Genomic DNA, 115,343 nt, shown 5'->3' on the forward strand with positions numbered 1-115,343 from the left:
TGCTCGACGGGGTTCCCGCCGCGCTGACGTCTTGGGACCGGATACCGGTTTCGCTGGCGCAGGCTAAGGAACTGGCCACCAACGGGTTGCCGATCTCCCCCGACGTTTACGTCACCGATCCCGCCTTTGGTTGGGTCGGTGAGCAATTGGAACACCGTGGCGTCACGGTCGAGTACATCGAGTTCGGAATCAGCCGGTCGCTGGGCGGTGCGTTCCGGTGCAGCACCCAGCCTTTACTGCGACGCCGCTAGCTGTATGAGGCCATGACGTTGGTGACGCCGTTAGTCAGTCCTGATGCTGTGGGCGGGCTTCAGGAAAGGGTGATAGACGCCCTTGGTGGGGAATTAGGCGAGCAAGGGATGGGCCGCCGGATTCGCGGTCAGGGCGATACGCCTGCAGACGGTGATATCGCGGAGCTTGCGTCATCAACGAGTCGGACCGCCCAGTGCATCGAGGTAGGGGCGCAAGACGTTCGATTGGCGCCGAAGGCGGTCGGCTGCCTCGTGTTGATGTATCGAGCGGTAGTGCTTCTCCTGCGTCTCATACTCGCGCAGGAGGTCTCGAATGAGTGCGTGGATGTCGGACATGGTCAGCTCGCGTCTGGGCGCCTCGGTTGATCCGACTCCGGGCGAGGAGTGCGCGACGGTGCCGTCTGCAGATCGCGGCGTCTGCTCCTCGGATTGGACTGCTTCGGCGTTGTCGATCGCGGCGATCATGGTTCGCAGGACTGAGACCATTTCCGGTTGGCGCGATTTGAGCGCGGCGCGAAGGTCGCGGCGTACTTCTTTGCGGAAGGCCCAGGAATCCTCTGCGTGTGTCACGGTGTCGTGCGTTGGTTCAGGAAAGTGTGGAGGTCGTTGCCGTCGTCGAAGAGACCGTGACCCGTGTCGGCGAGCAGGTTGACCGCTGCCGCGGGCTGCAGACGTGTCAAGCGTGCGGCGGTGTCGCGCGAGTTGAGCATGCGGTCGCGCGCACCCAGCACAACGAAAAGTGGTGCGAAGATTGCCTTTAGGTCATCGTCGGAGAAGACGGGCAGTGTGTCGTGGCGGGGGCGATAGTTGCGTTGGATCAGCAACAGGTAATCGATGACGGGACCAGGAATGCGGCCCGGCCCAAGCGTAATCCGCAGAGCACGACGCGTACCACGCTCGCCGAATGCCATCAGGGCCAGTGCGGCGAGGACGGCACCGTAGCGTTGACGGCCGATACCGCCCGGGGCCCGCAGCGCCAATCGTTGGACGCGGTCTGGCCGGCGGATCGCGTAATCCGTGGCCAGCCACCCGCCCAAGGACACCCCCACGAAGCCAGCGGCATCGACGCCCAGCCTATCGAGCACGTCATCGAGCCATAACGCAAAGGCATCGGAATCAAGTGGCGGCCGCGACGGCGCGCTCAATCCGGGCTCTCCGACGAGGTCGACCATGTACAGCCGGTGGGTCGCTGACCACCGCGACGCGTCGGTCTGCCAGATCGCGCTGTTGCTCCCCGCGCCGTGCAGCAATACAACCGGTGGAGCATCGGTGGGTCCGCAGTCCATGACGAAGGTGTCGCCCTCGCGTGTGGCGACGATGCGACGCCGCAGCGGCACTGCCCAGCGCTGAAGGTGTTCGCGGTAACGACGCTCGACGGCTTGCTGGCCAGATGAGGAGCGGTAGACGTCGGCGTTCACTTGTCGTCCTGGCGTGTCAGGGCGCCAATCAATCCGATGACGGATGCCGTGGATTCTGGGTCACCGACGACGAAGACCGTGAGACGGCAGGCAGATTCGTCATATGTCGAATGAACGTCGAGCTGTCCTGGCCCACTTGAGTCGCTGATCGCTGCAGCGGTGAGATGTGTAGTGATGCGATCCATGGTGAGGCGGTCGACATTGTCGATGTGCACGACAGTAGAGACGTGAGCGTGTGGGCTGCTCGCCGGCTCGTCGGTAACCGCACCAGCGAAAGCTTGCAAGTCTCGTTTGGTGATGCGGTATTGCTTGCCCATACGCACGGCCGGCAGGCGACCGTCACGGACGTATCCCCGGACGGTTCGTACGTGCAGTCCGAGAATGTCGGCAACCTGCTCAGCCGAGTACACAGCAATGCTCACATCCGCAAACTACCCTATCACTACCTATAACGCTAGTTATAGGTAGTGATAGGGATGTATTCATACGCCGGGCACATCCAGGTCCACAATGTGTAGGCACATCGAGGGGGCCTTCAGCCACCCCTACGAGTGCCCCGATCGATTTGAATTCTGTTGTACGCGAGAACTATTGACCGATCTAACACCTGTTGGCACGTGTAGGCCCTCACGGGTTCCGACGACTACCGCTCATCACGCACAACCCAGCTGATCCCGGCCGCCGTCCACAACGTCATGACCCGCAACAGCTAGCCGACGCCCCGCGGCGCGACCCCCGGCGGGACGCCGGGCGGCGACGGCTCGCTGGGCCGCCCCGGGATGACCAGCCTGAACCGGGCGCCCCCATCGTGGGGAACGCACGTCAGCGTCCCACCGTGCGCCACGGCCAGCGCCCGGGCTATCGGCAATCCCAGTCCCGCGCCGCCGTGGTCGCGGCCGCGGGCGCTGTCCAGGCGCACCAGCCGATCGAAGATCCGTTCGGCGTCCTCGGCACGCACGCCGATGCCGGTGTCGGTGACGACCACCGCGACACCACCGCTGTCTTTGCTGACATCGACGTTGATCTGCCCACCAGGGGGGGTGTAGCGACGCGCGTTGTCGAGCAGGTTGGACAGAATCTGGGCGACTCGCGTGGGGTCGACCCGGGCGGTCGCCGAGTCCAGTCCCGTACGCCCGATCTGTAGTTGCGGAGCAAGCAGCGCCGCCCGATCCAGTTGAGTATCAATGATGCTGATCAGATCGATGTCTTTGAGCTCCAAAGGCAATCCGGCATCGATATAGCTAAGGTCCAGCATGTCGGTGACCAGCCGGGTGGCCCGCCGCGCTTCGGTCAGCAGCAGGCTGGCGCGACGATGCTGGCGAAGAACCTCGGGCTCGATGGCGTCCTCGGTGCTGGACTGGCCGACATGCACGCTGACGTTTCCCGCGATCTGCTCCGCGGCGGCCTGCATTCCCGCTATCGGGGTGCGCAGTTCATGGGCAGCGTCGGCGAGAAAACGCCGTACCGCCGCTTCCGCTCGCTGCGCCCCCTGCGCGGCGCGCTGCGCCCGCTTCTCAGAGTCCTCCAACTCGTCGAGCATGTCGTCGAAAGCTTCTGCCGCCCGGCCCAGTTCGGTCTTGGGACGGTCGGGGCGCAGTCGCCGGCCCCGATCCCCGGTGGTGATGTCACGGGCGAGATCAGTGAGCCGGTCCAGCGGCGCGAGCAGCGCACGGCTTGCCCCGGCCAGCAAGGTCGATGCCAGCAGCAAGGTTCCCAGACCGGCCTCGATCATCAAGCGCCGCAATCTGCGCAACGTCTCGTCGGACTCCGTGGTGTCGGCGACCAGGATCACCCGGTCGCCGTTGGCGAAGGGATGCACCAAGACTGTTGCGGTGTCGTCGGGCTCCAGCGGCGGGGCCGGAATCTTCGATCCGGTGGTTGCATCGGGCTCGATCGCGGGGTCACCGTAGCTGGTGCCGTCGGCGGTGACCACCAGTGCGGCGATGATGCCGCCGTTGAGTTGTTCCGACATCTGTTCAGCCGAGATGCCCAGTGCTACTAATGAATCCGCGCGCGCGGTCGCCGCTGCCAGTCGTTCGTGCACGCTGCGCGTTGCCAGCGCAGTCAGGGTGGCATTGATCACCAGCCCCATCGCCAGCATCAGCATGACCAGCAGCGCCAGCACCATCACCGTCAGCCGGCGCCGCAGCGAGGGGGTGGCGGTCATGAGCCCGAAAGTTCCAGCCGGTAACCGATTCCCCGCACGGTATGCAGGATCCGTGGTCCGTGCGCCTCGAGCTTCTGCCTCAACCCGCTGATGTGGACCTGCACCAGGTTGGGGTCGTAAGCCTCATAACCCCACACCGCGTTGAGGATCTGGGCGCTGCTGACAATGCGGCCGCGTTGTTCGACGAGGTAGACCAGCACGCGCAGCTCGGTGGCGGTCAAACCCAGCGGGGTGCCCGAGCGGGAGGCCACTCCGGCGTCGACATCGACCATCAGATCGCCGAACTGCACGGCCGCCGGCAACCGGCCACGCCGGCGCAGCACCGCACCGACCCGCGACACCAGTTCGGCCAGCTCGAACGGCTTGACCACGTAGTCGTCGGCGCCGCCGTCCAGACCGCGCAACCGGTCGGGTAAGCCGTCGCGCGCGGTGAGCAGCACCACCCCTACCTCGCCCCAGCGCAGGATCACGTCCATCAGCGCGAAGCCGTCGCGTCCCGGCAACATGACGTCGAGGACCACCAGATCCGGCCGGAATCCGTCCAGCACCTCCTCCAGGCCGTGGCCATCGGGCTGGGTGTCGGTGAGGTAGCCGGCGTCGGCCAGGGCCTCGCTGACCATCTCTCGAATGGTCTCGGAGTCCTCGACAACCAGAACCCGCGGCGTTCCCACGCTGAAGGGAGTACCGCCGCGACGGTCGGCGGACCGGGAATCGGCCATGGTCCATTGATAACACCGTCACGCCACGATGGGGAGAGCCGACCGGCGCGGCGTACGCCGGCCGCCGCGTTCTTCAGGTTCACTTCAAGTTGACTGTCTACGGTCACAGTGACCGAGTGCGCCCGGCAACCCCTCGCAACGGCGCGAACCGGGAAATTCAGGAGGCACCATGACGCCTACTACCAACAGGATTGTCTGACAATGGATTTCGCGATGCTGCCCCCAGAGGTCAACTCGAGCCGGATGTACTCGGGGGCAGGCGCACAGCCCTTGCTGACCGCTGCTGCCGCCTGGGGCTCGCTGGCCGCCGAACTGAACAGCGTGGGTGTGGCGTACGACTCGGTGATCGACGAGCTGTCCGCCGGCTGGGGCGGGCCCAGCGCAGCAGCGATGGCCGCCGCTGCGGCACCATACGCCCAGTGGATGCATGCCACCGCCGCCCAGGCCGAACACACCGCTTCGTCGGCCCGGACCGCCGCCGCCGCCTACGACGCGGCGTTCGCCATGACCGTGCCTCCCCCGGCGGTCACCGCCAACCGCACTCAGATGATGTCGCTGCTTGCCTCCAACTATCTGGGTCAGAACACCGCCGCCATAGCGGCCACCGACGCCCAGTACTACGAAATGTGGGCCCAGGACGCCGCCGCCATGTACGGCTACGCCACCAGTTCCGCCGCCGCCACCAGGCTGGTCCCGTTTACCCAGCCCCCGCGCACCACCAATCCCACCGGGACGGCGAATCAGGCCGGTGCGGTCGGACAGGCCACCGCCACCGCGGCGGGCAGTCACTCCGATACCGCGGTTTCCGCGATCACCCAGGCCCTACAGGGCCTCAGCGCGCCGGGCTCGGCGGCGGCGGGATCGAATGCGACGCTAACCGGTTCGATCGGGTCGGCGGCGGCAATGGAGCCCGGGCTGGCGGCCTCCTACTTGGCGTTGGGCTCCAGCCTGTTCGGGACCTTCGTCATCGACTCGGCCGGTACCTTCGGCGTAGACGCGGCCGGCACCTTCGGGATCGACCTGATCGGTGTCGGCGAGATCGAGAGCGAACTGTTGCCGGAGATGGCCCTGGCCAGCGCGATCACTCCGGTGAGCGCCGAACTGGGTGAAGCGGCCACGCTCAGCGGGCTGTCGGTGCCACAGGCCTGGGCCACGGCGGCGCCGACGACCACCGTGATCCAGCAGGTCGGCGGCGCGTTGCCGACTGCCACGCAAGCTGCACTCCCTGCCGCCTCGGCGGGCGCCTCCGCATTGCCGCTGGCCGCCATCGGCGCCGCCGGGCTGGCCGGTCGGGCCACCGCGGGCGTAGGGCGGGGCCGCGCGGCGGCCACCGCGAACCCGAAAACCACCCCCAAACGGACACCGCGCGCCCTGGTCAAACAGCGCGACCAAGCCGAGAAGCCGGAGCAGCCGCCGGTACGGCCGTTGAACGGACCGATCACGCGGATCTCCGGTGAGCTGCGGGAACTGGCCGATCTGCGTGATGCCGGGATCCTCACCGAAGAAGAGTTCACCCGGGAAAAGCAGCGCCTCCTCGGCCGGTAGCACCCATGGATTTCGCATTGTTGCCACCGGAGGTGAACTCCGGCCGGATGTATTCCGGCGCAGGCGCCGGCCCCTTGCTGGCCGCAGCGTCGTCCTGGGATGCGCTGGGCGCCGAGCTGCACAGCGCGGGCCTCGCCTACACCTCGGTGCTCACCGAACTGGGCTCCGGCTGGGCAGGCCCCAGTGCGCGGGCCATGGGCGCCGCCGCAGCGCCGTACGCCCAATGGCTGCACACCGCCGCGATCCAGGCCGAGGAGACCGCTATCGCCGCACGTGCCGCCACCGCCGCCTACGAGACCGCTTTCGCCATGACCGTGCCGCCACCGGTCATCGCCGCCAACCGCAGCCTGCTGATGACTCTGGTGGCGACCAACTTCCTGGGCCAGAACACTCCCGCGATCGCGGCCACCGAAGCCCACTATTACGAGATGTGGGCCCAGGACGCCACCGCCATGTACGGCTACGCCGCCGGTGCCGCCACCGCCGGCAGGCTGAGCCCGTTCAGGCAGCCACCGCGCACCACCAACTCCGCGGCTGCGTCGGCCCAGTCAGCGGCGGTCATGCAGGCGGCCGCCACCACCGCGGAGGGCCACGGCGAGGGCGTCATCACCACCGTCACCCATGCGCTGGAGTCCTCGTCGGCCGTGGCCGAGGCCATCGGCGCCGACGCGCTCTTGATCAGCGAACCCGCGATGGAAGTCGGCATGGCCGGCGTCGAGCTGGTTGTCGACTCGATGGGCACGTTCGGCATCGACGCACTCGGCACGTTCCTGTTCGACGCGATGGGCGCCGCCGAGGTGGGCCAGGAATTGCTGCGGGCCGCCATGGCCGGTGCGCTGCCGGTCTCGGCCAACTTCGCCTCGGCAACCTCGATCAGCGGGCTGTCGGTGCCGCTGGCCTGGGCGTCGGCCGCGGAGGCGGCGGTGGCTCCGCAGATCGGCATGTCGCTGGCGTCCGTCGGTACCGCCGCCGCCACATCGGCCGTTCCGGCTGTGGCCGCCGGTGAGACGATGATCCCCGCGGCGGGGATGGCCGCAGCCGGCGTGGCCGGACGGGCCGGAGCCGGCGCCACTCGGGGACACCGCCTCCCGACTGCCGGTACCGTCGCCCCGCCGCCGGTACCACGGCCCAACGAGCTGCCGGAGGTCCCCGCGTCCTCGGCGTTCGGCCTGCTGATGGGCGCCGACATCGAGCTGCGTGAGCTGGCCGAACTGCGCAACGCCGGGATTCTCACCGACGAGGAGTACGCGTTGGAGAAGCACAGCCTGGTCGGACGTTAGAGCGCCCAAGCAGCGTGGCTGCACGCTCCGCATTCGGGAGCGTGCAGCCACACGGGGATCGTCAGGCCCAGCTGGAGCCGACGGAAGTGTCAGTGCCCGCCATGTTGTTGCCGGCGGTCTGCACCTTCTGACCGTGGGTGTTGGCGTGCTCGTAGATGACGGCGAAGTTGCGCCCAAGTTCGGTGATGAACTCCTGGCAGGCGGTCGAGCCGGCGCCGCCCCAGAAGTCCCCGGCAGCCAGCACGTCGTGCACGATCGCCTCGTGCTCGGCCTCCAGCGCGGCGGCCTGGGTGCGAATCAGCGCGCCGTGGGCATCCACGTCACCGAACTGATAGTGGATCGACATCCCGGTTCTCCTCAAGTGCTCAAAGTGTGTTGTGAGGCGGCATCTTGGTATTCGTATTTGACTGCGTCGCGGACCATCTCGTCGCGCACCCCGTGAAGCATGGTGACGATATTGCGAAACGCCGTCTGCATCTGGGTCTGCGTCTGGCCCATGGTCTGGTAGGACGCCCACATCCGGCGTGCCTCGTCTCCTACCGCCTGGGCATGCACGTCGAAACGCTCCGCCATGAGGCGCATCGCTTCCGGGTCGCTCAGAAAGCGAGTAGGCATCGCAGCGTCTCTTTTTGCATGAAACGTGCCGTGGCACTATGCATGGCGACCTATCCGGCCGACGCGGCGTTACCGGCCTCGGTGACCAGATACGAGCCGGCGCTTGCGTTCATGGTCGCCACGAACTGCTCGTGGATTGCCGTCGCCTGGGCGCTGACCGCCTGATACATCCGGGCGTGCGCGGCAAACTGCGCGGCCGTCAACGCCGACACCGCATCCGCTGCGGCAGGCACCACACTGGTCGTCGGGGCCGCTGCGGCTATATTTTGGGCACTCAACGCCGAACCGATGCCCTGCAGACTGGTTGCCGCCGCCGACAACGCTTCCGGCTGGGTGGTAACAAATGACATGCGGTTTCCCACTTCCGATGAAAAGACTTTTGAAATATTCGCGGCTTCCGGTTAACCGGAGGCCTCCGAAATAGCGGCGGCGACATGAATTTTTCCTGAACGAACGCGCCACCTTCGAGGCCGGCATAGAACCAGACGCGACAGTTCAGTTGCCTCCGTATGGCCAAGGCCGACAGGCGCCCCCAGACCACCAGCTCAGATCGCTACCTGGTTTCGCCGCCAAAGCAGGTGGGATCGAGCCGGATCTGCGACAGCAACCCCGTTGAATGGCTGGCGTGAGCCCGAGGAACAGCTGCCACATTGCGAGATGATGAACGCCGGATGAACGTCCAGTACCGAAGGTGAACAGAGCTGAAAACAGTTGGGAAGCTTGGTATCTGGGCCTATACGAGTCCGGTTGAAAGCATCTAGTGTCTGTTGTGTCGTTAGACGGCCAGAACCGAGAGGCTGTTGCAACCTCAAGGGTATCAATCGCATTCCCGTTCAGGCGTCAACGGCGTGAGCAGAATGAGGAGACGCGAAGTGACTGAGTTGGAATTTCCCCTGGCGACATCGTCGTGCGAGAGACGGCTCCGCCGACGCGACTTCCTCAACTCCAGTGCGCGGAAGCTGCTGGTGACTTCAGCCTGTGCGGCAGCCGTGGTCGGTATACCAACGCCAGCGCACGCCGAACCGGGTGATCCGTATGTGTATGTCACAGGCGCGACCGACGACACCTTCATTCGAGCCCTCGATGGGCTCAAGATCGAGCACCCGAACAACGCCCACGTGATTGGCATCGCCCGAGAAGCCTGCGAGTACATCGAGAGTGGCCACCCGATCCGCGAGGCCGTAGACGGGGTGAAGAACTCCCCCCTCAATTTGCCTCTTCTGCAGAGCGCCCACTTCGTGGCGGTCGCACGGGCGTTGTACTGCCCCAATACCTCGGATTTCTGAGTCCTCGTCCGAGTTCCGCGACCTAGCCGCCTGGGTCGGCAACATGCTGGGCGGGTAGCGCGTGGCTGGCTCGACGCGGATGACGCATCTGTGGGATGCCTTGTGCTCGGCGTGATCTGGCGCTGGCGCGGATCACAGTCAAGCGTCGCCTGCCCACGTATGCAACACCTCAGTGGCGCCAGGCGCTGGCCACGGCCAGTACGCGGCGGGCCGGGTTGAGGTCGGCGTCATGCACGCAAAAGTAGCCATGCCACCCAAGCCCGACCGTGCGGCGCCCAGTACCAGCTATCCGCCGGATGAAGGGCGGGGCATCTCGTAGCGGGGAGGCGTGACCTGCAAGACGGCGCTGACACTGGGACGCGTTATTTTGCGCGCCGCAGCAGCGCCGGCCGCCCCGGACATCGGTCCCATCATCGCCGCCGGGCCGGTCCCGGCCACCTGCATCTTCGGAGCCGCATCCCACGACCCCTGAGTCCCCCACGACGACAGGTACCGATCGGTCGCAGCGGCAGCCGGGGTCGCATTCGCCCAATTCGAGGGTGCCGACAACTGCCCGACCGCGCGCGCCTCACCCACACTGGCCAGCACCGCCCTGTTAGCGCCTGCCCCCGCATCGGCTGCAGCCAGGACCGTTGGCGACACCGCCGCGCCGACAGCTGGCGCGGTCGCCCCGGCCAGCCCGGTCGCCGGCGAATAAAGTACGCCGTCGGTGAAGAGTTTCGTCATAACAACGATGTATTCAGCAACGGTAGCGACGTTACGAATCCACACCGCACCAAAGTTGTCAAAGCCGTTGAAAATACTGCCCATAGCCGAATAGTCCGTAAGGAGCGATTGGGGTATCGGTATTCCGTTGGCGAAGTTCGGCGGGCCCGGATTCGATCCCGAAAGGAATTGTGACACTGTCTGAATAAATTGCGAAAGAAACTGTGACAGGCTGGATTGCGACCCCGTCGCCGTTGCGGACGCCGCGGGTGCTGCGGCCTGGTTGGTGGTCTGCGGCGGCGCAGCGAACAGCGTCAATTTGGTCGCCGAAGACGCCGACGCTGCATAGCCGTGCATCGCGCTGGCATCTTGCACCCACATCGCGTCGTAGGCGGCCTCCGTGGCCCCGATTTGCGGCGTGTTGTGACCCAGGATATTGGTCTGTATCAAGTACGCCAGCAAGGTGCGGTTGGCGGCCACCTTCGGCGGTGGCACAACTGCCGCGTGTGCGGTCTCGTATGCGGCTGCCGCCGCCCGAGCCTGGCTGGCCGCCTGCTCGGCTTGTCCGGCGGTGGTTGCCGCCCACTCCGCATACGGTGCGGCGGCCGCCGCCATCGCCTGCGCCGCAGCACCCGTCCAGGCTTCATCCTGCAATGCGGAGATTACCGACGAATAGCCTCGCGCAAATGAATCCAATTCCGCGGCTAGAGCGTCCCAAGCCGACGCAGCCACCATCGTTGGCTCCGCGCCTGGACCGGAATAGATTCTGGCCGAGGTGACCTCCGGCGGCAACAGCCCGAAATCCAGCATTCGCGTTCCCTTTCCCAACCCGCCCACACCCGAAACAGGCTGGACGATCACAACTGTTGCTATCCGCCGACCGTCGGTCGAGGCATACGCCAACGGCGTTCCTGCATGCGGAAGACGGCATTGCCGCCGTGGCGCCGCTCCGAACCACCCATCGGCGCCAACGGTGGTGACAGCTGCTCAGCCGCGGGCGCCGACGAACTGGCCAGCTTGACAGCTGGCTGGCCCGCCGCCACCTGCGGCTCCGGCGACTGGGCAACGTAACCTGTTTTCGCTGCAGCTGTTGTCGCCGACCAGCTCTGGGGGACCGACAATCGTCCCACCGATACGGCGTTGCCCCAGCCGGCAAGCGCAGGACCACCGGCTGCCCCCGCACCGCCAAAAGGTGACGAGAAAAGCGGCGGGAACGGACTCTTGCCGAACAAAAACGGCGTCGTCGATGGTGTGCTGAGATGTGACCCGAATAGTCCAAACCCACCGCTTAGCCCTGTGGCATCGCCGGTGGTAACGCCGAATATGTTATAGGCGGGCTGGGGAATCGCTTTGTAGTAATCGTTGTAGAGAGTCTCCAAGGTCTGCCAACTATTGACGTAAAAGTACCCCGACGAACCCGACGCGGACGTTGACGGTGGCGGAGCAGCAGTCGGGCTTGTCGACAGACTGTGCGCGGGCGGTGACGCCGTCGACAAAGCGTGCGTCACAACCGATTGCGACGTTTGGGTGGCCGCACTGCTGGCCGCGTGACTTGCGGCCACGCTCTGCGCAGATTGCCCGGCGGGGTTGGTGGTCTTCGGTGGCGCCTTGAACGGCGTCAACGTTGCGACAGCAGGCAACGATGAGCCGGCGTAGCCGTACATAGCAGCGGCGTCCTGTGCCCACATCTCGCCGTAGTGGGCCTCCGTGGCCGCGATCGCCGGGGTGTTCTGGCCCAAGAAGTTGGTGGCGATCAGCGCCATGAGCAACGTCCTGTTGGCTTCGACCACCGATGGGGGAACCGTCATCGCGAACGCGGCCTCGTAAGCGGCCGCCGCCGCACGAGCCTGGCTGGCAGCCTGCTCGGCCTGCGCGGCCGTCGCATTCGCCCACGCTACATATGGCGCCGCCGCCGTGAACATCGCATCCGACGCGGGCCCCGACCACAGCTGGCCTTGCACCGTCGTCAGCTCCGAGGAATAGCCCGCCGCAAAGAGTTCCAACTGTCCGGCAAGCCCGCCCCAGGCCGTCGCGGCAGCCATCATCGGCCCCGAACCGGGACCGGCGTACATTCTCGCCGAATTGACTTCGGGCGGCAGCGCCGCAAAGTCCAGCATCACCGTCTTCTAACCCCCATGCGATCGCTTCCGAATAACAGTCCGCAGCACTGTTTGAGCTGGCATCCGGCCGGTCATCATCCGCCGGAGGAAGGCCGCGACATCTTGAATTGCCGGGGCGGAACCCGCAGGGCCTTGCCCACGACCGGGCGCATCAGCAGGCTGCCCGCAGCGGCTGCGGCGGCCACCTCCGCCATGGTCGAGGCACCCAGATTCGCCGGTGCGCCGGCCTCCCACCATGCCTCGACCTCCGACAGCCACATCGGCTGCTCGCTGGCAGTGGCCACCGGCGCCGCCTGCGCCCACGCCGGGGGCACCGACAACGAGCCCATCGCACCTGCTTTGCCTACGCTGGCGAGCACCGCATTGCTTGCCGCCGACGACGTCGATCCGACCAGCCCGGTGCCAAGCCCTCCGAATGCGACCGACGAGCCGTCGCCGGCCAGCCCAAGCAAGGGCGAGTACAGCGCGAAGTCGTTCATGACACGGAAACCAGCGACAGCAAAGGTACCGAGGTTGCCGAAGGTACGAGCAAGCGCCGCAACGGTATTCAGCGGCCCGACTGTGGTGTTTATGGTTCCTATGGCCGACAGCAGATCAGACGGTATCGGGATACCGAACAACGACGTCGTACTTGAACTCGAGGCGGTGGTGGATCCCGACGAGAGGGCCTGTAGCAGCTCGGTGAGCCAGTTCTGCGACTGCGACGACGCCGCCGCGGTGGCTTGGGCGGCCGCCGTGGCGGCCTGGGCGGATTGGCCGGCGGGGTTGGTGGTCTGCGGCGGTTCGCTGAACGGCACCAGCTTCGCCGTCGTCGAGGACGATCCCGCGTAGCCGTACATCGTCTGGGCGTTCTGCGCCCACATCCCGGCGTACTGCGCCTCGGTCGCCGCGATCTGCGGGGTGTTCTGACCGAAGATGTTGGTCGCGACCAGGTTCGTCAGCTGGGTGCGGTTTGCCGCCACCATCGCCGGCGGCACCACCGCCGCGTGCGCCGTCTCGAACGCGGCCGCAGAAGCCCGGGCTTGGCCGGCCACCTGCTCGGCCTGTCCCGCCAAAGTGGTCGCCCACTGGATATAGGGGGCGGCCGCCGTGGCCATCGCGCTCGCCGCAGAACCGGACCAGCCGTCGCCCTCCAAGGCCGAGATCGCCGAAGAATAGCCGACCGCGAACGAATTCAACTGCGCGGAAAGACCGTCCCAGGCCGCCGCCGCCGTCACCATGGACGTCGACCCGGGCCCCGTATACATCTGCGACGACGTCACCTCCGGCGGCAACATCCCGAAATCCAGCATGCGACTCCCCTTCCGCGACCAGCCGTCTCCGACCGCGCTGCGGCGATACTTCGTGGCGCGATACTTCATGGGATTCTGCGCAGGCCAGTTGACATAGCAGCGACGACAATCTGAAGCCGACATGAACGAATGCTTTAATTCAGGGTGTGCCCGAACTCGATCCGGTGCGCAAGTACCCTTAGAGCAGCCTGGCCTGTTCGGGCTGTGGCGCTACCGCATCGATCAACTCCGGCCCGTTGTTGCGCACGCTGTTGACCAGTGTCGAGACCTCATGCAGCGCGATCTTGCTCACGTCCGGTGGTCGGGACAGCAGCGCGGTGTCGATCGGTCTTTCCGGGTTCAACCAACTGTCCCAATGGTTTTCGGGCAGGAGCAACGGCATCCGGTCGTGAATCCCGGCCAGTTCTCCTACGGCCGCGGTGGTGATGATGGCGGCGCTCAGCAGCGGGGCATGTCGCCGGTCCGGACGCCAGATCGACCACAGGCCGGCAGCGAACAGCGTCGCGCCGTCACCGTGGATGTAGAACGGCGTCTTGCGGGTCTTGCGCCCGGCCAGCCCCCGGGGTTCGGGACGCCATTCGTAGTAGCCGTCCATCGGCACCAAGCAGCGTCGGCGTTGCGCGGATGCGCGGTACGCCGGGGTAGTCGTGATGGTCTCGGCGCGGGCGTTGATCAGCAGCGGACCGCCACCGACCGGCGCGCCGTCCGGTCCGGGCCGCGTCCAAGGCGGCACCAGCCCCCACCGCATCAGCCGGACCCGGCGGGTCGGCTCTTTGGGGGCGAGGCCGGGGTCGGCATACCGGCTGACCACCGTTGCGATCCCGTCGGTGGGCGCCACGTTGTAGTTCGGACCGGCATCTGCGCCGGCCGGCATCTCGTTGATCGCATCGATGCGCGCGGCCAGCAACGCCGGATCGGTGGTTATCGCGAAGCGCCCGCACATGCCTTCATGGTGACAGCTAGTCGATCCGGGTGGCGGTGACCGCCCAGAACGGCATGTGCACCAGGTTGTCTTCGAGCAGCGGCTGCAGGTAGGCGAACCGTTCGGCCAGCGCGCGGACCCCGGCCAGCAGGTCCTCGCGGCCCATCGACTCCATCACCGCGATCATGTCGGTGAAGGCGGTGGGTTCGAAAGTTCCTTGATAGGTCGTGGTCCCGATGTGGTCGATACGCCAGCCGGCGGATTCGAGCAACGGACCGAAACGCTCGGGCGACAACCCGTCCAATTGCCAGCCGTTCACGTTGTGGCGTCCGGCCTCGAACATGAACAGCCGTGCTTGAGGCTTGGTCGCCCGGTGCAGGTTGCGCGCGTAGCGCAATTGGGTTTCTTCGTCGTCCTGGAACAGGTGGTAGAACGCGCTGTCGACCACGGTGTCGAACCTGCCATCGAACCCGACGAGATTGACCGCGTCAGCCACCTGGAAGTCGACCGTCACACCAGCTTGGGCGGCGTTCCGTTGCGCGACCGCGATAGCGGCCGGGGAATAGTCGAGCCCTGTTGTCGAATAGCCATGAGCCGCATAGTGAATCGCGTGGTGACCGGAGCCGGTTCCGGGATCGAGAACTTCCCCGCGCAGCGCTCCGCACGCCACCAATTGCTGCACCACCGGCTGCGGACGGCCGATCTCCCACGGTTCGGGAGGGCTTGCCGGCGGCGCGCCGCCGAGCTCGGTATTGCTGTTCATCGCCCACAACTGTGCGCGAGTCCGGTTAACGAAATCAGAACGCGCGGTGTACGAACGGCGACGGCTGCACCGTGATGGCAAGATCGCCGCTGTGCGCCTCTCCGTCCTCGATCTCACGCCGGTCCGCACCGACCAGTCCACTTCGAATGCGCTGGCGGCGACGATGCGACTGGCGAAGATCGCCGACGATCTCGGCTACACCCGCTACTGGGTCGCCGAGCACCACAACATTCCCTCGGTAGCCGCAACCAGCCCGCCAGTGCTGACCGCGATGATTGCCGCCGCCACCTCGCGCATTCGTGTGGGCTCGGGCGGGGTGATGTTGCCCAATCACGCGCCCCTGGCCATCGCCGAGCAGTTCGCGCTGCTGGAGGCCGCCCATCCCGGCCGTATCGACCTGGGCATCGGGCGAGCCTCCGGCGCCGATCCGGTGACATCGGCGGTATTGCGCGGAGCGACCGGCCGCGGTGATCGCGGCATTGACGATTTCCCCGACAATCTCGCCGACGTGATCGCCCTACTGAGCACCGCTGGAGTGTCAGTGCAACTGGCGGACCGCAGCTACGTCCTGAGGTCGACCCCGCACGCGCTGACCAGACCGCGGGTATACGTGCTGGGCTCCTCGATGCAGTCGGCTCGAGTCGCCGCGGCCCAGGGGCTGCCCTACGTATTCGGCCATCACCTGTTCGGCGAGCACGCTGACGAGGCACTGACGTGCTACCGGTCACAGTTCGTCCCGAGCGAGCTTGCCGCCGAGCCGACCGCGTTCCTGACCGTCAACACCGTGGTGGCCGAAACACACGACGAGGCAAAGGCTTTGATTCTTCCCTATTTGCGGCTGCAAGCGCAGATCGCGACCGGACAGCCATCAGGCCGCCTGGAGCTGGTCGAAGACGCCGAGCAGGCGGCCCTGACGCCGCAGCAACACCGCGTCGCACAGGGCGAGCTTGAACGCGCGGTGCTCGGAACGCCTGCCGAGGCGTTCACGCAACTGCAGGGGCTGGCCGACCGGTTCGGCGTGGACGAGTTGATGCTCAATCCGGTGGCATCCGCCCGGCGGGGTACCGACCCAGCCAGCTCACCGGGGCGGGAAGCCACGCTTCGGCTGTTAGCTGACGCGACGTCGACAAAGTGAACAACAGATGAAGGCAAACCGACGCCGAAGGGCTGCTCAGTAAACGTTTCGGGTGCCTTTTCCAACTGTCAATGAACAACTGCTGACAGTTTCCGGAAAGTCTCCTTCGTGGCTGTGAGTCGCGCGTCTGATCGCATAGCGTCGGGTCTGCGCTCAAGGGCGCACGCGATCCGCAATGTGGCGATCGCGGCAAGGGTAAAGACCTCGACGAGGAGCCTTCAATGTCGTTCGTCACAACGCAACCCGAAGCGTTGCTGGCCGCCGTCGCCAACCTGCGAACCATCGGTTCGTCGATGGCCGCGCACAGTGCCGCCGCCGCGGCACCCACCACGAGCGTGGTGCCGGCCGGCTCCGACGAGGTATCCGCGCTGACCGCCGCCCGGTTCGCCGCCCACGCTCAGGCCTACCAGGCCGTGAGCGCACAGGCGGTGGCCGTCCACGAGATGTTCGTGAACGCCCTGAGCAGCGGAGCCAACGCATACGCCGCAACCGAAGCTGCCAACGCAGCAGCGGCCGGCTAGGTCACCGCGATGAACTACTTGTCGTTGCCGCCTGAGGTGACTTCCACCATGATCTACTCCGGGCCTGGCTCGGAGCCCATGGTCGTCGCAGCGTCGGCGTGGAGTGCGCTGGCCGCTGAACTGAAATCTGTTGCGGCCGAGTACCGGGCGGTCATCAGCCAGCTGACCTCTGAGGAATGGCTCGGGACGGCCTCGGCGTCGATGGCGACCGCCGCCGCGCCTTACATCAACTGGATGGAGCTCACCGCCGCGCAGGCCGAGCAGGCCGCCGCGCAGGGCCGGGCCGCTGCCGCCGCCTACGAGACGGCACACGCTCAGACGGTGCCGCCGGTTGCGGTCACCGCCAACCGCGAACTGCTGCAGCAGCTGGTCGCCACCAACATCCTCGGGCAGAACACCCCCTCGATCGCGGCCACCGAGACCGAACACAACGAAATGTGGGCCCAGGACACGCTGGCGATGTTCGGCTACGACGCCCAGTCCAGCGCTGCCACGCAGCTCAACGAGTTCACCGCGCCGCCCAACCCGACCAACCTGGGTGGTGACGCCGCGAACGCCAACGCGGTCGCCTCGGCGGCCGACAGTGCCACGGCCACCCAGGCCACCAAGGCTTCGGGCGTCCTGCAGAGCCTGGTGAACTCGGCCGAAAGCACGGGCCACCCGGCCCAGGACGTCCTCAACGACCCGAACTACAACCTGTCCAACCAGTTGATGACCCAAATGGTGACCAACGCAAACCTGCAGTCGAACAACGTCTGTGCGGTGTGGCGTGGTGTCAGCGGTGTGCTCGGCCTGCAGAAGCTGTTTGCCGACGGCGCGAAGGCAGCATCGACGGGCGCCGCCAGTGCAGCCTCCGGTGCCGCGAGCGCGGCCTCCGGTGCGGCGAGCGCGGCCTCCGGTGCCGCCGGCGCGGTCGGCGGCCTCTCGGTCCCGGCGAGCTGGGTGCCGCCGCTGGCAGCGGCGTCCACGCTGGGCCCGGTGTCCGGCGGCTCCTGGGTTCCGGTGGGCCCCGCTGCGGCGGCGGCGCTGCCGTCTACGGGAGGCATCCTCGGCGGTGCTCCGATCGCACCGCCGACAGGAATGCCTGGAATGCCGGGTGTCCCGGCCGCGGGTGCGGCCGGCGCCGGCTTCCGCGGTTTCGGCGGTCCGCGCTACGGAACCGCGTTGACCGTCATGCCACGTCGTCCGTTCGGCGGATAGACCGAGGGGACTTGGTGATCGACTACGGGGCGCTGCCTCCGGAGGTCAATTCCACGCGGATGTATGCGGGAGTCGGCTCCGGTCCGATGTTGGCAGCAGCGGGGGCCTGGGACGTCTTGGCCCAAGAGTTGAGCGTGACCGCGGCAGCGATGGACATGACTATCGCGGACCTCACCAGCGGTCCGTGGCGCGGGCCGTCGGCGACCGCCATGGCCGCAGCGGCACTGCCGTTCACCACCTGGTTCAAGACGACGGCGGCGCAAGCCGAACAGGCGGCTATGCAGGCCAAGGCCGCAGCGGCTGCCTTTGAAGCCGCGTTCGCGATGACGGTGCCGCCACAGATGGTGTTCGCCAACCGGGCACAGCTGATGATGTTGGTCGCCACCAACTTCTTCGGCCAGAACACCCCGGCTATCGCAGCTACCGAAGCCCACTACGCAGCGATGTGGGCCCAAGACGCCGCCGCCATGTATGCCTACGCAGGTGGTTCCGCGGCGGCTTCGCAATTGACGGAGTTCACCTCGCCGCCGCAGACCACCAATCCCGGTGCGCAAGCGGGGCAGGCCACCGCGACCACCCAGGCCGTCAGCAACTCGGCGGCGTCGCAGGCTACCTCCCAGGCGACGTCGCAGGGGCTGACCTCCTTGCAGTCGCTCGCTCAGTCGGGTGCGGCCACTGGGGCACCTTCGGTCCCGGCTGCGGGTACGGGTACCGCACCGACCACCGGCTCGGCGGCGTGGACCGCGTTCCTGCAACAGCTGGTCACTCCGCTCCGGACGCTCACCGGCTACACCAACTCGGCCATGGGACCCTTCCGGCTCATCGACATGGTCGGCCAGGGCCTCAACGGTCACGAGGTATCGGGTCAGGCGGTGGCGGATAGCAGGGCATTCTTCACCGAACTGACAAAGGTGGCCGAGGTCGCGAAGGCGGGAACTGCAGCCTCCTACACCCCGGGTTTCGGCGCCGCGTCACCGTCAGTCGCCGTGGGCCGGGGCATCCAGGTCGGGTTGTTGTCGGTGCCGCAGAGCTGGCCGATGGCTCCCACTTCGGCCAATCAAGCTGCGGCGACACTGGTTTCCAGCCGGGTGGCCGCTGCGGAGACCGGCGTGATGCCGCGCGGCGGAATGGCAGGGTTGGCCGGCATGGCTGGTCTGCCCGGGGCCAGTGCCGCCGCCAACGGCGGGCCTACCGGTTTCCGGTTCGTTCCTCGGTACGGCTACCGACACCGGGTGATGAACCGGCCGCCCAGCGCCGGGTAGGCGCCGGGCGGGTCAGATCAGCGCGCCGAGCAACGCGAGCGACAGTATTCCCACGTCAACGGCGAGCGGGAGGCCGAGGGCGTTGCGGAGATCGCCGTCAGCCAACGCCGAGGCGAAGATGCCGTAGTCGAAATTTTTTCGTGATCCAAAGCCGGGCGCTTCAGCCCCTCAGATGTGCCGACCAGGCGATGGCCGGTCGGCCGCTGATCAGGCCGGCTTGACCGGCTTGGCCATCTCAACGGACGGGTTGATCCCCGCCGGAACATCACCGAATCGGCTGGCTACCACCGGAACCCAGATCTGGGCTCCGCGCTGGCCGCACTCGTTGCTCTCCACGGTGGCCACCATCGCGCCGTGCAGGACACCCGGAATGGTCGGCTGCAGGGTGAGCACCTGCGTGGTCGTCTGATTGTCCTGGTGCCCGTCTGCGCCGATACACGGCGTGTGCACGGTCTGCGGCTGCGAGCGCCAGGTATCGCCGGTGAATTCAAGGGCCAATTCATTGCCACCCGACGGCGTCTTCACCGTCTTCCGATGGTCCTTGGCGTCGAGCATCGCCGCCGACGCCGTGCACGCCGCGGCGTCACAGGAAGACTTGACGGCCCACCAGGTGCTCACGTTGGGCGGCTCAGGGTTGGGGACGCCGTTGTACTTCTCCCCTGCCCGGTTGGCGTCCACGCGGTAGGTCCCCTCGAACGCGGGCGCCTTGGGCGGCGGCGCCACGGCCGCCGCGGGTACGCCACCGGCGGCGATCGCCGCCCTGTCAGCCGGCTCCTCGGCCAGCAGACGCGGGACGATGGCAGCCACCGATCCCACCACCGCAAGCCCCAACGGGACCAGGACAGCGGGTCGGGCCAGTTTCGACAGCCGGCTCGGCGGAGGCGCCGGTAAGGCTCGCGGGACGCCCCGCACGACGGTCTCGGCAGAGTCGGACTCGTCATCGGAGTCGGGATCGGCAAGTTGCTCGGCCAGGGCCGCCACGAAGTCCGAGCAGTCCCGGAATCGCTCGGCGGGGTCTTTGGCCAGCGCCGCGGCGAGCACATCGTCGAATTGCTGCAGTTCGGGACGTCGGTCGCTGAGCAGCGGCGGCGGTGTGTTCAAGTGGTGGCTGATCACCGTCACCGGGTTCTCGTGCTGATACGGCGGTGCTCCGGTCAGCATCTGGAAGGTGGTCGCCGCCAAGGCGTACTGGTCAGCGCGTTCCAGGCCTTCGGCACCCATCAGTTGTTCGGGTGCGGCATAGGCGATGGTGCCGATGGCCAGATTGCTCGCGGTCAACCCGGTTGGGCCGCTCAGTTGCCGGGCGATGCCGAAGTCGGCCAGCACGGCGGTTGGCACGTCGTCGCCATCTTCGGTCACCAAGATATTGCTGGGTTTGACGTCGCGGTGCACCACACCTTGCCCGTGCGCGTAGTCCAGGGCGTCGGCAATGCTCGCGACGATCGGGATGACGATCTGAGCCGGCATCCCGGCCGGGAACTTGCGGGTGATGAGCTCGCTGAGCGTCTCACCGTCGATGTAGTCCATCGACAGCCACAGCCGGCCGCGGTATTCGCCGCGGTCATGTACGCGCACGATGTTGGGGTGCACCAGCACGGCGGCGGCCTCGGCCTCCCGCCGAAACCGCTCCTCGTACTCGTCGTCGGCGCTCAATGAACGACGCAGAATCTTCAGTGCTTCGCGTCGGGGCAGCCGGGGGTGCTGCGCAAGGTAAACCTTGCCCATCCCGCCAGCACCCACCAGTTTCAAGATGGTGTACTCAGCAAAAATCGAGCCCGACGCCAGAGCCATGCCGCCGACACTAATGATCCTGGGTAAACAGTTGGGTGATACCAGGCAGCCAGCCGGCAAAGGACCCTATCGAGGCTCACTGAACCGCCGGGCCCATGCGCCGGCCCCAGCGTCGCCTCTCCACCGTCGAGGCTCACTGAACCGCCGGGCCCATGCGCCGGCCCCAGCGTCGCCTCTCCACCGTCGAGGCTCACTGAACCGCCGGGCCCATGCGCCGGCCCCAGCGTCGCCTCTCCTCCGTCGAGGCTCACTGAACCGCCGATACCAGCTCTGGAGCAATGCGCTGGCAGGATGAAACCGTGACGACTTGGCCGGCACCGATGCCCACCGCCCCCATCGACGCGACGGTGACCGTGCCCGGCTCGAAGTCGCAGACCAATCGGGCACTGGTACTGGCCGCGCTGGCCGCGGGACGCGGTGGCGGTGTCTCCACCCTCTCGGGCGCGCTGCGCAGCCGCGACACCGACCTGATGCTCGACGCCCTGCGGGCCCTGGGCCTGCGGGTCGAGGCAGTGGCGCACCACGTGACGGTCAGCGGCAAGATCGACCCCGAACCGAACATCCGCCTGAACTGTGGCCTCGCCGGCACCGTGCTGCGGTTCGTGCCGCCGCTGGCGGCGCTGGGCACCGTCACCGTCACGTTCGACGGGGACGAGCAGGCCCGGGCCCGGCCGATCGCCCCGCTGCTGGATGCGATGCGCAGTCTGGGTATCGCGGTCGAGGGCGACGGCCTGCCGTTCGGAATCCATGGATCCGGCTCCGTCGCCGGGGGAACCGTGGCGATCGACGCCTCCGCGTCGTCGCAGTTCGTCTCCGGACTGCTGCTGGTCGCCGCGGCCTTCGACGAGGGCCTGACCGTGCTGCACACCGGGGCTACCCTGCCGTCGGCCCCACACATCGCGATGACGGTCGCAATGCTGCGCCAGGCTGGAATCGTTGTCGATGACGCCGTTCCGAACCGCTGGCGGGTCACACCGGCGACGGCCGCAGCCCGCAACTGGGAGATCGAACCGGACCTGTCCAACGCCACCCCGTTCCTGGCGGCCGCGGTGGTCACCGGAGGCCGCGTGCGAATCGCTGGCTGGCCGGCCGTCGGCGTACAGCCCTCCGACGCCATCATCGAGATCTTCGGCGCGACCGGTGCACGGGTGAGCCACGCCGATGCGCACCTGCAAGTCGAGGGCCCGGGCAGCTACAGCGGCTTCGACGTGGATCTGCGCGCCGTCGGCGAACTCACCCCGACGGTGGCGGCCCTGGCCGCCCTGGCCGCCCCGGGCGCGGTGTCGCGGCTGAGCGGCATCGCGCATCTGCGTGGGCACGAGACCGACCGGCTGGCGGCACTGACGACCGAGATCAACCGGCTGGGCGGCGACAGCGTCGAGACCTCTGACGGCCTGCTGATCACCGCGACCCCGTTGCACGGCGGAATCTGGCATTCCTACGCCGACCATCGGATGGCCACCGCCGGTGCGATCATCGGGCTTCGGGTCCCCGGTGTGGAGGTCGAGGACATCGAAACAACCGCCAAGACGCTGCCCGCATTTCCCCGGATGTGGGCCGACATGCTGGCCGACGCGGGGGCCGGCGCTTGAAAGCCGGCGGTTAACGAGGCTCGACGGAGGAGAGGCGAAGTTGGACCGCCGAATCAACACTGGCGACTACGACGAATCCGACGTCAAAGTCCGCTCCGGCCGCGGCTCGCGGCCGCGCACCAAGATCCGTCCCGGGCACGCCGACGCCCAGTCGGCCATGGTGGTCAGCGTCGACCGCGGCCGCTGGGGCTGTGTCCTCGACGGCCCCGACGGCCCGGCCGATCTGCAGGTCACCGCGATGCGTGCCCGCGAGCTGGGACGCACCCCGATCGTGGTCGGCGACCGCGTCGACGTGGTTGGCGATCTGTCCGGCCGGCCCGACACCCTGGCCCGCATCGTCCGGCGCAGACCACGGCGAACCGTGTTGCGGCGCACCGCCGATGACACCGACCCCACCGAGCGGGTGGTGGTCGCCAACGCCGACCAGCTGCTGATCGTGGTCGCACTGGCCGATCCCCCGCCGCGGACCGGCCTGGTCGACCGGGCACTGATCGCCGCCTACGCCGGAGGGCTGGCGCCGATTCTGTGCCTGACCAAAACGGACCTGGCGGACCCGGCCCCCTTCGCCGGCCAGTTCGCCGACCTGGACCTCACGGTCGTCACCGCGGGCCGCGACGACCCGCTCGACGCCGTCGCTCCCCTCCTGGAATCGCAGGTGACTGTGCTGTTGGGGCACTCCGGCGTCGGCAAATCGACGTTGGTGAATCGCCTTGTCCCCGAAGCTGATCGGGCCGTCGGACGGGTCACTGACATCGGCCGGGGGCGGCACACGTCCACCCAGTCAGTGGCACTGCGACTGGAGGGATCGGGCTGGGTGATCGACACCCCGGGAATCCGCTCGTTCGGCCTGGCCCACATCGCACCCGACGACGTGCTTCTGGCGTTCTCCGACCTCGCCGAAACCATCGACGACTGTCCACGCGGCTGCGGTCACCTGGGCCCGCCAGCAGATCCCGAATGCGCACTGGACAACCTGACCGGCGCGGCGCAGCGCCGGGTCGAAGCAGCGCGCCGACTATTGACGGCGCTGCGCGAGGGCTGACCCGCGTTTCACAAGGCCGAGAGCGGATCTCGCGACGCTCTCCCAGGGTGTCACGCCGTGAGATTCACACTCGCGCGCATCGCTCAGGCGGCCAGGTCGACCTTCTTGTCACGACGCCAGCCCCGCACCGCGGAGATGGCGCTCTTGAGCCCACGACGACGACCGGTCACCGGGTCGACGCGCGTAAATTCCGGCCCCAGCTCGGCGAACATTTTCTCGCTGCGGGTCTCCGGTGCGTCATCGGCGGTGTCGCGCAGAAAGCGGTCCGGCAGTGACAGTTTGGCGATAGTGCGCCAGGTCTTGGCGTACTGCACCAGGAACGGCCCGGAGGTATAGGGCAGGTCGTACTTCTCGCACACCGCACGCACCCGCACCGCGATCTCGGGGTAGCGGTTGCTCGGCAGATCCGGGAACAGGTGATGTTCGATCTGATGCGACAGGCTGCCGCTCATAAACCGCATCGGCTGCCCGGCATCGATGTTGGCGCTGCCCAGCAGCTGCCGCAGATACCACTGCCCCTGCGACTCACCGACCATGTCGGTCTTGGTGAATTTCTCTGCACCGTCAGGGAAGTGACCGCAGAAGATGATCGCATTGGCCCACAGGTTGCGGATCACATTGGCGATCGCATTGGCCTTCACCGTCGAGACGAACGTCGCGCCGGGCGACAGTGAGGTCAGGGCCGGAAACGCCACGTAGTCCTTGAACACCTGCCGTCCGGCTTTGTCGCCGAACTCCCGCAGCCGCACCAGGGTCGACTGGCGACTGTCGCGGCCTTTGAAGATCTTGCCGATCTCCAAGTGCTGCAATGCGACTCCCCACTCGAACCCGATCGCCAACATGGCGTTGTAGAACAGGTTGAGCAGGTTGAAGCGCTGCCAGCGAGTGTCGCGAGTGACCCGGATTACGCCGTAACCCACATCGTCGTCCATCCCGAGGATGTTGGTGTACTTGTGGTGGGCGAAGTTGTGGGTGAAGCGCCAGTGCTTGGAGACACCGGCCATATCCCACTCCCAGCCGGTGGAGTGGATCTCTGGATCGTTCATCCAGTCCCACTGCCCGTGCATGACGTTGTGGCCGATCTCCATGTTCTCGACGATCTTGGCCACGCCCAAGGTGGCGGTACCGGCCCAGCGCGCCCAGCGTCGGTTGCCGGCCGCCAGTAGCACCCGGCCGGTCACCTCGAGCGCCCGCTGGGCGGCGATGGTGCGGTGGATGTAGCGAGCGTCACGTTCGCCTCGAGTCGCCTCGATGTCTCTGCGGATGGCGTCCAGTTCCGCGGCGAGATTCGCCACATCGGCGTCGCTGAGGTGCGCAAACACCTCGACGTCGGTTACCGCCATCAGACCACCTTTCGGAAACGCATTACCGTCTGCACCTACGCTATCGTAACCTACGACTCCGTAGGTTACCAGCGGGTAACCATTAGACGTCGAGCTCGCAATCGCCGGCGGCCGTGCTGACACAGGTCTGCACACGGGTCCCCGGCTCGTGGTCGGCACCGCTGCGCAGATCACGCGCCTGCCCCGCCACCAGCGTCACCACGCATGACTGGCAGATGCCCATCCGACACCCGAACGGCATCAAAACCCCGGCGCTCTCGCCGGCCTCGAGCAGCGTCGTTGCCGCATCCGCCGCAACGCTCTTGCCGCTTGCCGCGAAGGTCACCATGCCCCCGCCCTCGGCCGTCGCGGTACGCGCCACCGAGAACCGCTCGACATGCAAGTGGTCGGCGATCCCCGCAGCGGCCCAGACGCGTTCGGCATCGCCGAGCATCGCCGCCGGCCCGCACGCCCAGGTCTGGCGCTCACGCCAATCGGGCACATCGGCGTCGAGAGTTTCGGGTCCCCGCAGCTCCAGCCGACCCTGGTCGCGAGTAGTGCGCAGCAGCAGCCGGTAACCGGGATGGTCACGCGCCAAGGCTGCCAACTCATCGGCGAACAGCGTGTCGGCTGCCGTGGGCGCCGAATGCAAGTGAACGACGTCGGCGATGGCGCCGCGCCGAGCCAGCGAGCGCAACATCGCCATGACCGGCGTGATCCCGGATCCGGCGGTGACGAACAGCACCGTGGCCGGCGCCGGGTCGGGCAGCACGAACTCCCCCTGCGGCGCGGCCAGCCGAACTACGGTCCCCGGAGCGACCCCGTCCACCAGATGACTGGACAGAAAACCTTCCGGCATCGCCTTCACGGTGATGGAGATGGTGCGAGACCCGGTCACCGGCGGCGAGGTCAGCGAGTAAGAACGCCAACGCCATCGACCGTCGACCAGCAGCCCGATGCCGATGTACTGACCGGCCCGGTAGTCGAATTGGAACCCCCAGCCAGGCCTGATGACCAGCGTTGCCGAATCCCCGGTCTCGCGCCGGACCTCCACCACCCGTCCACGCAGTTCCCGGGCCGACCACAAAGGGTTGGCCAAGCGCAGATAGTCGTCTGGCAAAAGCGGTGTGGTGATCTGTGTTGCGATGCGACGCACCGCATTCCAGACCGGGTGACGGTCGACCCCGACGGCGGTCGGCCGCTTGGTGTCACCGATGTGGGCAACGATCGCCGAATGCTTCTTGCTCACGAAAAATTCCCTGTTCGCTACCGGGGGTTGATGAACCTACGGTACCGTAACCTTGCCCGGACGGCATCAGAGCAGGTCGAGCAGGAACGGCAGCTCCTGGGTGGCATACCAGGCCAGGTCGTGGTCCTGGGCGTCGCCGACGGTCAGCTCGGCGTCCTCGTCACCGAGGTCGGCGTCGTCGATCACCGCCATTGCCGCGAGCACAGCCGGCTCGGCAGCAGCGTTGTCCACATACGCCGCGACCACCTCGGGGAGCGCGACCGGCCCTGCCAGCCGCACCACCGCGGCATCCAGATCGGGGCGGACCGTAGCCCCCTCGACCTCGGCGACCAGCACCGCCCGACGCGTGGGCAGCTTCGCGCCGGCCAAATCGGCGTCCGCAGCGGCGAGCAACCGCAGCGAGGCCAGCGCCGCCTCCCCCAGCGCGACCTCGGCCAGTTCGTCATCATCGCCGTGGGCGTAGGCCTCCCGCAGCGCCGGGGTCACCGCGAACGCAGTCCCGCTGACCGGACGCAATGAACCGTCGGCGACCAGTTGGGCCAGCATGGCCAGCGTCGCCGGGATGTAGACCCGCATGAGCCCAGACCTTAGCCGCGATAGCTAGCGCGGCGAAGCCGGGCGACGCGGGTCGCGGCCGTCAACCCAGCCGCGATCGCCAGCGCGGCGAAGCCGGGCGACGCGGGTCACCACCCGCTTGCGGGGGAGGGTCATGCCTCGCCCAGCAGTGTGGCGGCGTAGTCATCGACGTAGCGGTAGAGACTTCGGTCGGGCCGCTTGTAAAAGCCGGTGACGATGGGCTTCTTCGGCAAGTCCACCCGCTGGTGCTCCACCTCGCGATAGGGAATCGACGCCAGCAGGTGCGCCATCATGTTCAGCCGGGCGTGTGTCTTGACTTCTGACTCGACCACATACCAGGGGCTCGACGCGGTATCGGTGCGGGCCATCATCTCGTCGCGGGCCCGCGAGTAATCCTCCCAGCGGTGCAGCGCCTCGAGGTCCATCGGCGACAGTTTCCACTGCCGCAGCGGATCGTTGCGCCGCTTACGGAACCGGCGCAGCTGCTCTTCCTGGGACACCGAGAACCAGTACTTGCGCAACAGGATTCCGTCGTCGATCAGTAGCTGCTCGAAAACCGGCGCCTGCTTGAGGAATTGCTCATGCTCTTCGGGAGTGCAGAAGCCCATCACCTTCTCCACCCCGGCCCGGTTGTACCAGGATCGGTCGAAGAGGGTGATCTCACCGCGCGCCGGCAAGTGCGCGATGTAGCGCTGGAAGTACCACTCCCCCTGCTCACGCTCGGTGGGGGCTGGTAAGGCCGCGATCCGCACCGTGCGCGGGCTCAGGTACTCGGTGATGCGCTTGATGACGCCGCCCTTGCCTGCGGCGTCACGACCCTCGAAAATCACCACCACGCGGGTGCCGGTAGCGCGAACCCATTGCTGGAGCTTGACGAATTCGCTTTGCAGACGCAGCAATTCCTTTTCGTATACGTCGTCAGCGAGCCGCTTCTTGGCGGCTTCGAATTCGTCGTCGCTCACTGTGCTGCCTCCAGCAGTTCGGCCAGCGCCTCGTCCAGCAGTGCTGAGACCATTCCTACGTCACTCATCGCCTTGCGGTCGGCATTGACACCGAAATAGAGCGTGCCGTTGTAAGACGTCACCCCGATCGTCAACGCCTTGTTGGGCAACAACGGCGGCACGCTGTAGGTCTCGAGCAGTTTCGCTCCGCAAACATAGAGCTGCCGCTGAGTGCCCGGTGCATTGGTGATCAGCAGGTTGAACACCCGCCCGGAGAATCCGGCGAACGCAGTCGCCACCCGAACACCCATCGCGTGCAGGGTTGGCGGGGCGAAGCCCGCCACGGTCAAGATGGTGCGGGCATCCACCAACCCGGTCGAGGTGGGATGCGACTCGGTGGCATAGGCGATCTGAGAAAGCCGGACTACCGGATTCGGTTCGCCGACAGGAAGATCCACCAAGAACGGTGTCACCGCACCGATCGGCTGACCCGCGGAGTCGAGTTCGTGGTCCGGATACACCGACAACGGTGCCATCGCCCGTACGGTGCGTGTCGATCCGACCGGTTCACCGCGGGCCAGCAGCCAGTTCCGCAGCGCGCCGGTGATCACGGCGAGCACCACGTCGTTGATGGCGCAGTCATAGCGGGCCCGCACTGTTCGGTAGTCCTCGAGCGAACCGCTCGCCACCGTGAACAGGCGGTTCTGCGAGACCTGGGTGTTGAGCGGGCTCTGCGGGGCCGCACCGCGCGCGATGGCCCGGACCGCATCGAACGCCTTGCGGCCCGCCCAGGTCAACGGGCTGCCGACCGTCGACCCCACCGCCTGCAGTTGGGTCCGCGGGGCCGCCACCCAGTCCCCGACCGCACCGAGCACCAACTCGACGGCGCCCGGCTCGTCGCGAGGTACCCAGATGTCTTCATGGAAAGCCGGTGGACGCTGAGTCCGATCGACCAGGACGTGCGCCAACGCCGGCGCCGCCATGCCGTGGACCAGCGCTTGATGGGACTTGATGTAGAGGGCGATCCGGTTGTCAGCCAGTCCCTCGATCAGATAGGTCGCCCACAGCGGCCGGGAGCGATCCAGCGGCTGTTGACTCAACCGTGCGACCAGCTCGTGCAGCTGGCGATCGCTGCCGGGGGACGGCACTGCGAGATGCCTTACGTGGTAGGTGATGTCGAACTCGTGGTCGTCCACCCACACCGGGCGGGCCAGGTTCATAGTGACTTCGCGGATCTTCTGCCGGTAGCGCGGGATTTGGGGCAGCCGCTGCTCGACGGTCTCCAGCAGCTTGTCGTAGCCCAGCCCGCCCCGCGGGTTACGAAGAATGAACAGCGACTGCACGTACATCGGCGTCGTGGTGTTCTCCAGCCGGTAAAAAGAGGCTTCCGACGCCGATAGCCGGTTCACCATCCTGGCACCCGTCCTCCCTGCTGGCTCGATCCGGCCGGGCACCGCACCAGCCCCGGATCGGAGAAAAACACTGCCGCTCACGGTAGCCCGCCGCTGGGCCGCGCCGCACGCGGATACGCCGCAGCCGCGATTGTGCGATGATCGCCGCACACGCCCTGCCACTCTCCAGCAGGCCCACCACCCGGACCGACCTTGGAGAGTTGCCGTGCCCATCGATCCCACTACGCCCCCGCGCTCGGCCGTCGCACCGATGCTCGACTACGAACCGCCGGCCCGCCCGGCTACGCCGGGTCGGCCCGCGCACTCGCCCGCGTCTCCGCCGTCGGTTCGGCCCCGCCGCGGGCATCCGCCGAGGACGCGGCCCGATCGACCCGCGCTCAAGGTGTTGCCGGCGCCGCTACAGGCGGCCGCGGTGTTCGCCGACGCCGCACTGCGCCGGGTCCTGGAGGTGGTGGACGGGCGCCGGCCGTCCACGCATCTGCATCCGCTGCTTGCCACCGGACTCGCCGACTCGGTGGTATCGGCGCGGCCGCCGACACCGGTGGGCCGAGTTGAGCCGGCCATCCTGCAGCGGGTACGCGTGCAACCGGCAGGTTCAGGCGAACCGGCCAGCGCGGTGGAGGTTTTCGGCACCTACCGGCGCGGACGGCGCACTCATGCACTGGCCTGCCGAGTCGAGTCCATCCCGCGGACGGGAAACAGCATCGCCTGGCGGATCGTCGCCCTGCACATCGGCTGAGCGCTTCAACGCCTCAGCCCTTGCGCGGCACCTTCGGCAAGCGGGGCCCGCGGCCTTCGCGGCGGGCCGCTTCGCGGCGCTCACGGCGCGATGTCGCGCCGGCCGGCTGCAGGTCGCGGGGACGCCGCACCTGCGCAGAGCCGTCCTCGTCGGGGCCCGAATAGGTCAGCCCGGCCGCACCATCGGCGCCGTCAGCACCGTTGGCGCCGTCGATTCCTTTGGCGCGCAACCCGAACTCCGCCAACCCCTCGGGGGCATCCACCGGCGCGACCGACTGCTTCGGGACGGCCTCCACGGCGACGTTGAACAGGAAGCCGACCGACTCCTCTTTGAGCCCGTCGAGCATGCCGCGGAACATGTCGAAGCCTTCCCGCTGGTACTCGACCAGGGGGTCACGCTGCGCCATCGCCCGCAGACCGATGCCCTCCTTGAGGTAGTCCATCTCGTAGAGGTGCTCGCGCCATTTGCGGTCCAGAACGCTCAGCAGCACACCGCGTTCCAGCTCCCGCATGGCGCCGGCCCCGGCGGTCTCGTCAACCTGGGCCTCCCGCGCCGCGTAGGAGTTCTCGGCGTCGGCGAGCAGCGCTTCGAGCAGTTCTTCGCGAGTCAGGTCATCAGCCTCGCCGACGTCGTCGGCGTGCAGCAGTTCGTGATAGTCGATCCCCACCGGGTACAGGGTCTTCAGCGCCGTCCACAGCTGCTCGAGGTCCCAATCTTCGGCGTAGCCCTCGGCGGTGGCACCGTCGACGTAGGCGGTGATCACATCGACGAGCATGTCGTGGGCCTGCTCGGCCAGGTTCTCGCCGTCGAGGATGCGCCGACGCTCGGCGTAGATCACCTTGCGCTGCTGGTTCATCACCTCGTCGTACTTCAGGACGTTCTTGCGGATCTCGAAGTTCTGCTGCTCGACCTGGGTCTGGGCGCTCTTGATCGCCCGGGTGACCATCTTGGCCTCGATCGGCACGTCATCGGGCAGATTCAGTCGGGTCAGCAGCGACTCCAGCGCCGCACCGTTGAACCGTCGCATCAGCTCGTCGCCCAGCGACAGGTAGAACCGCGACTCGCCCGGGTCACCCTGCCGGCCGGAACGACCACGCAGCTGGTTGTCGATACGCCGCGACTCGTGCCGCTCGGTGCCCAGCACGTAGAGGCCGCCGGCCTCGATCACTTCCTCGGCCTCGGCGGCCGCCTCCGCCTTGATCTCGCGGAGCGCCTCGTCCCAGGCGGCCTCGTACTCGTCGGGGGTCTCGACCGGGTCCAGGCCCTGACCCCGCAGCCGCTGGTCGGCCAGGAAGTCGACGTTGCCGCCGAGCACGATGTCAGTACCGCGGCCGGCCATGTTAGTGGCGACCGTGACCGCGCCACGGCGGCCCGCCTCGGCGATGATGTGCGCCTCACGCTCGTGCTGCTTGGCATTGAGCACGTTGTGCGGGACGCGACGCTTGGTCAGCTGCTTGGACAGGTACTCCGAGCGCTCCACGCTGGTGGTACCGATCAGCACCGGCTGGCCGTTCTCGTAGCGCTCAGCGACATCGTCGACGACCGCGAGGAACTTGGCCTCCTCGGTCTTGTAGATGAGGTCGATCTGGTCGAGGCGTGCCATCGGCTTGTTGGTCGGGATCGGCACCACGCCCAGCTTGTAGATCTCGTGCAGCTCGGCGGCTTCGGTCTCGGCGGTGCCGGTCATGCCGGCGAGCTTGTCGTAGAGCCGGAAATAGTTCTGCAGGGTGATGGTGGCCAGGGTCTGGTTCTCGGCCTTGATCTCGACGCGCTCCTTGGCCTCGATGGCCTGGTGCATGCCCTCGTTGTAGCGCCGACCCACCAGCACGCGTCCGGTGAATTCGTCGACGATGAAGACCTCGCCGTTGCGGACAATGTAGTCCTTGTCGCGGTTGAACAGCTCCTTGGCCTTCAGGGCGTTGTTGAGGTAGCTGACCAGCGGGGAGTTGGCGGCCTCGTAGAGGTTCTCGATACCGAGCTGGTCCTCGACGAACTCCACCCCGAGCTCGTGCACACCGATGGTGCGCTTGCGCAGGTCCACTTCGTAGTGGACGTCCTTCTCCATCAGCGGCACGATCCGGGCGAACTCGGAGTACCAGTTGGAGCTGCCGTCGGCAGGCCCGGAGATGATCAGCGGGGTGCGGGCCTCGTCGATCAGGATGGAGTCGACCTCGTCGACGATGGCGAAGTTGTGCGGGCGCTGCACCAGCTGATCGAGCGAATGCGCCATGTTGTCGCGCAGGTAGTCGAAGCCGAACTCGTTGTTGGTGCCGTAGGTGACGTCGGCGTGGTAAGCGACGCGCCGCTCGTCCGGGGTCATCTGCGACAAGATCACCCCGACCTCCAGGCCGAGGAAGCGGTGCACGCGGCCCATCCACTCGCTGTCTCGCTTGGCCAGGTAGTCGTTGACGGTGACGACGTGCACGCCCTTGCCCGAGATCGCGTTGAGGTAGGCCGGCAGCACACAGGTCAGGGTCTTGCCCTCACCGGTCTTCATCTCGGCGACGTTGCCGTAGTGCAGCGCCGCGCCACCCATCAGCTGCACGTGGAACGGCCGCTGGGTCAGCACCCGCCACGCCGCCTCACGGGCCACCGCGAATGCCTCGGGCAGCAGGTCGTCGAGGGATTCGCCGTCGGCGTGTCGCTGACGGAATTCGTCGGTCTTGGCCCGCAGCTCCGCGTCGGTGAGCGCTTCGACATCCCCGGAGAGGGTGTCGATGTAGTCGGCGACCTTCCGGAGCCGTTTGACCATGCGGCCTTCACCAAAACGCAGCAACTTGGACAGCACGGCTATGTCCCCTACTCAGTCTTCGGCATTACGAGCGTCACCCATGGTAGGTGACACCGTCGCCGAGGGCGGCAATGCGCCGCCAACGCAGCCCCTGAAGGCGGTGCTCAGACCAGACGAATCAAGCCGTAGTCGTAGGCGTGCCGTCGGTAGACAACGGACGCCTGGTCGGTCTCCTTGTCCTGGAACAGGAAGAAATCGTGGCCGACGAGCTCCATTTCGTAGAGCGCGTCGTCGACCGACATGGGCGTCGCGGTGTGTTCTTTGGTGCGCACGATCTGGCCGGGCTCATGCTCGTGGCCGTCACTGTGCGCGGTCGCCTCGCGGTGATCGGGTTCGGCGGTGCCGTCCCGGTTGAATGCGGCGGCGAGGAACTCCGGATCCAAGTTGGTGGCACCGGTGGCCTCCGCTACCGACAGCGGCGTCTTGTCGCCGTAGGAGACGTTGCGGCGGCCCTTGTCGCGGCGCAGCCGGCTCTCCAGTCGGTCGATCGCCGCCTCGAATGCGGCATAGAAACTGTCGGCGCGGGCCTCCCCGCGGACCACCGGGCCCCGGCCGTGCGCGGTGATGTCGATCTGCTGGCAGGATTTTCGCTGGCGTCGATTATTGGCGTGCTTGAGCTCGACATCGAACAGGCGAATCGAGCGGTCCAACCGCTCCACGCGGGCCAGCTTCTGCGCGACGTAAACCCGGAAATGGTCTGGAATCTCGACGTTACGGCCCTTGACCACAATCTCCGCGCCCGACTGATCGGGCCGCTCCTCCACGTCGACTGACGCCGCGCTGGTTTCCACAAATTGATTTGCCATGCTCGACACTCTCCTGTCGTCTCGACCACGTTCCGTCAAGGTCCCCCCGGCCCTTGATGACGACCGTAGCCATGCCGCCGGATACATGCCACCGGTTTGGCGCACCCATTTGACACCCGTCTCATACCGATGCGATTACGAGCGCGGCGGAAACCCGCACCCGGGCCTGCCGCAGCACTCGCACCGACTCCGCCAGAGTGGCCCCGGTGGTCACGACGTCGTCGACGATCAGGACATCGCCCGCTGCGGAGAAATTCCTCAGCCCACCCCGGCACAGCAGGACTCGGCCGGCGATGTTGCGTTCCCGGGCGGCGCTGCCCAGACCGACCGAGTCGCGGGTCAGCGCCCGCATCCGCAACGCCGGCGCGACCGTCACGCCCGCATGGCGCGCAGCGACCGCCGCGGCGATGCGCGTGATCGGGTCGCCCCCGCGCCGTCGGGCGGCGCTGCGGCGGGTGGGTGCCGGGATGATCGTCAGCGGCAGGTCCACCATCTGCCAGTACAGCAGCCGCTGCAGTGCCTCCCCCAACGCCGATGCCAGTGGAGCGACGAGGTCGCTGCGCCCGCGCTCCTTGACCGCGACGATCGCCTGCCGGCGGGCCCCGGCATAGCGGCCCAGTGCGAACACCGGGACGTGTGGATCCAGCCGCGGGCCGATCACTCGCGGTTCGTTCGGCCCGACGGCCAGCTGTGCGGCGCAGACGGCGCACCATCGGGTCCCGGGCGCCCCGCAGCCCCCGCACTGCAGAGGAAGCACCGCGTCAAGCACAGGGGAGATGCTGCCCCCGGGGTGTGACAGTGGGGCCCGACCGGCCCTAATCGCCCGCCAGGTCTGCCGACAGGTCGGCGACCGCGACCCCCTCGGGTACCTGGACCTCAACGATCGGCTCCGGGCGGTCGTCGAACTCGAGCCGCAGCGCGCGGCAGATGGTGGCGTGCATGTCATACATGCAGGTGATGTAGGTCAGCTCCATGATTTCGCGGTCGGACAGGTGCGTCTGCAGCACCGCGAAGATCTCGTCGGCCACCCGGCCACCGTCGTAGACCAGGGCGTCGGTGTAGGCCAGCACCGCGCGCTCGATCCCGGAGAAGACATCGCTGACCTGCCAGGACGGCAATGCGGTGATCTTCTCCTCGGACATGCCCAGCGAACGCATCTGTTTGCAGTGCTGGGAGAAGACGAACTGGCTGCCGCGCGCATAGCCGGCGCGGGCCTGGCCGAGCTCGCGCAGCAGCGGGTCCAGCGAGGCGTTGCGATACAGGGCGAATCCGCGCACGGCGTGGGAGAACACCTGCGGCGCCTGGGCGAACACCGTCCACCAGTCCCCCGGTGTCCCGTGGATGGTGCGGTGGCCGGCGGGAGCTTCAGAGCACACGGGGTCTACGCCCGCGCCGAACAGCCGGTCATAGAAGAACAAGATCTGCTCGTCGGTCACGTCGGCGCGCGGGATCTCGCGGAGTCGGGGCATGGCGGTGTCCTTTCCGGCCCGCGACAGCGGACCGCTACTACGGTATGTCGTACCTCGGCGTCAAGGGGCATTTAGTCAACAGAGAAACTAACGCCAGACCCCAAATTCGTGAGGGCACTAACAGTTTCGCGAATTTTCATCCTCGATACTGTTAGCGTCCCGTCCATGAGCACCGATGCGACACAGGTGGGCGCGCCCACCACCGAATCCAGCCGTGCCGAGGCGCTGGTCGGCAAGGGCTGGGCGCAGGGCGTAGCCCTAGTCATGATCTTCGGTTTCCTGGTGATGGGCATCCTGGCCTACCGCACGTACACGGCGTCAATGCCGATGCCGGACAAGGTCGTTACGGAATCCGGCCAGCAGTTGTTCACCGGTGCCGACATCACCCGCGGCCAGCAGCTCTATCAGGCCCGCGGCCTCATGCAGTACGGCTCAGTGCTGGGCCACGGCGCCTACCTGGGCCCGGACTACACCGCCGAGTATCTGCGGCTGGCCACCGAAGATGTCGCCGATCAGTTCAAGGCGCAGGGCGTGGCGAACCCGCACGACGACGTAGTCGCCGAGTTCCGGACCAACCGCTACAACGCGGACACCAAGACGCTGGTGTTCACCGACAAACAGGTCCGGGCGTTCAACGACATCGAAGAGCACTACGCCGACTACTTCGGCGAAGCCTCCACCAAGTACGGCCTGCTGCCGCACATGATCACCGACCCCGGCGAGATCCGTGATCTGACCTCGTTCTTCGCCTGGACCGCGTGGGCGGCGGCCGCCGATCGGCCCGGCCACAACTACAGCTACACCAACAACTGGCCCTCGGAGCCGCGCGTGGACAACGGGCCCACCGGATCGGTGGTGGTGTGGTCGGTGCTGTCACTGATCATGCTGTTGGGCGGCATCGGCGTCATGTTCACCGTCTACGGTCGGTGGAGCCAGAACATCGGCTGGCACGGCACGGAGATGACCAAGCTGCACTTCCGCCAGCCCGGCGAGGTGCCGCTGACCCGTTCGCAGCGCGCCGCGATCTGGATCTTCGCCGTGGTGGCGGTGCTGTTCTTGGCCCAAGTCCTGCTCGGCGGGGCCGTCGAGCACTATCGGGCGGACCTGTCGGAGTTCTACGGGATCGACCTCGCGAAGGTGCTCCCCTACAACCTGGCCCGAACCTGGCACCTGCAGCTGTCACTGTTCTGGACCGCGGCGGCATTCTTGGCCGGCGGAATCTTCCTGGTGCCCTTCGTCACCCGCCGCGAACCGGCCAAGCAGTCGCTACTGGTCTACGGACTGCTCGGCGCGCTGGCGGTGGTGGTCTTCGGCTCCCTGGCCTTCGAGGCACTGTCGATCTTCGGGGTGATCAAGCCGGGCACCCTGTTGTCCCAGCAGTGGGAGTTCTTGGACCTGCCGCGACTGTTCCAGGTACTGCTGATCGTCGGTCTGTTCTTGTGGATCGTCATCATCTGGCGTGGCATGCGCTCGAAGCTGGCCACCACCTCGAAGATGAACCTGCCCTGGATGTTCTTCTTCACCGGCCTGGCCATCCCGACGTTCTACGCGGCCAGCCTGCTAGCCGGCAGTGAGGCGCACTTCTCGGTCGCCGACTTCTGGCGGTTCTGGATGGTGCACCTGTGGGTGGAGGACTTCCTGGAGCTGTTCACCACCGCGATGGTGGCCTACATGTTCGTCCAGCTCGGGGTGGTGCGGGAACGCGTCGCACTGCTGGTGATCTTCCTGGACATCATCTTGTACTCCGCGGGCGGCGTAATCGGCACCATGCACCACCTGTACTTCTCCGGCACGCCGGTGGAGCACATGGCGATGGGCGCCTTCTTCTCGGCCGCCGAGGTCATCCCGCTGACCTTCCTGACCGTGGAAGCCTGGGCCTTCCTGCAGCTGGGTGCCCGTCAGGAGGCCGGCGGCGAGAACAACTTCCCGGCTCGCTGGGCGGTGATGTTCCTGGTCGCCGTCGGGTTCTGGAACTTCCTGGGCGCGGGCATCTTCGGCTTCCTGATTAACCTGCCGGTGGTGTCCTACTACGAGATCGGCACCGCGCTGACCGCCAACCACGCACACGCCGCGATGTTCGGGGTCTACGGCATGCTCGCGGTGGCCCTGGCGATGTTCGCCTTCCGGTACGTGATCCCGGCGGAGAAGTGGCCGAACAAGCTGGCCCGGATCTCCTTCTGGAGCATGAATATCGGCCTGGCGTGGATGGTGTTCGTCACGCTGCTGCCGCTGGGTGTGCTGCAGCTGTTCCACTCGGTCAACGACGGCTACTTCGAGGCACGGTCGCTGGGGTACATCACCAAGCCCGGCAACGCGCTGCTGGAGTGGATGCGCCTGCCCGGGGACGCGATCCTGATCGTGGGCGGTGTGCTGCCCTTTGTCTGGATCGCCTGGATCGCGCTGCGCAACTTCCGCTCCGGCGAGACCGTCGACGAATTGCCGGAGCACCCGCTCTACGTCGAGGTCCCGGCAGACTCCGCAGCCGCAGGCAAGGACTGAGCATGACCGGGCCGGCGACATGGGTGTGGCTGGTTGCCGGCTACGCGCTGCTGTTGCTGGCTTTCGCCTGGGGTTTCGACCGGATGGCCCAGCGGACCTCCGAACGCGCCGCGCAGTGGCGCACCGGCAAGTTCGTCTACCACGACGACCATGACGCGTGGAAGTGCCCGCAGGATCAGTGGCTCTGGCCCACCTCGTTCGACCCGGACAATCGGGTGATGCGGTACCGGGCGACGCCGTCGGTATGCAACTCCTGCCCGGTCAAGCAGACCTGCACCACGTCGCCGCACGGCCGGGAGATCAGCCGGGCGGTCGACCCGTGGCCGCACTCGGAAACCGGCCGGTTTCACCGAGGTATCGCTTGTGCTGTAGCGGGTTTCGGGATCATCCTGCCGGCGACGACGTTGTTCGTGAACCACTCGGCCGCCGACGTGTTGGTGTTGACCGCGGCGATCGCCGTAGTGGCGGCCGGCGGCTATCCTCTGCTGTCGCACCTGTGGAACACCCCGAGTAATGCCCCCGATGACCGGCCGCACCGGTCCGTCACCGAAGATCAGGCATTGAAGGCCGAGGCCGCGATCGACCGGTACTCCACCCGGTGGGGCGGCTTTTCCGACGACGCGTCGAGCAGGAGGCAGCAGCTCAAGTGAGTGAGGGACTGATCACCGTGCTGGCGCTGGCCATCGTGGCACTGGCCGTGCTGGCATATTTCGCGCTGAATGTGGTGCGCGAGTACGAACGCGGCGTGGTGTTCCGGATGGGCCATGCCCGCCCGCTCTACCAGCCGGGACTGAAATTCCTGCTCCCCTTGGTGGACAAGATGATTCGGGTCGACCAGCGGGTGGTCACCCTGACCATTCCCCCACAAGAGGTGATCACCCGCGACAATGTTCCAGCCCGGGTCAACGCCGTGGTGATGTTCCAGGTCACCGACCCGCTCAAAGCGATCATGGAGGTCGAGAACTACGCCGTGGCCACCTCGCAGATCGCCCAGACCACGCTGCGTTCCCTGTTGGGGCGAGCGGACCTGGACACGCTGCTGGCGCACCGCGACGATCTCAACGCCGACTTGCGCACGATCATCGACAAGCAGACCGAGCCGTGGGGCGTCCAGGTGCGAGTGGTCGAGATCAAGGACGTGGAGATCCCCGAGTCGATGCAACGCGCGATGGCCCGCGAGGCCGAGGCCGAGCGCGAGCGCCGCGCGAAGGTGATCAACGCCCGCGGCGAGCTACAGGCCTCCGAGGAACTGAGCCAGGCCGCCGAGCGGCTTTCGCAGAACCCGGCCTCGCTGCAACTGCGTTATCTGCAAACCCTTTTGGAACTCGGGGCCGACCAGAACTCCACCGTGGTGTTCCCGCTGCCGGTGGACATCATCACCCCGTTCCTGGGCGGCGCGGCCGAGGCGTTGCGCGCCGCTAAGCGGAACCCGTAGCCGAAGCTCTACCTCGCCACCATCCCGCCGTCGGCATGGATGGTCTGGCCGGTGATGTAGCTGCCCGCGTCAGAGACGAGAAGCAATACCGGACCGACCATTTCGTCGGGTTCGGCAATGCGCTGCTGCAGCGTGGCAGCCCGCAATGCCGCGATGAACTCCGGCGGGTTGTTGCGCACCATGTCGGTATTGACCGGTCCGGGGGCGATCGCGTTGACCCGGATCCGCGATGACGCCAACTCTGCCGCCATGGACCGGGTGAACGAAACCAGGGCGGCCTTGGCAGCCGAGTACATCGAGGTCGCCGGCGAATAGACGAAGGCGCCGGCCGACACCACGTTGACGATGGCGGCGTTCTCGCTCTTGCGAAGATGCGGTAACGCCGCCTGAACCAGGAACACCGGCCCCTGCAGGTTGACCGCGAACGACTTGTCCAACGCCTCCGAGGTGATCTCGCCCAACGGCAGCGCCAGCGCATTGGCAGCGTTGTTGATGACGATGTCGACTCCGCCGAACCGCTCGACCGTGGCATTGACCAGCGCCTCGATCGCCTCGCCGTCCCCGAGGTGGGTCGGCACCCCGATGGCCTGCGCGCCGGCCTGGCGCAGCTGCTCGGCAGCACGATCGCAGGCCTCGCTCTTGCGGCTGGCCACCACCACGTTGGCACCGGCAGCGGCCAGTCCGTGCGCAACCGACAATCCGATGCCGCGCGTTCCGCCTGTCACGATGGCGGTGCGTCCGGTCAGGTCGAACAACGCGTTGAGGGCAGAGGCGTCCACTGGGATCTCCTACGTCCGGGCCGAGTGGCATGAAGCGTAATTCACGCCCGATGAGCCACCCGTGCCCTGTATTCATATCTCCGTTCCTACAGCCCCCCACCGACAACTTCCGACCACTCAGAACGCGATGGCTTTGTGCCCTGGGAATCCGCCGGTGTCGCCGCTACCGTGGGCAGTGCCTGCGTGCGCGCCGCGACGACGGCTACGGGTGAGAGGACGCGATGTGGTCACGGTCTTTCTGGTAGACGATCACGAGGTGGTGCGGCGCGGCCTGATTGACCTGCTCGGCGCCGATCCCGAACTGGATGTGGTCGGTGAGGCCGGTTCGGTGGCCGAAGCCCTAGCCCGCATACCCGTGCTGTCTCCGGACGTAGCGGTGCTCGATGTCCGGCTGCCGGACGGCAACGGCATCGAACTCTGCCGTGACCTGCTGTCGCGAATGCCCGAACTACGCTGCCTGATCCTGACATCCTTCACCTCCGACGAGGCCATGCTCGACGCCATCTTGGCCGGCGCCAGCGGCTACATCGTCAAGGACATCAAGGGCATGGAGCTGGCCCACGCGGTCAAGGAAGTCGGCGCGGGGCGTTCGCTGCTCGACAACCGTGCTGCAGCAGCCCTGATGGCCAAACTGCGCGGCGCCGCCGCCAAACCCGATCCGCTGTCGGGCCTGTCCGAACAGGAGCGGACACTGCTGAGTCTGCTCGCCGAAGGCCTGACCAACAAGCAGATCGCCGATCGGATGTTCCTGGCGGAGAAGACCGTCAAGAACTACGTGTCACGGCTTTTGGCCAAACTGGGCATGGAGCGTCGTACCCAGGCCGCGGTCTTCGCCACCAAACTCGAGCGCGCACGGAATGACTGACGCCGCACCCGAGGAAGGACCGAATCCCCTGCGCGACAAGCTTTCGCACTTGCAGCTGCGCGAATTGCTGGTCGGTGTGCAAGACCGGGTCCAGCAGATCGTAGAGGGGCGCGACCGCCTCGACGGGCTGCTGGCAGCGATGCTGGCCGTCACTTCGGGTTTGGAGCTCGACGAGACCCTGCGCACCATCGTGCAGACCGCCACCAATCTGGTCGAGGCCAAATACGGTGCGCTGGAAGTACACGACCGCCACCGCCGAATGCAGCAGTTCGTCTACGAGGGCATCGACGACGAAACGTTCGTCAAGATCGGCCGGCTGCCCCAGCAGGTGGGGGTGGTCGGTCTGCTGATCGACGAACCCCAAACCTTGCGACTGGACGACCTCTCCAAACATCCGGCGTCCATAGGCTTTCCGCCCCACCATCCGCCGATGCGGACGTTCCTCGGCGTACCGGTGGGCGTGCGCGGCGAGGTCGTGGGCAATCTGTACCTCACCGAAAAGGCCAACGGGCAGCCATTCAGCGAAGACGACGAGGTGCTGGTTCAGGCGCTGGCGGCCGCCGCCGGGATCGCGATCGCCAACGCCCGGTTGTACGCGCAGGCCAAGGCGCGGCAGTCCTGGATCGAATCCACCCACGACATCGCGACCGAACTGCTGTCAGGAACCGACCCCTCGACGGTGTTCCGGCTGATCGCCGAGGAGGCCAGCAAGCTCACCGGTGCCGAGTCGGCGCTGGTGGCCATCCCGTTGGACGAGGACGCCGCCGAAGCGGAGGTCAGCGAACTCCTGGTGGTCGAAACCATCGGGCCGACAATGGCATGCCTGTCCGGGGGAACCCTCCCGGTGACCGGCTCCCCCGTCGGCGAGGCCTTCTCGAAGCGGGAGCCGCACCGAGTCGACCAGCTGACGTTGAGCGGTGTGCGTGCGGCCGGGCCCGCCCTGATACTTCCGCTGCGCGCCGCCGACGCGGTGGCCGGCGTGGTCGTGGTGATGCGGCACAGCACCACTCCCCCGTTCAACACCGAGCAACTGGACATGATGGCTGCGTTCGCCGATCAGGCCGCGCTGGCCTGGCAGCTGGCCACCACGCAGCGCCGCATGCACGAACTCGACGTGGTCACCGACCGGGACCGGATCGCTCGCGACCTGCACGACCATGTGATCCAACGGCTCTTCGCCGTGGGGTTGTCTTTGCAGGGCACCATTCCACGCAGCCGGGACGCCGCGGTGCAGCACCGGCTCTCCGACGCGGTCGACGACCTGCAGGCCATCATCGGCGAGATCCGCACCACGATCTTCGACCTGCACGGCGTCACCTCCGCGGCGACACCGTTGCGGCAGCGACTGGACAACGCAGTGGCCCAATTCTCCGGGGTGGGGCTGCATACCACCGTGCAGTTCGTCGGCCCGCTTTCGGTGGTCGAGCCGGGTCTGGCCGACCACGCCGAGGCGGTGGTCTCCGAGGCGGTCAGCAATACGGTCCGGCATTCGGGCGCCACCGCAGTGACCGTGCAGATCAAGGTCGAAGACGACCTGAGCATCGAGGTCAGCGACAACGGCCGCGGGCTGCCCGAGGTGATCAACCGCAGTGGCCTGGCCAACCTGCGGCAGCGCGCTGAGCAGGCGGGCGGAACCTTCAGCGTCGCATCGGCCCCCGATGGCGGGACGGTGCTGCGCTGGTCCGCTCCCCTGGTCTCGTAATCGCCGCGGTGCGCATCAGGCGTAGAGCGCCAGCCCTTCGGCATCTCGCGGTTCGGCCTCGCGGGTATCTGCGGCCAGCCACTGGACGGTGTCATTGAGGAAACGCCGCGGGGTTGCCGGTAACGGATCGGCATTGATCGGCGCCCAGCCCACCCGCAGCAGCATCTGCGGATAACCGCTGGTTCCGAAGACGTCGCGACGCACCGCGGCCCGGGTTTCGGCGATCTCCAGCGGCTCGGTGACCGGGCAACTGGCCAGCCCCAATGCCGTCGCGGTCAGGAGTACCACGCTGGTGGCCTCGCCCGAACGCAGCTGGGCCAGCCGGTCGTCGGTCTCGGTGCCCAATGCCAACATCACCGCGCGGTCCTCGGCTGGGACGGCGCCGGGCGGCTGGGCCAGTGCCGGCCCGGCGAAGAACCGGCCCGGAATCGGAGCGCCGGCGTCCGACGCCGGAACACTGTGCGCCGGAACACCGGCCACCGACCCGTAACGCCCGCTCCAGGTCGCCAACTCGGCAAGGTAGTCATAGTCGCTGCGATGCTCGAACACCGCGCGGGCCACCACCGCATTCAGCCGGTCCAGGGCGTCGACCCGGCGCAGCATCACGCCCGCGCGGGCGGCACGCGCGCCCATCAACGCGATGTCGGCGCCGGCCACCGGCCAGCCGCTGAAGTAGCGACGGTCGGTACGCCGCCGCGGAATCGCCGCCGCCAGCGCGACGTCGACCTGAGAGAGATCGGGCTGCGGGCCAAGCGGACACAGCTCGATCGAGGCCAGCAGATTGGGGCGCGCCGGGTCGGGCAACCGATGGACCTTGACCTGCTGACCCAATGCGGCGAACGCGACCACGCAGTGGTGCAATGCCGCGCCGCAGCTCAAGATCATGCCCCGACCGTCGGGATCGACGCTGCGCAGCTGCAGATCGGGCTCGACGTACAGATCCAGTCGGGGCGCGGAGGGCGTCGGGTCCACCCGCCAGCGCCAGGGCTGGGAGTTGTGCACCGACGGCGCTCGGGCTGCCAGCAGCAACGCGGTCCGAATGGTCTCCCGGACCGCCGCGGCGTCCGGGCAACCCGCAGGCTGTTCATCCACGGTCGGGCCCCTTTCTTCCCTCGCGGTCCCGAGCCCAATTCCCGCTGAGCCCAAGGGGACCTGCCCTTTCACGATCCTCCGCGTCCTAGCGGTCCGACCAGGGCACGAAGACCCGCACCTGCGCCGCGGACTCGGGACTTCTGGCCCTGCCCCCGACGCTGCGAGGCGACGGCACGGCTCGCGGTCAGAACCCACTTGCCGGGTCTGCCCAGACCTCCGAGGCTAGGTCGGTGCCCAGGCTGGCTGACAGATCCGCGGCGGCACCCGAGGCGAACACCGAGGCATCGGCTGCCCCGGCAGCCGGCGCGCCGAGCAGCTCGGCGATCTGTTGCGGCAGGTCGCCGAAGACCAACGGCAGCAGCCCGCCGAACCACCCGCCGTTGAGGGTGAGCGCATCCAGGTCGCTCAGCCCCAGGCCCTCCAGCAGGCCCGCCAGGCTCAGGTTGTCGGTCAAGTCAGCGAGCAGATCGCCCAGCCCCAGGTCCCAGGCGCCCAGTCCGCCGAGGAGCCCACCCAGCGTCATGTCGCCCAATCCCAGGTCACTTAGCAGGTCGGGCAGCGTCCTCTCGCCCAGCCCGACATCGCCGAGCAGCGCGGGCAGGTTCAGGTCACCCAGACCGAGTCCGTCGAACAGCCCACCCAACGTCAAGTCGTCCATCCCCAAGTCCCCCAGCAATCCGGGCAGAGTGACGTCGGCCAAATCCAGCGCATCCAACAACCCGGGCAGGGTGAAGCCGCCGGTGCCCAGATTGGTCAACAACTCACCGAGGGTCAGATCGCCCACGCCCAGACCGCCCAGCAACCCGGGCAGGGTGACATCGCCCAGACCTAAGGCGTCCAGCAGGCCGGGCACGAACATCCCACCGATACCGAGGTTGCCCAACAGTCCCGACAACGTCGCGTCACCCAGACCCAGATCAGCCACCAACTCGGGCAGCGTCGCGTCACCCAGGCCCAGGTTGGTCAGCAGCCCCGAGAGGGTGTAGTTGCCGGTACCGAGGTCACTCAGCAGCTCTCTCAGCGGCACATCGCCGACGCCCAGGTTGCCGACCAAGCCGGACAACGTGACGTTGCCCAAGCCCAAATCCTCCAGCAGGCCGGGCAAAAAGAAGCCGCCGATACCCAGGTTGCCCAACAGGCCCGACAGTGTCGCGTCACCCAGACCCAGATCGGTCAACAACGCGGGCAGCGTCGCATCACCTAGACCAAGGTTGGTCAACAGCCCCGACAGCGTGAAGTTCCCGGTTCCCAGGTCACTCAACAACCCGCCCAGGGTCAGGTTGTCCAAGCCCAGACCAGCCAACAGCCCGGGTAGCGTCAGGCCGCCCATGTTCAGCCCGCCCAGCAGGGGGCCCAGGCCGAGGTCACTCAGCTGCAGGTTGTCCAGTAGCCCGCCCAGCGTCAGGCCGCTCAGGTTCAGGTTGCCGAGCAGGGCACCCAGGGTGAGGTCGCCGGTGGCCAGGTTGCCCACCACGGCACCCAGCGTCATGTCGCCGAGACCCAGGTTGTTCACCAGACCCGGCAGCGTGAGGTTCCCGACCAGGCTTTGCAGCAGGTTGGCCAGGTTCGCGTCGTCGATGCCCAAGGCGCCCAGCAGGCTGTCCAGGTTCATCGAGCCCAAGGTCAGGCTGCTGACGACGTCGTCGAGGCTCAGGCCACCGATCCCCACATTGTCGAGCAGGTCGGGAAGGCTGATGCCCAGGCCGAGACTGTTCAGCAGGCCGACCAGGTTGTCGTCGCCGAGGCCCACCGCGTTCAGCAGGTCGTTGAGGCTCATGTGCTCTATTCCCAGGACCTGCAGCAGGCCGTTCGTCCCGGTCCAGCCCAGATGGAAGTTGCTCAAGCCCAGGTTCCACAGGATGGCGGGCAATGTCAGGTTGTAGAGCCCCAACCCGTGCAACACGCCACTGAGGCTCACCCCTGCTCCCTGCTCGGCGATATTGCCCAGCAGTTTGTCCAGGGTCACGTTGAGACCGAAGAAGCTCAGCAGACCGCCGACGGTGATACCGGTCGCATCGATGGCGCCGTTGAGGTTGACTGCATCCAGGGCGTCGTTGATCAGCCCGAGGTCGATCCCCAAGGCGCTGAACAGCGAGCCCATGCCCAGGGTCACGTCGAAATCGTGCAGCAGCCCGCCCAGGCCCTGCTGCCCGACGCCGACCGTGTTCAACACGTCGACCAGGGTCAGATTGCCCATACCGAGGTTGTGGACCAGGCTGTGCAGCCCCAGGGTGTCCAACCCCATCCTGGTGATCATCGTGCCGATGCTGACGTCATTCAGCCCGAGGTTGTTCAGCAGGTCGATGACGGCCATGCCGTTCATGTCGAGGTTGTACAGCAGGGTGTGCAGGCTCATCCCGCCCAGACCCAGGTCGCCCAGCAGGCCACCCAGGCTCTGGCCACCCAGTCCGAGGCTGGTGAGCATTCCGGGCAGCGTCGTGGTGCCCAGCAATGCCCCGACCATGCCGGACAGCGTCATGTCGCCCATGTCCATGTGAGTCAACAGCTCGGGCAGTGTGGTGCCACCCGCCCCGATACCGCCGACCAGCCCGCCCAACGTCAGGCCGGCCAAGCCCAGGTCGCCGATCAGCCCGGGCAGTGTCGTGCCGCCCAAACCGATGCCGGTCAGCAGTCCGCTGAGATCCAGGTTGTCCAAGCCGACAGCGCCGACCAGGTCGCCCACGCTCAGGTCGGTCAGGCTCAGCGTGTCCATCAGGCCGCCCAGCGTCACGTCGGCGGCGCCCAGGCCGCCCAGCAGGCTGCCCAGGGTCAGATCGCTCATTCCCAAGTCGTCGATCAAGTCGGGCAGGGTTGCGCCACCCAGCCCCACGGCACCCAACAGCGCCCCGATGTTGAAATCACCCAGCCCCACCCCATCAAGCAGCCCGACCAGCGTGGTGTCACCCAATCCGACGCCGTCCAGCAGTCCGGGTAGCGTCATGTTGCCCAGCCCCACACCGCTGAGCAGCCCGGGCAGTGTCATCTCGCCCAGCCCGACACCGTCCAACAGCCCGGCCACAGTGGTGTCGCCCATCCCCAGGTCCTCGATCAGGTCAGGCAGCGTGGTGCCACCCAACCCGACCGCTCCCAGGAGCGCGCTGATGTTCAGACCGCCCAGGCCCACGCCGTCGAGCAACTCGACCAGGGTGGTGGTGCCCAACCCGACGCCATCCAGCAGGCCGGGCAGCGTCATGTGACCCAACCCGACGCCTCCGAGCAGGGCGGGCAGCGTAAGGTCTCCCAACCCGACGCCGTCCAACAGCCCGACCAGCGTCAGATTTCCCAGTCCTAGGTCCTCCATCAGGCCGGCCAGCCCGGCGCCGCCCAGCCCCACATCGGCCAGCAGCTCGGACAGTGGGGTGTCGCCGACACCGACACTGCTCAAGAGTTCGGCCAAAGTGGTGTCGCCCAGGCCCACACCGCCCAGCAGCCCGGTCAACGTCATATCACCCAGACCCACATCGGCCAGCAGGTCACCCAGCATCACCCCGTTGAGGCCGACGCCGCCCAACAGCCCGCCCAGTGTCAGGCCGCCCAGCCCCAGGTCACCCAGCACGTCGGGCAGCGTCACGTCACCCAATCCGATGGTCCCGAGGAGCTGGTCGAGACCCAGGCCGTCCATTCCGACGCCGTCGAGCAGCCCGCCTAGCGTCAGGCCGCCCAACCCCAGGTCACCCAGTAGCCCCGGCAACGGTGTGGTCAGCACATGGTCGAGCAGCCCGCCCAGGTCGATATCGTCGCCGCCCAGAGCGTTGAGCACGGTGTCCAAGCCGCCGAGCAGGCCGTCCAGCTGGTTCAGCAGGTCCCCGACGGACACCTCGGTGTCGAATATCTGCCCGGGAACCAGCAGTCCGTTGAACGCCGGGACGCTCACCCCCAACAGATCGAGACTGTCCGACCCGTTGAGGTAGGCGTTCAACAGGTGGGCCGGGGCGGTCAACAGCGCCGTGAGAACCGCTTCGGGGTCGGTGGCCGTCTGGACCGTCCCGATGATTCCGTTGAGCTCGTTGAGGACGGCCACCACGGGCCCCAGGCCCGCGGTCAGCACGGCCAGCGGTGTCGAGAGTTCTACCGAGATCGGCGCCGGAAGGGGAAAGATCTGGGCGCCGAACGCCGGGAGCAAGGTCGCCAGCAGGCTGTTCACCTGCTGGAGGTTGTTCGAAATGTTGTCCATGACCGCGCCGATCGACTGTGGGTCGGCACTGAGCTGCGCCAAGTAGCCCGTCCAGTTGCTGACGATCTGTTGCAGCACCGGGAACGGCTGAGCCAGCCAATGCTGGTTCATGGCTTGCAGGTTGGCCACGGTGTCGGCGTAAAGGTCCTGATAAGGCCCGAGGATGTCCGCGGCATCGCCGGCCAGTGTCACGGCCCGCACCTGCACATCGATGGGCAGCGGCGTGACCGGTGCGACGGCGATGAGGCTGGTCCCGAAAAGGACGACGCCGGTCGTGATGTACGGACGAAGTGCCTGTTGCATGATCCGCTCCTGACGTTGGGGCTGGTCGGCAAACGATCGCGACTCAGATGTCGGCAGCGTATGGCACAGGCGATTTTCAGGTTAACGCAGAAATTGTCATTGTTACTTCTTCGTGATTCTATCGTTATCGTTCCGTGATTTCTATATGGTCGCGGCGTACAGTCGCTTTACATCGCAGGCCTAACCGGCCAAAGAATGGGCAAATTGTAAATTTGGTGGATGATCCACGTTTTTATGAACAATTCTCCGTTCCGAGACCCTGCTAGCCAACACTCGGCGATCCGACCCACTTCCAGCGCATACGCCCGGCGACGCCGCGCCGGGTGGTGATGAATAATTTCCATATCGGACTATTGTAAATAGTTTTTGTATGAATATAAACAGTTTGGGAACACGGCCGGAATTGGTGGCACCCAAGCTCCCGGTGTGCCCATTCAGGTCCGCGATGCGACACAGGATTCGGGCCGCGGACGAGGCCGGCGGCAAGTTTCCTGCCGCGGTTTACTCCTGGTTTCGACGCGTTCGCACCGCCGCGATCCTCATATTTCGCACGGTTCACACACATGTAATTCACATGCGCGGTCAGGCGCGTCGCTTGCTCAGCCCGGCAGTACCGGCAGCGCGCCGCTCACCATGAACGGCCCCAGCGGCGACCAGCTCTGCTCGTCCTCGGCCGCCGCCGAGGACAGTGCGAGCACTCCGCGCGGATCGGCCACATAGACCGTGGACGGGTCGGCGACGATCGTCGACACCGGCAGCTGCAGGTTGCCGTTGGGTGCATCGGAGTTGACCCCGTCGATGTTGACGTAGGACACCGGATGTTTGGCGTCGGAGCGGCTCACCACGATGTCGTCGCCGGTGCGCCAGCTCAGCGACACCGCCGAGGAGCCCAGCCCGAAGCCCAACCGGCGCGGGTAGTGCAGCACGAACTGGCCGCCCGGCATCTGCTCGACGCCGGCCAGGATCACCTGTCCGCCGATCACCATGGCCGCCCGGGTGCCGTCACGCGACAGTTGCAGCTCACTGATCGGTCCGGGGAAGCGCGCGGAGACCGCCCCGGAGTCCACCGGAATGCGGGCCGGGCGGCCCGTTGCGACTTCCTGGATGGCCCGCAGCACGTTGTTACCGTCGACCACCACCCAGACGGCCTCGTCCAGCGACCAGCTCGGCCGCGACAGGGTGTGCCCCTCAGCCGCCTGCACCGCCTCGCCGCCGAGGTCACCGATCCACAGCGTGGCCTCCGGGTCACCCGGGTGCACCACCACCGAGGCCACCTGACGGCCATTGCGTGACAGCGCGCACGACTCCTGATCGGGCTCCCGGCCGAACGCCCCGGGGACCCGGTTGGCCTGCTGACCGTCCAGCACCAGCAGCGATCCACCCACCAGCGCGTGGATTCCTGCACCAGCCCCGTCGGAGGCGCCCGGATCGGTGGTGGCCACATCGGAGGTGGTCCACCCGTCGGGGAACCTGTCATCGAGCGCCGCACCGTCGGCGTCGATCACATAGGGACCCTTGATGTCCGCTCGGGATAGCGTCCAGACGAGTTGCGCGGCAAGCAGTTTCCTGGTGTTCGGGTCGGTGGCCGCCAAACTGTCCAGATCGATCTTCGCGCCGCCGTAGCCGCGGCCCACCCCGCTCTTGCCCCCGTCGGCGCGGGTCACCGGCCCGCGCAGTCGCAGTGGCGGCGCCAACAGGTTTCGCACGCCGGCCATCTCGGGTCGCGGACCGGCGATCAGCTTGGACACCAGTTCGGTGGCCAGCTGGTCGGGGTCGGACACCGCCACGTAGCGGGGATCGGGAACGACCGTCTTGCCGGTCGGGTCGACGAAGTAGAGCGTGTTGCGTTTGTAGGTGGCCTGGAACTGCTGCCAGTCCAGGAAAACCCCGTTGGGCAGCCGGTCGATGCGCCAACCGTCGGAGGTCTTGAGCAGTTCGATCGGCTCCGGGGCCGGCAGGGCGCCCTCGGCGGTCTCGAACACCCCCATGTCCGACAGCGACCCCAGCATGTCGGCGCGCATGGTGACCGCAACCCGGCCAGCACTGCGCGTCTCGACGAACACCACATTGTCGATCAGCAACGCGCTACCCGCGTCGTCCCAGGAGTCGGAGGCCTCCTGGGTGAGGAACTGCCGCGCCGCCCGGTGCCGGTTGGCCGGATCGGCGGTGGCCTTGAGGAATTCCCGCAGCAGCACATCGGGATCCATGCCCGGGGTGGGCTTGGGCAGCACTGACGGCGGCGGCGCCTCCACCGTGCCGATCGCCTGCGGCGCCGACGTACTGGGCACCCCGGCGCAGCCCGCCAGCGCGCCGACCAGCGCCGCCACGGCCAACAGCCGTGTGGCAATCCTGTTGCGGCGCATCATCCGATCCTCTCGGCGTGCTCGCGGGCCCGCTGACGACGCTCCCGCCGTTCGGCGGCGCTCACCGGCTTCATCGGCAGCGGGCTGGTGGTGACCTTGTGTCCGCGTACCAGCGGCAGCGTGAGCCGGAAGCAGGCCCCCTTGCCCGGCTCGCCCCAGGCCTCCAGCCGGCCCTGGTGCAGCCGGGCGTCCTCCACGCTGATCGCCAGGCCCAACCCGGTCCCGCCCGAGCGGCGCACCCGAGACGGGTCGGCGCGCCAGAACCGGCTGAACACCAGCTTCTCCTCGCCCGGTCGCAAGCCCACGCCATGGTCGCGCACAGTGACGGCCACGGTGTCCTCATCGGCGGCCATCCGAATCACCACCGGCTTGTGTTCGGCGTGGTCGATGGCGTTGGCGATGAGGTTGCGCAGGATGCGTTCCACCCGGCGCGGATCGACCTCGGCGATCACTGGCTCGCCCGGCATGTCGACCTTGAGTTGGACTCCGGCATCGGCAGTCAGGTGACCCACGTTCTCCAGGGCGCTGTTGACCGTCGTGCGCAGGTCCACCGACTCCACCGACAGTTCGGCCACACCGGCGTCGTGGCGGGAGATCTCCAGCAGGTCGTTGAGCAGAGACTCGAACCGGTCCAGTTCACTGACCAGCAGTTCCGTCGAGCGCCGCAGCGAGGGCTCGAGGTCTTCGCTGTGGTCATAGATCAGGTCGGCGGCCATCCGCACCGTGGTCAGCGGGGTGCGCAGTTCATGGCTGACGTCGGAGGTGAACCGGCGCTGCAGATTGCCGAACTCTTCGAGTTGGGTGATCTCACGCGAGAGGCTCTCGGCCATGTCGTTGAACGACACCGCCAGCCGGGCCATGTCGTCTTCACCGCGCACCGGCATCCGTTCGGACAGATGTCCCTCGGCGAACCGCTCGGCGATCCGCGACGCCGACCGCACCGGCAGCACCACTTGCCGCGATACCAGCAAAGCGATACCGGCCAGCAGCACCAGCAGCACCAGGCCGCCGGTGGCGATCGTGCCGCGCACCATGCTGATCGTGTTGCGTTCGGTGCCCAGTGGATAGATCAGGTACAACTCCAGGTTGGTGATGCGTGACGTCGTCGGGGTACCGATGACCAACGCCGGCCCGGAAAAGCCTTCGACGTGCACGGTCGCGTACTGGTAGCTGACCTGACCGGCCTTGACGAATTCCCGCAATGCGGCGGGAACCTGATCCACCGGCCCGGCGGTGGTCGCCGCGCGCGGCCCTTCGCCGGGCACCACCAGCACCGCGTCGTAAGCACCCGCGGTGCCGCTGCCGACAGTGGGATCCGTTTTGGACATCAGCGTGTTGCGGGCCAGCTGCAGGCTCGACGTCAGCGAGCGGGCCTCCTCACCGCCGACGATGCCACCGGCAGTGACCCGCGCCCGCACGATCTGCTCGGTGGCCGCCCGGACCTTGACGTCCAGCACCCGGTCGGTGATCTGGCTGGTCAACACGAAACCGAGACCCAGGATCACCACAGCCGACATGCCCAGCGTCAGCACCACAACCCGCAGTTGCAGCGAACGACGCCAGGCGACCTGCACCGCGCGGCGCAGTGTGTTCACACCGAGTAGCAGTGGACCCGACCGCCGGGGGCGCCGTTTGGAGCTGAAAATCACCGCAGCTGCTCCCCGGTGGGGATCACGGAGGTCCGGCCTTGTAACCCACTCCTCGGACGGTCAGCACCACAGTCGGGTTCTCCGGATCTTGCTCCACCTTGGCCCGCAGGCGCTGGACGTGCACGTTCACCAGTCGGGTGTCCGCCGGATGGCGATATCCCCAGACCTGTTCGAGAAGCACCTCACGAGTAAACACCTGCCGCGGTTTGCGTGCCAGCGCCACCAAAAGGTCGAACTCCAATGGAGTCAGGGAGATCTGCTCACCGGCCCGGCTCACCTTGTGCGCGGGCACGTCGATGTCGATGTCGGCGATCGACAGCATCTCGGCCGGCTCGTCGTCGTTGCGGCGCAGGCGCGCCCGCACCCGGGCCACCAGCTCCTTGGGCTTGAACGGCTTCATGATGTAGTCGTCGGCGCCCGACTCCAGCCCGAGCACCACGTCGACGGTGTCGGTCTTGGCGGTGAGCATCACGATCGGCACGCCGGAGTCCTTGCGCAGCACCCGACAGACGTCGATGCCGTTCATGCCGGGCAGCATCAGGTCCAGCAGCACCAGGTCGGGCCGAAGCTCGTGCACCGCGGTGAGTGCCTGGGTGCCGTCGCCGACGACCGCGGTGTCGAAACCCTCCCCACGCAACACGATGGTGAGCATCTCGGCCAGCGACGCGTCGTCGTCGACGACAAGAATCCTTTGCCTCATGGCGTACATGGTGTCACCAGATCGAGATAAATGCGGCTATCACACGCGCGTTTCGCAGAGTTAGCCGCGCATCTCCGCCGCCAGAGCAGCCGCATCGACCGTCGGGCCGACCACCTGCCAGCGGCCAGCAAACCCGGCCTGGGCCAACCCACGGTATACCTCGCCGGTGCGGCGCTGCAGACCGTCGTCGCGCTCGTAGCTGTCGCGGGAGCGTGTGGCGTCGCGCTCCTCGCGGTGTCGGGCCCGCTGCGCGGCGAGTTCGGTGGGCACGTCGAGCAGCACCTGCCAGTCCGGGACGGGCAGCGCGAGCCGCTCGAATTCCAGCCGGCGCACCCAGCCCACCATCTCCCCGGCGGCGTCCTGGTGCAGCCGGGCGGCGCTGTAGGCGGCGCTGGAGGCGACATACCGGTCCAGGATCACCACGTCGTTTCCGCGGCGCAGTGCGTCGATCTCGTCCTTGGCGCCGGCGCGGTCCAGCGCGAACAACATCGCCATCGCATACACCGAGTCGGCCAGATCGCCGTGCTGTCCGTGCAGCGCCTCGGCGGCCACATCGGCGGTCACCGAGACGCCGTAGCGCGGGAACGCCAGCGTGGCCACCGACTGGCCGGCCCCCTCGAAGGCCGTGCGCAACCCTTGGGCCAGGGTGTTCTTGCCGGCGCCGTCAACGCCTTCGATCGCGATCAGCACGCGCCGAGCCTAATCCGGCGAGCAGACGCAAAATCGCACACAGGGGTATTCCCTGGTGCGATTTTGCGTCTGCTCGCGCCGTAAAAGGTCAGTACCGGTAGTGGTCCGGCTTGTACGGGCCTTCGACGTCGACGCCGATGTACTCGGCCTGGTCCTTGGTCAGCTTGGTCAGGGTGCCGCCCAGGGCCTCGACGTGGATGCGGGCCACCTTCTCGTCCAGGTGCTTGGGCAGCCGGTAAACCTCGTTGTCGTACTCGTCGCCCTTGGTCCACAGCTCGATCTGAGCGATGACCTGGTTGGAGAAGCTGTTGCTCATCACGAACGACGGGTGGCCGGTGGCGTTGCCCAGGTTGAGCAGCCGGCCCTCGGACAGCACGATGATCGAGCGGCCGGTGTCGGGGAACGTCCACACATCGACCTGCGGCTTGACGTTGTCACGGACGGCACCCGAGGACTCCAGCGCGGCCATGTCGATCTCGTTGTCGAAGTGGCCGATGTTGCCCAGAATGGCCTGGTTCTTCATCGCCTTCATGTGCTCGAGGGTGATGATGTCCTTGTTGCCGGTGGTGGTGATGACGATGTCGGCGTCGCCGATGGCCTGCTCGACGGTCGCGACGTCGTAGCCCTCCATCAGCGCCTGCAGCGCGTTGATCGGGTCGATCTCGGTGACCGTGACCCGGGCGCCCTGGCCCTTCAGCGACTCCGCACTGCCCTTGCCGACGTCGCCGTAGCCGCAGACCAGTGCCTTCTTGCCGCCGATCAGGGCGTCGGTGCCGCGGTTGATGCCGTCGATCAGCGAGTGCCGGCAGCCGTACTTGTTGTCGAACTTGCTCTTGGTGACCGAGTCGTTGACGTTGATCGCCGGGAATACCAGCTCACCGGCGGCGGCCAGCTGGTAGAGCCGCAGTACGCCGGTGGTGGTCTCCTCGGTGACACCCTTGACCGATTCGGCGATCTTGGTCCACTTGGTGTTGTCGGTCTCGAAACGCTCACGCAGCCGGGCCAGGAACACCTTCCATTCGGCCGAGTCGCCGTCCTCGGCGGGCGGCACCACGCCGGCCTTCTCGTACTGGGCGCCGCGCAGCACCATCATGGTGGCGTCGCCGCCGTCGTCGAGGATCATGTTGGCCGGCTCGCCGTCCCAGGTGAGGGCCTGCTCAGCGCACCACCAGTACTCCTCCAGGCTCTCGCCCTTCCAGGCGAACACCGGGGTGCCCTTGGGCTCCTCGACAGTGCCGTGCGGCCCGACGACGACCGCGGCGGCGGCGTGGTCCTGAGTGGAGAAGATGTTGCAGGATGCCCAGCGGACTTCGGCACCGAGGTCCACCAGGGTCTCGATGAGCACCGCGGTCTGGATGGTCATATGCAGCGAGCCGGTGATGCGGGCGCCCTTGAGCGGGTTGACGCCGTGGTACTCCTTGCGCAGCGCCATGAGACCCGGCATCTCGTGCTCGGCCAGGCGGATCTCCTTGCGGCCGAACTCGGCCAGCGACAGGTCGGCGACCTTGTAGTCGATGCCGTTGCGGCTGTCCGCGGTCAAACTCATCAGTACGCCCCCGTTAGGTTCGGTGAATTGGCTCCGCTACAAGCTACCGGCGCAGGCCGGAGCCTGCTCGGCCGGGTCATTCGGCGTCGACGACGCCGTAAGTCTGTGCTGCCGGGGTGAACAGTCGGGCCAGGTCGGCGGCCACATCGTGATCGGCTTCCGGTGGCATCGACACATAGCTGATGGCCAGCCGAACCATGGCCCGGGCCAGGATTCCGGCGTCGTCGTCACTGACCTTGACCCAGCTGTGCATGAACAACGAGGTGAGCCGCTGCGCGCTACGGGTGATGATCGGGCCGCTGTCGGTGGTGATGATCTGCAGCAGGTCCGGCTTGGCTGCCCCGTTCAGCAGCGAGATCACCAGCGGGTCGGCGGCCGAGTCGGAGAAGAAGGACCGGAACCCCTCCAAGAACGCGGCGTGGATGTCGCCGACGTTGTTGGACATGGCCCTGTCCACGGCGTCGACCAGGCGGTCGGCCAGCCTGATCGCATAGCCCTGCGCCAGCCCCTGGCGCGAGCCGAATTCGTTGTAGATGGTCTGCCTGCTGACCCCGGCCGCCTCGGCCACCGCGGCCAGCGTGATCGATGACCAGTCCCGCCGGGTCAGCAATTCGCGCATCGCGTCGAGCACCGAGTCGCGCAGCAGCGCCCGGGATGCCTCGGCGTAGGAGATGCGTTTCACCACCGCGAGATTAGCTGTTGTCATGGCCGACGACTTCCACCATCTCGAAATCTTGTTTTTCACGTACCGCGCAATCCGGGCAGCACCAATCGTCGGGGATCTGCTGCCACGCCGTGTCGGCTGGGAAACCCTCGCGGGGCGCGCCGGTGGACTCGTCGTAGACGTAGTCGCAGCCGGGGCAGCGGTAGGTCGCCATCACGCCACCGCCGTTTCGGTGACGCGATAACGCGCCAGGATCTTTGCGCGCCGGCGCGGTGAGATGTTGGCCCGGGTGATGTCGCCGTCGTAGTGCGCCAGCACCCGATGGTCCATCAGCCTGCGCCACAGCGGCGGGAAGTAGGTGAGCCCGATCAACGACGCGTATCCGCTGGGCAGGTTCGGAGCCCCGGCCATGCTGCGCAGCGTCTGGTAGCGCCGGGTGGGGTTGGCGTGATGGTCGCTGTGCCGCTGCAGGTGGTAGAGGAACAGGTTGGTCACCAGATGGTCGGAGTTCCAACTGTGTTCGGCGGTGCAGCGCTCGTAGCGGCCGTTGGCACGGGTCTGACGCAGCAGACCGTAGTGCTCGATGTAGTTCACCGACTCCAGCAGGGAGAACCCGTAGACGGCCTGAATGACGACGAACGGGATGAGCGCCGGGCCGAACACCGCGATCAGCACCCCCCAGAGCACCACCGACATCAGCCAGGCATTGAGCACGTCGTTGGACAGTCGCCAGGGCCCCTTATCCAACCGGCGCAGCCGCGCGGTCTCCAGCTGCCAGGCCGAGCGCAGACCACCGAAAACGGTGCGGGGCAGGAACTCCCAGAAGGTCTCGCCGAACCGGCCCGACGCCGGGTCTTCGGGGGTGGCCACCCGTACGTGGTGGCCACGGTTGTGCTCGATGTAGAAGTGCCCGTAGCAGACCTGCGCCAAGGTGATCTTGGACAGCCAGCGTTCGAGCTGATCTTTCTTGTGCCCCAATTCATGCGCGGTGTTGATGCCGACCCCGCCCAGGGTGCCCACCGACAGCGCCAGTCCGATCTTGGCGAACCAATTGAGAGACCCCTCAACTCCCAGCCAGCTCAGATCGTTGGCGGTGAACAGGTAGGCGCCCAGGATAAGGCTGGCGTACTGGCACGGAATGTAGGCGTAGGTGCAGTAGCGGTAGTACCGGTCGTTCTCCAACTGCGCCATCACCTCGTCGGGCGGGTTCTGCCCGTCGGCGCCGAATCGCAGATCCAATGCCGGCAGCAGCACGTAGACCAGGATCGGCCCGATCCAGAACGGCAGCTGCGCGGCCAGATGCCAGCCGAGCCGGTTCATCGCCCAGACCAAGGGCAGCATGGTGAACATCACCGTCGGGGCGATCAGGCCCATCAGCCAGAGGTATCGCTTCTTGTCCCGCCACACCTCCGCGGTCTGGGTGTTCATCCATGCCTCCTTGTGAGTTAAACCACCGTCGCCGTTGGACATTACATCTACATACGTCTTCCGTCTAGACAATTGACCCTAATTTGTACAATAAAGATGGCGCGCCGCGTCCCGCTGAATCCGTATAACTTGGGTGCACAACGCACTCAGGGATGGGCACGACCGCGATGACGACTGCAGGTTCGGGCGCAGGCGCGCGGCCGCGTACCGCCGTCCGGGTCCGCGATTACGCGACCGGACTGGCCTTCGCCCACCTACTGACCAGCGCCGAAGCGATCGCGGTGGTGGTGTCGCTCAGCGGTGAAACCCCACTGACCGACTCCACCTTGCTGTCGGTGCCGAACTTGGTGCTGGTGACGGTACTGGTGACGCTGGGCACGCTCTCCGTCGTCGCCGCTGGCAGTGCCAGCATCGCGCCGTCCGTGCGCTGGTACACCGCCGGCGCGCCGCCCGAACCGGGGCAACGCCGCGCGGCCATCAACATTCTGCGTCGGCAGTCGGTGATCGTGCTCGGAACCTGGCTGATCGGCGGGGCGATCGGCATGGCCGCGATCCACTCGCACAACATGGGACTGATCGTGCTGCTCGGCACGATCATCGTGTTCGGGGGCACCGCAGCGCTGAGCACCAGCATGTTGTTCACCCAACGCACCTTCCGGCCGATCGTGGCCGCGGCCTGGCAGGGGTCCGACGTCCGCGCGACCGCCCCCGGTGTGTTGGCCCGGCTGGTAACGATGTGGTTCATCACCTGTGCGATGCCTTCGGCGGCCATCATCGCGCTCATCGTCTGCCGTCAGATGGGCTGGATCATCGACCCGGAGTCCTCGGTGGAGATCCCGGTGCTGGTGCTGTGTGTGGTGGCGGTGCTGCTCGGGGTGCGCGCCATGATCCTGGTGTCCCGATCGATCTCCGACCCGGTCGGCGAAGTCGTCAACGCGATGGCCCGGGTGGAGCGCGGCGAGATGACCGCGTCGGTCGGCGTCTACGAACAATCCGAGATCGGGCGGCTGCAAACCGGATTCAATCGCATGGTGGCCGGCCTGGCCGAACGCGACCGGCTCCAGGACCTGTTCGGCCGTCACGTCGGCTCCGATGTCGCCCGGCTGGCCGTCGAGCAGGATCTTGCGCTCTCCGGCTCGGTCCAAGAGGCGGCGATCCTGTTCATCGATCTGGTGGGCTCGACGGAACTGGCGGCCACCCATCCGCCCGACGAGGTCGCCGGCGTGCTCAACGACTTCTTCCGCATCGTGGTGGACGCCGTCGACGCACAGCGCGGTTCGATCAACAAGTTTCAGGGCGATGCGGCACTGGCGGTGTTCGGCGCTCCGGTCCCGTCCGTTCACGCGGCCGCGGCGGCGCTGGCCACTGCTCGCAGCCTGATCGCCCGGCTTCGCCGGCTGCCGTTGGTGGACTTCGGGATCGGGGTCTCGGCAGGGCCGGTGTTCGCCGGCAACATTGGCAGTGAAAACCGCTACGAGTACACCGTGGTCGGCGACGCCGTCAACGAGGCCGCGCGGTTGGCCGACCGCGCCAAGGCCGTCACGGCCCGGGTGTTGTGTTCGGCGACCGCGTTGGAACGCGCCGACCACGACGAGCGGGCGCGCTGGGCGCACTACGGTTCGGCCACGTTGCGCGGCCGCACGCAGCCGACCGAAATGTCGATGCCGATCACCGAGCCTGCAACCTGGGGTCACCCGGCTGCTGGGCACGTGCCAGACTCCGAGCATGGCTTATGACATCGCCCGTCCTCAGATGGAGGGGAACATCGCCGTCGGCGAGGACCGTCAGCTCGGTTTCGCCGAATTCGGTGCCCCACAAGGCCGGGCGATGTTCTGGTTGCATGGCACACCCGGCGCCCGCCGGCAGATTCCCGTCGAGGCACGGCTGTATGCCACCGAAGCCAACATCCGCCTGATCGGGGTGGACCGGCCCGGCATCGGTTCCTCGACCCCTTTCCAGTACGAGACGGTGTCTCAGTTCGCCGACGATCTGCGCACCGTTGCCGACACGCTCGGGATCGACAAGATGGCGGTCATCGGTCTCTCCGGTGGCGGCCCCTACACGCTGGCGTGCGCTGCGGCCATGCCCGAGCGGGTGGTGGCAGCCGGCGTGCTGGGCGGCGTCGCCCCGGCGGTGGGCCCCGAGGCCATCGACAGCAACCTGATGCGGCTGGCGCGGTTAGCCGAGCCGGTACTCCACCATGCCGGGCGACCGATCAGCGTGCTGGCCGCCGGACTGATCCGCACGATCCGGCCGGTTGCCTCGCCGGCACTGGAGTTCTACGCGCGACTCTCCCCCGAGGGCGACCGCGAGATGTTGTCTCGCCCGGAGTTCAAGGCCATGTTCCTCGATGACCTGCTCAATGGTTCCCGCAAGCAGCTCGCCGCACCGATCGCCGACGCCATCCTGTTCGCCCGCCCCTGGGGTTTCCGGCTTGCCGACATCGAGGTGCCGGTGCACTGGTGGCACGGCGACGCCGACCACATCGTCCCGTTCTCGCACGGCAAACACGCGGTGGCGCTGCTTCCCGACGCCCGGCTCTACCCGATTGCCGGGGAGAGCCATCTGGCCGGATTGGGCCGCGCCGAAGAGATCCTGTGCACCTTGCTTCAGGCCTGGGACGAGGCGGGCGAGCCGACGTCATGAGCGCGGCGCGGCCGCACTCACATCCTTCTGGGCATCCGTGGCCGAATCTCGGTGACTCAGTTCGGGGTGGTCAGCCGACTCTCGATGAAGTGCGGCAACCGAAACCGCCGAGGCGCATGCCCGACCGGAGTGTCCTGCGGTGCTCCGCCGTTCTGGGCGGCGGTGTAGGCCGCGGAGTTACCGGTGACGTGTAGCACCTGGCCGCGCCAGGTGATGTCGGCCTCCCGGTAGGCCTCCACCAGAGCCCGCTCCAGCAGCTCGTCGACCTCGGCGATCGACAACGCGGCCAACTCGACGAATTCCCCGTCGCGGGCATCGAGTTTGAGCGTGGTGGGGCCGGTTTCCACCAGGTCGCAGTTAGCCCGGATACTCAGTTCGGCGTTGGAACGCGCCAACCCGGCCAGTGCGTAGGCGGCCAGCAGGACACGGCCCGCCTCATCGCCGGCCGGACCGCAGTCGAACCGCAGCTGCCGTAGCGCGGCGAAGCTGAGCACCTGGGTGCGAATAATCCGGCTGCAGCACACTCCGGTGTCGGACACCGCTCGGGGATCCGCCGATGCACCGTCGACGAGTACGCCGATGATCTCCCCGGACAGCACTCCGCGGAAACGGCTTTGACCGGTGCCCAGGGCAGCGTCGATCGCTCCGAAGATCAGGCTGCCGGGGCTCAGTTCCAACAGCGCGCGAGCGTTGTCCGGTGTGCTCTCCCGGGCCACTCGGTAGGTGGGGTGTGCGATCGCGGGCTTGCCGTCGATGGAGCCGGTGAGAAAGTGCCCGTCGAAAATGCGTTGCGGCAGTTCGAGATCGGTGTAGACCAACCGGCCACCCTCGTAGGAGACCTCCATCCGCGGTACCCGGCTCAGCAGCGGATGCTGAGCGTGGATGCCCTGCAGAATTGCGGCCTCCACGCGCTGGACCTGGCTCTGGTTGTCATCGATGAGCACCGTCGCCGTCGGTTCCCCGTCGATCAGGCGGGTCTCGACGGCCGACGCTGAACGCCCGGCGCGGGGAGCCGGGCTGACCGCGGCGTGCGGTCCCCCGGCCGGCGCCAGCTCGGTGGACACGGTCAGGGTGCTGCCGCCGCCGGCCTGGCAGGCGGCGGCGAGCTGCGGAAAGGAAAGTTTGGACAAAGCGATCAACCTTTCTGGTCCACCGAGTGTGGCACAGGCGTCCGGTCCAGGTCCGGCTCGAGATAGATGACCAGCGCCGCGGGCACAGCCGCGCGGATATTGGCTTCGGCGGCGTCGATGGTGGCCGCGACGCCGGCCAGGTCGAGGCTCGGAACCACAGCGATCTTGGCCCCCACCAGCATCTCGTCCGGGCCCAGGTACTGGGTCCGGATGTGGATCAGGCGGGTGACGTTCTCGGTTCCCTCCAGCGCTGCACGAATGGCCTGATCCTCGGCGGCGGTGGCGCCCTCGCCGATCAGCAGGCTGTGCATCTCCACCATCAGGAAGACGGCGACCACCCCTAGCAGCGCGCTGATGCCGAGGGTTCCCACGCCGTCCCACACCGGGTTTCCGGTGACCACGCTCAGCCCGACCCCGATCAGTGCCAGTGCCAGGCCGATCAGCGCCGCGGTGTCCTCGAGCAGGACCACCGGCAGCTCCGGATTGCGCGAGGTGCGCAGAAACCGCCACCAGCTGCACTCCCCCTTGAGCGGGCGCGACTCGCGTATTGCGGTGCGAAAACTGTAGGTCTCCAAGCCGATAGCCACCAGCAGGATCGCGATCGCCACCAGCGGCGAACTCAGCTCGACCGGATGGCGAACCTTCTCGTAGCCCTCGTACAGCGCGAACATCGCGCCCAGGCTGAACAGCACCAGCGCCACCACGAACGACCAGAAGTAGCGGCTGCGGCCGTGCCCGAAAGGATGCAGCGCGTCGGGTGCCTTGGCGGCGGCGCGCTGGCCGAACAGCAGCAGCGCCTGGTTGGCGGTGTCGACCACCGAGTGCACGGCCTCGGCGAGCATGGCGGCGCTACCGGTGATCAGGTAACCGGTGAACTTCGCCACCGCGATCCCGCTGTTGGCCGCCAAGGCCGCGATGATGGCCTTGGTACTAGCCGAGGACGACACTCACAGCCCTATCGTCGCCCGGAACAGGGCGGCTGGCTTTTGAGCGAGCAGCCGGATCGGCCCGTCGTCGCACGGCACCCAGGCCGACTCGCCTCTATGCAGCGTCAGCGTCTTGGACTTGGCGTGCACGGTGATTGAGCCCTCGGTGCACAGCAGAATCTGCGGACCGTCGTGGCGCGCCGGCGCGTCCACCTCGTGGCCGAGGTGGACGCCCGCGAGCGTGAGACGCGACAGCGCGAATTCTTCGGCCGGTGTCTGGTAGACCACCTCGAGTCCCTCGGTATAGGTGGCCGGCCGCAGCGCCTCCGCGGTGGTGGGGGTGAAATCGAGCACGCGCAGCAGCTCGGGGACGTCGACGTGCTTGGGGGTCAGTCCGCCACGCAGCACGTTGTCGGAGTTGGCCATCACCTCCAGACCTACGCCATGGAGGTAGGTGTGCAGGTTTCCGGCCGATACGAAGATGGCCTCCCCCGGTGCCAGGCTGATCCGGTTGAGCAGCAGAGAAGCCAGGACGCCGGCATCCCCGGGATATCGCTCCCCCAGCTCAAGTACCGTCTTGGCCTCGGCAGAGAACTCGCCGGCCTCAGAACTGAGGTACTGGATGGCTCCCTCCAGCACGGCGGGCACCAACACGTCCAGATCGGGTTGGGGCGCGGTGATCCACGTGGTGAATAGCGCCCGCAGTCCGTCGGCGTCGGACTGCACATCGGACTGACCATTGCCGGACTGGCCGCCGAGTAGGTCGATGAACGGGTCCAGGTCGGATACCGCCAGCGCCCTCAGCAGTTCGATGGTGCGCGCCACCGGCCGAAAGCCTGCCAGCGCCTCGAACGGCTGCAGCGCCACCAGCAGCTCGGGCTTGTGACTGGTGTCGCGGTAGTTGCGGATCGGCGAGGACACTGGCACCCCGAGCCGCTCCTCGCGCTCATAGCCCTCGATCGCCTGCATGGCACTGGGGTGGGCCTGCAGCGACAGGGGCTCGTCGGCGGCCAACACCTTGACCAGAAACGGCAGCCGGTCACCGAAGCGCGCCTGAGCCACCGGGCCCAGCTGGCCCTCCGGGTCGTGGGTCAGAACGTTGAGCAACGACACCTCGCCGGTGTCGGTCTCCAGGCAGGCCGGATCCCCCGGATGTGCCCCCAGCCAAAGCTCGGCCTCGGGATGCGCCGCCGGAACGGGCCGGCCGGTGAACTCGGCGATAGCGGTCCTCGAGCCCCAGGCGTAGGTCCGTATCGCACCGCGTAGTTGTTCCACTGTTCCCGTCAACCCCGCAAAAGTCTCACGTAGGCGGCGGCCATCTCCAACCGCACGGCCAACACCGCAAGCTGCTGTTCGGCGCGGCCCGGGCCGCTCGGCGACAGCCCCCCCACCGGCACAGTCGGGCTCGCGGTTTCCTCCGAAGCACCCGGTGCTACCGGCACATCCCCGGCTGCGATCAGGTCGACATCGGGTAGGCCGTTGATGCGGGCCGCCACCACGGTCCGTTCGGCGGCCAGCGTCAGGGCCAGTACCCGCAGCCGGTCGGCGGCCGGGCCGTCGATCTGCTCGTCGTGAAAGAGGTCGGCGACATCGCGGCCACCGGCGGACTGCGCCCGCAGCACGTTCACCGCGTCGGCCAAACCGGTCGCCGCCACTGTGGTCCGACCGATCCGCAGCATCGCCGCGCTGCCGTGCCGCGCCAGCGCCAGGGTCGCCGCGCAGTCGCCGGCCAACGCGACGTCGCGGCCCACGACCCGGTCGGCCAGCATCTTCGCCGGGTTGGTGAACAGCTCACGCGCGGCACTGTTGCGCAGTGCCTCGGCGTCGAGCTCCTCAGCCAGCGCACCCAAGTCGGTCGGTGCGGCCACGCCCTCCAGAGCATCCAGAATGGCCAGCCCGGCGGCCAGGTAGCGCGGCAGGCCGAACTCCGCCGAGACGGCGATTCGCGGCTCCAGCACTGCGACCCGGCCGGCGGTGGCGTCACGCAGCGGCCCCTCGTAGGGCGCGACCACCACGACCCGCGCGCCGCGACGTACCCCGGCCGCGGCCGCGGCGACCAGCGCCGGATCACCCGGGTCGTCGCCCGCGACGATCAGGACGTCCAGCGATCCGATCCAGGACGGGACCTCGGCCGCCAGCACCAGCGGTGCGCGCGCCGAATCGCCGCGGGTGGCGGCAAGCAGGCTCCCGGCCGTGGCCGCGGTACCGCGGGTGGACAGCCAGATGACCGTCCGCGGCGGGTAGTCACGGCTGTCGCTGCGGACGGCATCCAAGGCACCCTCATCGACCGTCGCGGCAGTAGCGCGGACCTGCGCGCCGGCCATCGATGCGGCCCACAGTGCGCCGTCGCGGTCAGCCGCCAGCAGGGCCTCGGTGTCATCGAGGTCGACGGTGGAGAAGGAGCCGGAGAACGCGGTCACGGACGCGACTTCTCCGCGGCGGTGACGGTCTCGATCTGCGCGGCGACCCGGGCCACCACCGCGTCCACCGCGGCGGCGTCGGGCGCCTCGACGTTGAGCCGCAGCAGCGGCTCGGTGTTGGAGCTGCGCAGGTTGAACCAGCTGCCCGAACCCAGGTCGACGGTCACGCCGTCGAGGTGGTCCACCGACGACACCTGGTCACCGAAAGACCCGACCACCGCATCCACGAGAACGGACGCATCGACTCCGTCTGTCAGGGTGAAGTTGATCTCGCCGGACGCCGCGTAGCGCTGGTAGTCGGCGGTCAGCTCCGACAACGGACGCTGTTGTTCACCGAGTGCGGCCAGTACGTGCAGGGCGGCCAGCATGCCCGAGTCGGCGCCCCAGAAGTCCCGGAAGTAGTAGTGCGCCGAGTGCTCCCCGCCGAAGATGGCCCCGGTCTCGGCCATCAGCGCCTTGATGTAGGAATGCCCGACCCGCGACCGCAGCGGGGTGCCGCCGCGCTCGGTGACCAGTTCCGGCACCGCATGCGAGGTGATCAGGTTGTGAATCACCGTCGCACCGGGCTCGCGGGCCAATTCGCGGGCCGCTACCAGGCCAGTCACCGCCGACGGCGACACCGGCTCACCGCGCTCGTCGACCACGAAGCACCGGTCGGCATCGCCGTCGAAGGCCAGGCCGATATCGGCGCCTTGCTCGCGCACGAATGCCTGCAGATCCACCAGGTTTGCCGGATCCAGTGGGTTGGCCTCGTGGTTGGGGAAGTTGCCGTCCAGCTCGAAATACAGCGGCAGCAGCGTGATCGCGCCGACCGATCCGAACACCGCCGGTGCGGTGTGGCCCGCCATGCCGTTGCCGGCGTCGACGGCCACCCGCAGCGGACGCAGGCCGGAGATGTCGACCAGGGAGTGCAGGAATGCCGCATAGTCGGCCAGCACATCGCGGTCGGTGATGCTGCCGCGCGATCCGTCGCCGGCCAGGTCGAAGCCGGCTATCAGCTCATCGCGGATCCGGCCCAGGCCGGTGTCGGCGCCCACCGGCTTGGCACCGGCCCGGCAGAGCTTGATGCCGTTGTAAGCGGCCGGGTTGTGGCTGGCGGTGAACATCGCACCCGGGCAGTCCAGCGCCCCGGAGGCGAAATAGAGCTGGTCGGTCGACGCCAGCCCGATCCGGACCACATCCAGGCCGCGGGCAACCACACCCTCGGCAAACGCCGCAGACAGCAGTGGCGAACTGTCCCGCATGTCGTGGCCGATCACCACCTGCCGGGCGCCTTCCTCGGCCATCAGCCGGGCAAACGAGGACCCAACCTCGGTGACGAGGGATTCATCGATCTCCGAACCGACCAGACCGCGTACGTCGTACGCCTTGATCACACGGTGGACAGCCGCAGCGGGCCGAGACATGGACAGGGCTCCTGACGCAGTGGACTCTTGACGCCCAAGCCTAGCCCGGAACCCCCGATCAGTCCGAAGGGTCTGGCAACACACGCAGGTGGCCGCGGCGTCGACCATTGGTCTTGCCGGGCGGACCGGGCGGTGCCAGCACACCACCACCGGGTCCGGCGGTGGGTGCTCCGCGGGTCGGGGAGTCGACCGGATTCGCCTGTGGGTACCACCCGTTGGCCGGGGCTGCCCGCCCGGATTCGCGCTCGCGAACCGCCTCGGCGAGCGCGATCAGGTCATCCTCTTCCGGCGAAACCCAGGGGCCGGGGTGGCGGACCAGTTCCCAACCGCGCGGGGCGGTGATCCGGCCTGCATGGTTGAAGCACAGGTCCCAGGAATGCGGCTCAGCGGCAGTCGCCAGCGGGCCGACCACGGCGGTGGAGTCCGAGTAGACGAACGTCAGCGTCGCCACCGCATAGTGCGGACACCCTGGCCGGCAGCAACGACGAGGAACGTTCACGCGGTCGAGGCTATCGTGGCCGCTCGCCCCCGCAGCGCCGGACACGCGCAAGGCGCCGGCACCCTATGCATAACCGTTACCATCTTCTGCGTGATCGCCACGCGTCGCCGCTGGCGCGGCCGCGAAACCCGCGGGCCGCTGTTGCCGCCCACCGTGCCAGGCTGGCGCACCCGCGCCGAACGGTTCGACATGGCCGTGCTGGAGGCCTACGAGCCCATCGAACAACGATGGAAGCAACGGTTGACGGCGCTCGACGTCGCCGTCGATGAGATCCCGCGGATCGCCGCAAAGGATCCCGACAGTGTGCAGTGGCCCCCAGAGGTGGTCGCGGACGGGCCAATTCCGCTGGCCCGTTTGATCCCGGCCGGGGTGGACGTTCGAGGAAATCCGACGCGGGCCCGAATCTTGCTGTTCCGCAAGCCGATCGAGCAACGCGCAAACGACAGCACAGAACTCGGTGATTTATTGCACGAGATTCTGGTGGCCCAAGTCGCCACCTACTTGGATGTCGAGCCCACCGTCATCGATCCGACGATCGACGACTAGTCCCTAACTCAGATAATGCCGCGCTTGAGGCGGCGGCGCTCACGCTCGGAAAGCCCACCCCAGATACCGAAGCGCTCGTCGTGAGCCAAGGCGTATTCCAGGCACTCGCTGCGAACCGAGCAACGCTGGCAGATCTTCTTGGCCTCCCGGGTCGAGCCGCCCTTCTCCGGGAAGAACGCCTCGGGGTCGGTCTGCGAGCACAGGGCGCGGTCCTGCCACTGCTCATTGGTGGCTGTCGCGGGGTCGAACGGGTCGAACTCGTCGTAGTCCTCAGGTTCGGGAACCAGACTCAGATGTGGCCGACTGGGCATCGCCTCTAGCCCGCTCGGCCCAGCCATTTCAGCCATTTCAGCCATTTCGGCACCGGCGTGCGGTGCTCCCCCCATCACGCCCCAAAGGTGCTCATAGGACATGCTCCGCCTCCTCACCTGTAGCGCGATCCTGATATGTCGGCCGAATCGGAAGATATTGACCATCCCGATTCGAACATGTGATCGAATCTCGGTCTGCGACACCGAAATCGGCTGGCCAACCGGGAAATGACACTAGTGTGATTAGACACGGGTTGATCAGCCCGGTCAAGCCGATTGGCCAAATTCCTTACCATCCCGTGATCGATTTCCAACGTGTCCGTGACCGGCGAGTCCGTGTCATCTACCCCACACCCGCCCCTCGGCGTGTCTTACCGAGCCCCCGATGCAGCGGTGACGGCGGTCCGCCACGCCAGCCGCAACGGCGCCAAAGGTACTGTCGTGCGCTGTGAAGGTCACCGTTCTCGTCGGGGGGGTCGGCGGCGCCCGGTTCCTGCTCGGCGTCCAGAAACTACTGGGTCTGGGCCAATTCGCCGAATCCCCAGCTGGCAACGGGGCCGACCCGCACGAACTGACCGCGGTCGTCAACGTCGGCGACGATGCCTGGATGCACGGGGTGCGCATCTGCCCCGATCTGGACACCTGCATGTACACCCTGGGCGGCGGCGTGGATGCCGAGCGCGGCTGGGGTCACCGCGACGAAACCTGGCACGCCATGGAGGAGTTGGCCCGCTACGGCATGCAGCCGGACTGGTTCGGCCTCGGCGACCGCGACCTTGCCACCCACCTGGTCCGCACCCAGTCGCTGCGCGCCGGCTATCCGCTGACCGAGGTGACCTCCGCGCTGTGTGAGCGCTGGCAGCCCGGAGCGCGACTGCTGCCGGTCACCAACGACAGCTGCGAAACCCACGTCGTCATCACCGATCCGGCCGACGACACCCAGCGCGCGATCCATTTCCAGGAGTGGTGGGTGCGCTACCGCGCCCAAGTTCCCACCCACGGGTTCGGCTTCGTGGGCGCAGAGAAGGCCACTGCCACACCCGAAGTCGTCGACGCCATCACCGGCGCCGACATCGTGCTGCTGGCCCCCTCCAATCCGGTGGTCAGCATCGGCGCCATCCTGGCCATTCCGGGTGTCCGCGCGGCACTGCGCTCCACTGCGGCACCGATCGTCGGCTACTCCCCGATCATCGCTGGAAAGCCGTTGCGCGGCATGGCCGATGTCTGCCTGAGCGTGATCGGCCTGGATTCCACCTCCCGGGCCGTCGGCGAGCACTACGGCGCCCGCAGCGGAACCGGGATTCTGGACTACTGGCTGGTGCACGAGGGCGAGTCGGTCGACGGCGCCGACATCGCCGGCGTGACCGTTCGCGCCGCCCCGCTGCTGATGACCGATCCGGCGACCACCGCCGAAATGGTCCGCACCGGACTGGAGCTAGCGGGGGTGTCGCCATAAAGGGGCAGGGCGAGCACGGCAGCGCCGCCAAGGTCGAGATCCTGCCGGTGACCGGCTTGGGCGAATTTCGGCCCGGCGACGATCTGGCGGCCGCGCTGGCCCAAGCCGCACCGTGGCTGGCCGACGGGGACGTCGTGGTCGTCACCAGCAAGGTGGTGTCCAAGTGCGAGGGCCGCATCGTGCCGGCGCCGCACGACGCCGAGGCGCGTGATGCGCTGCGCCGCCAACTGGTCGAGGCCGAGGCGGTACGCGTACTGGCTCGCAAGGGCCGCACCTGGATCACCGAGAATCGCCTCGGACTGGTGCAGGCCGCCGCCGGTGTGGACGGCTCCAACGTCGGCGCGTGCGAACTCGCGCTGTTGCCTGTCGATCCCGACGGCAGCGCCGCCGCGTTGCGCGCCGGACTGGCCGAGCGTCTGGGCGTCACAGTGGCGGTGCTGATCACCGACACCATGGGCCGCGCCTGGCGCAACGGCCAGATCGACGTCGCGATAGGGGCCTGCGGCCTGACCGTGCTCAACGGCTACGCCGGCTCCGTCGACCGGCACGGCAACGAATTGGTGGTCACCGAAGTCGCCGTCGCAGACGAACTCGCCGCGGCCGCCGACCTGGTCAAGGGCAAGCTCACCAATGTCCCGGTGGCCGTGGTCCGTGGTGTCGCCAGCCCCGACAACGGTTCCACCGCAGCCGCACTGGTGCGTTCCGGCTCCGAGGACCTGTTCTGGCTGGGGACCGCCGAGGCCATCGAGGTGGGGCGCGGGCAGGCTCAACTGCTGCGCCGCTCCGTGCGCAGCTTCGCTGCGGAACCCGTTCCGGCACAACTGATCACCGACGCCATGGCCGAGGCCCTGACTGCCCCGGCGCCGCATCACACCCGCCCGGTCCGGTTCGTGTGGCTGCAGACCCCGAGTGTGCGCACGCGGCTGCTCGACGCCATGGCGCAGCAGTGGCGGTCCGACCTGGCCGGCGACGGCAAGTCCCCCGAGTCCATTGAGGCTCGCGTCTCGCGTGGCCAGATCCTTTATGACGCACCCGAAGTCGTGATCCCGATCATGGTGCCCGATGGTGCGCACCACTACCCCGACGCCACCCGCACCGCCGCCGAGCACACCATGTTCACGGTCGCCGTCGGTGCCGCCGTCCAGGGCCTGTTGGTGGCCCTGGCGGTACGCGGCGTAGGCAGCTGCTGGATCGGTTCGACCATCTTCACCCCCGAGCTGGTCCGCACCGAACTGGATCTGCCGCCCGACTGGGAGCCCTTGGGCGCCATCGCGATCGGCTACCCGACCGAGCCGCCCGAACCCCGCGCACCGGCCGACGTCGGCGACCTGCTGGTGCGGCGATGAGTCTGCACGACTCCGCTGTCGCGGCGCTAAGCGCTTGGGCCGCACCTGATTCCGCACAGGACTCGCTGCGGCATGCGGTGCTGGCGTTTCTGGCTGCCCGCCCCGACGCATGCCGGCGCGAATGCGTTCCCGGCCACATCACCGCATCCACCCTGGTGCTCGACCACACCGGCGAGCACGCGCTGCTCACGCTGCACCCGCGGGTGGGCCGCTGGCTGCAGCTCGGCGGGCACTGCGAGAACACCGACGCCGACATCGTCGCCGCCGCGCTGCGCGAGGCCACCGAGGAATCCGGCATCACCGACCTGCGACTGGATCCTGCGCTGGCGGCCGTGCATGTGCACCCGGTGACGTGCTCACTGGGCGTGCCGACCCGGCACCTGGACCTGCAGTTCGTCGCGCACGCGCCCGCGGACGCACAGATCGGGATCAGCGACGAGTCGCTGGCGCTGCGCTGGTGGCCGGTGGACGCGCTGCCGCCGGACGCCGACGACGCGCTGGCGCATCTGGTGGCGCGGGCCGTCGCGGCCGCCTGATCCAGGCGTTGACACTGCGTCTATGGCGGAAAAGTTCGAGAAGGATGCGCCCTGAGCGCAGAGTCAGCGGAAAACCGGCTCACACGTCCGACGAGTAGCGGATCCCACAGTCCGGTATCGACACCCCGGGCCACACCCGAGCCCCGCGCAGCAGCTCGCAGCGAGCCCCGATGTCGGCACCGTCGCCGATCACTCCGTCGCGGATCAGCGCGCGCGGCCCGATCCGGGCGCCGAACCCGATGATCGAGCGTTCAATCACACTGCCGGCCTCGACTTTCACCCCGTCGAAGATCACCGCGCCGTCGAGGCGGGCGCCCGGTCCGATCTCCGCGCCCCGGCCCACCACGGTCCCGCCGATCAGAACCGTGCCCGGCGCCACCGAGGCACCGTCGTGCACCAGCGCTTCGCCGCGCTGGCCGCCCAGCGCCGGCGACGGCGCGATGCCGCGCACCAGGTCTGCCGAACCCCGCACAAAATCCTCCGGGGTGCCCATGTCGCGCCAGTAGCTGGTGTCGACGTATCCGCAGACCTTCACACCGTCTGCCAGCAACGCGGGAAAAACCTCGCGCTCCACCGAAACCGGGCGTCCGCGCGGGATGCGGTCGATGACGTCGCGGGACAGCACGTAGCAACCGGCATTGATCTGGTCGGTCGGCGGGTCCTCGGTCTTCTCCAGGAATGCGGTGACCCGCCCGTCCTCGGTGGGCACGCAGCCGAAGGCACGGGGATCGCCGACGCGGACCAGGTGCAGGGTCGCCTCGGCACCCTGTTCGCGGTGGTAGGCGTGCAGTTCGGTTAGATCTGCCCCGGAGAGCACGTCACCGTTGAACACCATCGCGGTGTCATGGCGCAGCTTAGGAGCGACGTTGGCGATACCGCCGCCGGTGCCCAGCGGCTCCTCCTCGGTCACATAATCGATCTGCAGGCCCAGCGCCGAACCGTCGCCGAACTCCTCGGCGAACACCTCCGGCTTATACGACGTGCTGAGGATGACGTGCTCGATGCCGGCCGCGGCGATCCGCGACAGCAGGTGAGTCAGGAAGGGCAGACCCGCCGTCGGCAGCATCGGCTTGGGCGCCGAGAGGGTCAGCGGCCGCAGCCGGGTCCCCTTGCCGCCGACGAGGACCACCGCGTCGACTTGGCTCAGTGTCACGGGTGTCCCTTCGTCAATTTGCGGCGGGCGTTACGCACCGCCAAATGTGAGCGCACCGCCAGCGCGCCTCGCATGCTCCAGCGCAGCGGAGCCTGCCACCAGCCGGCATGCCGGTCGGCGAGGTAGGTGTAGGTGCTGCGGTGGTGCGCGGCCAGGTTGCGCGCGGGGTCCTTGCCGGTGGCGTGACCCTTCTGGTGCAACACCTCCGACGACGGCACGTAGACATTGAGCCACCCGGCCTTGGCCAGCCGGTCCCCCAAGTCGACGTCCTCCATATAGAGGAAGTAGCGCTCATCGAAGCCGCCGATCGCGTCGAACGCGGCCCGGCGCACCAGCAGGCACGCCCCCGACAGCCACCCGACCGCCCGCTCGCTGGGCTCCAGCCGTTCCTGCCGGTAGGCGCGAGTCCAGGGATTGTTGGGCCACACCGGGCCGACCACGGCGTGCATGCCGCCGCGAATCAGGCTGGGCAGATGCCGCGCCGAGGGATACACCGAACCGTCCGGCTCCCGGATCAGCGGGCCGAGCGTCGCCGCCCGCGGCCAGCGGGCCGCCGCATCCAGCAGGGCCTCGATGCTGCCCGGCCCCCACTGCACATCGGGGTTGGCCACGATGAGAAATTCGCTGCGTTCGCCGCCCTCGGCGTCCAACAGGGCCACCCCGGCATTGACCGCTCCGCCGTAGCCCAGATTGGCGCCGGTATGCAGCAACTGCACGTTGGGATAGCGCTGCGCGGCTTCCTCGGGCGAACCGTCGGTGGATCCATTGTCGGCCATCACCACCCGCACCGGACGATCGGTCGCCAGCGACAGCGATGCCAGGAAGCGGTCCAGATGCCAACCCGGCGAATAGGTCACCGTCACCACCGGTAGCGCCTCACTCACGGCGTAGAGGTTATCTGGCCACAGCGGCGGACAGTGCATCGCTCCACCGGCGCAGCGGTGCCAGGCCGGCCCGCGCCGACTCGGCGCCCGACAACGCGGAGTAGCCGGGCCGGGCCGCCGGGCGTGGATGCGCTGCACTGCTGACCGGGTGCACCCGGTCCGGATCGGCGCCGAGGGCGGCGAACACCGCGCGGGCCTGTTCGTAGCGGCTCGCGGCACCAGCGTTGGCGGCGTGCAACACCCGGGCACTCGGCGGTGCGGCGGCCAATGCCAGCAGTGCATCGACGAGATCGCCGACATAGGTCGGGGATCCGATCTGGTCGTCGACCACCTCCACGTCCCCATCGCCCGCGGCCCGTTCGCGCATCACCGCGGCGAAGTCGGAGCCGCCGGCGGCGCCGGTGTAGACCCACGCGGTGCGCACCACCAGGGCATCTGGCGAGGCCGCCAGTACGGCGTTCTCACCAGCCAGTTTGGTGGCGCCGTAGATGGACAGCGGCCGGGTGGCATCGCCCGGCTCGTACGGGCGCGGCGAGGCGCCACCGAAGTCACCGTCGAAGACGTAATCAGTGGAGATATGGATCAGCCGGGCCCCGGCCCGCGCGCAGGCGGCCGCCAGGTGGCCCGGTCCGGTCGCGTTGACGGCATGGGCACGCTCGGCGTCGGTCTCGGCGGCGTCCACGTTGGTGTAGGCCGCAGCGTTGATCAGCACGTCACCGGCCCGCAAGTCCATGGCGTCCACCGCGGCGGCATCGGTGATGTCGCACTGCGCCGAGGTCAGTGCCAGCACGTCATGGCCCGTCTCGGCGGCGCGGGAGGCCAGAAAAGTGCCGACTTGGCCGCCGGCGCCGGTGATCACAATCCGCATGGGCTCGAGCTTATGCGGCGGTTCCAGCTTCACCTCTCCTCCGTCGAAGCTCGCTAAACCGCCGGGTCCATGCGGCGGTTCCAGCTTCACCTCTCCTCCGTCGAAGCTCGCTAAACCGCCGGGTCCATGCGGCGGTTCCAGCTTCACCTCTCCTCCGTCGAGGCTCGCTAAACCGCCGGTCTGGCACGCCGCACGCGGCTACCGGCGATACAGCAGTTACGCAAGTAATCTGAAGTGATGCCTGCGCAACGTGTGGTTCGTGTGATTGCCACGGTGGCAGCCGTCGCCATCGTCTTGGGTACCGGAGTGGCCTGGAGCCAGGTCCGATCGTTCGAGGACGGAATCTTCCACGTCTCGTCGCTGGCGTTGGGCAACGGCGGATCCGACGGCGCGGTCGACATCCTGCTGGTCGGGATGGACAGCCGCACCGACGCCCACGGAAACCCACTCACCCCCGAAGAGCTGTCCGCGCTGCGCGTTGGGGACGACGAGGCCACCAACACCGACACGATCATCCTGGTCCGGATCCCCAACAACGGGAAGTCGGCCACCGCCATCTCGATCCCCCGCGACTCCTACGTGGCGGCGCCCGGTCTGGACAAGACCAAGATCAACGGCGTGTACGGGGCCACCCGGCTGGAGACCGCCGACGCGCTCGTCGCATCCGGGATGGACCCGATCCAGGCGCAGGCGCGCGGCACCGAGGCGGGCCGCGAGGCGCTGATCAAGACGGTGGCCGATCTGACCGGCGTCACCGTCGACCACTACGCCGAGATCGGACTGCTCGGGTTCGCGCTGATCACCGATGCCCTCGGCGGCGTCGACGTCTGCCTCAAGGAGCCGGTATACGAAGAGCTCTCCGGCGCGGACTTCCCGGCCGGCTGGCAGCGACTCGGCGGCGCCCAGGCACTGAGCTTCGTGCGGCAGCGCCACGAACTCCCGCACGGCGACCTGGACCGGGTCCGGCGCCAGCAGACGGTGATGGCCTCGCTGGCCCACCAGGTCATCTCCGGCAAGACCCTGTCCAGTCCGGGCACCCTGTCGCGGCTGCAGGCCGCGGTACAGCGGTCGGTAGTGCTGTCGGCGGGCTGGGACGTGATCGACTTCGTCACCAAGTCCCAAGACCTGGCCGCGGGCAAAGTGGCGTTCGCCACCATCCCGGTGCTAGAGGAAGCCGGCTGGAGCGACGACGGTATGCAGAGCGTGGTACGCGTCGACCCCGGCCAGGTGGCCGACTGGGTGGCCGGACTGCTGCACGACCAGGACGAGGGCAAGACCGAACAGCTGGCCTACAACCCGGAGCAGACCACCGCCAGTGTGCTCAACGACACCGACATCAACGGCCTGGCCGCCGCGGTCTCCGGGGTGCTCAACGCTAAGGGATTCGGCACCGGATCGGTCGGCAACAACGAGTCCGGGCACGTGCCTACCAGCCAGGTGCAGGCCGCCTCGGCCGACGACCCCGGCGCACAGGCGGTGGCCAGGGACTTGGGCGGATTGCCGGTGGTGTCCAACGAGTCGGTCCCGACCGGCTCGGTGCGCGTCGTGCTGGCCAACGACTACACCGGGCCCGGATCGGGCTTGGGCTCCGGCGGCAGCAGTGCACAGGCGGCCGGTATCTCCAGCTACGACGACGAGGCACCCCAAATCCCCGTTGCTTCACCGATTCTGACCGCGGGTTCCAACGATCCCCAGTGCGTGAACTAACGTCGCTGAGGTGATCAACCTCAGCTCGGCGATCCTTGATCCGATCATGCACGCCGACCCGGTGGGGCCACGTATCACCTACTACGACGACGCGACCGGGGAACGTATCGAGCTGTCGGCGGCGACCCTGGCGAACTGGGCAGCCAAGAGCGGCAACCTACTGCGCGACGAACTCGGCGCCGGCCCGGACAGCCGTATCGCGGTATTGCTGCCGGCGCACTGGCAGACCGCGGCGGCGCTGTTCGGGGTGTGGTGGATCGGCGCCGAAGTACTGCTGGACGCACCGGACGGCGATGCGGATGTCGCGCTGTGCACAGTCGACCGGCTCGACGAGGCCGATGCCGCGGTGGCCGCCACCGGCGGCGAAGTGGCCGTGCTGTCCCTGGACCCGTTCGGGCGGCCAGCCCCCGACCTGCCGGTGGGCGTCACCGACTACGCGACCGCGGTACGGGTGCACGGTGACCAGATCGTCGCCGAACGCGCCCCCGGCCCGGCCCTGGCGGGATCGTCGGCCGACGACATGCTGGCGACGTGCGAGAAATGCGCGGCAGCACTGGGTTTGACGTCGGCGGATCGGGTGTGGTCGGCCAAGGACTGGAACAACCCGACCGCGCTGATCGAGAACATGCTGACGGTGTTCGCCGTGGGCGGGTCACTGGTGCAGGTCGCCAATCCCGATCCAGATCTGCAGGAGCGCCGTCGGGCCAGCGAGAAGGTCACCCGAAACCTGGCCTGACGCGATTTCGGCGCGATTTTTCCCGTTCAGCGGGCGCAACCGCGCCGAAATCGCCATACGGCGATACATGCATAAATGCTTATATGCTGATACGCTTGCCCGCAAGAACCCGCCGTACGAAAGAGGAGATGACTCATGGCAGTGCAGGGATTGCTGGTGAAAGCGGCGTCGACGGTGTTCACCGGACTGGTCGGCGTTAGCGCCTATGAGGTGGCCCGCCGGGCACTGGCGAAGGCTCCGTTGCACCAGGCGGCGGTGACGGCTACCGAGTGGAGTCTGCGCGGAACCCGGCGAGCCGAAGAGGTCGCCGAGTCGGCACGACTGAAGGTGGCCGACGTGGTTGCCGAGGCTCGCGAGCGCATCGGCGAGGAGGCCACCCCGCCGGCAGCGGCCGTCGAGCACGACCACGACCACTGACCCGCCCGGCGCCGACGATGGGAAGCGCAGCGATGAACAGCAGCGGCGTCATAGCGACCGTGCCCGCCGCCGACGGTGAACTGACCGTGGTGTCCGACGCGGCCGGCCGGATGCGGGTACAGGTGTCCTGGGTGCGGGGCGACTCGCGACGCGCGGTGGCCGCCGAGGAGGCCGCCGGCCGCGTCAACGGCGTACGCACGGTGCACGCCTATCCGCGGACCGGTTCGGTCGTGGTCTGGTACTCCCCCAAACGCAGTGACACCGCAGAGATCCTCGCGGCGATCGCGTCGGCGGCCACCGTCGCCGCCGAGCTGATCCCCGCCCGCACGCCGCGCTCTGCCGACGTCAGCAACACCGACGTGCTGCGCATGGTGATCGGCGGCGCGGCGCTGGCACTGCTGGGGATGCGCCGCTACGTGTTCGCCCGGCCACCACTGCTGGGACCCAGCGGCCAGCTCGTCGCGACCGGCGCCACGGTCTTCATGGGTTATCCCTTCCTCCGGGGCGCGCTGCGCTCGATCCGCTCCGGCAAGGCCGGCACCGACGCGCTGGTGACCGCCGCGACCGTGGCAAGCCTGGTACTTCGGGAGAACGTGGTCGCGCTGACCGTGCTGTGGTTGCTCAATATCGGTGAGTACCTGCAGGATCTGACGCTGCGCCGCACCCGCCGCGCCATCTCGGATCTGTTGCGCGGCAACCAGGACACCGCGTGGGTCCGGTTGCCCGACGGTACCGAGGTTCAGGTGCCCATCGACACGGTGCAGATCGGCGACGAAGTGATCATCCACGACCACGTGGCGATCCCGGTCGACGGCCAGGTCATCGACGGCGAAGCCATCGTGGACCAATCGGCCATCACCGGCGAGACCCTGCCGGTCAGCGTGATCGCCGGGGCGCGAGTGCATGCCGGTTCGGTGGTGGTGCGCGGCCGCGTGGTGGTCCGGGCCACCGCGGTGGGAAACCAGACCGTGATCGGCCGCATCATCAGCCGCGTCGAGGAGGCCCAGCACGACCGCGCACCGATTCAGACGGTCGGCGAGAACTTCTCGCGGCGCTTCGTGCCGGCCTCGTTCATCCTGTCGGCGATCACCTTGGTGCTCACCGGCGATGTCCGCCGCGCGATGACGATGCTCTTAATCGCCTGCCCGTGCGCGGTGGGACTGGCCACGCCGACCGCGATCAGCGCGGCGATCGGCAACGGCGCCCGGCGCGGCATCCTGATCAAGGGCGGCTCACATCTGGAGCAGGCCGGTCGGGTGGACGCGGTCGTGTTCGACAAGACCGGCACGCTGACGGTGGGCCGCCCGGTTGTGACCAATATCGTTGCCATCCATAAGGATTGGCAGCCCGAACAGGTGCTCGCCTATGCCGCCAGTTCGGAGTTGCATTCGCGTCACCCGCTGGCCGAAGCGGTGATTCGGTCCACCGAAGAACGGCACATCAGCATCCCGCCGCACGAGGAGTGCGAGGTCCTGGTGGGGTTGGGCATCCGCACCTGGGCCGACGGCCGCACCCTGCTGCTGGGTAGCCCGAACCTGTTGCGCTCGGAGAAGGTCCGCATCTCCAAGAAGGCGGCGGACTGGGTCAACAAACTGCGCGCGCAGGCCGAGACCCCGCTGCTGCTGGCAGTCGATGGCACCCTGGTCGGGTTGATCAGTCTGCGTGACGAGGTACGCCCAGAGTCACGAGAGGTGCTTGAGGCGTTGCGCGCCAAGGGTGTTCGACGCATCGTCATGCTCACTGGCGATCACCCGGAGACCGCGGCAGCGGTGGCGGCCGAACTCGGCATCGACGAATGGCGAGCCGAGGTGCTGCCGGAGGACAAGCTGCAGGTGGTCCGCAGCCTGCAGGACGAAGGCTATGTGGTGGGCATGGTCGGTGACGGCGTCAATGACGCACCGGCCTTGGCCGCCGCGGATATCGGGATCGCCATGGGCCTGGCCGGTACCGACGTTGCGGTGGAGACCGCCGATGTCGCCCTGGCCAACGACGATTTGCGCCGGCTGCTCGACGTCCGGGACTTGGGCGGACGTGCCGTTGAGGTGATCCGGCAGAACTACGGCATGTCGATCGCGGTCAACGCCGCCGGCCTGTTGATCGGCGCCGGCGGAGCACTGTCACCGGTGCTCGCCGCGATCCTGCATAACGCGTCGTCGGTGGCCGTCGTCGCCAACAGCTCGCGGTTGATTCGCTACCGGCTGGGCGTCGAGGCGGCGACGCCGATGGCGTCCGTGCCATCTGTGCCGTAATCTGTCTCCCGTCCCGACTGTTCCTGTCGAGCACCACCACCAGCTCCAGGGCAGTCGGGACTTTGCGTCGGTAGGCACAACAGCCCGTTAGCAGCCTTTAACAGCCACAGCCCTCGCCGCGCCAGGACCGGACGCCCTGCCACACCGAAACGGCGGCCACCCCCAGACCGATCAGCGGGTCGAGCCACCAACCGCCCGACCACTGGGTGGTGAGAGTCAGCCCGACCAGCACCGCGGCGGCCTGGATCGCACACAGATAGTTCTGCACTCCCTCACCGACTGTCGCCGCCGAGCCGAGCCGCGTGCCGAGCCGCCGCTGGGCCCGGCCCAGCATCGGCATCACCAGCACGGCCGCAGCGGTGACCGCGATGCCGATGGCGCTGCCTTCGCTGCGGTGGTCGCCGACGAAGTGGCGTATCGATTCCGCGGCGATATAGGGGGCGTTGATCCAGAACGAGACCGCCACGCCGATCTGCGCGCGTCGCTCCGCCGTCTCGGACAGTGTGCGGGCGCCAGTGAACCGCCAGATCACCACGGCCCCGGCCAGCGCCTCGGGAATCGCACCCAGCGCCCAGCCGGTCAGGGCGATCGAACCGGCGGCCAGGCCCTGCCACAGGCCCACCACGCCTTCGAACCCGACCAGGACCAGGCTTACCCAGGCAAGCCGGCGGGCCCAGGTCGCTGCCCGGTGCCAACCCCCATCGCGAACGACGGAAACACCGTGGACATGCCCAGGGTGATCGTGGTCGTGGTCGTGGTGCCCGACGGCCGTGCCTGGGGCGTCGATCGCCGGATCGGCGATGCCCGCTGCGGGGCCCACGACGCTACTGTCCACGCAAAAAATGTTACCTGGCGTTTCGGTGAGGCAGCCGTCACAGCGCCGGCGCCTCAGTCGCCACTCAGCTGTTGGAGACCACCTTGACGACGCGGTCGTTGCCGCGGTCGGCGACGTAGATATTGCCGCGTTTGTCCACGGCGACGTCCAACGGGGCGTTGAGTCCGGTGAACGGGAGCACCACCGGGATCGCGGCCCCGGAGGCCAGCTTCACGACCTTGTTGCGGTTGTGCTCGGTGACGTAGACGTCGCCGGCTTCGTCCACCGCGATACCCCACGGAGCGACGATCCCCGCGAAGGGCAGCACCACCTGTTCGCCGGAGGCGGCCACCAGCTTGAGCACCCGGTTGTTGGCGGTGTCGGTGACGTAGACATTGCCGGCGGAGTCGACTGCCACCCCGTCGGGCTTGTTGAGGCCGACGAACGGCACCGTGGTCTGAGTGTTGGTGACGGTGTCCAGGCGCAGCACTAGGTCGTTGCCGCGGTCGGCGACATAGACGTTGCCGCCGTCGGAATCCACCGCCACCCCGTCGGGGTCGTCCAGGCCGGCGAACGGCAGCACCGTGTGAGTCTGGGCGTCCGCGCTGAGCTTGACCACCCGATTGTTGACATCGGTGAAGTACACGTTGCCGATACTGTCGACCGCCACGCCGCGCGGTTGGTACTGGTCGCTGAAGGGCACCACGGTCGAGGCGGCCGAGTCGGCGGCCAGGCGCACCACCCGGCCGTGGATGCCCTCACTGCTGACGTAGACGTTGCCGTCGCCGTCGAGCGCCACCCCACCCGGTGAGAGCCGGAAGTCCAGGTCGGTGAACGGCAGCACGTCCTGCGGGGGCGCCGCCACCGGCGTCGCCGATGAGGGCTCTGACACCACGTGCCCGATGCCGGCGACGACGGTGACCGCGACAACCGCCGCGGCCGCCACCAGCACCGGCTTGCGGGGCAGCCGCCACCGTCGAGACGGGGTGGGGATGACCGTGGTCGGAGTTTGCAGGTCGTTGCGCAGCAGGGGTGACATCGGGAACGGCGCCGGGGGCGGGCCACCCAGGCCGGTGCCCAAGGCGGCACCGAATCCGAGGCCGGTCGGCGCCCATCCGGCTCGGCTCACGCCGGCCGACGCTGCGCCGCCACCTCGGCCCTCGGATCGGGGCTCGGGTTCCAGGCCGCCGGGCAAGTGCAGTGCGGGCTCGCCACGCCGCAGGATCCGGGAGACCTGGTGGCGTTCGGGCTCGGTCAGCGCCTGGTAGGCAGCGGCGGCAAGCTCACCGGCGCTGCTGTAACGCTCCTCGGGTTTGCGGGCCAGCCCACGGGCCAGCACCGCGTCGATGGCCGCCGGAACGCGGCCCGGGCGCAGCTTGCTCGGTTGCGGAGGCTCGGCGGTGCGACGTTCTTCGATCGCCTCGTCGAGGGTGTCGGCGGAGAACGGGCACACCCCGCTGAGCGCCTCGGCCAACACAGCCGCCAGCGAGTAGATGTCGGCGAGGTGTGTGACCTGCTCGCCGGTCAGACGCTCGGGCGCCATATAGCGGAGGCTGCCGACCGCCGGCTTGGCCCGCACGCCCGGTTCGGCGATGGCCGCGGCCACCCCGAAGTCCATCAGATAAGCCAGGTCGCCCTCGGTGAGCAAGATGTTGTCGGGTTTGACGTCGCGGTGGACGACATAGACGTTGTGGGCCGCGTCCAGGGCCGCGGCCACCTGCCGCACGATGGCCACCGCCCGCGGCGGGCTCAGGGGACCTCCGTCGGCCAAGGCGGTGGCCAGGTCGGTGCCGTCGATCAGGCCGGTCTCGAGGTAGAGCACCTCGTCGATCTCGCCGTAGGCGCGGATCGGCACCACATGGGGCTCGGTCAACTGCCCGGCGGCTTCGGCCTCGTCCTCCAGTCGGCTGCGGAACGCCTCGTCAGCGGAGAGCGACTCGGAGATCAGCTTGAGCGCCACCGTCTCGTCGTTGCGGGTGTCCTCGGCCCGGTAGACCTCACCGACGACGCCGTGGCCGAGCACCCGCCCCAATTGATAGGGGCCGAATCGCGATCCGGTCCGCGAACCCGGCTCGGGATTGTTCACCGACGACGCTCCCTTCGACCACAGTGCCGCGCACTGCGGCGAAAGATTGGCTACCAGACTAACCGGCGCCGACGCCGCAAATGGTCACGAGATCGCGTTGACCGCCGTCTGGAGCCTGGTTTTGAAGGACGGCGGCAGTGGAATGAAGCCGTACTGGTCCAGCCCGTCCTGGCCTGGACCGATCGCAGCCTGCAGGAACGCCTTGACGGCCGTGCCCGTGGCGACGTCGGGGTATTTCGAGCAGACCAGCTGGTAGGTCGCCGCCACGATCGGGTAGGCGCCGTGTTCGACCGGCCGGTAGAGGGACGCTGTATCCAGCACCAGGTCGTTGTCGGGGTTGGCGTCGGACACGAATCTCGCCCCAGCGATCGTCTTGCCGACCGATTCGGCGGAGATCGCCACTGGTGCCGAGCCGGGCGCGGTGATGATCTGGGCCATGGGCAGCTGCTTGCCTACCGCCAACGACCATTCGTTGTAGGTGATGGATCCGTCGGTGGTCTGTAGCGCCGCCGCGGCGCCGTTGTTGCCGGTGGCGCCTTCGCCGACGCCGCCGTTGAAGGTGTCGCCGCCGCCGGCGTACCAGGCTCCGTCGGAGGCGACGTCGAGGTACTTCTGGAAACTGGCGGTGCTCGGCGACCGGTCGCTGCGGTACACCACATGGATGGGCAGCGCGGGCAGTGCGACACCCGCGTTGAGCGCCTTGATCGCGGGGTTGTCCCAGCTGCCGATGCTGCCGTTGAAGATTTTCGCCAGGGTGGGCCCGTCCAGGCTGAGGCTGTTCACCCCGTTGATGTGATAGGTGACGGCGATCGGGCCGAACACCAGCGGCAGGTCCCAGGCCGGGGAGCCGCATCGCTCCGCAGCCCGTTCCGGTTGCGTCTTGGCGGGGTCCATAGCCACCTCGGAGCCTGCCAGGTCGATCTCGTTGGCGATGAAGTCATCGACTCCGGTGGCGGAGCCGTTGGCGTTGTAGACCAGCGCCTGCCCGGGACAGGCCCGGGAGAAGGCGTAGGCGAACTGCTCGATCGCGTTGGCCTGGGCGGTAGAGCCGCCGGCATGCAGTTCCCGCTTGCCCCCGCAGTCCACGCCGGCCGCCGGGTCCTCGCCGGACACCAATTGATCGGAGCCGCCGCCGCAGGCCGAAACCGTCAGTGCGCCAACAGCCAGCAGGGCCGCCAGCACGGTCGATCGGCCGAATTTCACAGGACGACACTGTACCGCGATCCGCCGAGAGCGGGCCTGGTACGGCCGGATGCGGTGCGACCGATACTCCCCCAAATCGCGGGCAGCGCTCACACGAACTGCCAGGCGGCCCGCGCGATCGCCAATTCTTCATTGGTGGGAACCACCAAGACAGTGGTGCGCGATCCGTCGGCGGAGATGATTCGGGCACCCGTGCCGGCGCGGTTGCGTTCAGGGTCGACGACGATGCCCAGCCCGTCCAAACCCGCCAGCGAGTCCTCGCGCACGCTGGGTGCGTTCTCCCCTACCCCGGCCGTGAAGGCGATGGCGTCGACTCGACCCAGCACGGCCAAGTAGGCGCCGACGTACTTGCGCAGCCGGTGAATGTAGACGTCGTAGGCCAGCCCGGCGGCCTCTCCCAGCGCGCCGCCGGCCTCCCGCTGTTCCAGCAGCTCACGAAAGTCGTTGACCCCGGACAGCCCTTTGAGCCCGGAGCGGCGGTTCAGCAGGTCGTCGAGCTCATCGACGCCCATCTGAGCGGTGCGGTTGAGGTGGAACAGCACGCCCGGGTCGATGTCGCCGCTGCGGGTGCCCATCACCAGGCCTTCCAGCGGGGTGAGACCCATCGATGTCTCTACGGCCACCCCGCCTTGCACTGCCGAGGCCGAAGCCCCGTTGCCCAGGTGCAGCACGATGATGTTCAGCTCGCCGGGATCACGGCCCAGGACGGTTGCGACTTCACCGGAGACGTATTCGTGTGAGGTGCCGTGAAATCCGTAGCGGCGGATGCCGTATCGGGTTGCGACGTCGTGGTCGATCGCGTAGTTGGCGGCTGCCGCCGGCAGAAAGTGGAAGAACCCGGTGTCGAACACCGCCACGTGTGGGACGTCGGGAAAGTCTTTGCGGGCCACTTCGATCCCAATCACGTTGGCTGGGTTGTGCAGCGGCGCGAGCTCGGACAGCCGGGCCACCTCGGCCACCACCGCATCGGTGATCAGGGTGGGCGCGTAGAACAGGTTGCCCCCGTGCACCACCCGGTGACCGACGGCGCGCACGGTGGCCAGGTCAATGGCGGAGTCGACGAGCTGCCGATGGATCAGCCGCAGACCGGCGGCGTGGTCTGCCACCGGGCTGTCGGCCTCACCGATCTGCTCCACCAGGCCGGACAGCAGCGCGGTCCCGGCCACTGGGTCGACCAATTGGTATTTAATCGATGACGAGCCGGAGTTGAGCACCAGCACCAGACCGGACGCGGTTTTGGTCACGGAGTCACTCCCTGCGCCTGGATCGCAGTGATCGCCACGGTGTAGACGATGTCGTCGACCAGCGCGCCGCGGGACAGGTCGTTGACGGGCTTGGCCAGTCCCTGCAGCACCGGACCGATTGCGATCGCACCGGCACTGCGCTGCACCGCCTTGTAGGTGTTGTTGCCGGTGTTGAGGTCGGGGAAGACCAGCACGGTGGCCCGCCCCGCCACCGGCGAGTCCGGCATCTTGGCCGCGGCGACTCCCGCATCGACCGCGGCGTCGTATTGGATCGGACCGTCGGCGAGCAGATCGGGGCGACGCTCGTGCACCAATTGTGTGGCGGCACGGACCTTGTCCACACCGGCGCCGGAACCGGACTCACCGGTCGAATAGGACAGCAGCGCGACTCGGGGGTCGATGCCGAAGGCGGCCGCGGTGGCCGCCGAGGAGATCGCGATGTCGGCGAGTTGCTCGACGGTCGGATCGGGCACCACTGCGCAGTCCCCGTAGGCCAGCACCCGGTCGGACAGGCACATTAGGAACACACTGGACACCGTGGACACCCCAGGCGCGGTGCGGATGATCTCGAACGCCGGCCGGATGGTGTGTGCGGTGGTGTGCACGGCACCCGACACCATTCCGTCGGCGATCCCGGAGTGCACCATCATGGTGCTGAAATAAGAGATGTCACGCATGATCTCGCGGGCACGGTCCTCGGTGACGCCCTTGTGCGCGCGCAGCCGGGCGTATTCGGCGCCGAAGGTGTCCCGCAGGTCACTGGTCTCGGGGTCGATCACCCGCGCGGCGTCCAGGTCCACGCCCAGCTCGGCGCCGCGCCGACGCACCGCGCCTTCCACGCCGAGCAGGGTCAGGTCGACGATCCCGCGGGACAGCAACCGTCCGGCTGCCAACAGGATCCGGTCGTCGGTTGCTTCCGGCAGCACAATGTGGCGACGGTCGGCTCGGGCCCGTTCCAGCAGCCGGTACTCGAACATCTGCGGGGTGATCACGGTCGACGCCGGCACCCGGATCCGCTCCGCCAGCTCGGCGCCGTCGATGTGCTCGGCGACCAGGGCAAGCGCCGTGTCGACCTTGCGCAATGCACCGACGGTGATCCGCGAGCCGGTATGGGACACCTTTTCGGCGGTGTCGTAGGTGCGGTGACTGGTGGCGATCAGCGGCAGCGTGGGACGCAGACCCTTCACCAACTTGTCGATGGCCGGGTGCGGCAGCAGGCCCCCGTTGAGGATGATTCCCGCCAGCGATGGGAAGCCCTGTGCCTCATGGGCGTTCACCAAGGCAAGCAGTACGTCGGAGCGGTCGGCCGGCACGATCACAACCTGCCCCTCGGACAGTCGATCGAGAATGTTCTCGGCGGTCATGCCACCGACCATGACGCTGAGGGCTTCGCGGCGCAGCAACTCCGGGTCGCCGCTGTAGACGGTGCCCTCCAGCGCGGTGCAGAGTTCGGCCATGGTCGGCGCCGACAGCAGCGCCACCTCCGGAACCGCGAACGCCGGAATGTCCGCGCCGGCCAAGCGCACCGAGATCGCCTGGGTGACTTCGGCCAGCCGGTCCGGGTCGCAACGGTTGGCGATCACCGCCGCCGGATGGGCGTGTACCGCAGCCACTTCGGTCAGGCAGCGCTCGGTGATGTCGGCGATGGCCTGCGCGTCGCGGTTGTGGCCGTTGATCGCCAGCACCAGTGGCGCCCCCAGGTTCACCGCGACGCGGGCGTTGAAGCTCAACTCGCTCGGGTTGACGACGTCGGTGTAGTCGCTGCCGACCACCAGCACGGTGTCGCAGTGCCGGGCGACTTCGTGGAATCGCGCGACGATCTCGCCCAGTGCCGCCTCGCGGTCGGCGAAGACCTGTTGGTAGGTCACGCCACGGCAGGCACTGTGGTCGTCGATAGTGGCGGTGGCATGGGCGAGCAGCAGTTCGAGTTGCCCGTCGGGCTCGTCCAGCGATCGTACGACCGGCCGGAAAACGCCGACGCGGGTCGATGAGGCGGCCAGAAGGTGCAGCAGGCCCAGCGCGAGCACGGACTTGCCGGAGCCGCCCTCGGCGGCGGCGAGATAGATGCTCGACGTGCCGGCGTGACCTTCTGGCATCGGATCAGGCCGAGGCGATCCGGTCGATCGCGGAGCTCAGTCGCGCCACCGTTCCCTCGATGTCGGCCAACTTGTCCAGGCCGAACAGCCCAATTCGGAAGGTGCTGAACGTCGCCGGCTCATCGCATTGCAACGGCACTCCCGCTGCGGTCTGCAGGCCCTGGGCCAGAAACTTTCGCCCGGTGCGGATGTCGGGGTCGGTGGTGTAGCTGACCACCACGCCGGGCGCTTCGAAGCCGGGTGCGGCCACGCTGGGGAAGCCGCGTTCGGCCAGCAGCGCACGCACCTTGCGCCCCAGGGTGAACTGCTGCTCGCGCACGGCATCGAAGCCGCGGTCGCGGGTCTCGGCCATGGCATCGCGAAGGCTGCTGATCACGCCGGTCGGCATGGTCGCGTGGTAGGCGTGGCCACCGTTCTCGTAGGCCACCATGATCTCGCGCCACTTCTTCAGGTCCAGCGCGAAGCTGGTGCTCTGGGTGCGCTCCATGACCTCCAGGGCGTGGTTGGACAGGCCGACCATGGCGCAGCCCGGCTCGGCACTCCAGTCCTTCTGTGGCGCGGTCACCAGTACGTCGACCCCGAGGGCCGCCATGTCCGCCCAGACCACGCCGGAGGCGATGCAGTCCAGGACGAACAGGCCGCCGACCGCAGCCGTCGCCGTGCCGATGCGCGTCAGGTAGTCATCAGGCAGCAGGATTCCGCTGGCGGTTTCCACGTGCGGAACGCACACCACCGCCGGCCGGATCCGCGCGATCGCCTCCTCGACCTCGTCGATGGGCGCGGGAGCGAAGGGCGCCTGGTCGCCGTCTCCCGTCTGGCGGGCCTTGAGGACGGTGACGCGGTCGGTGATGCGGCCGGTCGCAAGGATCTGACTCCACCGGTAGCTGAAGAACCCGTTGCGGACGACGAGCACGTCGGCGTCGTTGGCGAACTGGCGTGCGACCGCTTCCATGCCGCACGTGCCGTTGCCGGGGACGACGACCGCCGCGTCGGCGTGGTACACCTCGCGCAGCATCGCCGAGACGTCGTTCATGACGTCCTGGAAGCGCGCGGACATGTGGTTGATGGCCCGGTCGGTGTAGACGACGGAGTACTCCAGCAATCCGTCGGGGTCGACGTCGGGAAGAAGTCCTGGCATTAAGCCTCTCCTAGGTGGGGCGGACAGCGCCGATTGCCAATCTTAGGGCTGTCGCATTCGTGCGTTCACCGATGCGCGCGAACGGCTTCAGCCGATCTCGACATCGGATATGTTGCGGCCGCCGAGCCACAGGCCCAGCGCTTCTGCGGTGCCACGGACGACGGTGCCCCGGCCGCGGGGCCGGCCGACCCCGTTGGTGGGTTCGACCCGATACCGGAGCAGGGTCGGCTGCAGCTTCTGCACCGTCAGGCTCACTCCCTCGGCCAGGATCGCGGCCTCTTCAACCGGCGGGATTTCTCGGCTACGCCCCAGTCCGCGCAGCACGTCCTGGTGATGCATCGCCAAGTCGCCCAGCAGGAGCCCGGCCACCGCGCGATCGGGTACCTGTGCCCAGCGCCGAGCGGTGGCGATCAGTTCGGCCCGGTCGCGGCCACGTCCCGCCGTGACGACTTCGGCGTTGATCTTGTGCAACCGCCACGGTGCACGCAGGTATCTGCCGATCTCGGAGGTACCGATCAGGTGGGCCAGCACGTCGCGCGGCGACCATTGGGTACACAGAGTGGTTCCGTGATCGAATTCAGCGTCCGTGAGCCCGTCGACCGTGTCGACGAACGCATGCCGCGCCACGCGGACGATATCGATCCGGTCTGTCATCACCTGGGGGTCAGCGCAGGAGGTGTCGGCTCATGACGACGCGCTGGATCTGGTTGGTGCCCTCATAGATCTGGGTGATCTTGGCGTCACGCATCATCCGCTCCACCGGGAAATCCGTGGTGTAGCCCGCCCCACCGAACAACTGCACCGCATCAGTGGTGACCTCCATGGCCACATCCGAGGCAAAACACTTCGACGCTGCGGAGATGAAACCCAACCCGGTCTCGCCACGCTCGGCACGCGCCGCCGCCGAATACACCATCAACCGAGCAGCTTCGAGCTTCATCGCCATATCGGCCAACATGAACTGCACACCCTGGAAGGTGCTGATGTTCTTGCCGAACTGCTTGCGGTCCTTGGTGTATTCGATCGCTGCGTCCAAAGCGCCCTGAGCGATGCCGACCGCCTGAGCACCGATGGTCGGACGCGTGTGATCCAACGTCCGCAGCGCGGTCTTGAACCCCGTGCCGGGCTCACCGATGATCCGGTCGCCGGGGATGCGGCAGTTCTCGAAGTACAGCTCGGTCGTGGGTGAGCCCTTGATGCCGAGCTTGTGCTCCTTGGGCCCGATGGTGAAGCCCTCGTCGTCGATGTGGACCATGAACGCCGAGATGCCATTGGCATCCAAGTCGGGGTCCGTCACTGCCATCACGGTGTACCAGCTGGACTTTCCACCATTGGTGATCCAGCACTTGGAGCCGTTGAGGATCCAGTCATCACCGTCGGCCTTGGCCCGAGTACGCATCGCTGCGGCGTCACTGCCGGCTTCACGCTCCGACAGTGCGTAGGAGGCCATCACCTCACCAGCCGCCAGACCCGGCAGCACCTGCTGCTTCAGTTCGTCGGATCCCGACAGGATCAGACCCATGGTGCCCAGCTTGTTCACCGCGGGAATCAACGAGGCAGATGCGTCGACGCGCGCCACTTCTTCGATCACGATGCAGGCCGCGACCGAGTCCGCACCCTGCCCGCCGTACTCCTCGGGAACGTGGACGGCATTGAAGCCCGACGCGTTCAGCGCGGCCAGGGCCTCTTCGGGGAACCGGGCCTTCTCGTCGACTTCCTTGGCGTAGGGAGCGATCTCCTTTTCCGCCAATGCGCGGATCGCCGCCCGCAACTCGTCGTGCTCCTCGGGGAGTTTGAACAGATCGAACGACGGATTCCCGGCCCACCCAGCCATCACAGCCTCCTCAGTTAATGGCCGCTAACTCTACCCTGCAACGCGGCGTCTTTCGCAAACACGCTCTGGGCCAGCTGGTCTTGAAAAGCCGCCATGCGGGCCCGTAACGCGGCGTCGGATGCGCCCAGAATACGCACCGCCAGCAAACCCGCGTTGCGTGCGCCGCCGATAGAAACTGTGGCCACCGGCACACCGGCCGGCATCTGCACGATCGACAGCAAAGAGTCCATGCCGTCCAGACGGGCCAACGGAACCGGCACCCCGATCACCGGCAGCGGTGTGGCCGATGCCACCATTCCGGGCAGGTGCGCCGCACCCCCCGCCCCGGCGATGATCACCTCGATGCCGCGGCCGGCGGCGTCGCGGGCGTAGTCAAACATCCGCTGCGGAGTGCGGTGCGCCGAGACCACTCCGACCTCGAACGGGATCTCGAACTCGGCCAGCGCCACGGCCGCGTCTTCCATCACCGACCAGTCGCTGTCGCTGCCCATGATGACGCCGACCCGGGGACCAGGCTTGTGCTCACTCATGCGGATCCCATCCATCGCTCCATTCCCCGTGCGACAACCAGTGTGCCGCGCTTTCGGCCCGCTCGCGCAGGTTCGCCGAGTCCTTGGCGTCCTCACCGAGGAGGTTGATGTGGCCGATCTTGCGGCCGGGTCGTTCGTCCTTGCCGTAGAGGTGGACTCGGGCATCGGGATAGCGCGCGAACAGGTGGTGCAGTCGCTCGTCCATCGTCATCGTCGGGGTTTGCGGGGCGCCCAGGACATTGGCCATGACGGTTACGGCCGCCACCGGCGTGGTGGCGCCGAGCGGATAGTCCAGCACCGCGCGTAGATGCTGTTCGAACTGGCTGGTGGCGGCACCGTCCATGGTCCAGTGCCCCGAGTTGTGCGGTCGCATCGCCAGCTCGTTGACCAGCAACTGGCCGTCGACGGTTTCGAAAAGTTCGACCGCCAGCACCCCGACCACACCTAGCTCGTCGGCCAATCGCAGCGCCAATTGTTGTGCAGCAGCAGCTGATTCGTCCGACAGATCGGGGGCGGGCGCGATCACCGTCACACAGATTCCGCTCTCCTGGACGGTCTCGACCACCGGCCATGCCGCGCCCTGGCCGAACGGTGACCGGGCCACCAGCGCCGAGAGTTCCCGGCGCATCGCGACCCGCTCTTCGGCCAACACCGGCACGCCGGCGGCCAGATAATCGGTGACGACCGCCCGGGCCTGGGGCACATCGTCAACGATGGACACCCCGCGCCCGTCGTAGCCGCCGCGGGCCGCCTTCACCACCATCGGGCCGCCGGTGAGGGCGGCGAAGTCGTCCAGATCCTCAGGCGTCTCGATCGCGGCGAACCGCGGCACCGGCGCGCCCAACTCCGCCAGCTTGCGACGCATCACCAGCTTGTCCTGGGCGTGCAGCAACGCCGCCGGCGGAGGCGCGACGTTGACGCCCTCGGCGATCAGCTGGTCCAGCAGCTCTCCCGGGACGTGCTCGTGGTCGAAGGTAAGCACGGTGGCGCCGGCGGCCGCCCGGCGCAGGTCATCGAGGTCGGTGTGCGATCCGATCACCACGTCCGGGGTGACCTGGGCGGCCGGCTCGTCGGCCGCCGCGGCCAGCACTCGCAGCCGCTGCCCTAGCGCGATCGCGGCCTGATGAGTCATCCGCGCCAGCTGACCGCCGCCCACCATGGCGACCTGGGGGCACCGCCCGCTTGCGGGGGAGGGGCTGCGTCCGCCCGCAGGCGGCGTCGGGGTGGAGGGGTTCAGCACGGGCAATATCGTGTCACGTCGGCGCCGCGGCGATCGCAAGTGCGGCGCAGCCGCGCGCTGGGGGTCGCCGCCATGCGGCCCGCGAGGTCGTTATGCAGTCGTTAGGCGCAGATGGTGCCGAGTCCGTACACTGGCAACTTGTGTCTTTTACCGACGCCACGATTGCTCGCCTACCGCGGGTGATCCGACCGCTGGCCGAACGCCATCATGAACTGATCAAGTTCGCCATCGTCGGCGCGACCACATTCCTGATCGACTCCGCGCTGTTCTACACCCTCAAGCTCACGATCCTGTCGCCTAAGCCCGTCACGGCCAAGGTCATCTCGGGGATCGTCGCGGTGATCGCCTCCTACATCCTCAACCGGGAGTGGAGCTTCAAGGACCGGGGCGGCCGGGAGCGTCACCACGAGGCGCTGCTGTTCTTCGGGGTCAGCGGCGTCGGCGTGGTGTTGTCCATGGCGCCGTTGTGGTTCTCCAGCTACGTGCTTGGGCTGCGGGCGCCCATGGTGTCGCTGACCATCGAGAACCTCTCGGACTTCGTTTCGGCCTACATCATCGGCAACCTGCTGCAGATGGCGTTCCGGTTCTGGGCGTTCCGCCGCTGGGTCTTTCCGGATGAGTTCGCCCGCAGCACCGACGCCGCACTCGACGCGACGATCGAGACCGGCGCGCTCGCCGAGGCGATCGAAGACGCCCTGGAGGGCGGCCCGGACACCGGCGTGGTGACGCTGTTCCGGCGTCCGGCCCGCCATCAACCGCCGGCGGACGGCCTGTCGAAAACTTCGTGATAGAGGAGCGTGTGGACCTGCTCCACGCGCGGAATGTCGTAGAACTCCAGGGGTTCCTGTGACGCCGACTCGATGATCAGCGTCCCGGTTCGCAAGATCCGGTCGATGAACCCATGCACGAACTCCACACTGTTGATCCGCGCCAGGCCGATGTCGATTCCGCTGCGGGTCAACAGCCCGTGCCGAAACATCACACGCCGGTCGGTGACCACGAAATGCGTGGTCAGCCAACTCAGGAACGGCCAGAGCGTCAGCCACCCGAATACCACCAGCCAGATCGCCCAGATCACCCCGAAGACGACGTTCTTTGCGGTCGGATCCCAGGCCCGCGTAGTGACGAACCCAGCGGCGAACGCAGCGCAGGCGGTGACCAGCAACAGCGCCAGCACCGGCAGAATCAGGCGTTTGACGTGCGGGTGCCGGTGCAACACCACCTGCTCGTCGTCCGCTAGCACGTTGTCCGGGTAACCCACGGCCGGGTCCTAGCCGGTGGGCCGGAGTCGGCTGACGTCGCCGGCCGCCACCGTGACGGTTCCGTCCCCGGTGTTGATCACCAGGCGGCCGGTGTCATCGATGGCCTCGGCGACTCCTTCCACGCGTTGGCCGCCGGGTATGTCGGCGCGCACCTGGGCCCCCAGGGTGCAGCTGTGTCGCCGGTAGTCCGACACCAGTGCGTCGTCGGCTCCGCCCGCCGCCCGCCAGGCCGCGACCCGGCTCGCGAGGTGACGAAGAACCTTGTCGGCGAAGGTGTTTCGATCAACGACCGCAGCTCCGAGCATGGCCAGTGAGACCGCCACTGGATCCGGAGCCTCGTCGGCGGTCATAGTCACGTTGAGCCCGAGCCCAACCACGATCACCTGCTTCGGCGCGGCCACCTCGGCGAGAATGCCGGCCAGCTTGCCGTCACCCCCGATGACGTCGTTGGGCCACTTCAGGCCGACCTGCAGACCCGAAACTTCGGCGATCGCATCGGCGAGCGCGACCCCGGTGGCCAGCGTCAGCCAACCCCAACCCGAGGTCGGCACGGTGTCCGCGGCGACCCCCACCGACAGTGAGAGCTGGCTGCGCGCTGGGGCGCTCCAGTGTCGACCGTGACGCCCGCGGCCGGCCGTCTGGTGCTCAGCCAGCAGCACCGCGCCGGCGATGTCTTCTCCGGCGGCGGCGCGGGCCAGCAGATCGGCGTTGGTGGAACCGGTGTCCTCGACGACATCTACGGCGCGCCACGGCCCGTGCGGCCCGGTCAGGCCGTCCCGCAGAGCGGTCACATCCAGCGGCGGCCGTGGCACAAGACTCATTTCGCCAGCTTACTCACCAGCGCCGCAGCCACACCGGTTGAAACGCTCGACGCGCGGGTAATCGGACCGGTGGAGGAGGTGATCGACATGGTCACCAGGGGATTGTTGACGAGGCGAATTCACCGACGCCACAGCGCACAATCGGTCGCTGTGTCGTTGGCCAGTCGATTCGTCGTGAAGAACCTGGTGCGCGCATGGGCAGTCCGACCGGACTTGGCGTGGCCGCTCGGATCGGTCGATCTTCTGGCCGGCATGGTGCCGCACCGGCAGGCGGCGCGCGTCGAGCGCTTCCGTCTGGGTCACTGTGTCGCCGAACGGATTCAGGCGGCAGGAGTGTCGAGGCAACGGGCCATCTTGTATCTGCACGGCGGAGCTTTCCTGACCTGCGGGCTCAATACCCATCGTTCACTGGTAACTCGATTGTCCCGAGCGGCCGATGCCAGCGTCCTCAACGTCGACTACCGGATGTTGCCCGCACACCGAATCGCAGACGCCGTCGACGACGGCTTGAGCGGGTTGCGCTGGCTGCTTCGCAGTGGCTACGACCCGGAGCAGATCGTGATCGCTGGCGATTCCGCAGGTGGATACCTAGCGTTTATGACCGCCCTGGCGGCCGCGCAGTTCGATATGGTGAAACCGGCTGGGATAGCAACGATTTCACCGTTCACTGATGCAGACCCCACGGCAAAGCTTCAGCACCGCAACGCCCGACGTTGTGCGATGTTCCCGTGCGAGGCACTGATGGCTTTCACCCGATACCTGCTCCGCGCCCGCGCCGCTTCGCCGATGGATGCCGACCTGTCGTCGCTGCCGCCGGTCGCCATCCACGCAAGCACCGACGAACTGCTGTTGCCCGACGCCGAAGCCATGGCGCAGCGACTGGACACCGCCGGTGTGCGTTGCGATCTGCATTTGTGGGAGGGCCAGGTTCACGACTTCCCGTTGGCGGCCGACGTGCTGCCCGAGGGGCGGCGAGCGATCCGCTACCTCGGCGATTTCGTCAAGGAAGTCACCGCACCACCTGAGCCCGGCACCGCAGCCGCCTGACCCGCCCTGTCTGCCACTGCATTCACTTGTGTCACAGCGGCGACGTTCCCTAACCGGTCCGGTCGGGCGATCCGATGGCCCACACTTTAAGATCGTTTCTTATGACCAGTGTTACTGAGCACTCCGGTGAGGCCCACGTAGAGGCGCAAGCCGAGCATGTCGTCGACATCCACACCACCGCGGGCAAGCTGGCCGACCTCAAGCGTCGGACCGAGGAGACCCTGCACCCGGTCGGTGAGGCCGCAGTCGAGAAGGTGCATGCCAAGGGCAAGCTGACCGCTCGGGAACGGGTCTACGCCCTGCTTGACGAGGGCTCTTTCGTCGAGCTCGACGCGCTGGCTAAGCACCGCAGCACCAACTTCGGCCTGGCCGACAAGCGTCCGCTCGGCGACGGTGTGGTGACCGGCTACGGCACCATCGACGGCCGCGAGGTCTGCATCTTCAGCCAGGACGCCACCGTGTTCGGCGGCAGCCTCGGCGAGGTCTACGGCGAGAAGATCGTCAAGGTCCAGGAGCTGGCCATGAAGACCGGCCGGCCGCTGATCGGGATCAACGACGGCGCCGGCGCCCGCATCCAAGAGGGTGTGGTCTCGCTGGGCCTGTACAGCAAGATCTTCCACAACAACATCCTGGCCTCGGGAGTCATCCCCCAGATCTCGCTGATCATGGGCGCCGCGGCCGGTGGTCACGTCTACTCCCCCGCGCTGACCGACTTCATCGTGATGGTCGACCAGACCTCCCAGATGTTCATCACCGGCCCAGATGTGATCAAGACCGTCACCGGCGAAGAGGTCACCCAGGAGGAGCTGGGCGGGGCGCACACCCACATGGGCAAGTCCGGGACCGCGCACTACGTCGCCTCCGGCGAGCAGGACGCGCTGGACTACGTCCGCGACCTGCTGAGCTATCTGCCCCCGAACAACTATGCCGACCCGCCGCACTTCCCGGTGCCGCCCGCCGAGGGCGCCATCGAGGACAACCTCACCGCCGAGGACCTCGAACTCGACACCCTGATCCCGGACTCGCCGAACCAGCCGTACGACATGCACGAGGTCATCACTCGGATCCTCGACGACGACGAGTTCCTGGAGGTCCAGGCGGGCTACGCGCAGAACATCATCGTCGGCTTCGGCCGCGTGGAGGGCCGCACCGTCGGCATCGTGGCCAACCAGCCGACCCAGTTCGCCGGCTGCCTGGACATCAACGCCTCGGAGAAGGCCGCCCGGTTCATCCGGACCTGCGACTGCTTCAACATCCCGATCGTGCTGCTGGTGGACGTGCCCGGCTTCCTGCCCGGCACCGAGCAGGAGTACAACGGCATCATCCGGCGCGGCGCCAAGCTGCTCTACGCCTACGGCGAGGCCACGGTCGCCAAGATCACCGTCATCACCCGCAAGGCCTACGGCGGCGCGTACTGCGTGATGGGTTCCAAGGAGATGGGCGCCGACGTCAACGTGGCCTGGCCGACGGCCCAGATCGCGGTGATGGGTGCCTCCGGCGCGGTCGGGTTCGTCTACCGCTCGCAGCTCTCGGAGGCCGCCAAGAAGGGTGAGGACGTCGACACACTGCGGCTGCAACTGCAGCAGGAGTACGAGGACACCCTGGTGAACCCCTACGTCGCCGCCGAGCGGGGCTACGTCGACGCGGTGATCCCGCCGTCGCACACCCGCGGCTACATCGCGACGTCGCTGCGGCTGCTGGAACGCAAGATTGTCCAGCCGCTGCCCAAGAAGCACGGAAACATTCCCCTGTGAGCGGAACGAGTGGAGTGAGCGCAGCGAATGACACGAGTGACGCGAGCAGCAAAAGCACTGTGAGCGGAACGAGTGGAGTGAGCGCAGCGAATGACACGAGTGACGCGAGCAGCAAAAGCACTGTGAGCGGAGCGCGCTTGTGAGCGAAGAGAACGAAGCGACCACGGCGGTCGAGGAGACTCCTGTGGCGGCCGAGCCGCTCATCAAGGTGTTGCGGGGCAACCCCACCGACGCAGAGATCGCGGCGCTGGTCGCGGTGCTCGGGACGGCAGGCGGCGCGAGTGCCGAAGCCGGCACGCGAGACCGCAATCTGTGGGGCCACCCAGTCGACAAGCTGCGGATTCCGCTGTTCAGCTGGCAGCGGATCACGTTGCTGGAACGCACCCACATGCGCCGGTGAGGAGGCCGAGCGCCAGCGAGGCGGGGGATATCCGGCGCCGAAAGCACCGCGGGTGACGCGGCTGGTCCTCGGCTCGGCCTCCTCCGGCCGGTTGGCCGTCCTGCGCGGCGCCGGGATCGACCCGTTGGTGGTGGTCTCCGGTGTCGACGAGGACGCCGTGATGGCCGGCCTGCCCGCTACTGCGTCTCCGGAAGCAGTGACCGGCGCCCTGGCCGCCGCAAAGGCAGAGCAGGTCGCCTCCACGCTGCAGCCTCCAGTAAGCGCCGATTGCGTTGTGATCGGCTGCGATTCGATGCTCTACATCGACGGCAAGCTGTGCGGCAAGCCCCCGACGGTCGATGAGGCCCGCATCCGCTGGCGCGAGATGGCCGGAAATTCCGGGCAACTCCATACCGGCCACAGCCTGATCCGGTTGCGCGACAACGAGATCACCCATCAGATCATCGAGACTGCCGTCACCACAGTGCACTTCGGCCACCCAGATGACGACGATTTGGAGGCGTACCTGGCCAGCGGCGAGCCACTGCGGGTCGCCGGCGGATTCACCCTGGATGGCTTGGGGGGCTGGTTCGTCGACGGCGTCGATGGCGATCCCTCCAGTGTCATCGGTATCAGCCTGCCCATGCTGCGTCGACTGCTGCGCTCAGCCGGGCTCTCGGTCGCTGCGCTGTGGGCGGCCAATCCGGTCACCTGAGCCAGGTCACGCGCAGCTGAAGCCCGGGGGATTTCCGGCCATCGGAGTGGCACAACGGTTACCGACCGGTAGGCTCGGTTTCGTGCCAGTGCCTGCCGACCCCGCCCCCGCCCTGCAGTCCTACGCTCACCCGGAACGATTGGTGACAGCCGACTGGCTCGCGGGCAATCTGGGCACACCTGGCCTCGTCGTGGTGGAGTCCGACGAGGATGTCTTGCTCTACGACATCGGCCACATCCCCACCGCGGTCAAGATCGACTGGGTCACCGATCTCAACGATTCCCCGGTCCGCGATTACATCACCGGCGAGCAGTTCGCCGACCTGATGAACCGCAAGGGCATCTCCCGCGACGACACCGTGGTGATCTACGGCGACAAGTCCAACTGGTGGGCCGCCTACGCGTTGTGGGTGTTCACTCTGTTCGGACACCAAGACGTACGACTGCTCGACGGCGGACGCGACCTGTGGATTTCCTCGGGCCGCGAAACCACCCTGGACGTGCCGTCGAAGACCACGACCGGCTACCCCGTGGTCAAGCGCAATGACGCCCCCATCCGGGCCTATAAGGACGACGTGCTGGCCAACATAGGCCAGGTGCCGCTGATCGACGTGCGCTCGCCGCAGGAGTACACCGGCGAGCGCACCCACATGCCGGAGTACCCGGAGGAGGGTGTGCTGCGCGGCGGCCACATCCCCACTGCGGTCTCAGTGCCATGGAGCAAGGCGGCCGACGATGCCGGTCGGTTCCGCAAGCGCGAGGAATTGGAACGGCTCTACGATTTCGTCAAGCCTGGGGACCAGCCGATCGCCTACTGCCGCATCGGAGAACGCTCCAGCCACACCTGGTTCGTTCTGACCCATCTGCTCGGCATCGAGGACGTCCGCAACTACGACGGGTCCTGGACCGAGTGGGGCAACACCGTGCGCGTGCCCATCGTCGACGGCCCCGAACCAGGCCTGGCCCCAGGGGCCGGGGTGGGCTGAGCCAGCTGATGAGCCTGCCGGAGGGACTGGCGCAGATGGTGGCCGACTTCGCCGAAGTCGAAGGACAGGACAAGCTGCGGCTGCTGCTCGAATTCGCCGACGAACTGCCCGAGCTGCCCGATGAGCTGACCGAATCCGCCATGGAACCGGTACCGGAGTGCCAGTCGCCGTTGTTCCTGCATGTCGATGCCGCAGACCGGCAGCGGGTGCGGCTGTATTTCAGCGCGCCTGTAGAGGCACCGACGACGCGCGGCTTCGCATCGATTTGGGCCGCCGGCCTGGACGGCGAACCGGCCGACGTCATCCTGGGCGTGCCGGAGGATTTCGCGTCTCGGCTGGGATTGGCCGCACTGATCAGTCCGCTGCGGCTGCGGGGTATGTCGGCCATGTTGACCCGCATCAAGCGGCATTTACGCGCCGCGTAAGGGGCACTGGAACAGGTTCAGCGGTCGCGCTTTACACTGCCTGAAGCTAGATTCTTAAAGACATTTCTTATACATGCCATCAGGAGGGCCAGTGGCGAACCATGCCAGCTCGAAGATCTCCAAGGTGCTCGTCGCCAACCGCGGGGAGATCGCAGTCCGGGTGATCCGCGCCGCGCGCGACGCCGGATTGGCCAGCGTGGCCGTGTACGCCGAGCCCGACGCCGACGCACCCCACGTCCGGCTCGCCGATGAGGCCTTCGCCCTGGGTGGGCAGACCTCGGCCGAGTCCTACCTGGTGTTCGAGAAGATCCTCGACGCCGCCGCCCAGTCGGGCGCCAACGCCATCCACCCCGGCTACGGCTTTCTCTCGGAGAACGGCGACTTCGCCCAGGCCGTGATCGACGCCGGGCTGATCTGGATCGGGCCGAGCCCGCAGTCGATTCGCGACCTCGGCGACAAGGTCACCGCGCGCCACATTGCCGCCCGCGCCAAGGCTCCGCTGGTGCCCGGCACCCCGGACCCGGTCAAGGACGCCGACGAGGTGGTGGCCTTCGCCAAGGAGTACGGCGTGCCGGTGGCGATCAAGGCCGCGTTCGGCGGCGGTGGCCGCGGCATGAAGGTGGCCCGCACCATCGAGGAGATCCCCGAGCTCTTCGAGTCCGCGACCCGTGAGGCGGTAGCCGCGTTCGGTCGCGGCGAGTGCTTCGTGGAGCGCTACCTGGATAAGCCGCGCCACGTCGAGGCCCAGGTCATCGCTGACCAGCACGGCAACGTCATCGTCGCGGGCACCCGCGACTGCTCGCTGCAGCGCCGCTTCCAGAAGCTGGTCGAGGAGGCCCCGGCGCCGTTCCTGACCGACGCGCAGCGCAAGGAGATCCACGAGTCCGCCAAGCGGATCTGCAAAGAGGCCGGCTACTACGGTGCCGGCACCGTGGAATACCTGGTCGGCCAGGACGGCCTGATCAGCTTCCTGGAGGTCAACACCCGTCTGCAGGTGGAACACCCGGTCACCGAGGAAACCTCCGGCATCGACCTGGTGCGCGAGCAGTTCCGCATCGCCAACGGCGAGACCCTCGACATCACCGAGGACCCCGCACCGCGCGGCCACTCCATCGAGTTCCGCATCAACGGCGAGGACGCCGGCCGCGGCTTCCTGCCCGCCCCCGGCCCGGTGACCCGCTTCGACCCGCCGACCGGCCCCGGCATCCGGATGGACTCCGGCGTGGAGACCGGTTCGGTGATCGGCGGCCAGTTCGACTCGATGCTGGCCAAGCTGATCGTGACCGGCGCGACCCGCACCGAGGCCCTCGAGCGCGCCCGGCGCGCCCTGGACGAGTTCCACGTCGAGGGGCTGGCCACGGTCATCCCGTTCGACCGCGTGGTGGTACGCGACCCGGCCTTTGTCGGCGACGAGAACGGCTTCACGGTGCACACCCGCTGGATCGAGACCGAGTTCGAGAACACCATCGAACCGTTCACCGGTGGCGAGCCCCTCGACGAGGATGATGCCCAGCCGCGGCAGAAGGTGGTCGTCGAGGTCGGCGGACGACGCCTGGAGGTGTCGCTGCCTGGTGATCTGGCGCTGGGCGGCGGTGCGGGCGGCGCCGCCGGCGCAATCCGCAAAAAGCCGAAGGCCCGCAAGCGTGGCGCACACGGCGGCGCGGCGGCATCCGGTGACGCAGTGACCGCACCGATGCAGGGCACCGTGGTGAAGGTGGCCGTCGAGGAGGGCCAGGAGGTCGCCGCCGGTGACCTGGTCGTAGTCCTGGAGGCTATGAAGATGGAGAACCCGGTGACCGCGCACAAGGACGGTGTCATCACCGGCCTGTCGGCAGAGGCCGGGTCGGCCATCACGCAGGGCACCGTGCTCTGCGAGATCAAGTAGCCGACATAGAACCGATCGAGATCAACGCCGGCCCGTGGTATCTGCGGATACCACGGGCCGACGATCGTATCGACGACCGTGTGACTCTGGCCGACCTCGGTGAGACCGACCCGGACTACGTCGCGAAGGCGGAATCAGGCTGGGCCGATGACTCGGGCTATCTCTGGGCAGTCTGCGAACCGACGACGGGGGAACTGTTGGCCGAGGTGACGCTGAATCCCGCCTCGGGCGAGATCACCAGTCGGCACCGGCCAGGTTATGGCCCGGCAGCACTGACCGGGACGCAGGCGGTGTCCCGGTTCGCTGCGGGCGCGTTAGGTCTGACGCCGGTGATGACCGGCGTGGGTGGTGCGGCTTCGCCCGACGAAAACCCAGGTCAAGCCGCCGATCGCCAACGCTAGGACCGCGATACCGAAGCCCAGCGTCCACCCAGCGTCGTGCTGCGCGGCGGCGCTCATGAAGCCCACCAATGCCAGCGCCGCCATCAGCAGCATGGCCAATCCCGGCAACTCACGGCGGTCCTTGAACACCAGTCCGGCCCGCGGCTGGGTCGTACGCCTCTGATCGATTCCCTCATCGGTGTCGCTGATGTCGCTCATGAGGCCCCTTGTACCCTCGCCGCTGCGGCCCGAAACCCGCTGCGCTGATGTCGACGACCTTCCCGGGCAAGCGGGTGGGCCCACACCGCCGGGGAGTGCCCCCATTCGCCCGGCTCCGCCGCGCTCGCAGTCGCCGCTGCGCTGATGGCGGCGACCTGCTGCGCCCGGCTCCGCCGCGCTCGCAGTCGCCGCTGCGCTGATGGCGGCGACCTGCTGCGCCCGGCTCCGCCGCGCTCGCAGTCGCCTTAAGGTGCGTCGCGCAGCGCCGCCAGCAGCGGCTCTGCGGCCTCCTTGAGGAAGGCTTCCTGGGTCTCCCCGCCGATCTGGATCAGCGCGATGTCGGTGAAACCGGCGTCGCGGTAGGCGCCGACGGCGTCGACGATTGCGTCCAGTTCCGGCCCACACGGTATGGCCCCGGCAACGTCGCGCGGCTGCACGTAGCGGGTGGCGGCCGCGAACGCCGCCGGTGTCGGCAGCTCGGAATTGACCGACCAGCCGCCGCCGAACCAGCGGAATTGCCGGTGGGCGCGCTGTATTGCCTTATCCCGGTCGAGATCCCAGCACACTGGTAACTGCCCGATGACGCGCCCACCCGCCAATCCGGCCGCCTGCCGTGCGGCGTGCCAGGACTGGACCAGATCCCGGTCGGGCTGCACCGCGATCAGGTGATCGGCAGCCGCGGCGAATCTGTCGACGCCTTTGGGCCCCGACATGGCCACGGCCAACGCGACCGGGATGTCCGGCAGGTCCCAGAGCCGCGCCTGGTCGACTTCGAAATGGTCGCCGTGGTGGTCAACCGTCTCCCCCATCAGCAGCTCGCGGATGATCTTGATGGCTTCACCGAGCATGGCTTGCCTGCGCACTACGTTCGGCCACCCCGCGCCCGTCACGATGTGCTCGTTGAGGTTCTCCCCGCTGCCCAGCCCCAGGGTGAACCGGCCCTCGGCCAGAATCTGCACGGTGGCAGCCTGCTGGGCCACGACCGCCGGGTGATAGCGCATCGTCGGGCAGGTGACGTAGCTGTAAAGGCCTATGTCTTGAGTGGCGTGCGCGACCGCGCCCAGCAGCGCCCACGCGTTGGGAGCGTGGCCCTGCGACACCAGCCACGGCGAAAAATGATCGCTGCACACCGCGAAGTCGAAACCGCGTTCCTCGGCGGCAACGGCGTAGCCGACCAGCTCTGCGGGCCCGCTCTGTTCGGTCATCAGGGTGTAGCCGAAGCGTGTCATGCTGCCGGAATACCCAACGGCCGACCACCGAAACGGCACGGCGCCGTTTGGCGCGGTCCCGGTGGCGGGTATCCGCAAGCGTGCGCACCGCAATGATCCCCACCGAACCTCGACTGCCCGCCGCGTGCGGGCCGTTGTCTGCGACGGTGTGCGGCCTCTTGCGTCGGCCCGCCGGCGCGGCCGCTGAGCTCATCGCCCCGACCACCGGCACCGACCCGTACGGCCGCGACCTGCAACTGGCGCTCTACGTCTGCTACGAGTTGCATTACCGCGGGTTCGCCGATGTCGACCCCGGTTGGGAGTGGGACGCCACCCTATTGGGACTACGCACGCAACTCGAACGCGCGTTCCTCGCCCGTGTGCGTCGCGATGTCGGAGTGATACCGCCAGACGCGACGGCCGATGCCGAAATGGATGCCGCGTCAACCGAGCCCGTGCACGGCGCCGGACCCTCGTGGTATCTGCGCGATCACGGCACCTGGGAGCAGGCTCGCGAGTACTTCGTCCACCGATCGCTGTACCACCTCAAGGAGGGCGATCCGCACGCCTGGATCATCCCGCGCCTGACCGGCCAGGCCAAGGCGTCGTTTGTCGCGGTCGAATTCGACGAGTACGGCGCCGGGCGGGGTCCGCGGGTGCACCAGCAGCTCTTCGCCGACCTGCTCACCGCGGCCGGGCTGGATGCCGGTTACCTCGCCTACCTCGATGTTGTCCCTGCCGAGTCGCTGGCGGTGGTGAATCTGATGTCGCTGTTCGGGTTGCATCGCCGCTGGCGGGGTGCGGCCGCCGGACACTTCGCGGCCACCGAGATCACCTCACCTCCGGGCTCGAGCCGGTTGGTCGCGGCGCTGCGGCGGATGGGCGCGCCGGAGCCGTGCGTAGCGTTCTACGCCGAGCACGTCGAGGCCGACGCGGTACACGAGCAGGTGGTGCGCAATGACGTGATCGGCCACCTGTTGGACGAGAATCCGCATTTGGAGACCGATGTCGTATTCGGTATCCGAGCTCTCGGCGCCGTGGAAAATCGGCTCGCCGACGTGATGGCATCAGCCTGGTCAGCGGGGCGCTCGTCACTGCTCGGGACGTGAAAATTAAGGTTTCACTGGGATTTTCCAGAAATTGTCGGGCACCTCTTGGCCAATCGCTGCGGGCCTCGGTAACGTCTGGTTTCTCCGGTTGAGTTCACAGCCGCAGTGAAACGTCACCGCGTAAACGCAGCCCCGGAAGTGATTACGTTGACGTGATCCAACAGCACGATTCGTCGACTGATGGAGCCACAGCATGACGATCAACAAGATTACTCAGAGCGCTTTTGCCACTCCGGCAACGGAAGCCACCCAAGTTTGGCGCAATCACACCGCCAAGTTCACCGTTCATTGGGGTCGCTCCGGAGCCGTCGTCGCCGTAGATGGAGAGATCGACGCGGCGAACGCCAGCCCATTCGCGGACTATGCCAAACGGTGCGCCGAGTGCTGCGAATGGCTGGTGGTGGACCTATCTGAGCTGACATTCATTGGAACCACCGGATTTTCAGCTCTTCAGTCGATCAGCGCGCAGTGTTCCGGCGCGCAGACCAATCTGAAGGTGGTTCCGAGTCCCGCACTGTCCACTCTGCTGCGGATCTGCGATCCACACTCTCGGCTTCCGCTGGTGCCCTCGCTGAGGGACGCGTTGGCAGAGGTCCAACGGCCCGGTCGGCCGCTTCGCCTCGTCCCGTGATCTAGAGGTCTAGGCAGGAACCGCGTCGGCAGAGCGGTTCCAGGCGCGGTGCCCGGCGAGTGCAGCGGCGAACGCGTCGAAGAACTCGTCATTCAAGTCGTCGGCCGCGGCCGTCGTCGTCACCAACCCGGAGGCGACGACGACCGCGGTGTCCTCGGCCGGTCGCTCGGAGATGCCGGCCTTGGGCAACAGTTTGACGCCTGCCCCGAACGCCCCGATCACCTTGAGGTGCTTGTAGGCCTCCGCGACGAAGTGCACCGCATACCCATCGCCGGACAACGCCTCCACCGCGTCTGGCCCGCACGGCACGACCACCGCGTCGTAGAGCACCGACGCCATCGTCGTGAAGGCCCGGTCGACACCCAGTCGGCCGCCCGAACCCCCGGCCAGTTCACCGCCGGCGATCGGCGCCAGCACTTCGGCGATCGCGCCGCGTTCCCGCATCGCCGCGACGAACCGTTCGACACCCACCACGTCCACACCGTCGGCGGCCAGCACCGCGATCTTGCGGCTTTCGATGCCGGGCGGGTCCTCGTCGGCCGGGGTACCGGTGTCGCTCAGCTGCGAGAGCGCCGGCGACAGCACCACCTCGTCGACGGGCTTCTCGCCGGGCGCATCCAGGCCCAGTTTCTCGGCCACCTGGCGCGCCAGATCGTGGTCGACCATGTTCAGCTGTTCGACAGCGCGCTGCCGGATCTCGACGTGTTCGCATTTCCCCAGTTCAAAGGCGTAGGCGGCGACGATGTGTCTCGCTTCGGGCGCGGTCATACTTCGGTAGAACATCCGCGCTTGGCCGTAGTGGTTCTCGAAGCTCGCGGCGCGCTTGCGGATCTTGGCCCCGTCCACCTTCTCGGTGTAGTGCCGGAACACGCCCTCGTCCGCCAGGGCCGGGCAGCCACCGCCCAACGAATTCTTGTAGTAGCTGGACTTTCCCCGCGGTATCGCCTGTTGGCCGTAGCCGTCGTGCTGGTTGTTGCGTACCTGGGCCACCGGCCGGTTGATCGGCAACTGAGCAAAGTTCGGTCCACCGAGCCGGATCAACTGCGTATCCAGGTAGGAGAAGTTGCGGAACTGCAGCAACGGGTCGTTGGTGAAGTCGATTCCCGGCACGACGTTGGCCGTGCAGAACGCCACCTGCTCGGTTTCGGCGAAGAAGTTCTCCGGGTTGCGGTTGAGCACCATCTTGCCGACCGGGCGCACTGGAACCTGTTCTTCGGGAATGATTTTGGTGGCGTCCAATAGGTCGAAGTCGAACTTGAACTCCTCGGCTTCGGCAACCAGCTGCACTCCAAGTTCCCATTCCGGAAATTGACCGGCCTCGATGGCGTCCCACAGATCGCGCCGGTTGAAGTCGGGGTCCTTGCCGGCGATCTTCTGGCATTCGTCCCAGATCAGCGAATGCACGCCGAGCTTCGGCTTCCAGTGGAACTTCACGAACGTTCCTTCGCCGCTTGCATTCACGAAGCGGAAGGTGTGCACGCCGAAGCCCTGCATCATCCGGTAGCTGCGCGGCAGAGCACGGTCCGACATCAGCCACATGATGGCGTGCAGCGTCTCGGGCTGCAGCGACACGAAGTCCCACAGCGTGTCGTGAGCGGACTGGGCCTGCGGAATCTCGTTGTCCGGCTCTGGTTTCACCGCATGCACAAAGTCGGGAAACTTGATGCCGTCCTGAATGAAGAAAACCGGAAAGTTGTTGCCCACCAGATCGTAGTTGCCCGCCTCGGTGTAGAACTTGGTGGCGAATCCGCGTACGTCACGCACGGTGTCGGCCGAACCGCGCGAGCCGGCCACGGTGGAGAACCGCACGAACACCGGCGTCCTGGTGCCTGGCGTGGTCAGAAAGCGTGCCGCGGTGTACTGCGCAAGCGAGTCGTCATAGGGCTCGAAATAGCCGTAGGCGCCCGCCCCGCGGGCATGCACCACGCGTTCGGGAATCCGCTCATGATCGAAGTGGGTGATCTTCTCCCGGGCGTGAAAGTCCTCCAGCAGCGTGGGCCCACGCTCACCGACCGTCAGTGCGTCGTCGGTGTGGTCGACGCGCACCCCCTGCTGAGTCGTGAGGTATCCGGACTGCCGGTCGAACCGGTAATCGTCGAGTTGTCGCTGCTTGCCGTCACGGTCCTCGGTAGCCACCGCTTTTCCTCTCGTCGGTATTTGGGAAGTCCACGGGTGGGTATCCCAGCCAGGTCATCCGCAAACGGCCAGAACCATCCGCGAACGGGAGGGGAAGAGTGTGAGCGCCCAATCGGCTGTGTTGTTCGACGTCGACGGCACCCTGGTCGATTCCAACTATCTGCACGTGCACGCCTGGCGGCATGCGTTCGCCGAGCTAGACCTGGAGGTGGAATCGTGGCGGATCCACCGCGCCATCGGCATGGACGGATCCGCACTGGTGCGTCTGCTGTCTGACGACGCTTCCGACGACGTCCGGCGGCGCCTCAACGAGCTGCACTCGCGGTACTATCTGCAGTCAGCGACTCTGCTGGCGCCACTGCCGGGTGCCCGGAAGCTGCTGGAACGCATAGCTGCTCTTGGCCTTCCGGTGGTGCTGGCCACCTCGGCACCCGAGGACGAGTTGGCGGTGCTGCGCAAGGCGCTCGATTGTGACGACCTTGTCGCGGCGGTCACCTCGTCTGCCGATGTGGATGTCGCGAAGCCGAATCCCGACATCAGCGCGATTGCGCTGGAACGGGTCGGCGCAACGGCGGGGCGTGCCGTCTTCGTGGGCGACGCAGTCTGGGATGCCCAAGCGTGCGTGCGCGCCGGGGTGCCCAGCATCGGTCTACTCAGCGGCGGCGTCTCCCGCGCCGAGTTGGATACGGCCGGTGCGACGGTAGTTTTCGACAACGCCGACGATTTACTGGAGCACCTGGATCAGACGCTGATCGCCGGCCTGGCCGACGGGCGGGGTTGATACTGCCGTCGTCCGCTATTTGCCGCGGACCCGGCGGTTGTGCTTCTTGATCGCCGTGACCAGTTCAGCTTTGCGCATCGTCGATCGTCCGTGAATGTCCAGCCGGCGGGCTACGTCCAGCAGATGCTGCTTGCTGGCGTTGGCGTCGACGCCCTCCGCAGACGGTCCGGAGTTGTTCGGACCGCCGCCGGCCGCGAGCTTGTCCGACGGGCCGCGCTTCTTCTTGGGTTCCCAGTGGTCCCCCACCTTCTCAAAACTGTGCTTCAGCGCGGCATAGGCGACTCGGTGCGCACGTTGCTCGCTGCCATATTCCTTGGCGGCGGCATCGTGCGCCTTGGCGAAGGTGCGCTGCGCCTTGGCGCCGGAGCGCTGTAGCGTGCTGGGCAGCTCGCCACGCTTAACGGTGCCGCTCTTCGTCGTCTTGGGCATGAGACCTCCAATCAGCGACTGCAATCGAGGTTGGTTACCCCGTGAAACAGCTCAGCAACCATCTGGGGGCAGCTACCATCCCGTCGGGTCGACCTGCAGTGGAACGCTCGCGGGCGCTGGCCTCGCTCGGTCGTCATCCTGAATGACCGCCAGCGGGCATTGGCAGCGTGGCGTCAATGCCGCACCGACCGAGCCCGACAATAGATGCCGCAGCCGTCGACGGCCGCTTGATCCGACGACAACCAGATCGGCTTGTCGGGACAAATCAGCCAGCACGTCAACCGGATCGGTAAACACCACCTTGGCCTTCAGTTGCGCCGGCACGGCGCCACGGCCACTGTCACTGGCGACGTCGACGGCGTCATCGACGATCCGTTGCACGCGCCGATGCGGCAATTCGTGTTGGCCGAACACGATCCGTCGGGCCATCAGAGGTGATAACTGGGTCGAGGCCGCGTGCACCAGAGTGAGTGGTAACGCACGGCGGTCAGCTTCCTGGGCTCCCCAGCGCACAGCGGCCCGAGACGCCGAGGATCCGTCGACGCCGACCACGATTCCGGCACTTGCAGTATTCGAAGCCATAAAGACGGAGGTTAACCAGCGCGTCCTGCAGTCAAACCCCGCGTCGTTCGTCGATCGGTTGCCCCAGTTTGTAAGGCTTTTCGCCGTCGACGGGCTGACCGGTCTACTGCAAGCCATCACCGGTATGGGCTAGGCGGCGGCCGTGCACGACGTTGCGCAGCATCCGATCGACGATCCCACCCGCATCGCCGATCCACTGCGCATGACCACCCGCCGCGCGCCGGATTCGCCTGTCCCCAACAACATCATCTGCGCACCTCGTTCCGTTCGCCGATGTCCCACCGAATGCCGGCAGCACCCCGCTTCCGTCGCGACCAAACGCCATTTGGCTTCCGCACGACCCTCAGGTTTCGAGAGCGGTCGAAAGGGGAACTGATGGGGGTACAGATGAATGGAGGGCGGATGCGAATCGGTGGATTGGCCGGGACTTTTGTGCTGATCTGGCTGCTGATCGGCGTGTTCGCCGCTTGGCAGCGCGACTATTTCCATGGCAGCCAAACCAGTTGTGCAAATGCTGGAACCATCGCTGTCACCACGTTGGCGGGTCCGTTGAACTATCTCGGGTTCAACCCGGTTGTGTCCGACTGCCATTTGCCGCAGCCCTCTTCGTTGGGTGCGGTCGGTTTGATTGTGTGAGAGAAGGGATTGGTAATGATTGGCCTCGGAGTGGTCCTGCTTATTCTGGCGCTCATATTTAAAATCAACGTCCTCTGGACAATCGGCGTCATTCTGTTGGTTGTCGGCGCGGCACTGTGGATTCTGGGCGCGGTCGGTCGCCCGGTCGCGGGTCGGCGCTACTGGTATTGATCCCAACCGAGGCACGGCGCGAACTGTCGCGCCGTGCCTTGCACAGTTGACGTTGAGGTTGCTCGGCGGCCTGATCACGCCGGATGACAGGGGCACGTGCGATGACCGTCGCTGCCGACGCTGATCGCGGCACCTTCAAACACATTGCGTTGTTCTACCGGTCGCCGCAGGAGTACCTGGACTACCTGGTGCCATTCATCACCGATGGCGTAGCCCTAGGCCTTCCCATCTTGGTGGCGGTGCCTGAACCCAACCTCTCGCTGCTACACGGTGCACTCCCCGCAGACGCAGTAGAAGCTGTGGCTCTGGCCGACATGAACCAAGTGGGACGCAACCCCAGCCACATCCTGGGCGGTGTGTTCGGTACCTTCGCCGCTCGGCACCCGTCCGGACGGGTCCAGATGGTCGGCGAGCCGGTCTGGAGCAGTCGATCAAAGCCGGAGTATCCGGCCTGCGTGCAGCACGAGGCACTGGTCAATGAGGCATTCACTGGCCGGGAAATCACGGTGGTCTGCCCTTACGATGCAACACATTTGGATTCCCACATTCTCATCGACGCCGAGATCACCCACCCGAGTTTGGGCCGCTGCGGGCAGCCAGAGCGCACCAGCTCCGGCTTCGCTCCCGAGACCGCGTGGGCGCGCTACAACGAACCGCTGCCCAGTAGCCCGACCGCGGCAAGCTACACACTGCGCAGACTTGCCGATCTGGCCGGCGCCCGACAATTCGCCGCCAGGTACGCGCGCTGGTTCGGCGTCGCCGACGCCGACATCGCAGATCTGCAGTTGATCGTCAACGAGCTGGCATCTAACAGCCTGCAGCACGGTCGCGGTCCGCGTGCCCTGCTGTTGTGGGAGGCGGGCGACCAATTGATCTGCCAGGTACGCGATGCCGGCCACCTCACCGACCGGCTTGCTGGACGCAGGCCAATCATCGGCGGCTATGCCGACGGGTGCGGGCTGTTCGTGGTCAACGCAACCGCGGAACTGGTGCGTATTCACACCACAGCAAGCGGAACCACGGTACAGGCGCATCTGCGGATGAGGAAGTCCACGTGATGGGCGCCTACCGCGCGGACAGGTCGGGCGAATTCGGCCACATCGGCGGGGAATTTTTGTATCGTGCGGCCGAGTACCTCGCAGACGGTCTGAACCTCGACCAGCGAGTCACCTATGTCGGCGCGGACGACCCGCACGACACCCTCGAGATCGACGCTCGCGAGCTGGAGTTCATCGGGCATCGGCAGCTTTGCCTGCTCGACCGCTGCTGCGCCGCCCACGGCCGAAAGGCCATGCTGCGCAGCGACCGAGCAGTTGTGCATCGACTGGTCAACCTCCTCGGCTTCGCCAACGTCCACATCGAGGCGACGGCGTGACCTCGTTGATCGTCTTCTGTTGGGCCGGCGAGGCCCCTGCCGGGAGAGCAATAAGGGCAGTGGGACCCCGCCGGCTCCTGCGGTGACATCGTGTGCGGCGCAACCTACTTCGCTGCCACGTCGGTGGCGATGCGCGCGCAGTCCCAGTCTGCGTCGAAGGCGCCCACGATGGTCGGACATCGGTGCGCGACGCACGAGTCACCGCCCGCTGGTGCAAATCGCGTTAGACCATCACCTCCCTGAACGGGCAACTGCTGAGTCAAGTCCGCGGCGAGTCACGGAGGAGACCGCTGGGTCGGCCTCACTCTGCTATTACGCCGCCGCGTGGCCGACCGGTGTTTACGGCCGGCCGACGGCAGCGCATCGCCCCGATCGGAAGTCGCACTGCCAAGGGCGAGCTTGGCGGGGCGAGGCCGAGCGACGGGCATTTCGGCGAGTACCGCGGTCCAGTGCCCGGGTTTTGCGGTGATCAACAGCCGCAGCCATTCGGCGCGCACGATGCTCTCCGCCTCGTCGAGCACCTCCGCGGTCAGAGTGTCGGTGGTCATTCGCTCACCTCCTTCACTAGTGGGCCGCCGCCCGGCCCCTCGCAATCAGGCGTTAATAACCCGCTCGTCGTGACTACTCGCGATCTTGATTCGCCGCGGCTTTGCCTTCTCGGCGACCGGAATGGTCAGCCGCAGCACTCCGTCCTGATAGCTCGCCTGAATCTGGCTGGCATCGAGATTGTCACCGAGGAACAACTGGCGGCTGAAGACACCGCGCGGCCGTTCCGCGGATACCATCTCGCGGCTTTGATCCAGCCCTGGACGCTCGGCGTGCACCGTCAGCACGTTGCGTTCGACATCAAGGTCCAGGGAATCCTCCGCGACCCCAGGCAAGTCGAACTCGACGATGAACTGGTCGCCGTCACGCCAGGCGTCCATGGGCATGACCGCCGGCCGTGCCGCGGTGCCCAGCACCTGCTGGGTCCAGCGGTCGAGATCACGGAATGGGTCGGTCCGCATCAACATCATCTCCACCTCCTAGATCTGCGGCAGATCATCTATGTCTGCCGGCATAGATTTTTATATAGCACCGGTGGTAGTTTCGTGCAAGAGGAGCCCGAGAAATTTCCCGACGAGTGGAAGCGACGCGACGTGGCTGACGAGATGAATGTTCGGTCCGGGCTTGGGGTATACGGCATCTCGGTGGCAGCCGAGTTGTCCGGTATCGGACCGCAGACCTTGCGACTCTACGAGAGCCGCGGCCTGCTGACTCCGGCGCGCACCGCGGGCGGAACACGGCGCTACAGCGATGACGATCTTGCGCGGCTGCGACGAATCACGGAGCTGGTAGACATCGGCATCAACGTGGCCGGTATCGGGCAGATCCTCGGCCTAGAAGCGCGTAACGCCCGATTGGAGTCGGACAACAACAGACTGGAATCCGACAACACCCGACTGAAGTCGGACAACTCTCAACTGAAATCGGACTATGCCCTGCTCGCTGCCCAGCGCGCCGCCCTGCCGGCCCCGGGCACGCCACGACCGCGGAAACGAAAGGGGTCATGATGACCAACCCTGAACGGCTACCGGCGACCGAAGATGTTCCGGAGGCAGATCTCGCCGAACAGCGGATCCCCACCGATGCGAGCGACGACGACGCGCTGGATCTGGCCGCTCTGGAAAACGCCACCGATACCGATGCCAACCCCGCGGACCTGATCGATCAGGCCATCAGTGTTCCGCTGCCCGACGACGACTACCACACCGACCGATGAGACATCAGCCGGCAGCTACTCGGATTTGACGACGTCTGCCTCGGCACGCCGCTGTGCCCCATTCCGGCGCCGATGGCTGGTGTCGCACAGCGGGTAATTGCGGCTGCGCCCACACGTGCAGATGGCCACCATAAACCGATCCGATTCGACGACGCCCTCAGGCGTCTCGATCCGCACCGGGCCGGCGACCAGGACCGGACCATTGCGGACGGGCCGTACCACCCTTTTCTCCGGGACCGTCACGGCTTGTCCGCCCTGATCACCACCAGCTGTTCCAGCCGGCAGCCGCGAGGCACCTGGCCGGTGGATTCCAGCCAGCCGGCGTACGCGGTGAGCACCGGACCGAACGGAATACGCCGGACAGCGACGGCCTCGGCAGACAGACCCGATTCCCGCAGACTCTCCAGTGAGTGCGCGACATCGGCGAGGGCGGACTGCACCAGTAGCAGGGAACCGCCGCTGCGCAACAGCGCTGCCGCCGACCGGCAGAGCGGCTCCAGCACGATTCGCCCGTCTGAGCCGCCGTTCCACGACCATTCCGGACCGCCTGCCGATGGGATAGGTCCGCCGGAGCATGGCGAGGGCACATAGGGCGGGTTGGCCACCACCAGGTCGAACGGGGCACAGCGCAACGCTCCACTCCAGGGTCCCTGCCGAATCGCTACGTCCACGCCGGCGGCACGCACGTTATTCCGGGCGCACCGCACCGCGCGCGGGCAGATGTCGAACGCGGTAACGCTGTCCGCGCCCAGCTCGGCCGCCGCGATGGCCGCCACCCCGCTGCCGGTGCACAGATCCAGCACCCGGGCCCGACGAGCCAACCCGGTACGTTCCATGGTCTCGATGAGAAGATGCGAATCCTCTTGCGGCACATATACGCCGTCTAAGTTCGGCGGCCGGCGACGCAGGGCGCCGGACACCCCCAAGGTAGTCATCGGCGATTACCCGCCGTTCTTGCTGGATGTCACACACCGACTGGCGAGCCGACTCGGCGAACTCGTCCATCTTCGGCTTCGCGCCCCCACCGGTTGGTGGTCAAGCTTGGCGTCGCAGCTACCGTTCAGCAGATGGATCGGCCCGCCACCGGACGTCGCCAGACAACACCCGAGTTCTCCCGTTAATTTGGCGTGGCCGATGGCCCCGGCCCGGTCCAGGACCCACCACTGACGGAGCCAATCGAGGATGAAGTCAGCGGTTTTCGGCATTGGCTGCTCCCTTCAACACGCACGGATTACCCGCCACCGGCGTTGTCAAACTGCGGGGTGCGCCAGTGGTGCGCCACCTCTGGACACGGCATTATGGGCTACCCGCAGGTCGTCGACGAATGCTTCGTAGGCCTGCGCACGCTGGTCGCTGCGGTCACGCAGCACGGCCGAGGGATGAACGGTGGCCAGGACCCTTGGCCGACCATTGGACCCGGCCAGGCACAGTAGCTCACCGCGCCCGGTGGAGATACGAAACGACGCACCCAGCAGCGACTGTGCGGCGGTGGCGCCCAGACAGACCACCACTTCTGGCCGCACCGAGTCGATTTCGGCGATCAACCACGGCCGGCAAGCCACCACCTCAGTGCGGCCGGGCTTCTGGTGGATGCGGCGTTTGCCCTCGCGGCGGGTGAACTTGAAATGCTTGACCGCGTTGGTCACATAGGCCAGTGCCGGATCAATTCCTGCGTCGCGCACCGCACGGTCCAGCAACCGCCCGGCCGGCCCGACGAACGGGTGGCCCTCGAGATCCTCATGATCGCCGGGCTGCTCACCGACCAGCATCAGCGGCGCACCCCGCCGGCCCTCGCCGAAGACGGTCTGCGTCGCATCGCGGTACAGGGAACAACCGTGGCACTGTGCAGCCGCCTCACGCAGTGCACTCAGCGTCCGCCGCTCGGGCAGGTAGCGCTGCGCCCCAGGCTCTTTCGTCGTTGCCATGGCACTTACACCGCCGTTGGGTAGTCCGAGCGGAGGCTGGACCCGATCCGCAGATCGGGTCCAGCTCAACGCCGCGTCAGGCCTTGCTGGTCCACACCAGCACGTCCTGGACGCCGTCGTTGTAGACCACGCCATCCGGCGCCGGTCCGGTGACATCGAAGTAGATCTTGCCGTTGGCCGCAGCACCCTGGGCGATCGGCCCGGGATTGATGCCGCCCGGCGTGGGCACCGTGTTGATCACCCGGTAGGTGTCACTGTTGGCCGCCCTGGCGTTGAAGTCCGCGACCACCGGGGTCACCGTGCCGCGGTCGGCACGAGCCGTCACGTCGGCTTGATACAGCTTGCCGTGGGGCCGATAGCCCGGAATGGTGACGCTCGCCGGTCCCAGGTTGCTGACTGTGTAGGACGTTGCCATCGCCCCGTCGTTGAGCTGTTCGGGCGTGCCGAACGGCTGGATCGCCGGCTCGGCTGAGGCGGTGGTCGCGGAGAAAACACTCAGCACGGCAATTCCGGCCGCGCCGGCGGCCGTCTTGGCCGCAGTCGTGGAGAGCTTCACTTTTGACTCCTTCCGTCGAGTCGATACGTAACGGCGGTCCGCGTTGCTGGAACACGCCTGTCACAGCGCTTACCCGGCACGGTCAACGGGGAAACGCGGTGGTAGTTGCGCAGCGTGGAGAAATTGTGGATAGTTACGTCGCTCGGGCGTTCAGGAGGCAGCGCCGGTCTGGATTGTCCGTGCACTCATTCCTGCGATTCCGGACCGCGGCTTGCCCGCCGGCCGTTGGAATCAGCTCATACTGTTGGGGTACGAGAAGGCGGGTATGCGGTGGTCGGGGATGTAAACGCTTCATTTGCGACGCCGGCGGACGACGCGGCCGAGTTACATAGCGACCTCGACCTGGTGGTCGGCCACGGCGAGCCGCAGCGGGTTGGCCGGTTCCGGTACTGGCTCGGTGAGCAGCGCTGGGAGTGGTCGGACACGGTGGCCCGCATGCATGGCTACGAGCCGGGCACGGTGACGCCCACTACCGAGTTGCTGCTGCAGCACAAACATCCCGAGGACCGCGCCCAGGTCGCTGAGGTGCTGGAACGGGTTATCCAAGGTGAGCCGTTCAGCAGTCGACACCGCATCATCGACACCGGTGGGCAGGAGCACTGGGTGATCGTGGTCGGTGACCGCATGCTCGACGACGCCGGGGTGGTGACCGGAACGGCAGGCTTCTACGTCGACGTCACCGATGTGCTGCAGGCCGATGTCAGCGCCGCAGTCTCCGAGGTCGCCGAGTCGCGTGCGGTCATCGAGCAGGCCAAGGGTGTGCTGATGGTCGCCTACGGCATCTCCGCGGAGCGGGCGTTCGACATCCTGGTGTGGCGCTCGCAGGAGACCAATGTCAAGGTGCGCGACCTGGCGGCCCGCTTCCTGGCTGCTTTCACTGGTCGGCTGCCGTCTGAGGTGCTCTCCGATCTGGACCACACACTGTTGACCGTGAGCTGAAATTGCGGCGGCACGAGAGGTGAACTCGTCGGCACTGGCGGGTAATTAGCCCCTCAGTGGTGAACGAGTGCGATGACGGACTGCAGACCGGGTGCGGCCATGACTAGGGCGCCAGTTCATCTCACTGTGTCGGTAACTGATGTGGGCGGGGTTTGCCTGCTGACCGCCGTGGGAACGCTGGACAGCACCAATTATCTCGAACTGCGCGACTGCGTGATCAAGGCAGCGCTCGACGAACCGCCGGCGGTGTTGGTCGACGTCGGCGACCTCGACGTCCCGGCTCGCTCGGCGTGGTCTGTGTTCACCAGCGCCCGTTGGCATGTGAGCGTTTGGCCGGATATCCCGATCCTGTTGGTCTGCGAGCGACCTGAAACAATGGCGCGGCTCTCCGAAACCGGTGTGACGCGCTACGTTCCGGCACACTCCGACCTTGAGACTGCACTGGGTTCGCTGCCACGTCCCAAACGCACTCGCCGCAGGGTCAGCGCAGAATTGCCACGCCGCCTAAGCAGCTTGCGCCGTTCCCGTGACTTCGTCGCGGAGTGGCTGTCCAGCTGGTCGCAGGATCAGTTGATACCGACGGCCAAGGTGATCGTGGACGTGCTGGTGGAAAACGTGTTACGCCATACCGACAGCTCACCGACGGTCTTGTTGGAAAGCGCGGGCTCGACGGTCACCGTTGCGGTCCAAGACGCCGACGCCGCCCCGGCTGTGCTCCACGAGGGCCCCGACGGCTTGCCTGCCCGAGCGTCGGGCTTAGCGGTCGTTGGTGCGGTGTGTCGCACGTGGGGCAGTACTCCCACTGCGAAGGGCAAGACCGTATGGGCGGTGATCAGGCCGGAATGCCGGCTTTAGCGCATGACTTCACTGTCCCCGGCCGACGCGTGTCACCAATTGCACGGCAACCTCGGTCAGCGGAGTGTTGGAGTTCTGCGACAGCCGCTTGAGCAGCTCAAAGGCTTGCACCGCGTCGATGTCGAACCGCTCCAT

114 protein-coding genes and 1 pseudogene (2 of these 115 only partly in view) are annotated in these 115,343 nt (G+C 67.3%); 46 read left to right on the forward strand and 69 right to left on the reverse strand.

Annotated elements, in window-relative coordinates; genetic code table 11:
- Positions 1-251, forward strand: partial view of an arginine deiminase family protein gene (locus tag NM962_02085; GenBank protein ID UVO12974.1) — the final stretch only. The gene continues 718 nt to the left of window position 1, outside the view; only the last 251 of its 969 coding nucleotides appear in the window; its start codon lies beyond the left edge, outside the window; its stop codon occupies positions 249-251.
- 174 nt (positions 252-425) lie between these two features.
- Here NM962_02085 and NM962_02090 read toward each other — a convergent pair whose 3' ends face one another.
- The 5 genes from NM962_02090 to NM962_02110 all read right to left on the reverse strand — a co-directional run bounded on the left by NM962_02090 (position 426) and on the right by NM962_02110 (position 4,555).
- Positions 426-821 carry a hypothetical protein gene (locus NM962_02090; protein ID UVO12975.1) on the reverse strand — a complete coding sequence of 132 codons (396 nt, stop codon included), beginning with the start codon at positions 819-821 and terminating at the stop codon, positions 426-428.
- Positions 818-1,669 (reverse strand): alpha/beta fold hydrolase, encoded by an 852-nt coding sequence (locus NM962_02095; protein UVO12976.1) that lies wholly within the window; start codon positions 1,667-1,669, stop codon positions 818-820. Before NM962_02095 ends, NM962_02090 begins: the two co-directional genes overlap by 4 nt.
- Complete coding sequence (locus tag NM962_02100; protein UVO12977.1) at positions 1,666-2,091, reverse strand: helix-turn-helix domain-containing protein; 426 nt, start codon at positions 2,089-2,091, stop codon at positions 1,666-1,668. Before NM962_02100 ends, NM962_02095 begins: the two co-directional genes overlap by 4 nt.
- A 287-nt stretch (positions 2,092-2,378) precedes the next feature.
- On the reverse strand, positions 2,379-3,836 hold the full coding sequence (locus NM962_02105) for a HAMP domain-containing histidine kinase (protein UVO12978.1): 1,458 nt from the start codon (positions 3,834-3,836) through the stop codon (positions 2,379-2,381).
- Positions 3,833-4,555: a response regulator transcription factor gene (locus tag NM962_02110; protein UVO12979.1), complete on the reverse strand. Its 723-nt coding sequence runs from the start codon at positions 4,553-4,555 to the stop codon at positions 3,833-3,835. Before NM962_02110 ends, NM962_02105 begins: the two co-directional genes overlap by 4 nt.
- 201 nt (positions 4,556-4,756) lie before the next feature.
- Between NM962_02110 and NM962_02115 the strand changes: the two genes are divergently transcribed.
- Together NM962_02115 and NM962_02120 are read left to right on the forward strand one after the other, a co-directional pair.
- On the forward strand, positions 4,757-6,100 hold the full coding sequence (locus NM962_02115; GenBank protein UVO12980.1) for a PPE domain-containing protein: 1,344 nt from the start codon (positions 4,757-4,759) through the stop codon (positions 6,098-6,100).
- A 5-nt stretch (positions 6,101-6,105) separates the two neighbouring features.
- The gene (locus tag NM962_02120) at positions 6,106-7,380 is read left to right on the forward strand and encodes a PPE domain-containing protein (protein UVO12981.1); all 1,275 of its coding nucleotides are present in this window, start codon (positions 6,106-6,108) and stop codon (positions 7,378-7,380) included.
- A gap of 61 nt (positions 7,381-7,441) precedes the next feature.
- On the opposite strand, the gene NM962_02125 is transcribed toward NM962_02120, so the two are convergent.
- Genes NM962_02125 through NM962_02135 form a run of 3 tightly spaced genes read right to left on the reverse strand, consistent with a single transcriptional unit; the run spans position 7,442 to position 8,345 of the window.
- Positions 7,442-7,726 carry a WXG100 family type VII secretion target gene (locus NM962_02125; GenBank protein ID UVO12982.1) on the reverse strand — a complete coding sequence of 95 codons (285 nt, stop codon included), beginning with the start codon at positions 7,724-7,726 and terminating at the stop codon, positions 7,442-7,444.
- 11 nt (positions 7,727-7,737) lie between these two features.
- Positions 7,738-7,995, reverse strand: a complete 258-nt coding sequence (locus NM962_02130; GenBank protein ID UVO12983.1) for a WXG100 family type VII secretion target — start codon at positions 7,993-7,995, stop codon at positions 7,738-7,740.
- A 50-nt stretch (positions 7,996-8,045) separates the two neighbouring features.
- Complete coding sequence (locus tag NM962_02135) at positions 8,046-8,345, reverse strand: PE family protein (GenBank protein ID UVO12984.1); 300 nt, start codon at positions 8,343-8,345, stop codon at positions 8,046-8,048.
- 522 nt (positions 8,346-8,867) lie between these two features.
- Here NM962_02135 and NM962_02140 point away from each other — a divergent pair.
- Positions 8,868-9,281, forward strand: coding sequence for a DUF732 domain-containing protein (locus tag NM962_02140; GenBank protein UVO12985.1), 414 nt, complete (start codon positions 8,868-8,870; stop codon positions 9,279-9,281).
- A gap of 285 nt (positions 9,282-9,566) precedes the next feature.
- Here NM962_02140 and NM962_02145 read toward each other — a convergent pair whose 3' ends face one another.
- From NM962_02145 to NM962_02165, 5 genes are all read right to left on the reverse strand, one after another.
- A complete protein-coding gene (locus NM962_02145; protein ID UVO12986.1) occupies positions 9,567-10,721 on the reverse strand; it encodes a PPE family protein in 1,155 nt (384 codons plus the stop codon).
- Positions 10,722-10,855: 134 nt separating this feature from the next.
- The gene (locus NM962_02150) at positions 10,856-12,100 is read right to left on the reverse strand and encodes a PPE family protein (protein UVO14508.1); all 1,245 of its coding nucleotides are present in this window, start codon (positions 12,098-12,100) and stop codon (positions 10,856-10,858) included.
- 80 nt (positions 12,101-12,180) lie between these two features.
- Positions 12,181-13,398, reverse strand: a complete 1,218-nt coding sequence (locus tag NM962_02155; GenBank protein ID UVO12987.1) for a PPE family protein — start codon at positions 13,396-13,398, stop codon at positions 12,181-12,183.
- A 178-nt stretch (positions 13,399-13,576) separates the two neighbouring features.
- Entirely contained in the window at positions 13,577-14,341 is a 765-nt protein-coding gene (locus NM962_02160; GenBank protein UVO12988.1) for an SOS response-associated peptidase, read from the reverse strand.
- Positions 14,342-14,357: 16 nt separating this feature from the next.
- Complete coding sequence (locus NM962_02165; GenBank protein UVO12989.1) at positions 14,358-15,083, reverse strand: class I SAM-dependent methyltransferase; 726 nt, start codon at positions 15,081-15,083, stop codon at positions 14,358-14,360.
- A 91-nt stretch (positions 15,084-15,174) separates the two neighbouring features.
- On the opposite strand from NM962_02165, the gene NM962_02170 reads away from it, so the two are divergent.
- The 4 genes from NM962_02170 (at position 15,175) to NM962_02185 (ending at position 19,201) form a co-directional block, all read left to right on the forward strand.
- Positions 15,175-16,218 carry an LLM class flavin-dependent oxidoreductase gene (locus NM962_02170; GenBank protein UVO14509.1) on the forward strand — a complete coding sequence of 348 codons (1,044 nt, stop codon included), beginning with the start codon at positions 15,175-15,177 and terminating at the stop codon, positions 16,216-16,218.
- Positions 16,219-16,439: 221 nt separating this feature from the next.
- Entirely contained in the window at positions 16,440-16,739 is a 300-nt protein-coding gene (locus NM962_02175) for a PE family protein (protein ID UVO12990.1), read from the forward strand.
- 9 nt (positions 16,740-16,748) lie between these two features.
- A complete protein-coding gene (locus tag NM962_02180) occupies positions 16,749-17,939 on the forward strand; it encodes a PPE family protein (GenBank protein ID UVO12991.1) in 1,191 nt (396 codons plus the stop codon).
- A gap of 17 nt (positions 17,940-17,956) precedes the next feature.
- The gene (locus NM962_02185) at positions 17,957-19,201 is read left to right on the forward strand and encodes a PPE family protein (GenBank protein ID UVO14510.1); all 1,245 of its coding nucleotides are present in this window, start codon (positions 17,957-17,959) and stop codon (positions 19,199-19,201) included.
- A gap of 207 nt (positions 19,202-19,408) precedes the next feature.
- Here the strand turns inward: NM962_02185 and NM962_02190 are convergent, their stop codons facing one another.
- On the reverse strand, positions 19,409-20,992 hold the full coding sequence (locus NM962_02190) for a serine/threonine protein kinase (protein ID UVO12992.1): 1,584 nt from the start codon (positions 20,990-20,992) through the stop codon (positions 19,409-19,411).
- 299 nt (positions 20,993-21,291) lie between these two features.
- On the opposite strand from NM962_02190, the gene aroA reads away from it, so the two are divergent.
- The gene (aroA, locus tag NM962_02195) at positions 21,292-22,584 is read left to right on the forward strand and encodes a 3-phosphoshikimate 1-carboxyvinyltransferase (protein ID UVO12993.1); all 1,293 of its coding nucleotides are present in this window, start codon (positions 21,292-21,294) and stop codon (positions 22,582-22,584) included.
- A 52-nt stretch (positions 22,585-22,636) separates the two neighbouring features.
- Positions 22,637-23,626, forward strand: coding sequence for a ribosome small subunit-dependent GTPase A (gene rsgA, locus NM962_02200; protein UVO14511.1), 990 nt, complete (start codon positions 22,637-22,639; stop codon positions 23,624-23,626).
- 83 nt (positions 23,627-23,709) lie between these two features.
- On the opposite strand, the gene NM962_02205 is transcribed toward rsgA, so the two are convergent.
- The 5 genes from NM962_02205 to NM962_02225 form a co-directional block, all read right to left on the reverse strand.
- On the reverse strand, positions 23,710-24,969 hold the full coding sequence (locus NM962_02205; protein ID UVO12994.1) for a fatty acid desaturase: 1,260 nt from the start codon (positions 24,967-24,969) through the stop codon (positions 23,710-23,712).
- Positions 24,970-25,051: 82 nt separating this feature from the next.
- Positions 25,052-26,197: a ferredoxin reductase gene (locus tag NM962_02210; GenBank protein ID UVO12995.1), complete on the reverse strand. Its 1,146-nt coding sequence runs from the start codon at positions 26,195-26,197 to the stop codon at positions 25,052-25,054.
- A 66-nt stretch (positions 26,198-26,263) separates the two neighbouring features.
- Positions 26,264-26,773 (reverse strand): hypothetical protein, encoded by a 510-nt coding sequence (locus NM962_02215; protein ID UVO12996.1) that lies wholly within the window; start codon positions 26,771-26,773, stop codon positions 26,264-26,266.
- Positions 26,774-26,904: 131 nt separating this feature from the next.
- Positions 26,905-27,735 (reverse strand): polyphosphate kinase 2, encoded by an 831-nt coding sequence (ppk2, locus tag NM962_02220; protein UVO12997.1) that lies wholly within the window; start codon positions 27,733-27,735, stop codon positions 26,905-26,907.
- The gene (locus NM962_02225; GenBank protein ID UVO12998.1) at positions 27,732-29,126 is read right to left on the reverse strand and encodes a wax ester/triacylglycerol synthase family O-acyltransferase; all 1,395 of its coding nucleotides are present in this window, start codon (positions 29,124-29,126) and stop codon (positions 27,732-27,734) included. Before NM962_02225 ends, ppk2 begins: the two co-directional genes overlap by 4 nt.
- Positions 29,127-29,331: 205 nt before the next feature.
- On the opposite strand from NM962_02225, the gene NM962_02230 reads away from it, so the two are divergent.
- Positions 29,332-29,865 (forward strand): Rv3235 family protein, encoded by a 534-nt coding sequence (locus tag NM962_02230; GenBank protein UVO12999.1) that lies wholly within the window; start codon positions 29,332-29,334, stop codon positions 29,863-29,865.
- Between the two features lie 13 nt (positions 29,866-29,878).
- Here NM962_02230 and secA read toward each other — a convergent pair whose 3' ends face one another.
- From secA to NM962_02250, 4 genes are all read right to left on the reverse strand, one after another.
- Complete coding sequence (gene secA, locus NM962_02235; GenBank protein ID UVO13000.1) at positions 29,879-32,653, reverse strand: preprotein translocase subunit SecA; 2,775 nt, start codon at positions 32,651-32,653, stop codon at positions 29,879-29,881.
- A 107-nt stretch (positions 32,654-32,760) separates the two neighbouring features.
- Complete coding sequence (gene raiA / locus NM962_02240; GenBank protein ID UVO13001.1) at positions 32,761-33,462, reverse strand: ribosome-associated translation inhibitor RaiA; 702 nt, start codon at positions 33,460-33,462, stop codon at positions 32,761-32,763.
- A gap of 121 nt (positions 33,463-33,583) precedes the next feature.
- Positions 33,584-34,231 (reverse strand): ComF family protein, encoded by a 648-nt coding sequence (locus NM962_02245; protein UVO13002.1) that lies wholly within the window; start codon positions 34,229-34,231, stop codon positions 33,584-33,586.
- Positions 34,232-34,277: 46 nt separating this feature from the next.
- Positions 34,278-34,931, reverse strand: a complete 654-nt coding sequence (locus tag NM962_02250; protein UVO13003.1) for a carboxymuconolactone decarboxylase family protein — start codon at positions 34,929-34,931, stop codon at positions 34,278-34,280.
- A 165-nt stretch (positions 34,932-35,096) separates the two neighbouring features.
- Here NM962_02250 and NM962_02255 point away from each other — a divergent pair, with 165 nt between their 5' ends.
- The 3 genes from NM962_02255 to NM962_02265 are packed head-to-tail and all read left to right on the forward strand — an operon-like array spanning position 35,097 to position 38,865.
- On the forward strand, positions 35,097-37,430 hold the full coding sequence (locus tag NM962_02255; GenBank protein ID UVO13004.1) for a cbb3-type cytochrome c oxidase subunit I: 2,334 nt from the start codon (positions 35,097-35,099) through the stop codon (positions 37,428-37,430).
- Between the two features lie 2 nt (positions 37,431-37,432).
- Positions 37,433-38,080 carry a hypothetical protein gene (locus NM962_02260; GenBank protein UVO13005.1) on the forward strand — a complete coding sequence of 216 codons (648 nt, stop codon included), beginning with the start codon at positions 37,433-37,435 and terminating at the stop codon, positions 38,078-38,080.
- Positions 38,077-38,865, forward strand: coding sequence for a slipin family protein (locus tag NM962_02265; protein ID UVO13006.1), 789 nt, complete (start codon positions 38,077-38,079; stop codon positions 38,863-38,865). The genes NM962_02260 and NM962_02265 overlap by 4 nt, the downstream gene beginning before the upstream one ends.
- A gap of 8 nt (positions 38,866-38,873) precedes the next feature.
- On the opposite strand, the gene NM962_02270 is transcribed toward NM962_02265, so the two are convergent.
- Positions 38,874-39,644: a glucose 1-dehydrogenase gene (locus tag NM962_02270; protein ID UVO13007.1), complete on the reverse strand. Its 771-nt coding sequence runs from the start codon at positions 39,642-39,644 to the stop codon at positions 38,874-38,876.
- 223 nt (positions 39,645-39,867) lie between these two features.
- On the opposite strand from NM962_02270, the gene NM962_02275 reads away from it, so the two are divergent.
- Both NM962_02275 and NM962_02280 read left to right on the forward strand, forming a co-directional pair.
- Positions 39,868-40,509, forward strand: coding sequence for a response regulator transcription factor (locus tag NM962_02275; protein UVO14512.1), 642 nt, complete (start codon positions 39,868-39,870; stop codon positions 40,507-40,509).
- Complete coding sequence (locus tag NM962_02280; GenBank protein UVO13008.1) at positions 40,502-42,211, forward strand: GAF domain-containing sensor histidine kinase; 1,710 nt, start codon at positions 40,502-40,504, stop codon at positions 42,209-42,211. The genes NM962_02275 and NM962_02280 overlap by 8 nt, the downstream gene beginning before the upstream one ends.
- 15 nt (positions 42,212-42,226) lie before the next feature.
- Here the strand turns inward: NM962_02280 and NM962_02285 are convergent, their stop codons facing one another.
- The 10 genes from NM962_02285 to NM962_02330 all read right to left on the reverse strand — a co-directional run bounded on the left by NM962_02285 (position 42,227) and on the right by NM962_02330 (position 56,820).
- Positions 42,227-43,303, reverse strand: a complete 1,077-nt coding sequence (locus NM962_02285) for an NAD(P)H nitroreductase (protein ID UVO13009.1) — start codon at positions 43,301-43,303, stop codon at positions 42,227-42,229.
- Between the two features lie 184 nt (positions 43,304-43,487).
- Positions 43,488-47,780, reverse strand: a complete 4,293-nt coding sequence (locus NM962_02290; GenBank protein UVO13010.1) for a hypothetical protein — start codon at positions 47,778-47,780, stop codon at positions 43,488-43,490.
- A gap of 599 nt (positions 47,781-48,379) precedes the next feature.
- Positions 48,380-50,143, reverse strand: coding sequence for an MtrAB system accessory lipoprotein LpqB (gene lpqB / locus NM962_02295; GenBank protein ID UVO13011.1), 1,764 nt, complete (start codon positions 50,141-50,143; stop codon positions 48,380-48,382).
- Positions 50,143-51,792 carry an MtrAB system histidine kinase MtrB gene (gene mtrB, locus NM962_02300; GenBank protein ID UVO13012.1) on the reverse strand — a complete coding sequence of 550 codons (1,650 nt, stop codon included), beginning with the start codon at positions 51,790-51,792 and terminating at the stop codon, positions 50,143-50,145. Before mtrB ends, lpqB begins: the two co-directional genes overlap by 1 nt.
- Positions 51,793-51,814: 22 nt before the next feature.
- Positions 51,815-52,501 (reverse strand): two-component system response regulator MtrA, encoded by a 687-nt coding sequence (gene mtrA / locus NM962_02305; protein ID UVO13013.1) that lies wholly within the window; start codon positions 52,499-52,501, stop codon positions 51,815-51,817.
- Between the two features lie 51 nt (positions 52,502-52,552).
- Positions 52,553-53,182, reverse strand: coding sequence for a dTMP kinase (locus tag NM962_02310; protein ID UVO13014.1), 630 nt, complete (start codon positions 53,180-53,182; stop codon positions 52,553-52,555).
- Between the two features lie 88 nt (positions 53,183-53,270).
- Positions 53,271-54,728: an adenosylhomocysteinase gene (ahcY, locus tag NM962_02315; protein ID UVO13015.1), complete on the reverse strand. Its 1,458-nt coding sequence runs from the start codon at positions 54,726-54,728 to the stop codon at positions 53,271-53,273.
- A 76-nt stretch (positions 54,729-54,804) separates the two neighbouring features.
- Complete coding sequence (locus NM962_02320) at positions 54,805-55,434, reverse strand: TetR/AcrR family transcriptional regulator (protein UVO13016.1); 630 nt, start codon at positions 55,432-55,434, stop codon at positions 54,805-54,807.
- Positions 55,421-55,606 (reverse strand): rubredoxin, encoded by a 186-nt coding sequence (locus tag NM962_02325; GenBank protein UVO13017.1) that lies wholly within the window; start codon positions 55,604-55,606, stop codon positions 55,421-55,423. Before NM962_02325 ends, NM962_02320 begins: the two co-directional genes overlap by 14 nt.
- Positions 55,606-56,820, reverse strand: a complete 1,215-nt coding sequence (locus NM962_02330; GenBank protein UVO13018.1) for an alkane 1-monooxygenase — start codon at positions 56,818-56,820, stop codon at positions 55,606-55,608. Before NM962_02330 ends, NM962_02325 begins: the two co-directional genes overlap by 1 nt.
- Positions 56,821-56,987: 167 nt before the next feature.
- On the opposite strand from NM962_02330, the gene NM962_02335 reads away from it, so the two are divergent.
- Together NM962_02335 and NM962_02340 are read left to right on the forward strand one after the other, a co-directional pair.
- Positions 56,988-58,556, forward strand: coding sequence for an adenylate/guanylate cyclase domain-containing protein (locus NM962_02335; GenBank protein UVO13019.1), 1,569 nt, complete (start codon positions 56,988-56,990; stop codon positions 58,554-58,556).
- On the forward strand, positions 58,546-59,466 hold the full coding sequence (locus NM962_02340; GenBank protein UVO13020.1) for an alpha/beta hydrolase: 921 nt from the start codon (positions 58,546-58,548) through the stop codon (positions 59,464-59,466). The genes NM962_02335 and NM962_02340 overlap by 11 nt, the downstream gene beginning before the upstream one ends.
- A gap of 56 nt (positions 59,467-59,522) precedes the next feature.
- Here the strand turns inward: NM962_02340 and NM962_02345 are convergent, their stop codons facing one another.
- From NM962_02345 to NM962_02370, 6 genes are read right to left on the reverse strand one after another with little or no spacing between them, the layout of a single operon-like run.
- Positions 59,523-60,596 (reverse strand): type I-U CRISPR-associated protein Cas7, encoded by a 1,074-nt coding sequence (locus NM962_02345; GenBank protein ID UVO13021.1) that lies wholly within the window; start codon positions 60,594-60,596, stop codon positions 59,523-59,525.
- Between the two features lie 5 nt (positions 60,597-60,601).
- Entirely contained in the window at positions 60,602-61,543 is a 942-nt protein-coding gene (locus NM962_02350; protein ID UVO13022.1) for a cation diffusion facilitator family transporter, read from the reverse strand.
- On the reverse strand, positions 61,544-62,797 hold the full coding sequence (gene manA, locus NM962_02355; GenBank protein UVO14513.1) for a mannose-6-phosphate isomerase, class I: 1,254 nt from the start codon (positions 62,795-62,797) through the stop codon (positions 61,544-61,546).
- An 8-nt stretch (positions 62,798-62,805) separates the two neighbouring features.
- The gene (locus NM962_02360; protein UVO13023.1) at positions 62,806-63,942 is read right to left on the reverse strand and encodes a TobH protein; all 1,137 of its coding nucleotides are present in this window, start codon (positions 63,940-63,942) and stop codon (positions 62,806-62,808) included.
- On the reverse strand, positions 63,939-65,348 hold the full coding sequence (locus NM962_02365) for a phosphomannomutase/phosphoglucomutase (GenBank protein UVO13024.1): 1,410 nt from the start codon (positions 65,346-65,348) through the stop codon (positions 63,939-63,941). The genes NM962_02360 and NM962_02365 overlap by 4 nt, the downstream gene beginning before the upstream one ends.
- A 58-nt stretch (positions 65,349-65,406) precedes the next feature.
- Positions 65,407-65,847: a DUF3499 domain-containing protein gene (locus tag NM962_02370; protein UVO13025.1), complete on the reverse strand. Its 441-nt coding sequence runs from the start codon at positions 65,845-65,847 to the stop codon at positions 65,407-65,409.
- 93 nt (positions 65,848-65,940) lie between these two features.
- Here NM962_02370 and NM962_02375 point away from each other — a divergent pair, with 93 nt between their 5' ends.
- Positions 65,941-66,393, forward strand: coding sequence for a metallopeptidase family protein (locus NM962_02375; GenBank protein ID UVO14514.1), 453 nt, complete (start codon positions 65,941-65,943; stop codon positions 66,391-66,393).
- 8 nt (positions 66,394-66,401) lie between these two features.
- Here NM962_02375 and NM962_02380 read toward each other — a convergent pair whose 3' ends face one another.
- On the reverse strand, positions 66,402-66,749 hold the full coding sequence (locus NM962_02380) for a WhiB family transcriptional regulator (GenBank protein UVO14515.1): 348 nt from the start codon (positions 66,747-66,749) through the stop codon (positions 66,402-66,404).
- Between the two features lie 403 nt (positions 66,750-67,152).
- Here NM962_02380 and cofD point away from each other — a divergent pair, with 403 nt between their 5' ends.
- The 3 genes from cofD to NM962_02395 are packed head-to-tail and all read left to right on the forward strand — an operon-like array spanning position 67,153 to position 70,042.
- Complete coding sequence (gene cofD / locus NM962_02385; GenBank protein UVO13026.1) at positions 67,153-68,160, forward strand: 2-phospho-L-lactate transferase; 1,008 nt, start codon at positions 67,153-67,155, stop codon at positions 68,158-68,160.
- A complete protein-coding gene (locus NM962_02390) occupies positions 68,157-69,506 on the forward strand; it encodes a coenzyme F420-0:L-glutamate ligase (GenBank protein ID UVO14516.1) in 1,350 nt (449 codons plus the stop codon). Before cofD ends, NM962_02390 begins: the two co-directional genes overlap by 4 nt.
- A complete protein-coding gene (locus tag NM962_02395; GenBank protein UVO13027.1) occupies positions 69,503-70,042 on the forward strand; it encodes an NUDIX domain-containing protein in 540 nt (179 codons plus the stop codon). Before NM962_02390 ends, NM962_02395 begins: the two co-directional genes overlap by 4 nt.
- Positions 70,043-70,121: 79 nt before the next feature.
- Here NM962_02395 and NM962_02400 read toward each other — a convergent pair whose 3' ends face one another.
- Genes NM962_02400 through rfbD form a run of 3 tightly spaced genes read right to left on the reverse strand, consistent with a single transcriptional unit; the run spans position 70,122 to position 72,947 of the window.
- The gene (locus NM962_02400; GenBank protein UVO13028.1) at positions 70,122-71,195 is read right to left on the reverse strand and encodes an NDP-sugar synthase; all 1,074 of its coding nucleotides are present in this window, start codon (positions 71,193-71,195) and stop codon (positions 70,122-70,124) included.
- Positions 71,192-72,061, reverse strand: coding sequence for a glycosyltransferase family 2 protein (locus tag NM962_02405; GenBank protein UVO14517.1), 870 nt, complete (start codon positions 72,059-72,061; stop codon positions 71,192-71,194). Before NM962_02405 ends, NM962_02400 begins: the two co-directional genes overlap by 4 nt.
- A gap of 28 nt (positions 72,062-72,089) precedes the next feature.
- On the reverse strand, positions 72,090-72,947 hold the full coding sequence (gene rfbD / locus NM962_02410; protein UVO13029.1) for a dTDP-4-dehydrorhamnose reductase: 858 nt from the start codon (positions 72,945-72,947) through the stop codon (positions 72,090-72,092).
- A gap of 234 nt (positions 72,948-73,181) precedes the next feature.
- Between rfbD and NM962_02415 the strand changes: the two genes are divergently transcribed.
- The 4 genes from NM962_02415 (at position 73,182) to ctpC (ending at position 78,056) form a co-directional block, all read left to right on the forward strand.
- The gene (locus NM962_02415) at positions 73,182-74,654 is read left to right on the forward strand and encodes an LCP family protein (GenBank protein ID UVO13030.1); all 1,473 of its coding nucleotides are present in this window, start codon (positions 73,182-73,184) and stop codon (positions 74,652-74,654) included.
- 46 nt (positions 74,655-74,700) lie between these two features.
- On the forward strand, positions 74,701-75,390 hold the full coding sequence (locus NM962_02420) for a TIGR03089 family protein (protein UVO14518.1): 690 nt from the start codon (positions 74,701-74,703) through the stop codon (positions 75,388-75,390).
- 135 nt (positions 75,391-75,525) lie between these two features.
- On the forward strand, positions 75,526-75,807 hold the full coding sequence (locus NM962_02425; protein UVO13031.1) for a DUF1490 family protein: 282 nt from the start codon (positions 75,526-75,528) through the stop codon (positions 75,805-75,807).
- 32 nt (positions 75,808-75,839) lie between these two features.
- Positions 75,840-78,056 carry a manganese-exporting P-type ATPase CtpC gene (gene ctpC, locus NM962_02430; protein UVO13032.1) on the forward strand — a complete coding sequence of 739 codons (2,217 nt, stop codon included), beginning with the start codon at positions 75,840-75,842 and terminating at the stop codon, positions 78,054-78,056.
- A gap of 97 nt (positions 78,057-78,153) precedes the next feature.
- Here the strand turns inward: ctpC and NM962_02435 are convergent, their stop codons facing one another.
- The 10 genes from NM962_02435 to NM962_02480 form a co-directional block, all read right to left on the reverse strand.
- Positions 78,154-78,705 carry a cation transporter gene (locus NM962_02435; protein ID UVO14519.1) on the reverse strand — a complete coding sequence of 184 codons (552 nt, stop codon included), beginning with the start codon at positions 78,703-78,705 and terminating at the stop codon, positions 78,154-78,156.
- 250 nt (positions 78,706-78,955) lie between these two features.
- Positions 78,956-80,956, reverse strand: coding sequence for a serine/threonine-protein kinase PknD (locus tag NM962_02440; GenBank protein UVO13033.1), 2,001 nt, complete (start codon positions 80,954-80,956; stop codon positions 78,956-78,958).
- An 84-nt stretch (positions 80,957-81,040) separates the two neighbouring features.
- Complete coding sequence (gene pstS / locus NM962_02445; GenBank protein ID UVO13034.1) at positions 81,041-82,159, reverse strand: phosphate ABC transporter substrate-binding protein PstS; 1,119 nt, start codon at positions 82,157-82,159, stop codon at positions 81,041-81,043.
- 89 nt (positions 82,160-82,248) lie between these two features.
- Positions 82,249-83,403, reverse strand: coding sequence for an acetate kinase (locus NM962_02450; protein UVO13035.1), 1,155 nt, complete (start codon positions 83,401-83,403; stop codon positions 82,249-82,251).
- Positions 83,400-85,499, reverse strand: coding sequence for a phosphate acetyltransferase (gene pta / locus NM962_02455; GenBank protein ID UVO13036.1), 2,100 nt, complete (start codon positions 85,497-85,499; stop codon positions 83,400-83,402). The genes NM962_02450 and pta overlap by 4 nt, the downstream gene beginning before the upstream one ends.
- A 4-nt stretch (positions 85,500-85,503) precedes the next feature.
- The gene (locus NM962_02460; GenBank protein ID UVO13037.1) at positions 85,504-86,637 is read right to left on the reverse strand and encodes an aminotransferase class V-fold PLP-dependent enzyme; all 1,134 of its coding nucleotides are present in this window, start codon (positions 86,635-86,637) and stop codon (positions 85,504-85,506) included.
- 87 nt (positions 86,638-86,724) lie between these two features.
- Positions 86,725-87,291, reverse strand: coding sequence for a hypothetical protein (locus tag NM962_02465; protein ID UVO13038.1), 567 nt, complete (start codon positions 87,289-87,291; stop codon positions 86,725-86,727).
- A gap of 10 nt (positions 87,292-87,301) precedes the next feature.
- Positions 87,302-88,471: an acyl-CoA dehydrogenase gene (locus tag NM962_02470; GenBank protein UVO13039.1), complete on the reverse strand. Its 1,170-nt coding sequence runs from the start codon at positions 88,469-88,471 to the stop codon at positions 87,302-87,304.
- 14 nt (positions 88,472-88,485) lie between these two features.
- Positions 88,486-89,001, reverse strand: coding sequence for a 5-(carboxyamino)imidazole ribonucleotide mutase (gene purE / locus NM962_02475; GenBank protein ID UVO13040.1), 516 nt, complete (start codon positions 88,999-89,001; stop codon positions 88,486-88,488).
- Complete coding sequence (locus NM962_02480; GenBank protein ID UVO14520.1) at positions 88,994-90,160, reverse strand: 5-(carboxyamino)imidazole ribonucleotide synthase; 1,167 nt, start codon at positions 90,158-90,160, stop codon at positions 88,994-88,996. The genes purE and NM962_02480 overlap by 8 nt, the downstream gene beginning before the upstream one ends.
- 221 nt (positions 90,161-90,381) lie before the next feature.
- Between NM962_02480 and NM962_02485 the strand changes: the two genes are divergently transcribed.
- Positions 90,382-91,029, forward strand: a complete 648-nt coding sequence (locus NM962_02485) for a GtrA family protein (GenBank protein UVO13041.1) — start codon at positions 90,382-90,384, stop codon at positions 91,027-91,029.
- Here NM962_02485 and NM962_02490 read toward each other — a convergent pair.
- Together NM962_02490 and NM962_02495 are read right to left on the reverse strand one after the other, a co-directional pair.
- On the reverse strand, positions 90,993-91,502 hold the full coding sequence (locus NM962_02490; GenBank protein UVO13042.1) for a PH domain-containing protein: 510 nt from the start codon (positions 91,500-91,502) through the stop codon (positions 90,993-90,995). The genes NM962_02485 and NM962_02490 overlap by 37 nt on opposite strands.
- A gap of 9 nt (positions 91,503-91,511) precedes the next feature.
- Positions 91,512-92,324: a biotin--[acetyl-CoA-carboxylase] ligase gene (locus NM962_02495; protein ID UVO13043.1), complete on the reverse strand. Its 813-nt coding sequence runs from the start codon at positions 92,322-92,324 to the stop codon at positions 91,512-91,514.
- Positions 92,325-92,411: 87 nt separating this feature from the next.
- Here NM962_02495 and NM962_02500 point away from each other — a divergent pair, with 87 nt between their 5' ends.
- From NM962_02500 to NM962_02535, 8 genes are all read left to right on the forward strand, one after another.
- Entirely contained in the window at positions 92,412-93,371 is a 960-nt protein-coding gene (locus NM962_02500) for an alpha/beta hydrolase (protein UVO13044.1), read from the forward strand.
- Positions 93,372-93,472: 101 nt separating this feature from the next.
- Positions 93,473-95,125 (forward strand): acyl-CoA carboxylase subunit beta, encoded by a 1,653-nt coding sequence (locus tag NM962_02505; protein UVO13045.1) that lies wholly within the window; start codon positions 93,473-93,475, stop codon positions 95,123-95,125.
- 184 nt (positions 95,126-95,309) lie between these two features.
- A complete protein-coding gene (locus tag NM962_02510) occupies positions 95,310-95,525 on the forward strand; it encodes an acyl-CoA carboxylase subunit epsilon (protein ID UVO14521.1) in 216 nt (71 codons plus the stop codon).
- A 52-nt stretch (positions 95,526-95,577) separates the two neighbouring features.
- Complete coding sequence (locus NM962_02515; protein ID UVO13046.1) at positions 95,578-96,219, forward strand: Maf-like protein; 642 nt, start codon at positions 95,578-95,580, stop codon at positions 96,217-96,219.
- A gap of 82 nt (positions 96,220-96,301) precedes the next feature.
- The gene (locus NM962_02520) at positions 96,302-97,204 is read left to right on the forward strand and encodes a sulfurtransferase (protein ID UVO13047.1); all 903 of its coding nucleotides are present in this window, start codon (positions 96,302-96,304) and stop codon (positions 97,202-97,204) included.
- On the forward strand, positions 97,201-97,629 hold the full coding sequence (locus NM962_02525) for a SufE family protein (GenBank protein ID UVO14522.1): 429 nt from the start codon (positions 97,201-97,203) through the stop codon (positions 97,627-97,629). The genes NM962_02520 and NM962_02525 overlap by 4 nt, the downstream gene beginning before the upstream one ends.
- A 91-nt stretch (positions 97,630-97,720) precedes the next feature.
- On the forward strand, positions 97,721-99,514 hold the full coding sequence (locus tag NM962_02530) for an acetyl/propionyl/methylcrotonyl-CoA carboxylase subunit alpha (GenBank protein UVO13048.1): 1,794 nt from the start codon (positions 97,721-97,723) through the stop codon (positions 99,512-99,514).
- A gap of 5 nt (positions 99,515-99,519) precedes the next feature.
- Positions 99,520-99,915 carry a hypothetical protein gene (locus NM962_02535; protein UVO14523.1) on the forward strand — a complete coding sequence of 132 codons (396 nt, stop codon included), beginning with the start codon at positions 99,520-99,522 and terminating at the stop codon, positions 99,913-99,915.
- Here NM962_02535 and NM962_02540 read toward each other — a convergent pair.
- Together NM962_02540 and NM962_02545 are read right to left on the reverse strand one after the other, a co-directional pair.
- On the reverse strand, positions 99,829-100,113 hold the full coding sequence (locus tag NM962_02540) for a hypothetical protein (GenBank protein ID UVO13049.1): 285 nt from the start codon (positions 100,111-100,113) through the stop codon (positions 99,829-99,831). The two genes, NM962_02535 and NM962_02540, sit on opposite strands and share 87 nt — an antisense overlap.
- Before the next feature lie 245 nt (positions 100,114-100,358).
- Entirely contained in the window at positions 100,359-101,342 is a 984-nt protein-coding gene (locus NM962_02545) for a TIGR03557 family F420-dependent LLM class oxidoreductase (GenBank protein ID UVO13050.1), read from the reverse strand.
- An 80-nt stretch (positions 101,343-101,422) separates the two neighbouring features.
- Here NM962_02545 and NM962_02550 point away from each other — a divergent pair, with 80 nt between their 5' ends.
- Both NM962_02550 and NM962_02555 read left to right on the forward strand, forming a co-directional pair.
- On the forward strand, positions 101,423-102,430 hold the full coding sequence (locus NM962_02550) for an iron-containing redox enzyme family protein (protein UVO13051.1): 1,008 nt from the start codon (positions 101,423-101,425) through the stop codon (positions 102,428-102,430).
- 193 nt (positions 102,431-102,623) lie between these two features.
- On the forward strand, positions 102,624-103,061 hold the full coding sequence (locus tag NM962_02555; GenBank protein UVO13052.1) for an STAS domain-containing protein: 438 nt from the start codon (positions 102,624-102,626) through the stop codon (positions 103,059-103,061).
- 9 nt (positions 103,062-103,070) lie between these two features.
- Here the strand turns inward: NM962_02555 and NM962_02560 are convergent, their stop codons facing one another.
- On the reverse strand, positions 103,071-105,197 hold the full coding sequence (locus tag NM962_02560) for a catalase (GenBank protein ID UVO13053.1): 2,127 nt from the start codon (positions 105,195-105,197) through the stop codon (positions 103,071-103,073).
- A gap of 100 nt (positions 105,198-105,297) precedes the next feature.
- Here NM962_02560 and NM962_02565 point away from each other — a divergent pair, with 100 nt between their 5' ends.
- A complete protein-coding gene (locus NM962_02565; protein UVO13054.1) occupies positions 105,298-105,978 on the forward strand; it encodes an HAD family hydrolase in 681 nt (226 codons plus the stop codon).
- A gap of 15 nt (positions 105,979-105,993) precedes the next feature.
- Here NM962_02565 and NM962_02570 read toward each other — a convergent pair whose 3' ends face one another.
- Both NM962_02570 and NM962_02575 read right to left on the reverse strand, forming a co-directional pair.
- Entirely contained in the window at positions 105,994-106,407 is a 414-nt protein-coding gene (locus NM962_02570; protein UVO13055.1) for a ChaB family protein, read from the reverse strand.
- A gap of 72 nt (positions 106,408-106,479) precedes the next feature.
- Positions 106,480-106,989, reverse strand: coding sequence for a universal stress protein (locus tag NM962_02575; protein UVO13056.1), 510 nt, complete (start codon positions 106,987-106,989; stop codon positions 106,480-106,482).
- A gap of 402 nt (positions 106,990-107,391) precedes the next feature.
- Here NM962_02575 and NM962_02580 point away from each other — a divergent pair, with 402 nt between their 5' ends.
- From NM962_02580 to NM962_02595, 4 genes are all read left to right on the forward strand, one after another.
- Complete coding sequence (locus NM962_02580) at positions 107,392-107,625, forward strand: hypothetical protein (protein UVO14524.1); 234 nt, start codon at positions 107,392-107,394, stop codon at positions 107,623-107,625.
- A 15-nt stretch (positions 107,626-107,640) separates the two neighbouring features.
- Complete coding sequence (locus tag NM962_02585) at positions 107,641-107,796, forward strand: hypothetical protein (protein ID UVO13057.1); 156 nt, start codon at positions 107,641-107,643, stop codon at positions 107,794-107,796.
- A gap of 101 nt (positions 107,797-107,897) precedes the next feature.
- Entirely contained in the window at positions 107,898-108,854 is a 957-nt protein-coding gene (locus tag NM962_02590) for a sensor histidine kinase (protein UVO13058.1), read from the forward strand.
- Complete coding sequence (locus NM962_02595; protein UVO13059.1) at positions 108,851-109,171, forward strand: hypothetical protein; 321 nt, start codon at positions 108,851-108,853, stop codon at positions 109,169-109,171. Before NM962_02590 ends, NM962_02595 begins: the two co-directional genes overlap by 4 nt.
- A gap of 275 nt (positions 109,172-109,446) precedes the next feature.
- On the opposite strand, the gene NM962_02600 is transcribed toward NM962_02595, so the two are convergent.
- Positions 109,447-109,719: a hypothetical protein gene (locus NM962_02600; protein ID UVO13060.1), complete on the reverse strand. Its 273-nt coding sequence runs from the start codon at positions 109,717-109,719 to the stop codon at positions 109,447-109,449.
- A 45-nt stretch (positions 109,720-109,764) separates the two neighbouring features.
- A complete protein-coding gene (locus NM962_02605) occupies positions 109,765-110,184 on the reverse strand; it encodes an HSP20 family small heat-shock protein (protein UVO14525.1) in 420 nt (139 codons plus the stop codon).
- 138 nt (positions 110,185-110,322) lie between these two features.
- On the opposite strand from NM962_02605, the gene NM962_02610 reads away from it, so the two are divergent.
- Together NM962_02610 and NM962_02615 are read left to right on the forward strand one after the other, a co-directional pair.
- The gene (locus NM962_02610) at positions 110,323-110,724 is read left to right on the forward strand and encodes a helix-turn-helix transcriptional regulator (GenBank protein ID UVO14526.1); all 402 of its coding nucleotides are present in this window, start codon (positions 110,323-110,325) and stop codon (positions 110,722-110,724) included.
- On the forward strand, positions 110,724-110,933 hold the full coding sequence (locus NM962_02615; protein UVO13061.1) for a hypothetical protein: 210 nt from the start codon (positions 110,724-110,726) through the stop codon (positions 110,931-110,933). Before NM962_02610 ends, NM962_02615 begins: the two co-directional genes overlap by 1 nt.
- Before the next feature lie 15 nt (positions 110,934-110,948).
- Here NM962_02615 and NM962_02620 read toward each other — a convergent pair whose 3' ends face one another.
- The 5 genes and pseudogenes from NM962_02620 to NM962_02640 form a co-directional block, all read right to left on the reverse strand.
- Positions 110,949-111,176, reverse strand: coding sequence for a CDGSH iron-sulfur domain-containing protein (locus NM962_02620; protein UVO13062.1), 228 nt, complete (start codon positions 111,174-111,176; stop codon positions 110,949-110,951).
- Positions 111,173-111,868 carry a methyltransferase gene (locus NM962_02625; protein UVO13063.1) on the reverse strand — a complete coding sequence of 232 codons (696 nt, stop codon included), beginning with the start codon at positions 111,866-111,868 and terminating at the stop codon, positions 111,173-111,175. Before NM962_02625 ends, NM962_02620 begins: the two co-directional genes overlap by 4 nt.
- A gap of 81 nt (positions 111,869-111,949) precedes the next feature.
- Positions 111,950-112,138: pseudogene (locus tag NM962_02630) on the reverse strand (thiamine pyrophosphate-requiring protein).
- Positions 112,139-112,183: 45 nt separating this feature from the next.
- Positions 112,184-112,858, reverse strand: a complete 675-nt coding sequence (locus NM962_02635) for a UdgX family uracil-DNA binding protein (protein ID UVO13064.1) — start codon at positions 112,856-112,858, stop codon at positions 112,184-112,186.
- Between the two features lie 76 nt (positions 112,859-112,934).
- Positions 112,935-113,414, reverse strand: coding sequence for an MPT63 family protein (locus tag NM962_02640; GenBank protein ID UVO13065.1), 480 nt, complete (start codon positions 113,412-113,414; stop codon positions 112,935-112,937).
- 270 nt (positions 113,415-113,684) lie between these two features.
- On the opposite strand from NM962_02640, the gene NM962_02645 reads away from it, so the two are divergent.
- Together NM962_02645 and NM962_02650 are read left to right on the forward strand one after the other, a co-directional pair.
- The gene (locus NM962_02645) at positions 113,685-114,353 is read left to right on the forward strand and encodes a PAS and ANTAR domain-containing protein (protein UVO13066.1); all 669 of its coding nucleotides are present in this window, start codon (positions 113,685-113,687) and stop codon (positions 114,351-114,353) included.
- Between the two features lie 99 nt (positions 114,354-114,452).
- Entirely contained in the window at positions 114,453-115,208 is a 756-nt protein-coding gene (locus NM962_02650) for a sulfate transporter (GenBank protein ID UVO13067.1), read from the forward strand.
- A 9-nt stretch (positions 115,209-115,217) separates the two neighbouring features.
- On the opposite strand, the gene NM962_02655 is transcribed toward NM962_02650, so the two are convergent.
- Positions 115,218-115,343, reverse strand: partial view of a GAF and ANTAR domain-containing protein gene (locus tag NM962_02655; GenBank protein UVO13068.1) — the 3' portion only. 576 nt of this gene lie beyond the right edge of the window; only the last 126 of its 702 coding nucleotides appear in the window; the start codon falls outside the window, past its right edge; its stop codon occupies positions 115,218-115,220.

Origin of the sequence: Mycobacterium sp. SVM_VP21 (assembly GCA_024758765.1) — a bacterium.
Classification (GTDB): domain Bacteria; phylum Actinomycetota; class Actinomycetes; order Mycobacteriales; family Mycobacteriaceae; genus Mycobacterium; species Mycobacterium heraklionense_C.

Coding starts and splice junctions, on each gene's coding strand:
- NM962_02105 (UVO12978.1), bottom strand. CDS start 3,836: ATGACCGCCACCCCCTCGCTGCGGCGCCGGCTGACGGTGATGGTGCTG.
- NM962_02110 (UVO12979.1), bottom strand. CDS start 4,555: ATGGCCGATTCCCGGTCCGCCGACCGTCGCGGCGGTACTCCCTTCAGC.
- NM962_02115 (UVO12980.1), top strand. CDS start 4,757: ATGGATTTCGCGATGCTGCCCCCAGAGGTCAACTCGAGCCGGATGTAC.
- NM962_02120 (UVO12981.1), top strand. CDS start 6,106: ATGGATTTCGCATTGTTGCCACCGGAGGTGAACTCCGGCCGGATGTAT.
- NM962_02125 (UVO12982.1), bottom strand. CDS start 7,726: ATGTCGATCCACTATCAGTTCGGTGACGTGGATGCCCACGGCGCGCTG.
- NM962_02130 (UVO12983.1), bottom strand. CDS start 7,995: ATGCCTACTCGCTTTCTGAGCGACCCGGAAGCGATGCGCCTCATGGCG.
- NM962_02135 (UVO12984.1), bottom strand. CDS start 8,345: ATGTCATTTGTTACCACCCAGCCGGAAGCGTTGTCGGCGGCGGCAACC.
- NM962_02145 (UVO12986.1), bottom strand. CDS start 10,721: ATGGTGGCTGCGTCGGCTTGGGACGCTCTAGCCGCGGAATTGGATTCA.
- NM962_02155 (UVO12987.1), bottom strand. CDS start 13,398: ATGCTGGATTTCGGGATGTTGCCGCCGGAGGTGACGTCGTCGCAGATG.
- NM962_02160 (UVO12988.1), bottom strand. CDS start 14,341: ATGTGCGGGCGCTTCGCGATAACCACCGATCCGGCGTTGCTGGCCGCG.
- NM962_02165 (UVO12989.1), bottom strand. CDS start 15,083: ATGAACAGCAATACCGAGCTCGGCGGCGCGCCGCCGGCAAGCCCTCCC.
- NM962_02175 (UVO12990.1), top strand. CDS start 16,440: ATGTCGTTCGTCACAACGCAACCCGAAGCGTTGCTGGCCGCCGTCGCC.
- NM962_02180 (UVO12991.1), top strand. CDS start 16,749: ATGAACTACTTGTCGTTGCCGCCTGAGGTGACTTCCACCATGATCTAC.
- NM962_02190 (UVO12992.1), bottom strand. CDS start 20,992: ATGGCTCTGGCGTCGGGCTCGATTTTTGCTGAGTACACCATCTTGAAA.
- NM962_02205 (UVO12994.1), bottom strand. CDS start 24,969: ATGGCGGTAACCGACGTCGAGGTGTTTGCGCACCTCAGCGACGCCGAT.
- NM962_02215 (UVO12996.1), bottom strand. CDS start 26,773: ATGCGGGTCTACATCCCGGCGACGCTGGCCATGCTGGCCCAACTGGTC.
- NM962_02225 (UVO12998.1), bottom strand. CDS start 29,126: ATGGTGAACCGGCTATCGGCGTCGGAAGCCTCTTTTTACCGGCTGGAG.
- raiA (UVO13001.1), bottom strand. CDS start 33,462: ATGGCAAATCAATTTGTGGAAACCAGCGCGGCGTCAGTCGACGTGGAG.
- NM962_02250 (UVO13003.1), bottom strand. CDS start 34,931: ATGCCCCGACTCCGCGAGATCCCGCGCGCCGACGTGACCGACGAGCAG.
- NM962_02255 (UVO13004.1), top strand. CDS start 35,097: ATGAGCACCGATGCGACACAGGTGGGCGCGCCCACCACCGAATCCAGC.
- NM962_02260 (UVO13005.1), top strand. CDS start 37,433: ATGACCGGGCCGGCGACATGGGTGTGGCTGGTTGCCGGCTACGCGCTG.
- NM962_02280 (UVO13008.1), top strand. CDS start 40,502: ATGACTGACGCCGCACCCGAGGAAGGACCGAATCCCCTGCGCGACAAG.
- NM962_02290 (UVO13010.1), bottom strand. CDS start 47,780: ATGCAACAGGCACTTCGTCCGTACATCACGACCGGCGTCGTCCTTTTC.
- lpqB (UVO13011.1), bottom strand. CDS start 50,143: ATGCGCCGCAACAGGATTGCCACACGGCTGTTGGCCGTGGCGGCGCTG.
- mtrA (UVO13013.1), bottom strand. CDS start 52,501: ATGTACGCCATGAGGCAAAGGATTCTTGTCGTCGACGACGACGCGTCG.
- ahcY (UVO13015.1), bottom strand. CDS start 54,728: ATGAGTTTGACCGCGGACAGCCGCAACGGCATCGACTACAAGGTCGCC.
- NM962_02320 (UVO13016.1), bottom strand. CDS start 55,434: ATGACAACAGCTAATCTCGCGGTGGTGAAACGCATCTCCTACGCCGAG.
- NM962_02325 (UVO13017.1), bottom strand. CDS start 55,606: ATGGCGACCTACCGCTGCCCCGGCTGCGACTACGTCTACGACGAGTCC.
- NM962_02330 (UVO13018.1), bottom strand. CDS start 56,820: ATGAACACCCAGACCGCGGAGGTGTGGCGGGACAAGAAGCGATACCTC.
- NM962_02335 (UVO13019.1), top strand. CDS start 56,988: ATGACGACTGCAGGTTCGGGCGCAGGCGCGCGGCCGCGTACCGCCGTC.
- NM962_02340 (UVO13020.1), top strand. CDS start 58,546: ATGGCTTATGACATCGCCCGTCCTCAGATGGAGGGGAACATCGCCGTC.
- NM962_02365 (UVO13024.1), bottom strand. CDS start 65,348: ATGTCTCGGCCCGCTGCGGCTGTCCACCGTGTGATCAAGGCGTACGAC.
- NM962_02380 (UVO14515.1), bottom strand. CDS start 66,749: ATGGCTGAAATGGCTGAAATGGCTGGGCCGAGCGGGCTAGAGGCGATG.
- NM962_02395 (UVO13027.1), top strand. CDS start 69,503: ATGAGTCTGCACGACTCCGCTGTCGCGGCGCTAAGCGCTTGGGCCGCA.
- rfbD (UVO13029.1), bottom strand. CDS start 72,947: ATGCGGATTGTGATCACCGGCGCCGGCGGCCAAGTCGGCACTTTTCTG.
- NM962_02420 (UVO14518.1), top strand. CDS start 74,701: ATGCACGCCGACCCGGTGGGGCCACGTATCACCTACTACGACGACGCG.
- NM962_02425 (UVO13031.1), top strand. CDS start 75,526: ATGGCAGTGCAGGGATTGCTGGTGAAAGCGGCGTCGACGGTGTTCACC.
- ctpC (UVO13032.1), top strand. CDS start 75,840: ATGAACAGCAGCGGCGTCATAGCGACCGTGCCCGCCGCCGACGGTGAA.
- pta (UVO13036.1), bottom strand. CDS start 85,499: ATGCCAGAAGGTCACGCCGGCACGTCGAGCATCTATCTCGCCGCCGCC.
- NM962_02460 (UVO13037.1), bottom strand. CDS start 86,637: ATGCCAGGACTTCTTCCCGACGTCGACCCCGACGGATTGCTGGAGTAC.
- NM962_02465 (UVO13038.1), bottom strand. CDS start 87,291: ATGACAGACCGGATCGATATCGTCCGCGTGGCGCGGCATGCGTTCGTC.
- NM962_02470 (UVO13039.1), bottom strand. CDS start 88,471: ATGGCTGGGTGGGCCGGGAATCCGTCGTTCGATCTGTTCAAACTCCCC.
- purE (UVO13040.1), bottom strand. CDS start 89,001: ATGAGTGAGCACAAGCCTGGTCCCCGGGTCGGCGTCATCATGGGCAGC.
- NM962_02480 (UVO14520.1), bottom strand. CDS start 90,160: ATGGTGGGCGGCGGTCAGCTGGCGCGGATGACTCATCAGGCCGCGATC.
- NM962_02495 (UVO13043.1), bottom strand. CDS start 92,324: ATGAGTCTTGTGCCACGGCCGCCGCTGGATGTGACCGCTCTGCGGGAC.
- NM962_02500 (UVO13044.1), top strand. CDS start 92,412: ATGGTCACCAGGGGATTGTTGACGAGGCGAATTCACCGACGCCACAGC.
- NM962_02505 (UVO13045.1), top strand. CDS start 93,473: ATGACCAGTGTTACTGAGCACTCCGGTGAGGCCCACGTAGAGGCGCAA.
- NM962_02540 (UVO13049.1), bottom strand. CDS start 100,113: ATGAGCGACATCAGCGACACCGATGAGGGAATCGATCAGAGGCGTACG.
- NM962_02545 (UVO13050.1), bottom strand. CDS start 101,342: ATGACACGCTTCGGCTACACCCTGATGACCGAACAGAGCGGGCCCGCA.
- NM962_02555 (UVO13052.1), top strand. CDS start 102,624: ATGACGATCAACAAGATTACTCAGAGCGCTTTTGCCACTCCGGCAACG.
- NM962_02570 (UVO13055.1), bottom strand. CDS start 106,407: ATGCCCAAGACGACGAAGAGCGGCACCGTTAAGCGTGGCGAGCTGCCC.
- NM962_02575 (UVO13056.1), bottom strand. CDS start 106,989: ATGGCTTCGAATACTGCAAGTGCCGGAATCGTGGTCGGCGTCGACGGA.
- NM962_02580 (UVO14524.1), top strand. CDS start 107,392: ATGCGAATCGGTGGATTGGCCGGGACTTTTGTGCTGATCTGGCTGCTG.
- NM962_02585 (UVO13057.1), top strand. CDS start 107,641: ATGATTGGCCTCGGAGTGGTCCTGCTTATTCTGGCGCTCATATTTAAA.
- NM962_02590 (UVO13058.1), top strand. CDS start 107,898: ATGACCGTCGCTGCCGACGCTGATCGCGGCACCTTCAAACACATTGCG.
- NM962_02600 (UVO13060.1), bottom strand. CDS start 109,719: ATGACCACCGACACTCTGACCGCGGAGGTGCTCGACGAGGCGGAGAGC.
- NM962_02605 (UVO14525.1), bottom strand. CDS start 110,184: ATGTTGATGCGGACCGACCCATTCCGTGATCTCGACCGCTGGACCCAG.
- NM962_02610 (UVO14526.1), top strand. CDS start 110,323: ATGAATGTTCGGTCCGGGCTTGGGGTATACGGCATCTCGGTGGCAGCC.
- NM962_02615 (UVO13061.1), top strand. CDS start 110,724: ATGACCAACCCTGAACGGCTACCGGCGACCGAAGATGTTCCGGAGGCA.
- NM962_02625 (UVO13063.1), bottom strand. CDS start 111,868: ATGACTACCTTGGGGGTGTCCGGCGCCCTGCGTCGCCGGCCGCCGAAC.
- NM962_02635 (UVO13064.1), bottom strand. CDS start 112,858: ATGGCAACGACGAAAGAGCCTGGGGCGCAGCGCTACCTGCCCGAGCGG.
- NM962_02650 (UVO13067.1), top strand. CDS start 114,453: ATGACTAGGGCGCCAGTTCATCTCACTGTGTCGGTAACTGATGTGGGC.